Here is a 115,343-nt window from a genome sequence, read left to right as displayed (position 1 = left end):
TGCCACTAATGCAATGGTAAATGCTATAACCCACACATCTGGATTAGTAATAACTCCAAAATTAGGAAAGTTAAATTGCGCTAAAAAGGAACTGGCATCTTCTGGTACCGGAACATTTACCAAATGTGATTGTGATATAGATAAAGTACTATGCGATTGGGTTAATGAAAAAAAGATAATACCGACAATAACAGCAACCAAAGGGCCTTGTATTAATTGAAAAATTTTGGCTTTTTTAGATAAGACCTTATCCCAAAGAATTAAAATAGCTAGACTAACAATACCAATAATCAAAGATCCCAAAATGATATTGTCGGTAATGTGTAATAAGGAAGAAAATGTGTTTTCACTTGAAGTCTGAAAAAACCCATCCTTTCCGTCAGGACCGGCATCATATCCAAAAAAGTGGGGTATTTGTTTTAAAATAATAATAATACCAATACCCGTAAGCATGCCTTTAATTACCGATGACGGAAAATAATAACCGATAATACCAGCTTTTAACACGCCAAAAATGAGTTGTATAATCCCCCCCAATACTACGGCAACTAGAAAATTTTGATACCCTCCAAGGGTGCCAATAGCCGTTAAAACAATAGCAGCCAAACCGGCTGCGGGGCCACTAACCCCAATTTTGGAGCCACTTAGACTGCCAACAACAATACCTCCAATAATTCCTGCAATTAATCCTGAAAAAAGTGGTGCACCACTCGCCAATGCTATACCCAAGCATAAAGGTAGTGCAACAAAAAATACGACTATACTCGCTGGTAAGTCATTTTTAATAGTTCTAAACATGTAATAAAAAGTTAATTTAAATTGAATAAATAAAAAGATAACAACCTGATTCCGCTTTGGAATAGATTGTATTTAAAACAAGATAAACTAACCAAGGTCTGGAGGAGGAGAGATAAGGTTTAAATGAGGTTTAGCATACGTTTTAAAAAAATATGCCAAGTTGTTTTCCGATTCGTCCAAACACAAGTCAGACTCAAATAAATTGGCCGAAGAAAAAAGAATTTCTATGTTTTTGTCTTTTTCACTGCCTTTTTCCTCTTCTTCAGCTAAAGAGTAAAAAATAGAAATGTCAACAGCGTCATCTAGGATAGTAATGATTGATGGAGCCATAATAAAGCCCATAAATATTACTATGAAAAATGTTGCTATTGTGTTTTTGGACATTTTTAAAATTTGAAAAGCAAATATACTATTTAGCTTCTTTAAAATTGTTAACAGAAATTTAAAAATAAAAAATATCATTCAGAACGGACCTAATTACTTGCAATAAATGAAGAATCTTTATACTAAAAACAAAAAAGGTTCTTCAAGCTGCCCTTTTGTCCAATTCTGAATGAAACTAAGATGTACAAATCTATAAGGCTACTAAATCACCACTAGCATCTTTAGTGGTTAAATCCGATTTACCCATAAGGTAAATATCCACTTGTCTGGCGGCTTCACGACCTTCTGAAATCGCCCAAACAATCAGCGATTGTCCACGACGCATATCACCAGCTGTAAATATATTCGGGATATTGGTTTGATATTTGCCATATTCTGCTTTATAATTAGAACGAGCATCCCTTTCAATACCTAATTTATCGGCCAATGTGCTTTCCGGTCCAGTAAAACCAAGAGCCAATAAAGCCAAATTACAAGGCCATATTTTTTCGGTGCCTTCAATTTCTATTAGTTGGGGACGTTCACCAGAAACCATTTTCCATTCAACATTTACTGTTTTAAGAGCGGTTAGTTTCCCATTTTTATCTGTAATAAATTCTTTGGTGTTTATTAGCCAGTTACGTTCAACACCTTCTTCGTGTGAGGACGATGTTTTTAACTGCAAGGGCCAAAATGGCCAAGGTGTTGTAGGCGAACGATGACCTGGAGGTTTTGGCATAATCTCGAAATTGGTCACCGATTTGGCCCCTTGACGGTTTGAGGTTCCAATACAGTCTGACCCAGTGTCACCTCCACCAATAACAATTACATCTTTTCCGGTAGCTAGCACCTGGTCTTTTACCTCTTTACCAAACAATACTTTGGTTTGTTGGGTTAAAAAATCCATGGCCTGTACTACGCCATCAGCATCAATTCCTGGTGTTGGTAAACTGCGTCTTTCTGTAGCACCACCACATAAAACCACAGCATCAAATGCTTTGAGTTCTTCAACATCGTAATTAACCCCAACATTTACATTGGTCTTAAAGGTAATGCCTTCAGCTTTTAAAATGTCTAAGCGACGGTCTATAATTTCCTTTTCCATTTTAAAATTGGGGATACCATATCTCAGTAGTCCTCCAATTTCATCGTCGCGCTCAAATACAGTTACAGTATGTCCTGCTCGGTTTAATTGTTGTGCAGCTGCTAAACCTGCAGGGCCAGAACCTACTACGGCAATGGTTTTTCCCGTTCTTGTTTTTGGTGGTTGAGGTTTAATCCAGCCTTCTTTAAAGGCGCGTTCTACGATGTTTTTTTCAATATTTTCAATAGATACAGGATCTTCTATAAGACCTAGTACACATGATTTTTCACAGGGTGCTGGGCACAAACGCCCTGTAAATTCTGGAAAGTTGTTGGTTGAATGTAATATCCAAGAGGCTTTTTGCCACTCACCTTGATGGACCATGTGGTTAAAATCAGGAATTAAATTTCCTAACGGACAACCACTGTGGCAAAAAGGAATGCCACAGTCCATACAACGTGATCCCTGTTTGGTCAATTCGGGTTCACTTAACGGAATCGTAAATTCTTTATAGTTTTTTACACGATCCTTTACAGGTTCGTTTTGCTCATCTTGTCTTTCAAATTCTTTAAATCCTGTTACTTTTCCCATGACACTATGCTATTGTTAATTCTTCAACCATTGGTTCTTCTGTCTCAATGCGCTTTAAAGCGACTTTATATTCTTTAGGCATCACCTTAACGAATTTTGGTAAGTAATCTTGCCAGTTGGCTAGGATTGCTGAACCTTTTTCGCTATTAGTATAAGCTACATGCTTTTCAATAAGGTTTTTTAATTCGGTTTCATCTTCATTGTTGATCGGGTCAAAGTCAATCGTTTCTTCATTGCAAAGCCCTTTAGTGAATTGACCGCTTTCATTTAACACATAAGCATAGCCACCACTCATACCAGCAGCAAAGTTTCGTCCTGTTTTGCCCAGTACAACAACTTTTCCTCCTGTCATATATTCACAACAATGGTCTCCAACGCCTTCAACAACAGCGGTTGCTCCAGAGTTTCGTACTGCAAAACGTTCACCTGCAATACCATTAATGTAAGCTTGGCCTTCTATGGCACCAAATAGGCACACATTACCAACAATAATGTTCTCATCAGCAACAAAAGTGGCCTTAGCCGGTTTCTTCACAATAATTTTAGCTCCAGACAATCCTTTTCCTAGATAGTCATTCGTATTGCCTTCTAATTTAAAGGTTAATCCGTTTGCACCGAAGGCTCCAAAACTCTGACCTGCAGATCCAGTATAATTAACATTAAGCGTATCCTCAGGTAAACCTAAATGACCATAAATCTTGGAAATTTCGTTGCTGATTATGGCACCAACAGTACGGTCGGTATTTTTAATTTTATAATTAAGTGCGGTTTTCTCTTTTCTATAAATGGCTTTATGGGAATCCTTTAATATTTTAAAGTCTAATACACCATCTAAATTATGATCTTGTTGTTCAGTGTTTCTTACTGGTAATTGACTATAAACAGCGGGCCTGTGTAGAATATTTGTTAAATCCAATCCTTTGGCCTTATAATGTTTTATAGCTTTATTGGCGTTTATCTTGTGGGTTTGTCCTACCATTTCCGCTAAGGTTCTAAAACCTAATTGCGCCATGATGCCTCTTAATTCCTCGGCTACATAATAGAAGAAATTAATAACATGTTCAGGTGTGCCTTTAAAGTTTTTACGTAATTCTTTATCTTGTGTAGCCACACCAACAGGACACGTATTCAAATGGCATTTACGCATCATAATACAACCTGAAGCGACTAGTGGTGCTGTAGCAAAACCAAACTCTTCTGCGCCTAAAAGGGCAGCAATGGCTACATCGCGACCTGTTTTTAACTGACCATCGCATTCTACAACAATTCGACTTCTTAGTTTATTTAAAACAAGGGTTTGCTGTGCTTCAGACAGGCCAAGTTCCCATGGCAACCCTGCATGTTTTAATGACGTTAAAGGAGATGCACCCGTACCACCATCATAACCAGAGATAAGTACTACATCGGCTTTGGCTTTGGCTACCCCGGCAGCAATGGTACCTACACCAACTTCGGAAACTAACTTCACATTGATTCTAGCATCGCGATTGGCATTTTTTAAATCGAAAATTAATTGTGCCAAATCTTCGATGGAATAGATATCATGGTGTGGTGGTGGTGAAATCAATCCTACAAAAGGTGTTGAGTTACGTGCGGCTGCAATCCAAGGCAATACTTTTTCACCTGGTAACTGGCCACCCTCACCAGGCTTGGCGCCTTGAGCCATTTTAATTTGAATTTCCTTAGCATTGGTTAGGTAATGCGAAGTAACGCCAAAACGACCTGAAGCCACTTGCTTTATGGCAGAGTTACGATTATCGCCATTGGCATCTAAGCGAAAACGTTTTCTGTCTTCACCACCTTCACCAGAATTGGATTTTCCGCCAATACGGTTCATGGCAATAGCTAGGTTTTCGTGGGCTTCTCTTGAAATGGAACCGTAGGACATGGCACCGGTTTTAAAACGCTTAACGATTTCGGTCCAAGGCTCTACTTCTTCAATTGGAATAGGGTTTAAATTGTCGAACTCAAATAAACCTCTAATGGTCATTAAATTCTCAGACTGTTCGTTAACTGCCTTAGCATAGGTATCGTAACTTTTTTGGTCATTTAGTCTAACCGCCTGCTGTAGCTTGGCTACTGTGGTTGGATTGAACATGTGACGTTCACCGTTTCGTCTCCACCTATAATCACCACCTATGTTAAGCCCTAAACGTTTATCAATATAGTTGTCCGGATAGGCATATTTATAACGTTCATTAATTTCCTTTTCAATTTCGTAAAGACCAATGCCCTCAATCCTCGATGCGGTATAAGGGAAATATTTTTCAACAAATTGGGAATTGAAACCAACAATTTCGAATATTTGTGAACCTCTGTACGAATGTAACGTTGAGATACCTATTTTATTCATAATCTTCAATAAACCCTTACCAATTGCTTTATTGAAATTCCCTACAGCTTTATCTTCATCTATACCGGTAATGAAGCCTTCTTTTACCTGCATTCTAATGATTTCGTTTACCATGTATGGGTTTATGGCACTTGCACCATAGCCAAAAAGGGTGGCAAAATGATGAGGTTCACGTGGTTCTGCAGATTCTATGATGATATCGAAATAAGAGCGCTTGCGAAGTCTGTTTAATTGATGGTTTACATATGAGCAAGCCAGTAAAGCAGGTATTGGAGCAAAATCTTTGTTGACACCTCTATCGGATAGGATGATAATATTGGTCTTTCTGTCCAGTGCTTTTTCAACTTGTTTAATAATATCTTCCAACGCATCTTCAAGGCCATTTAATCCTTGAGCTTTAGGGTAAAGCATATGAATGGTCTCAGCTTTGAAGCTTTCAATTTGAATGGTCCTAATTTTTTCTAAATCGGCATTTGAAATCACTGGGTTTTGAATACGAAGCTTTCTACATTGTCGCTCAGTAATACTGAAGATATTTCGGTCTTTACCCAGATTTAGGCTAATATCGGTAACAATTTCCTCGCGGATACCGTCCAGTGGAGGGTTGGTAACCTGTGCGAACAATTGTTTAAAGTAATTTGAAATCAACTGAGGTCTATCCGATAAAACAGCCAAAGGCGTATCTGTACCCATAGAGCCCAAGGCTTCTTTTGCATTAACTGCCATGGGGGTGATAATCTCCTGAATATCTTCAAAAGTATAGTTAAATAAACGCTGTCGTGTTTTAATGTCGATGGTTTCAATAGGGCATGTTTCGTTAGTATAAGGTACATCTCTTAAATGTAACCTTGTTTTGTCCAACCATTCTTTATAGGGTCTTTCGGAAACAATTTTATTCTTTATCTCTTCATCATCAACAATACGTCCTTCGTTCATGTCTACTAAAAACATTTTGCCAGGTTCTAATCTGCCGTGTTTTTCAATATCGCTTGGGTCGAGATTAACAACACCAACTTCGGAAGACATGATTAATTTACCGCTTTTGGTAAGTGTATAACGAGAAGGTCTTAAGCCATTTCTGTCCAATAAAGCACCTATATAATCACCGTCTGTGAATGGCACTGAAGCTGGGCCATCCCAAGGCTCCATGATACAGCAATTATATTCATAGAATGCCTTTTTTTCAGGCGACATTGTTTTATGTTTTTCCCATGCTTCGGGAATCATCATCATCATAATTTCAGGTAGTGATCTATCGGTATGCGTGAGTAGTTCCACAACCATATCCATGGAAGCCGAATCGGACTTACCCGGTAAGATAATAGGGAATAATTTATCGATTTGGGGACCAAACACCTCACTTTTCATTATTTCCTCACGTACGCGCATTCTACTTACATTGCCACGAAGGGTATTTATTTCTCCATTTTGGCACATAAATCGGAATGGCTGTGCCAATTCCCAGGTAGGCATGGTGTTAGTGGAGAAACGTTGGTGTACCAAAGCCAATCGTGTTACCAAATCCTTTTCTTGTAAATCGGTATAATAGGGACCAATATCTTCGGGCATGATGATGCCCTTATATATTATGGTTGTGTTAGATAAACTTGGTACATAGAAATAGCCGCTTTGTGAAATTTTGGATTGCCTAATAACATGTTCGGTAATTTTTCTAGCGGCATAAAGTTTTGCCTTAAAAACAGATTCGTTGTAATCTTCTGCTTTGCCAATAAATACCTGTTCTATGGTAGGTTCAGAAGCAAGAGCAATCTCACCTAATTGAGTGGGGTCTACAGGGACTTTTCTCCAGCCAAGGATTTCTAGACCTTGTGCCTGTATTTCTTTTTCGAAAGTATTCTTACAGTATTGGTATTGGTTTGCTATTTTAGGCAAAAATACCATCCCAACAGCATATTCTCTTGGATTTGGAATATTGAAATCGCAAACACGCTTAAAATAATCGTGGGGAATATCAATTAACAAACCAGCGCCATCACCTGTTTTTCCATCGGCACTAACACCACCACGATGTTCCAGTTTTACTAGGATTTCCAGAGCGTCATGTATAATTTGATTTGTTTTTTCTCCTTTAAGGTTACAGATAAAACCAGCACCACAATTTTCGTGTTCGAATTCTGGGGAATAGAGCCCTTGTTTATTCAGCATAATCAACAAAATTTGGTTTAAAAACTTGAGTTGGAAAAGCTAAGATAGAGACTAGGTCTGGAAAACCAATGGAGGCTATTTCATTATTCCGATTTTAGGAACTTAGGGAATATAAAAATAAGCATATAACAATTATATCGGTAATTTTTAATAAAAATTCAATATGTAAAATTTAGCAATAAAAACAAAAACATGAATTATTGATAACAAATACTGAGAAATCCAAAAATAATAGCTGTAAAAAAGTATAAAAGCTAACAATAATTCAATGATTCGAATTGTTAAAAACTCAAAAAAACACAATATTGAAATTATACCCATAAAAAAATAAGGGTTAAAATGTAATATTGACAAAAATTATTATTACACCCCTATTTTTTTGGGGGGTAAAATATTTTTAACATAGTTTTACATCGTCTTAAGGGAATTTTAGGTCTAAACTTATTTAAAAAATTAACTCAAAACTAAAATCAATTTTCAGACCTAAGAGATTAATAACTTAAAATGAAAACTATTATGAAAAAATGTATTACAGTTTCAATGCTTTTTATGGCAACAGTATTATTTGCACAAGAAGAAACAAAAGAAAAGAAATTATCGATTAGCGGTAGTGTTGATGCCTATTATAGAGCAAACCTAACTGCACCGAATGATGAGAATGCCATTGCACCAGGCTCTTCATTTGCTAATTTATCTGGTTTTTCACTAGGTATGGCCAACGTTATTGCGAGTTATGAGGGCGAAAAAGTAGGTTTTGTTGCCGATTTGGTATTTGGGCCCAGAGGGACCGATGCTATTTTTGCTTCTCCAATGTATTCGGCTACTGGGAATATTATAAATCAATTGTACGCTTATTGGAATGTGAGTGAGTCTGTCACATTAACCATGGGTAACTTTAATACCTTTTTAGGATATGAAGTTATTTCTCCAACAGGCAATTTTAACTATAGTACTTCGTACTTATTCTCTTATGGGCCATTTTCGCATACAGGGTTAAAGGCAGATTTTGATCTTGGCAATGATTTTAGCTTAATGCTAGGAGTGATGAACGATACCGATTTAACCGAATTTAATCCAACGGGCGATTATGCCTTTGGTGCGCAATTGGGGTATTCTGGGCAATACTTAAATGTATTGTTGGATCCTTCTTTCTTTGAAATTGATTTTACTGGTGGATTTGATATCTCAGATTCTTTCTACCTAGGGATAAATGCAGCCCATTTAAGCCTAGAGGATGATGCTGGAGGATTTACTGGAGTAGCATTATACCCTCAGTTAGCAACATCCGATACTTTTACCATTGGACTAAGAGGAGAATATTTTGTTGAGGATAAGGATTTTGGAGCTATTGGTACAGGGGTAGAAGATTCCAGTGTCTTTGCTTTAACTCTTACAGGAAGCTTGGCAGTTGACGATTTAACCATTAAGCCAGAATTTAGATTAGATAATGCATCAGATGATGCGTTTATAGATAATGATTTAGCTGCAACCAAGAGTTTAGGTTCTTTTGTGTTGGCCGCCATCTATTCGTTCTAAGAATAAAAATAAAGCATTGTTAAAATAGTTAGCAATGCTTTACAAATATAAATGTCTAACCATAAAACATGCTTAAATATGAAGAAAATTGAAGCAATTATTAGAAAATCCAAATACAGTGCAGTAAAAGAAGCATTGCACGAAGTTGGGGTAAATTTTTTCTCCTACTGGGATGTTACCGGTATTGGAAATGAAAAGGAAGGTCATGTGTATAGGGGGATCTCCTATAGTACTAGTGATATACAACGTCGGTTTTTATCCATTGTTGTAAACGACGACTTCGAAGAGGTTACTATAGAGGCCATTCTTAAGGCCGCCGCTACTGGAGAAGTAGGTGACGGTAAAATCTTTGTGTCCGACATCAATGAAATTTACCGAATAAGAACAGGAGAAAAGGGAGGAGAAACTTTAAGATAACACGCATCAAACATTAAAATTATGGAATTACTTACAACAAATAATGTATGGATGATGATCTGTACAGCTTTAGTTTTCTTTATGCACGCTGGTTTTGCATTTTTGGAAATTGGATTGACAAGACAAAAGAATACAATTAATATTCTGTTTAAAAATATTTTTATCATTACAATAGGCCTTTTGCTATACTGTCTAGTGGGCTTTAACTTAATGTATCCAGGTTTTGCTGAAGGATCATCAGGGTTCTTTGGCTTTGCAGGATTTGGTTTGGATGCAGCTGCTGCGGCCGATTTGGCTTATAATGAAGGCTATACCTATTGGACCGACTTTTTATTTCAAGGGATGTTTGCCGCAACAGCAGCAACTATAGTGTCTGGAGCGGTTGCTGAACGTGTCAAGATAGGACCTTTTATGATTTTTACTATTATATACGTTGGGATTATTTATCCTCTGGCTGGTTCATGGAAGTGGGGCGGTGGATTTTTAGATATGAGGGATACACCTTTTTATGATTTTGCAGGTTCAACCTTGGTACACTCTGTTGGTGGCTGGGCAGCTTTAATAGCCGTATGTCTATTAGGGCCAAGAATTGGTAAATTTAAAGACGGAAAGCCCCAAGCGATTCCTGGACACAGTATACCATTAGCTACTGCCGGTGTTTTAATTCTGTGGTTGGGATGGTTTGGATTTAACGGAGGATCTGTACTTTCTGCAGACCCTGCATTAACATCATTAACCTTAGTGACTACATGTTTAGCGGCTGCTGCTGGTGGTGTAGTTGCAGCTTTAGTGTCGTTTTTAAAGTTTAAGAATTTAGACTTAACCATGTTCTTAAATGGTATTTTAGGCGGACTTGTAGGAATTACAGCAGGAGCTGATCAAATGGGACCAACAGATGCTATTTTAATAGGCGCTATTGCAGGAGCCATTATCGTTTTTGCTGTGAGTGTTATTGATAGGTTACGTTTGGACGATCCTGTAGGTGCCATTGCCGTGCACTTGGTGTGTGGTATCTGGGGAACTTTAGCTGTTGGTATTTTTGGAGCTTTAGCAGGTTGGGACCAATTTATTAGCCAACTAGTAGGCGTATTGTCTTATGCTGTTATATGTATTGTATCTTCATACCTGATTTTCTTTGTAATGAAGAAAACTGTTGGTATTCGAGTTTCTGAAAAAGAAGAATTGGAAGGCTTGGATGCCCACGAACATGGTATGAATGCCTATCCAGATTTCAGGTTGAATGAACATTAATAAATAACCTTAGTTTAGTTAGATTTTTAAGGCGCCCTGCAATTGTGGGGCGTTTTTTTAGGCTATTATGAGCAATGATATTTGGTTTTTGTCTATTATTAAAATGCTACAACCCATAAGCAAAACTATAAAATGGTTAGCTTTGTGTAGAGGCCCTTATATATAGTTTTGAGGAGGATAAGAGTAATGTGCTTATATAATAGTTAGGCACAATATTGAAATGCATAGTAACAAAAAGTATGTTGTGGCGTCTTATTTAAGTTACCTTTAATACAACTAATGAAAAAAAGAAAAGTATTATTATTGATCATTCTTATTCTAACTATAGGAGTTACTTGGATTATTGAACCACTAACTTTCAATCCTTTTATTCAAGTCGAAATTCCTGAAGCCAAAAGTCAAACTAAGTTTAATTGTGACGAACCGCATTTAGCCGTAAATAGCGAATTGGAAAGTAAAGCGAATGAAATAATCAATGCGCATATAGCTTCCAAAAACTTTTTGGGAGTTACGGCAGGATTGTATATAGAAAATTGCGGTACTTATCTATGTGGAGCAGGTTTTACTAATAAAAGCGCCAAAAAAAGAACAAATAGCGATATGCTTGGAAGAATTGCATCTATTACCAAACCAATGACGGCAATTGCAATTATGCAACTTTACGAAAAAGGAATATTGGATTTGGATAAACCAATTCAAACTTATTTAAAGGAATTTCCAAAAAAAGCTAAGGGAGATATTACAATAAGACATCTGCTAAAACACACATCTGGAATTTCTCATTACTCGTCCAAATGGGATGCACTATCATTCACTCATTATCCATCATTAGTAGCCGCATTAGATGCTTTTAAGAAAAAAGAATTGGAATTTGAGCCAGGGACTCAATATATGTACTCTTCCTATGGATATACGGTTTTAGGTGCAATCATTGAAAAAGTATCCCAAATGAGTTATGGGGAATATATGAAAAAAAATATTTGGGATAAAGCTGGAATGTCAAATACAAGCCTCGAAGAACAACAAGTTTATAATAATAAATCACGGCTCTATCTTAAAGTAAAATCAACATATATCAAAAGCCCAAAAACTGATTTAAGCATAATATATCCTGCAGGAGGTGTTCAGTCTACAGCCAAAGATTTGCTTAAATTCGGAGAGGCTGTGCTGAGTCACAAGCTTATAGATAGTACAAGTCTGAATATGATGATAAACGCAACCGATGAACTCTCTCCTGCAAAAGGAGACGACCCATATGGTTTTGGGTGGTCGGTATATAATGATTCAAAAGATGGAATAATAATCCAACATGGTGGTACTCAACCAGGAACTAGTGCATTTTTCGCAATCTATCTAGACCGTAAGATTGTTTCAGTTGTTTTGTCGAATAGCTTTGGAACTCGCCAAAATGCTTTTAATCTTTCTAGAGATATAGCAAGTTTGGCTTTGGTAAAATAAAAATAAAGTGCCTAACAATGGCTAATAAAGCATAAGTGAGTCGACTCATTTTGATTGGCTGAAGCTTCGGCAACCAGCGCCAAATCGTTGATTTGGCTTTAAAATGGATAAGATAAAAACAAATACAACGTTTGGCTCAGTGAAGTTTGGTAGTGAAAACTGGCTAATATTCACTTACGCTTCATGGCCGAGCCGTTGGCAACAACTTTGCCCCGTCCTGAATAAAGGCTACATAATTTAACCAAACCTTTTTAAAGAAAAAAATTGTTTAAGCCGAGTTCCTACTGGCATTAATATTACCAAACAAGGAGCGGGTTACAATTTTTTCAAAAATCTCTAGTTGTTCTTCGTCCTTAACCTCAGCTTTATTTAAATCCTGTATTTTTTTAAGAGCGTATTGCTGAATGGTCAACAAAGGCAATACAATGGATTCGCGAACTTCAATAGAGGCTTTGCCAGAAGGCTCATTTTCCATAAGTTCGGTATATCCGGATACTTTTAAAAGTAGGCGTTTGGTGGTTAAGTATTCTTCGTAAATAATGGTCCAGAAAGCACCAAACTCTTTGTCTTTAGCCATGTATTTAGTGAGGTCGAAGAACGATTTAGTTAAGGACATCATACTGTTATCCAGTAGTGTTTTAAAGAATTTAGAGTTATTATAAAGTCGTATGACTTTGTTTAACTCTCCTCTGTCTTCATAGGCCTTTATGGCTGTACCTACGCCAAAGAATCCCGGAACATTTTGTTTTAATTGGCTCCAAGAGCCCACAAAAGGAATGGCTCTTAAATCTGAAAAAACCAAGCTATCGGAAGAACCCCGCTTTGAAGGGCGGCTACCAATATTGGTCTTGGCGTAATATTTTAAAGTACTCATGCGTTCCAGGTAGGGGATAAACATGGGGTGACTTTTAAAATTCTTATAAGTTTGATAACTTGTTTCTGCCAAATCGTTCATCACGGCCCTGTCTTCTTGACTCAATGGAATTTTGTTCTTCCCAAAACGGTTAAACAATCCCGAACTTATAAGTTGCTCTAAGTTATATTGTGAAGATTCCAAAGTGCCAAAATTAGAGCTAATGGTTTGCCCCTGTATGGTTAATTGTACTTCCTTATCTTCTATTGTTGGGCCCAATGAAGCATAGAAATTATGGGTCTTTCCACCACCTCTTGCTGGTGGTCCACCACGACCATCAAAAAATATGGCAGTGATATCGTACTTTCTTGACATTTCGGTTAGGAGTTCCTTGGCTTTAAAAATACCCCAGTTGGCCATGAGGTAACCGCCGTCCTTGGTGCCATCTGAAAAGCCTAACATAATGGTTTGCTTATTACCACGTTTGGCTACATGTGCCCTGTAGGCTGGGTTACTATATAACTGCTCCATCACGGCAGGGGCATTTTCTAAATCGGTAATGGTTTCAAACAAAGGGACCACATCAACGGTTAAATTGTCCTTAAATGCAATCATTTTTAACATGGAGAATAATTGCATGACGTTTAAAGCCGTTTGATTATTGCTAATAATATAGCGATTGGCTCCTTTTTCACCATTATTGGCCTGAATGTCCTTTATGCATTTAATGGTTTTTAAGGTATTTACTACCATTTCATCATCAAAAACACTTAAATCATCAATATCATCATTGGCTTTCGAGAGAATATCAATTTGTTCAGCTTCGGTTAAATCGTGGTAATTTTTAGGGAAATATCCACTTCCCTTTTCAATTAAATGATCGATAACCGTAGTGAAAACAGCATGGTGTATTCTACTATCCTGTCTAATGTCCAACGTAGCAAAGTGGTATCCAAAAATATGGATTCTGTTAATTAAATTGTTTATTTGGGAAACGTATAACGACTGGTGTTCTTTTACAATATGGTTTCTTATACTTAATAATTCTTTAATAAGCTCTTTGTATGTAATACCATCTGTAGAATAAGGGTCTAGGCTGTAATTGTACATTATGGTTTCAAGCCTAATAACACGTTCTTCTACATCTCTAAACGTAAGTCGTCGTCTTAGGCTTTTTAAGTCCTGATAATATTTTTTAAGAATTGCCTGTTTAAGCTTTTTAGCTACTTTTAAAGTGGTGTCGGGCTTAACAAATGGATTCCCATCACGATCCCCTCCGGGCCAAAAACCAACGTTAATAATTTCGTTGTGTTTTTTACCATCATCGTAAATATTTTGTTGGATGTAATTATAAATTTCTCCAAAAGAGGCATAAAATACGTTTTCCAAATACCAAATTAAGCTTATCGCCTCATCATAAGGTGTTGGTTTTTCCCTCTTAAAAAACGGGGTTTTTCCTAATTGTCCAAAAAGGTTACTAATCTCAGACAGGTTGTTTTCCTTAATAGCTTCGGTTAAATCGGTTATAATCCCTAAAACAGAACCTGGATAAAACTGTGTGGGGTGTGCTGTTAACACAATGCGTACTTTAAACTCCTCTAAATAATCCTTAAGTTCTTGTAAACGGTTTTCGGAATTGGCCGTTTCTTTTAAATTACGTAAGGTCCCAAGCCCTTCCATATTATTTATTATCGGGAAAGCGGCATCTTCAATAGCATCAAACAAAACCACTTGACGCTCAATATATTGTATGAACCTAAATAATAAATTTATCTGGCTTTCTTTGGTGCGCCTCGCTTGGTATTTTTTAAAAAATGTATCGACTATGGTTGTTGGGTCTTCACCTTTGGCAAACCCTTTTTGGCAAGTTTCGTGGAACAACGGTAATAAAACGCCCGTTTTTGTAATGGTATCAAAAGGTAAAGTCATAAATATACTGTTGTATATTTGGTATTTAGACAATACATTTTGCTTAAATCGTTTTAACTTTGGTTCTACAGACATAGTATCAATCTAATAAAAATTAAGCATAAAAGTAGTGAAGCTTCGGTTAACAAGCATGGTTATTAAAAATATTTATCGATTTACAACGTTTCTTTAACTCTGATTGTGAAAAATTTAAAAAAATAAATACTGATTATAAATTTTTTAATGCCAACCTACCTGTAAAGCGTATGTGTGAAGATTTATGTGAATACCAACCGAATACAAATTATATTTATGATATTTGCAAAGAATTTTTGTGACTACTTAAAGTTATTTATATAGAATAATATCCTGAAGCTTTATTTATGAATTTAGTAAAAGAAATAAAACGTCTTAAAAAGGAAAAGAACGCTGTGATTTTGGCACATTACTATCAGGTGCCAGAAATACAGGATATTGCTGATTATGTTGGGGATAGTTTAGGGCTCTCTCAAAAAGCAGCCGAAACCGATGCCGATATTATTGTGTTTGCAGGGGTGCATTTTATGGCCGAGACGGCTAAAATATTAAACCCCAATAAGATGGTAGTTCTACCCGATTTAAATGCGGGTTGTTCTTTGGCAGACTCTTGTCCGCCAGATGCTTTTAAACAATTTACAGAAGCGCATCCCAATCATGTTGTGATTACCTATGTAAACTGTTCGGCTGAAATTAAGGCTTTAAGCGATATTGTTTGTACCTCTTCCAACGCCTTAAAGATTGTGCAATCCATTCCTATGGATACACCTATTATTTTTGCGCCAGATAAAAATTTGGGGGCTTACATTATTAAAGAAACAGGACGAGATATGTTGCTGTGGGATGGTAGTTGTGTGGTTCATGAGGCTTTTTCCATGGACAAATTAATTGAGCTTCATAAAAAGCATCCCGATTATAAAATTATAGCCCATCCCGAATCTGAGGGACATATTTTGAAAACGGCAACCTACATTGGGTCTACATCGGGGATGATTAATTATGTAAAGCAGCATCAAGACCAAAAGTTTATTGTGGCTACCGAAGCAGGTATTTTGCATAAAATGAAAGAAGAAATGCCAAATACCGAACTCATTCCGGCTCCTGCTAAAGAAGACAATACCTGTGCCTGTAGTGAGTGTCATTTTATGAAAATGAATACATTGCAAAAGCTTTATGATTGCTTGCTTAATGAATCGCCACAAATAGAGGTAGATGAAGCGATTATTGAGCGGGCTTTATTGCCTATAGAGCGTATGTTGGAGTTATCTAAATAAGTATAATGGTTACGGACTATTTAGTCATTGGTTCTGGTATTGCTGGGTTAACGTTTTCGGTTAAAATAGCCGAGAAATTCCCCAACAGGCAAGTAACCATCATTACTAAATCTAATGAGGAGGAGTCCAATACTAAGTATGCACAAGGCGGTGTGGCCGTGGTTTTGGATTTCGAAAACGACTCCTTTAAAAAGCATATTCAAGACACCTTAATTGCGGGAGACGGCTTATGTGACAAAGCCGTAGTTGAAATGGTCATTAAAGAAGGTCCAAAACGGTTTAAGGAACTGGTGGAGTGGGGGGCCTATTTTGATGTCGATAAAAGTGGTAACCTTGATTTAGGTAAAGAAGGCGGACATTCAGAATATCGTGTTGTACACCATAAAGATGTCACTGGGGCCGAAATAGAACGCGCCTTGTTAGAACGAGCACACCAATTGAAAAATATAACTCTTTTACCGCACCATTTTGCCATAGATATAATTACAAACCACCATATAAAGGGCGATAAACCTAAAGCAGAAGCCTGTTATGGGGCTTATGTTTTCGACCAAAAAAACAATACCATTTTCACTATAAAAGCCAAAAGTACGCTGTTGGCTTCGGGCGGTATAGGACGTGTTTATGGACACACTACTAATCCCATCATTGCGACGGGCGATGGTATTGCTATGGCCTATCGTGCAAAGGCTTTAATTAGGGATATGGAATTTGTGCAATTTCACCCTACAGCTTTATACGAGGTTGGAGGCGAATCGTCTTTTTTAATATCAGAAGCCGTTAGGGGCTTTGGGGCTTACCTGAGAAATAAGAATGGCGAACGTTTTATGCTAAAATATGATGAACGTGCTGAATTAGCTTCTAGGGATATTGTATCGCAAAGTATTGATAATGAGTTAAAAAAATATGGAGAAACCCATGTCTTTTTAGATTGTACACATCTGGATATTGAAGCATTTAAAGTTCATTTTCCCAATATTTACGATAAATGTATAACTAATCATATAAATATTGAAAAAGATTGGATTCCTGTGGTGCCAGCCTCTCATTATTTATGTGGAGGGATTGTAGTAGACCAAGATGGTAAAACCTCTGTCCCTAATTTGTTTGCCTGTGGTGAATGTACAAGAACAGGATTGCATGGTGCCAATAGGTTAGCCTCAAATTCATTATTGGAAGCTTTGGTTTATGCCCATAATATTTTTAAATATCACAGTAATAATGAGCTTCAACCTGTAAATGTTATCATTCCAGACTGGAACGATGAAGGGACATCTATTGCCAAAGAACACGTGTTAATTCAACATAATTTAAGACAGCTACAGGCATTAATGAGGGATTATGTTGGAATTGTTCGTAGTAATGATCGCTTAAATAAAGCAATAAAACATCTTAATTTAATTTATACTGAGGTTGAAGACCTGTACAAGGCTTCAAAAATTACGACATCGCTTTGCGAATTACGTAATATGGTTAATGTGGCACACCTAATTATAAATCAGTCACTTCAACGTAAGGAAAACAAGGGAGGGTATTTTAATTTAGATAATGTAAAAAATTAACTGGAGCTTTATTAATAAAGCTCCAGTTAACAAGTAGCAATTATTTCCCTAGCATAAGTAGTTCGTTACAAACTACTTCGGTAATGTATCGCTTGTTGCCATCTTTATCATCGTAGCTGCGTGAAGTTAATTTGCCTTCTATGGCTACTTCTTTACCTTTGGTTAAATACTTTTCAATGATTTGAGCGGTTTTGCCCCAAGCCACTATATTATGCCATTGGGTTTCAGTTACTTTTTCACCTTTGTTATTGGTGTAGCTTTCATTTGTGGCAATATTGAATTTTGCCAATGTCCTTCCAGATTCTAAATTAATGACTTCCGGGTCATTTCCTAAGTTACCAATCAACTGTACTTTGTTTCTAAGCGTGTTCATAATTTTAATTTTTATTGTTAAACAGTTAATACTATTGAACCTTCAGCGATTCAACAATGCAAAATTGTAAAGGTTTTATAGTCTTACTCGGTTGTTACTTGTTTAAATTCGTTTGTAAATGTTTGTAGTCGTTTGTAAATGGATAAATTATTCTTATATTAGTACTGTTATATAAGGGTTGTATAATTTGATCAATTAAAAAATCCATTGGAGTTCGTTAGGTTATATAGACTTTCAAAAAAGCAAATGAAGGACATTCGTATGCTTTGGAATAATGAATATCCTACAGGATTAAACCATAAAACCCTTAAAGGTTTTGAAGATTATTTAACCAAGCTGTCTGGGCAATCCCATATTTTAGTGATTAATGAGAATAAAGAAATTATAGGGTGGTATTTTGATTTTATTAGAAATAGAGAAAAATGGTTTGTTATTCTTTTAGATTCTAAACATCAAGGAAAGGGATTGGGAACAAAAATTTTAAGTATGGTAAAAAAAAAAGAAATAGAATTGAATGGTTGGGTAATTGATCATAATGATGATAGGAAGAAAAATGGAGAGGTCTACAAATCTCCTTTAAAATTTTACTTGAAAAATGGATTTGAAAGATTAGCCGATGACAGACTTATACTTGATAATATCTCAGCAGTTAAAATAAGATGGAACGCAATTAAAACCTAAAATAGTGTTATGGATATCAAGTATGCCATTAATCAGCTTAAACAAAACCAAACCGTTTTTAAAGGCCTGTTGCAAAACAAATTACCTGAAGAGAGCTTGTGGCGACCTGAAGAAGGTAAATGGTGTTTGTTGGAAATTGCCTGTCATTTATTGGACGAAGAGCAAAAGGATTTTAAAGCTCGTATCCAGTATATTTTTGAACAACCAGAGTATGATTTGCCTTCCATAAATCCTGTAGCATGGATTAAGGAGCATGATTATATGTCCAAAAATTATGAGGAGGTGGTCGCTACTTTTTTAGATGAACGCCAGCAGTCGGTTACTTGGTTAAAAGGACAGATAGATGCAAATTGGGAACAAAAACTAAAGCATCCCAAATTAGGTGAGATGTCGGCCAAGTTATTTCTTGCCAATTGGTTGGCTCACGATTATTTGCACATCAGACAGATTTTAAGATTACAATATAATTTTTTAAAATCCCATAGCAGACTTAACCTGGACTATGCTGGGAACTGGTAAAAAGTAAATAATATGGAGAAAACATGTTTAGAATGTGGTGAAAAAATTGTCGGCCGAATTGATAAAAAATTCTGTGACGATGCCTGTAGAAATGCCTATAACAATCGCGTAAACAAGGATAGCAAAAATCTAATACGCAATACCAATAACCGATTGCGTAAAAATTATCGCATATTGGAAACCCTTAACCCTGAGCAAAAAACAAAAACATCAAGGGCCAAGCTTATAGAGGCAGGGTTTGATTTTAATTATTTTACCAGTATTTACACCACTAAGGTAGGAACAGTGTATTATTTTGTCTACGACCAAGGGTATTTGCCTTTAGAAGGCGATTATTTCGCCTTGGTAAAACGTGAAGGTTAATCATGTAACGTTTTAAATATAATCTTTACTAATATTAAAACTATCTATTTATGTTTCTTACTCCAGCCTCTTTTATTCCTATTCTCATTTTTAGTGTTGTTGTATTAATTATAGTGCTTTCCGTTGTGTTGAGTAGAAAAAATATTGTGTTGAGAAAATTGGCCAAGTTTAAACACAATCGTATCTCCCAGTTTAGGAATAACGAGCTTACCAAGGTAACAGGTAAGGTTTTGGAGGTCGAAACGCCTTTTGTGGCACCGTTTAGTAAACGGCCCTGTGTTGCCTATATTTTTAAAATACAGCAACGGGTGAGTACGGGCAAAAGTTCTCATTGGAAAACCTTGGTGAAGAAAGAAGATATTCAGGATTTTTTTATAGAACAACGGGGCGACTTGGTTATGGTAAAACCCTCAATGCAATCCAGTAATTTTTACAGTTTTATGGTCGAAGACCAAAGTATTAGATCGGGAACTTTTAAAGATCCTTCACCCGAATTCAAAAAAGTGCTGGATGAGTATGGGGTCGATAGCGAAACCTGGCTAGGCTTTAATAAAACATTAAAATATACCGAACGTATTCTTGAAATTGGGGAAACCATTACCGTAGGGGGCATTGCCAAATGGAAAGTGCTTAATGAGCCCATTAATGGACATAATTATTCAAAAATTGCTGCTTTAGAAAGTGGTCCCAAACAAAAACTTATAATTACCGACCATCCAAAAGCTGTTACACCATTAGATAGGAGGTTGTAATAAAGTATTTAAACGTAAACGTTAAGATAGTATTGTTTGCCTAACACAGGTTTTTCTAGGTAGTCGAGGCATTACTTCCACCAATTTTGACCCTTTAATTTCATGGCAGCCTTAAGGACATCCTTTTGACTTATTTGGCCTACCAATTTACCATTTTCAACTATAGGGAAACGGCGGCGCTTAGCATTTAAAAATTTATTGGCGGCATCAAATATGTTCATATTACCATCAATAGTTTCAACATCTGCCACCATATGTTTTTCAATGGTTTTATCTTGCATTGGCATATTATAGTAGCGGCTTTCACTAATTTGTTTTATACAATCACCTTCTGAAATAATGCCGATCAACTCATTTTTTTCATTAACTACAGGTCCTCCAGAAATACGATGTTTTATTAAGGTCTGCATCACACTTTCAATAGTTTGGTCTGGTTTAAAGGTTATTAAATGACGAGTCATATAATCACTAACTTTTAGCGGTATGTTATCATCAGTACTATTTTTATTCCTTCTTGCGCCTATAAAACTCTTTATGCCCATGATTCCTATTTTTTAATAAAATTAAATGTAGCTAATTTTTTTGATTTTTCCTAAAAACAAAAACTGTTGAGTTTTATAAGCTTCTCAATTTATGTACATTTATAGCATAACATAATCTTTAAACTTTATGATTAAAAAAGCCATTGCTTTGTTAATAATCGTTTGGGGCGTGTATTGGAGTTTTTCTTCCCTTATGCCCAAAGAGGGGATATCCATCGATGTTCCCGATAACCAATTCTCAACCCATCGGGCACTTATGCATCTAAAGACAATAGCCAAGGCTCCGCATTATGTGGGCAGTGAAGAACACCATAGGGTGCGTGATTATATTATAGCACAATTAGAACAACTTGGACTGGAAACACAAATACAAGAGGGTTTTTCTGTAGATAATTATGGAAATCTTACCAAGCCAAAAAATATTATTGGTCGTTTGCGAGGCAAAGAAAAAGGAAAAGCATTATTGTTGTTAACACATTACGATAGTGATCCACATTCGGCTATAGGAGCAAGTGATGCCGGTTCCGGTGTGGTAACTATTTTAGAAGGGTTAAAAGCCTTTTTAAATAGCAATAAAACACAAAAAAATGATATAATAGTCTTGATTTCAGATGGCGAGGAATTAGGGCTAAACGGAGCGAATATTTTTGTAAATAAACATGAATGGGCCGATAATATTGGTTTGGTCATTAATTTTGAAGCTAGGGGCAGTGGGGGACCTAGCTTAATGTTTATTGAAACCAATCAGGGCAATGCCAATTTAATAAAAGGCTTTGTTAAAGCCAATCCAGAGTTTCCCGTAAGCAGTTCCTTGTTTTACAGTATCTATAAAATTTTACCTAATGATACCGATTTGACCGTCTTTCGTGAAGATGGTAATATCGATGGGTTTAACTTGGCGTTTATAGATGATCATTTCGATTATCATACTCAATTAGATACTTATGAAAGATTGGATAGAAACACTCTAAAGCATCAAGGTAGTTATCTAATGCCTATGTTATATTATTTTGCTGAAGCTGATTTAGAAGCGTTGAAGAGTAATGAGGACAATATCTATTTTAATGCACCTATTTTTAAAATGGTTTCCTATCCGTTTTCATGGATTCACCCTATGCTTGTTATTGCTATCGTCGTATTTGGAGGATTGTTAATTTATGGCATAAAACAAAAGATGCTTAGAGCTAAACCTATTGGTAAAGGCTTTTTGGCTTTTTTTATTGCTTTAATTTTGGCTGGGCTAATTGGTTATTTTGCTTGGCCAATGTTAAAAACAATTTATCCGTATTATGATGAAATGTTACAGGGTTTTACCTATAATGGACATGATTATATTGCTGCTTTTGCCTTCGGGACTTTAGCCTTATGTTTTTTTGTTTACCATAAAGTTTATGAAAAGGGCAATACGGCAAGTTTAATTGTAGCACCAATAACGTTTTGGATCATTATTTGTGTCGGCATGGCTTTAAAATTAAAAGGAGCTAGCTTTTTTATTTTCCCCGTATATTTTGCTTTATTGTGTTTGTTTGTTTTAATCCGACAAAAGCAGCCAAGCCTTATTTTAATGGCATTACTATCTTTACCATTACTAATTTTAATAACACCACTAGTTCAATTGTTTCCCGTAGGCCTTGGTTTAAAAATGATGTTAACCAACACTGTTCTAGTAGTTTTATTATTTGGATTACTATTGCCTGTATTTGGGAGGTTTAAGTATAAAAAACGATTGGGATATTTAAGTGTTTTAATAGCTGTACTTTTTTTAATTTCTGCACATTCAAAATCTGGATTTACACAAGAGCGACCCAAACCTAATAGTTTGCTCTATGTTTTTAATGCTAACGACAGCACAGCCGTTTGGGCAACTTACGATAAGCTTTTGGACGACTGGACTCGACCAATTTTTGGAGAACAACCGGAAGTTGTTTCAAGTTTAAATAAACATATTGTAGACAGTAAATACTCAACACGATTCACCTATACAAAGCCCGCTCCTTTAAAGTTTATAGAGCAGCCTAGTATTAAGATTAAAAAGGATACGGTAATTCAAAAAGCCAGACATTTAAAATTAACCATAAAGCCTCAAAGACTGATAAACAGAATGGAGTTGTTTGCTGATTCATCAAACATTTTTCTGTCATTTAAAGCAAATGGACAAGTTATTAAAAAAGAAAACAAATCGAAAAACAACAGATTGTTAAGTTATTATATTGTCGATAACGATCCCTTGATATTGGAATTTGAAGTTCCAAAGGGTCAAAAAACAGAATTTACACTTTTAGAAGCATCCTATGACTTGTTGGATAATACTTCTTTTAATCTGCCAAAACGTGATGTAAATATGATACCAAAACCTTTTGTGTTGAATGATGCCTTAGTTGTGAAGAAAACTATAACCATTGATTGAAAATAATTAGCATTCTTTTATGAGTTTAATTGGTAAATTTTTATAGTTTTAGCAAAATTTTTAAAAGAAGTAGAGATGAAACGATTATTGTTGTTGATTGTTATGGTTGGAGCGCTTCATGTAAATGCACAGAGCACCCCAGATTTATTGAAACATTTTGAAGCCTATTATACTCAAATGAGAGCCCAAGGCGATATACAAGGTATTATAAATGCCATGACACATTTAAATGTCCTTGCCCCTTCCCAAGCTAGAAAAGATACTTTGGCTTATATCTACATGAGTGAAGGTCAGCATGTACAGGCCTTAAATACTATTGGTATAGATAAGGTTACTACTGATTCTGATATTGCTGTTGAAGTAAAGGCAATTTCATTAAAAGCAGTAAAGCAACCACAATTGGCTGTCGGACATTTTGAAGAAATGTTCAAGAGAACCCCTAGTGCCTTGATAGCCTATGAATTGGCAGAATTGAACTTACAATTAAAAAACCTAACAGATGCCGAGAAGCATATTAATTATGGTTTGGCAAATTCTAAGGTAGAGGAAACCAAAGCATTTTATGAAACACAAACGCCATATCAAGTATCCCTTAAATCGGCTTTTATGTATTTGAATGCTTTGTTAACTTATAACAAAGATCCTAAGGGTAACATTGATGCTGCTGTAGATATTTTGGATGCTACATTAAAAGCGTCGCCAAATTTTAATTTGGTAAATCTTAGTAAGAGTGAGTTGTTAAGGCAAAAGCAAGTCATACAAGCACAAGCAGCACAGCAAGAGCAACCTAAGAATTAATTTTAGTTGCTTAATATATCATATCAAGGGTTTTGTTTAACAAACCCTTTTTTGTTATCTAAGAATAAGTTTTTTAGTTGATTTTCCAGATTCAGTAATTATATTTATAAAGTATATGCCTGGAGCATATCCATTCATATCCAGTTGATGAATATTGTTTTTAAGCTGAATATGATGTTTACGCAAGATAATTTTTCCTGTAATATCGGTTATATTGAAGTTGAAAGTAGAAAAGCTTTTGGATTGAATATTGAAAACCTGTTTGGATGGATTAGGATAAATTCTAAATACTTCAGGAGCAAAATGAGATACATTAAGCGCGCCTTCTATACTAAAATCATCTATAATAACGCCTTCATTGACTGTATATTGATCGGAATGGAATACAAACCGAAACACAATATTGGTCTCACCGTTTAAGGCCGTTAAATCGTAACTGTACTCTTGTAAAGTAGCATCGGTACCTGTCCATTGTGCTCCTGGGCAATTAAAGCAATTGCTTCCAGGGGTAGTATTGCTATTATACCAGTTTAAATCATTTGCAGTTCCCATAACGGTCCAATTCAACCCAGCATCAGTTGAATATTCCACATATAGGATGTCCCAATCTTCCTCTAAATCGAAAGCCATTTTAAACTTAAACATGGGACTGCTCAATATTGATAAATCATAGCAATTGCTAACCAAATAACTTTTTATATTATTCTCATAATTACCATTTAGGTTCGTTCCATAAACATTATTGTTAGAGGCTTCAGTATTCAAAACACTTCCAGTTGCAACACCGCGTTCCCAATAGCCACTACTACTATCGCAGTTGCTCATGGCGTTAAAGTTGATTAATTCGTCAGCTGGGGCTTCAAAAGTATTAACTGTGTTTATGGTTCCCGATGTATTGCCATAAAATGTAGCCATTAAATCATTATTTTCAGAAAAAGTATCATTAATAATTGTTGCATTTATACTTAACTCCTGTAGGCTACTTCCATGTACAGACAAAGAGGGGATGTCTATTAATTGTGTGTTTCCAGACGCTAAAGAACCATTCCAAATGGTTTGGTTAGGACTGCCATTTAAGGTATAATTAAGGGTTACCGAATTTATAACATTTGTCCCCCTGTTTTTTACTAATGCCTTAACTGAATTAAGATTACCGCATACAATCTGCTCATCAATGCCTTGTATGTCTTCTAAGCTAATTTCATCTTGAAGTGTTTCCGTAGGAATATCGGATTTCCAAATGCCCCTACCATAAGTAGCAGCAGAAATATTGTCATCGTTTAAATTAATTTCCAAATCACTTACCGATACATTGGGTAAACTGTTTCCAAAGGGTTCCCAAACTCCTGTAGTATCATCATATCTATAAACGCCCAAGCTAGTGCCTAAAAACAATGGCTCATCACTATGTAGTTTTTGATGTTTAATGATGTTTTTTGTTACATTGGGAAGGCTTCCTGTAATATCGTTAAAATTAGAGCCCCCATCAATCGATTTGTAGACCTTGCCCGTATAACCAGCTGTAGTAACGTAAACAATATTACTGTTGTTATTGTTAACTTCAATTGATGTAATGTTTGAAGAGAATGTATTATTAATTGTAATAAAGGAAGCTCCTTTATCGGTACTTTTTCTTAGCGTATTATCAATGGCGACATAAATGTTGTTTGGTTCAATTTCATCAATTTCTAAAAAATCAATGTTAACATTGTTTCCAAAAGAAGGCGATATGGTTTTCCATTCGGTGCCACAAAGTTTATAAAGGCTAGAATAACCAGCATATAATTCACCATCCCTATTCATGGATAAAGGCGTTACCCAATTACCTCCACTATCGTTCTCCCCAGTTTCATCAACAGGAGCAGGGACATAAGCGTCATTGCTGGCACCAGCAGAGTTTGAGATGTATAAATTGCTCCCGTATTGAATAAAGCCATATATAGTATCAGAATTATTATGGTTGATAGCCGTATCCATACCATCGGCACCATAATATACTTGCCAGTAGCTATTATTTAAAGCATAACCTCCATTGTCCTGTAAACCACCTACCATTTTGTTTGAGCTTTCTTTGGAAACACTCAATCTGTAAAATTGCCCGATTTGCATACCATCAGTTAAGTCCATAAAATTTGTGCCTCCATCTGTGGTTTTATAGAATCCGCCATCGGTTCCCGCAAAAAGTACGCCATCATAAAAGCGCAACAAATGTATGTCTGCATGAGAATATGATGCCGAGGCGGGTTGAAACCATTCGTTTACCTTTGTAAAACTAGCACCGCCATTAATAGATTTCCAGATGTTTAAAACCCCGACATAAATTTCATTCTCATTCGTGTTAGAGACTGCAAAAGCCATGTCGTAATAAGCTTGCTTACTGTCATCGAAAAGATTTACATTCCCTGGGGTACTAGCTGCCATCTGGCTAAAAGTAACACCAGAATCTGTAGATTTATAAAGCCCTTGAAAGTCATTATCTAAAGCACTTAATGTATAAATTACATTAGTATTGTCTGCTGTAACATCAATTACCAAACGACTTGAAGAGGCAGGTAACCCTGCTCCAAATCCAGTACTGGTGAAAGTTTCTCCAGCATCTATTGATACATAGAAAGTATCCGATGTTACCGCATAAATGGTATCGGGATCCCCAGGTTTTAGCTTAATGTCTTTAATGTTTAAATTTTGGGTACCGTTAGTATTGGTCCAATTAACCCCGCCATCAATGGTTTTATAGACGCCTTTGTTTGTAGCCACCCATAATATATTAGAGTTGTTTGGATGCATGTAAATATCGTTCATGTTAGTGGGGTGCCCTGCACTTGTATTTAAGCCCGTGCTATTCCATGTGGTTCCACCATCTATAGATTTCATAACACCAACACTATAGGTATCCCAACCATCGTCGTCTCCTGTAGCAATGTATATAATGTTGCTGTCGTTATAATCGATAGCAATTCCAGAAACGCCAATTTGGGGTAAATTATCCGATAGTGGTAACCAAGAGCTACCTGAGTTAATAGATTTCCAAATGCCTCCCGCTGGAGCTCCGGCATAATAAGTATTTGGATCATTAGGATCTACTATAATAGCATTAATACGTCCTTGACCCGAACTCCATGACCCGGTGTTGGTATGGCTAAACGGACCCACAGGTTGCCAATTGCTTAAATCAGCTTTTAAGCTGCTAGCCTTGGCTTGTTGCACGCTCATCCAAGTAGTCCATAACTCGTTAGGCGTTGGTAGGGCACCATCATCTTTCACAAAGTTTTTCCAATAATTTTCCCAACGCTTGAAGGGTTTATATCCACTACCTTTTGTATAAGGGTCTTTGTCTGTCCAATAGTCATTAAAGGCATCAACAACATCCTTAAAAGTAGAGTTGTTTGATTTTGAAGATTGACTTTTGGAAGCCGCATTCAAGTTTTTCATCCAAGGAGCATCAGGATTGTATTGTGCTTGAATATTAAGGATAAATAGCAGGATAAAAATATAGGTTGAGGCTTTCATAAGGATTAGGGTTTTGGGATATTTTCATATCGTCTCAGTTCTATAACTTCATTGAGTTGTAGGTCTAAATTAGAAATCGAAATTAAAAAAGCTTTAATACCTTCTATAAGCTCTGGTTTGGTAGTTGTGGATAATTGCACTAAACTTTCAAGTTTATATATTGTGGTTTCTACTACTTTTAGTCTAGCTAAAATGGAATTGTCCTTTAAATCTTCTGGTATATTTTTGTTTAAATCTTTTAGAAGTGTTTCAATGGCTTTTTTATTATCGTTAAAGAAACTTAAATCTCCTTTTTTAAGGTAGCCAACCTGCTCTTGTAGTTGATTGTATTCCACCCAATTTTCAATTGCTCTCTGTGCTTCTGGACTTAGCACAAATTCGGTGTAATTGATTTTGGACAGATCACTTTCATTGACAGTTTTATTAAAGGTTTGGTCAGTTTTATTGTCACTTTTTGAAGTGTCCTTTTGATTACAGGAAAGAAATAATATAAATAGGCTAAATAGATATATAGGCTTCATAAAGGTCTTAGGGTTTTATGTTGTTTTACAAAGATATAGGAATATTTTTAGTTGTAAATTAAAATTAATATAGGCTATGTGACTGAACACTATTAACTGGATACAGAGGAAAAACCACCATTATGGTTTTCCATTTTTTATAAGCCATCCAAGCTATAATCTAAAATCGTATATTTAGCAACTTAAATAAAATAGTGCCATGCTTGAAAACTTTTGGTTTAATGTAGAATACGGTGTTAACCATGTTCTGGATATTAATGCTTATGACCATGTTCTCTTTTTAATATGCTTAACAGTACCCTATGTGTTTAAAGATTGGAAACGTATTGTTTTATTGGTATCAATGTTTACCCTAGGACATACAGTGTCTTTAATATTAGCGGCTTATAGTATTGTTAATGCCAATGCCCAATTGGTGGAGTTTCTCATTCCTATTACCATTTTAATCGTTGCGGTTTATAATGTGTTTACTGCAGGGAAAGGAGCACAAAAAGAACGTATTGGTATTTTATTTTTTACCACCCTGTTTTTTGGTTTGATTCATGGTTTGGGCTTCGCACGTGAATTTCGAATACTTTTAGGAGATTCAGACAATAAATTGGTTTTACTTCTAGAATTTGCACTTGGTATAGAATTAGCTCAGGTTATTATTGTGTTTATGGTGCTCTTTTTAGGATACCTTGGACAGACCATTTTTAGATTTTCTAAACGTGATTGGGTCATGGTTATTTCGGCTGTTGTTATTGGATTGGTAATACCCATGTTACTTAACAGTGATTTTTTAGAATAGGATAATGGATTTGTATTTGGGATTGAAAATAATTTTAAAGCATACTTTGGAATAATTAAATCTCGATTATCGAGTTAAACTTTCATAAAACTTTAACGCACAAGGGTTGTAATTAAAATACGAAGCCACTATATTCGTTATTAGGTTTGAGTAAAGGATTGCAACGGTATCCTTATGTTTGGGGCTTCGAGTACCTAAGCCGCCAAATTAATATATAGAAAAAGCCTGTTTGCCTTTAAGGGCAACACGCCTAAGTTTTTAAAAACAGTGTATGCCAGAACATAAACAACTTAAGTATGATAAGGCCTATTTGCAAATGGCCAAGGAATGGGGTAAACTCTCGTACTGTAACCGCAAGCAGGTTGGTGCACTTATTGTAAAGGATAGAATGATTATTTCTGATGGTTATAATGGAACGCCTACAGGTTTTGAGAATTTTTGTGAAGACGAAGAAGGCTATACCAAATGGTATGTGTTGCATGCCGAGGCAAATGCCATTTTAAAAGTGGCCTCCTCTACACAATCCTGTAAAGGAGCTACCTTGTATATCACCTTGTCTCCGTGTAAGGAGTGCAGCAAATTAATCCACCAAGCAGGAATTGTTAGAGTGGTTTATAACAAAGCTTACAAAGACGATTCTGGATTGCGTTTTTTGGAAAAAGCAGGAATAAAATTAAAATTAATAGAAGATTTAATGACATAATGCCCTATAAAAAAAAATATCTACCCCTGGTTTTAGGTGTTGCCATTGCAGCGGGAGTGCTAATTGGAGGAAAGTTAAATTTTACCGATTCACCAGACCGCTTGTTCTCTACCAATAGTAAGAAGGATAAACTCAACAGGCTTATCGATTACATTGAGTACGACTATGTAGATGAGATTAATACTGATAGCATTGTTGATGTTACCGTCAATGGTATTTTAGAGAATCTGGATCCTCATTCTGTATATATCCCCAAAAGGGATATGGCACGTGTTGCTGAAGAAATGCGTGGTGATTTTGTAGGTATTGGCGTTAGTTTTTATAGCTATAGGGATACCATAACCGTAATACGCCCAGTAGTGAATGGCCCTAGTGAAAAAGCGGGTATTAAGGGGGGCGATAGAATTATTATGGCCAATGGTGATTCCCTGATTGGAAAGCGAATGGTGGATGATAGTTTGGTGAAAAAGCTAAAAGGACCAATCAACTCTAAGGTGCATTTAAAGGTGTATCGAAAAGGAGAGCCCAAGCTTTTGGATTTTACAGTAAAGCGATCGGTCATACCTATTAAAAGTGTGGATGCCGCCTATATGTTAACTGAAAAGTTGGGGTATATAAAAGTTAATCGTTTTGCCGAAACGACCTATAAAGAATTCAAAACAGCTTTAAAAAAACTAAAAGATGTAGGCGCTACCGAGATTGCTTTGGATTTACGGGATAATCCCGGAGGGTTCCTTGACATTGCCGAAAAGATGGTCGATGAATTCTTAGAAGATGACAAACTCATTCTCTTTACTAAAAACAAACGTGGCGATATTGAAAAAAGTTATGCCACACAAAAAGGTGATTTTGAAAATGGTAAAGTGTATGTGCTCATAAACGAAAACTCCGCATCAGCAAGTGAAATTGTCGCTGGAGCATTGCAGGATAATGACAAAGGACTTATTGTTGGGCGACGCTCTTATGGCAAAGGATTGGTGCAACGCGAAATGGATCTGGGCGATGGTAGTGCAGTTCGTTTAACCGTGTCCAGATACTATACTCCTACGGGACGCTCCATACAACGACCATATAAAAACGGACATAAAGATTATTACGATGAATATTTGGAACGGTTGGATAGCGGTGAACTGTTGAATCAAGAAAAAATAAAAGTCGCTGATTCGTTAAAGTATGTTACGCCTAAGGGTAAGATTGTTTATGGCGGCGGCGGCATAATACCAGACGTTTTTGTGCCTGTAGATAAAGGTATATTTAATGGAACCTTAAATTATTTAATGCGTCGCGGCTATATTGGTTACTTTGTATTTGAGGAGTTGGAAAAAGACCGGCATCTCTATGATGGTATTTCAAGACAGGATTTTATTGATAATTTTAAGGTGAGTGACGATCTTGTGACGTCTTTTCAAGATTACCTTAATCTAAGATCGGACACAGTGGTTACATTTGTTGCCTATTATGAAGAAATAAGGCAGTATATTAAGGCCACTTTAGCAGATCAGCTTTATGGCGATGGTGCGTTTGAGGAAGTATTTAACCAAACCGATATCATGATTGATGAGGTGATAAGGTTGAGTGATGGGGAGTAGCTTACATTTATGCTTAATTTGTTTCAGTATCCATAATTAGTGTTTTTGGTTTTATATTCATGCATACGAATTCTCTTTGAGTTAAGCCATTTTTATCTAGAATTTTGTCCAAAACATAACTTTTACGGTTTTCCCACAGCAGAATTTTAAAGATTTCGACAAAACGCACAAAAAAACGGAAGTTTTGTTTACACTGTATAGGAAAAGACATAGATTTAAAGGTAATAATTCCTGACAGATCTTTTGGTTGGGAAGAACAAAACCATAATTTTTAAATCCGTCCAGAAATGAAATTTAATTTTACCTCAGACCTCAGACCTCAGACCTCAGACCTCAGACCTCAGGCTTAAGCTTTTAATATTAGCAATTTTATGTTTTCCTTTGGTGAACTGTGATAGGGAACGTAATTTTAAGCAGGAGAGCCAGGGCAATATAAGGATGGAACATATAAGCTTTGACGAATTACAAAATAGAATTGGTTCTACCAAGGCCTTTTCAAAAAGCGAATCTTATATAAAGACAGGAAAATCACAAACTTCAACTAAAGCTACAGACGATGACAGGTATGAGTTACTTACAGATGAGGTCCTCATGATAGACCTTGAAGAATCAACCCATTTTACACTTAAGTTGATTGATAACCAATCGGAGTTAATTAGTGAGTTTTACAATTTTATTTTTACCCTGGATAAAGCAACTAACCATGTGTCCTCACAAATTGTCAGGTATATTCCTAATAAAGACTGGCTTAACGACCCTAGCCAGCCCTATAATGGGTATATTAAAATGCTGGATAGCGAAATATTTACATTGGATGCTATTAGTAAGACAAGTTCAGTGAGTAAATCTACCGTTGATACATATTTGTGTATAGATAATGTCTTTTATTATTGGAGATGCAATGCGGATAACCCACACTCCCCAGAGGATTATGTGCCGGGAGGGGCTTGTCGAGTTGGAGGAAATACTTTGTATATCAATTTCACTTGGACATTTTGTACGACAGATAGTGATTTAGAGGGCGTTGAAGACAGTGGTTTTCATACAATATATGACCCGTATAATACTGGAGATACTAGTGGCGGTGGTGGAGGCACAGCTACAGTGCCAGAGTTGCCACAGGAGACCATAGACAAGCTTGAGGCTTTGGAGAAAATGGTGCAAACATTAAGGTTAAATGATGATGAAGTGGATTTTTTATATAGAAATTATAGATTATTTGGGGATATAGATAGATTTCTTAGACAAGATAAGATAGATAACGGAGGCGAAGAAAATACCATTGAAGCGATTAGGTTTGCTAATGATGTGATTGATGCTATAAAGTCAAATGATTTTACAGCTTTATTTTTGTTAGATGTGTTTACTCAAGATCCATATGATGTATGGATGAATCAACTCAATGCTCAAGAAAAGGACATCATAAAAAATCATCCATTTAAGGCATATAGAATTTTTAAAAATAGAACAATTGCAGAAACAGAGACAGTTGTTAGGTTTGGAGTTAATGGGTTAAATGATAAGTCTGATGCCTTCAGACATGCATTTTTTCAAGCAATAAATTCACATTATGTTGGTGTGAGTGTTTCTGGAGATCTAGCAGACGCACATGAGAGCGAAGTCCCGACAAGATGGATATTAGAAAAGGAAATGGACTTGTTTAATAATGAATATGGTTTAGTTATTGGGAGCGAAAATCGAAGCGCTAGTAATCAGACGATTTCAAATTTAATTTATCAAGCAGTAACAAATGGAGATTTATTATATTTATCTCCAATTAACTACTCGGATCCTAATTTTTTGGATAATCCAAATACAACTGAATTAGGAGACGGAACACATGGAATAAGTCCTTCAACTTTAAAAATTCCAACAAATCAATGAGAAATTATAAAGCACGCTTAATTTGTTCGATGTTATTTGTGATTATGTCATGTCAATATGGAGTAAATTTTAATATTGAAAACAAAACGCCTAATAATATTGATTCATTAATAATCTCAAATGGATTTAATTCGATTAAACTTTTAGACATTGAATTAAATGCAGAAAAACAAGGGTTTCTTGATTTCAATAAAGAAAACCCAAATCTTGATGGGAGTTTTTATATTGAAATATTTTCAAAAGAATCTATTAGAAAAAAAGGTTTTGGTTATTATTCTAATGGCGGACCAAGCAATTCGTGTTTTAATATAAAGATTGAAAAAGACACAATAATAATCAAAGAAATATTTGATTAAAACAAAGCCCTTTACTTACAAAGGGCTTTCTAATTATTTAATTTTATCATGAACCTTAGTATGCCTACCATCATTCCAAAGCGTTAAAATATCGGTAGCGACATGGGCCCCGCTGCCTGAGGCTATAGCGAATTGACTCCGCCAACCCGCTAATGTACCCGCTACATACAGATTATCTTCAATTATATGGTTAGTGTTTTTTAACCAAATGCGATTTTTTTCAATAGCAGCCCTTGGATGAGGTGCTATATAGCGTTCAAGTCCTTTAATACGCATTAAATTGGTATAGCCCACAGCTATTACAACTATTTTGGAATGGTATAAATTTTTATTTGTTCTTACAGAAAAAGTACCGTTCGTCTTTGAGATTTCCAGAACCTTTTCTTTGTCGATTTGCTGCACATGGGAGTATAATGTGGTCAATTGTGATTTACCACTTTCTAGAATGGAAGCACCTGTGGTGCCTGGGGCAAGCCCCAATACATTATTGAACAGCGCGTCTTGTAAGTGTGATGCTTTTTGGTGAGCTATAATACCAATGCGTTTGTCTTTCGCAAAAGGTTTGTCTTTCGCTGAACCCAAAACCAAGGCACATGATAAACCTGCCGCGCCACCTCCAATAATTAGCACATCGAACATCACTTTTTTTGCTTTACTTTTTCTTCAATGCGTTTCGAAGTCTTTAAAATAAGCATCAAAACAATGGCGCACAATGCCGCCAATATAGTTATTAGTGCTACAATGCTATCGCTTTCAAAAGGGGCGTTAAAATTTATTTTAGTGGCATTAAAAACCATTAAAATTAAAGCGATTATAATAACAAAGGTTGAAACAAATTTCATATGTTAAGTTAAAAAATTAGTCATGAATGTTTCATTAATTGAAAAGGATTTTAATATTGTGGGCAAAGAGTTTAACGGCGATGGCCAATAAAACCACGCCAAAAACTTTACGAATAATATTGATGCCATTAACACCCAAAAAGCGTTCAATTTTAGATGAGGTTTTTAGGACTACATATATCAAAATAACATTTAATATAATGGCTAGAATAATGTTTTCAACCCTAAATTCAGCACGTAACGATAATAAGGTGGTTAAGCTGCCCGGTCCAGCTATTAAAGGAAACGCCAATGGAAACACAGAGGCCGTTAATGGGTTGGTACTTTCTTCTTTGTAAAGTGTAATGCCCAAAATCATTTCCAGAGCAATAAAAAACAAAATAAAGGCACCAGCTACAGCAAAGGAGTTAACATCAATGCCTATAAGGTTTAAAATGCTTTTTCCTAAGAAAAGGAACAATGTCATAATAATACCCGCGATAATCGATGCCTTTTCACTTTGTATATGCCCCACTTTTTTACGCAAATCGATAACAATGGGAATATTGCCAACTATATCTATTACGGCAAAGAGGACCATAAAAGCTGTAAAGATTTCTTTTAAGTTTAGTTGCATGGCTTTACGATTAAAATGCGATGCAAAGGTCTATATTAATTGTCAAATAACAAGACCAAAAAATATAAACTTTATCTATTTTTGCTACAATTAAGAGCGTTATGTTTCAGTTAGGAAAAACCATAGTTTCAGAAGATATTATTGAGAAGGACTTTGTTTGTAATCTGTCGGCCTGTAAAGGGGCCTGTTGTATAGATGGCGATGCAGGTGCACCATTGGAGCAGGAAGAAACTAAAATTCTTGAGACAATTTACCCTAAGGTGAAACCTTTTTTAAGGCAGAAAGGTATAGAGGCTATTGAAAGCCAAGGCGTGTTCATTACAACTGAGGATGGTGAATTAGAAACGCCTTTAATTAATGGAGCCGATTGCGCCTATGTTATTTTTGATAAAAACAACGTGGCGCTTTGTGCAATTGAAGAAGCGTACAATCAAGGAGAGATTTCTTGGAAAAAACCAGTGTCATGCCATTTATATCCCATAAGAGTAAAAGATTATACCGAATTTTCAGCAGTAAATTATCATAGATGGCAAGTTTGTGATGATGCTTGTACTTTAGGAAAGGAACTTCAGGTTCCTGTTTATAAATTTGTAAAAGAAGCCCTTATTAGGAAATTTGGAACGGATTGGTATGATGAACTGGAAAAGGTTGCTAAAACTTTTTAACAGGATTAGGAAAATAGCTTTAAACCGCCCATTTTACTAAGCTTTCTTGACTTTTCAAGTAAAAATTTTTGTCAACTTTTTCAAAATCAAAAAAAGTTAAAATACTGTAAATCAAATTTTTAACTAAATTTTTATGTAAACTTCTGTTTCTCAACACTTTTTTTATTTGTTAAAAACTTGTTGAAAAGGTTTCTGCATTTTTTAAAAAAAATATCAATCATTTTACAATCTTTGTTAACCTCAAATCATCACAAATTTTCGTTCAATTTTTATAAAAATACCATTTTAGTAATGTCACAAGCAGTAGAGCCTATTCTTCAAGAAAATAAAGATCGTTTTGTAATTTTTCCAATTCAACATCATGATATTTGGGAATGGTACAAAAAACAGGAGGCTAGTTTTTGGACTGCAGAAGAGATAGATTTACACCAGGATATTACAGATTGGGCAACCAAATTAAACGATGACGAACGTTATTTTATAAAGCATATTTTAGCATTTTTTGCAGCCAGTGATGGTATCGTAAACGAAAATTTAGCTGAAAATTTTGTTAGTGAGGTGCAATATAGTGAAGCCAAGTTTTTTTACGGCTTTCAAATTATGATGGAGAATATCCATTCCGAAGTGTATTCACTGCTTATAGATACCTATGTTAAAGATGAGAAAGAAAAAGATATTCTTTTTAAGGCCATAGAAAATTTCCCGGCAATTAAGGAAAAAGCGGAATGGGCATTAAAGTGGATTGAGTCTCCGAGTTTTGCTGAACGCTTAATTGCTTTTGCAGCAGTTGAAGGCATCTTTTTCTCTGGAAGTTTCTGCTCCATTTTTTGGTTGAAAAAACGTGGTCTTATGCCAGGATTAACATTCTCCAATGAACTTATTTCAAGAGATGAGGGGTTACATTGCGATTTCGCTGTGCATCTACATAATAACCATATCGTAAATAAGGTGCCTAAAGCCCGAATAACCGATATTATTACAAATGCATTGGATATTGAACGTGGTTTTATAACAGAATCCCTGCCTGTTAGCTTAATAGGAATGAACGCTAAGTTAATGACACAATATCTTGAATTTGTAACCGACAGATTATTGGTAGAGTTTGGATGTGATAAAGTCTACAATGCTACTAATCCGTTTGACTTTATGGATATGATTTCATTGCAAGGGAAAACCAATTTCTTTGAAAAACGGGTGTCGGAATATCAAAAAGCGGGTGTTCTCAATAAAGAAGATAGCGAGAACAAGTTTAGCTTCGATGAAGATTTCTAGGAAAATTCTAAAAGAAGGAACAAAAAATGTCGTCGTCCTTTTAAATTCTTAAAGGGAAACGATCTCAACCATAAGTAATTATTTTAATTAACTGATTTTGAAACTAATTAACCGTTGGTTTTAAAATGAGAACAACTAACTAACCATTTTTCTGAAGGTGTATCAGGAAAACCTAAAAAACGTGTAAAAAATGTATGTAGTAAAAAGAGACGGAAGAAAAGAACAGGTCATGTTCGATAAAATCACCGCAAGGGTGAGAAAATTGTGCTATGGATTAAACGAATTGGTCGATCCATTACGTGTTACCATGCGGGTAATTGAAGGCTTGTATGATGGCGTAACGACCAGTGAATTGGATAATTTGGCGGCAGAGATAGCAGCGACTATGACAACGGCCCACCCTGATTATGCACGTTTAGCAGCACGAATATCGGTCTCTAACCTACATAAAAATACGAAGAAGACCTTTAGCGAGGTCATGCACGACCTCTATACTTATGTAAATCCAAGAACAGGCAAGGATGCTCCTTTACTTTCCGATGAAGTGTATAATGTCATAATGGAGCACAAAGACCGTTTGGACTCTACTATTATTTATAACCGCGATTTTGGTTATGACTATTTTGGGTTTAAAACCTTGGAGCGTTCTTATTTATTGAAGCTTAATGGAAACATTGCAGAACGTCCACAACACATGCTCATGCGTGTTTCGGTTGGCATTCATTTGAATGATATTGAAGCAGCGATTGAAACGTATGAGTTAATGTCTAAAAAATATTTTACACACGCTACACCAACATTGTTCAATTCTGGTACACCAAAGCCTCAAATGTCCTCATGTTTCTTGTTAACCATGAAAGAAGATAGCATCGATGGCATTTATGACACGTTGAAACAAACAGCTAAAATCTCCCAATCTGCTGGAGGAATTGGTTTGGCAATGCATAATATCCGCGCTACAGGAAGTTATATTGCTGGTACCAATGGCACCAGTAATGGTATTGTGCCTATGCTTCGTGTGTTTAACGACACGGCACGTTATGTAGATCAAGGTGGAGGTAAGCGTAAAGGGAGCTTTGCGGTGTACATAGAACCTTGGCATGCCGATATTTTTGATTTTCTGGAGTTGAAGAAAAACCATGGAAAAGAAGAAATGCGTGCACGCGATTTATTCTACGCCATGTGGATCCCAGATTTGTTTATGAAACGTGTACAGGAAGATGGCAACTGGACCCTAATGTGTCCTAATGAATGTCCTGGTCTACCTGAAACCCATAGTGAAGAATTTGAAGCCCTCTACACCAAGTATGAAGCTGAAGGCTTGGGAAGAAAGACCGTTAAGGCCCGTGAACTTTGGGAAAAGATTTTAGAATCCCAAATAGAAACTGGCACACCGTACATGCTATACAAGGATTCTGCAAACCGTAAATCCAACCAGAAAAATTTGGGAACCATTCGTTCTTCCAACTTATGCACCGAGATCTTGGAATATACATCACCAGATGAGGTGGCCGTTTGTAACTTAGCATCTATAGCCTTGCCTATGTTTGTAAAAAATGGTGAGTTCGACCATAAAGAACTGTTCCGTATTACAAAGCGTGTTACTAAAAACTTAAATAGGGTAATAGACAGGAACTATTACCCGGTACCAGAAGCTAAAAACTCCAACATGCGCCACCGTCCTATAGGTTTAGGGGTACAAGGTTTGGCCGATACCTTTATTCAATTACGTTTACCTTTTACAAGTGATGAAGCCAAGCAATTGAATCAGGATATTTTTGAAACGCTTTATTACGCCGCAGTAACGGCCAGTATGGAAGAAGCTAAAGCAGATGGACCTTATCAAACCTATAAAGGGTCTCCTATAAGCAAGGGTGAATTCCAACACAATCTTTGGGGCTTAAAGGATGAAGAATTAAGTGGTAATTGGGATTGGGCAAAATTACGCAAGCAGGTACTTAAGCATGGTGTGCGCAACTCCTTGTTAGTTGCGCCAATGCCAACAGCATCAACGTCTCAAATATTAGGAAATAATGAATGTTTTGAGCCTTATACATCAAACATTTATACCCGCCGTGTACTATCAGGTGAATTTATTGTGGTGAATAAACACCTGTTGGAAGATCTTGTAGAATTAGGCCTTTGGAATGAAAGTTTAAAACAGGATATCATGAGGGCCAACGGGTCCATACAAAACATTGATGTTATTCCTCAGGACATTAAAGAGCTATACAGAACAGTTTGGGAATTAAGCATGAAGGATATTATCGATATGTCCCGTCAACGCGGCTATTTTATAGACCAGTCACAATCGCTTAACCTCTTTATGGAAGGTGCGACCATGGCAAAGCTTACCTCAATGCATTTTTATGCATGGAAGAGTGGCTTAAAAACGGGTATGTATTACTTAAGGACCAAGAGTGCTGTTGACGCCATTAAGTTCACCTTACAGACTACCAAAAAAGAAGAACCAACGGCAGAAGTTGTTGAGGTGAAAACGGTTTCAGTAGAGCAAGAAGAAGCTAATAAAAAGAAGTTAGCCGCACAGAATGCCGCTAAATTTGCAAAGCAAGGCACAAAGCCAATAGAAGTTGAACCCATGAGTGCCGAAGAGATGAAAGCGCTTATAGCACAAGCTAAAGCTGGTCAAGGCGACGATTGCCTTATGTGCGGATCTTAAATCTAAACATGAACACCAGAAGTTTTAAAGTGTTAAACAAGAGCATCCGTATTTCGGATGCTTTTTTTTATAATTAATACTATATTTATACAATTTAAAATGATTAATATGTCGAACCAAGAATTTACAGTTACGCCAGATTTATATGCATCGAGGGGGAATAGATTTGCCAATTTTATTATTGATAAAATAGTATTTTATGCCCTAATATTAGGTTTAAGCTTTCTTGCAGGAATGATTGTTTATTCTTTTTTTACAGATACAACGACTTTTGATAAATTTTTATATGAGTTAGAAAACATAGGTGATCTCATGGACAGATTGATAACGAGCATAATATTTGCCGTTTTTTATATGATTTCTGAAATTTTACTTAAAGGAAAGACTATAGGAAAGTATATAACAAAAACAGTCGTGGTCATGGAAGATGGATCAAAACCAAAGGCGTCTGATATTATTTTAAGAAGCTTATGTAGGTTAATTCCTTTTGAAGCACTTTCTTTTTTAGGAGCTGAAGCTAGGGGTTGGCACGATACATTATCGAAAACATTTGTGGTTGATATTTCCAGGCTTGAAGCCAAGAAAAAAACACATAGTGAATTGGATCAAATAGGAGTTTCCTTAAATATTTGATTCAATGGGTGTTATGATTAAAAGATTATTATTTTACTTCCTTTTAATTCTATTAGGAATTCTACTCTATCAAAACCCAAATTTTAAGACCATTTCAGCAGGTATTGCCATTTTATTGTTTGGTATGATTATGTTGGAAGAGGGCTTTAAGGTATTTACAAAAGGCCCCTTGCAAAACATTTTAAAATCGGCAACCAACAAGCTCTATAAGAGCATTACGACTGGGGCTATGGTTACAGCTTTAATACAGTCCAGTTCTTTGGTTTCAGTTATCACTATTTCTTTTATTAGTGCGGGGTTAATTTCTTTGGCTGGAGGTTTGGGATTGATTTTTGGTGCGAACATTGGTACAACAGCAACAGCTTGGTTGGTAGCAGGTTTTGGGCTTAAAGTTAAAATTTCTGCATTAGCATTACCCATGCTGGTCTTCGGTATTATTTTTTCATTCCAAAAGAAAGTATCGCTTAAAGGTATTGGTAATGTTCTAGCAGGCTTGGGTTTTTTCTTCTTGGGAATCCATTATATGAAAGAAGGATTCGATGTGTTTAAGGAATACATCGATTTGTCACAATATGCCGTACCAGGTTTTTTTGGAGTTGTTGTGTACACCGGATTGGGTATAGTCATTACCACAATTTTACAGTCCAGTAGTGCTACCTTAGCCTTAATTTTAACAGCATTGGCAGCAGGGCAAATAGAATACGAGAACGCCTTGGCCTTGGCTATTGGGGCTAATGTAGGTACAACCATAACGGCGGTATTAGGAGCTATTGGCTCTAATAGTGCAGGGAAGCGTTTGGCTTTAGCCCATTTTATATTTAATATGGTTACGGGATTGGTGGCTATTGTCTTTATTTACCCTTTGGCAAAACTAGTTAATAATGCGTCGGATTTTTTACATATTGCTAACACAAATTATACATTAAAACTAGCGTTGTTCCACACCATATTTAATATTGTTGGGGTTATTTTGATGATTCCCTTTATTAAAAAACTGGAGCGTATTTTATTGCGGTTTTATAAAGAAAGGAGCGATAAGGATATTGATGAGCCTAAATATTTAAACCCTGCCGTATTACAATTTCCAGGAGCAGCGATTTCTGCTTTAATTAAGGAGTCTAAGTTTCTATACCAAAATAGTGTTTTTGAAATTGTTACCCATGCACTAAATATTCACAGGGAAGATGTGAAATCAGACAAGAAATTAAAAACCGTTATACAGGACTCACAAACTGATTTTCATACCAATGTTGAAGACCTCTATTATACCAAGGTAAAATCCATTTATAGTGAAATAATAAGATACGCCAGTACTGTACAAAGTACTTTAACCCTTAATAATAAGCAAAACAAAGCCATAACAGATATAAAGATTGCTAACCGAAAAATGGTTGAAACCATTAAAGATGCCCGTGAGTTAAATAAAAATATTACCTATGCTTTGAGTCAAGGGAATGACTATTTGACCAAGGAATATGATAGCTATAGAAAAAAGTTGGTCAAGGTACTCCGGGTTATTTATTTGTTTAGAAAGGAAGAAGATGCTATAGTGTATGAGGAGAAACTTAAAGATTTAAAAAAAGAGGCGAAAGCCAATATTAAGCACAGTAACAAATCCATTGATAAACTCATTCGTAAAAACTTAATCACTGCCGAAATGGCTTCATCCTTATTTAACGATTACGCCAATGTAAGCGATATGATTAAAAAACTAATTGAGGTTGCGGAATTGCTTTATGGTAAAAAGGATAGTTTGTTTGAGGATAATGGTTACGATTAAGTTATAACTATAAACAAGAAAGCACCTAAAATGGTGCTTTCTAATAGATAGTATAAAAATTATTTTACGCCTCTTCCTTGTTTTCTGGAGTTAATTTAGCAGGTTTAACTGAAGCGTCATGGGCATCATGGTATTCCTCCAAAAGACTCATTGTAGCTTTGAGTAAATCTTTAGTTTCTAACAATAAGCCAAAGTAAAGGGTCGTGTTTTTAGGACTGGACTCTTCGGTACGGGTACGTTCTACCTGTTTTTGTATTTTTTCAGAAACCACTTTAAATATATTTTTTTCCCTATTTAAAATATTTCCTATTTGTTCAAATGAACGTGATTCAAAAGCGTCCTTAATTTCATTTAGTAGCTGTTCTAGTGAACCATCAACTTCTTTTAGTTCCTTAATTTGATTAAATTTTAACTTTTTGTGGTTATTATTGACGTGTTTGTGGCTAGCTTTGGAAATATATTCTAAGGACTGGGTCATATCTTGCAAATAACCTAAAATGTTAATATAAAAATTACTGGCACCAACACTAGATTCATCTAAATTCTTTATAAAATAAAAGATATTGTCTCTTAAGTTATCAACCTCTAATGATAGCTTATCTATCTGCTTTTTGTTCTTTTTAAGCATAGCTAAATCTTGTTTGGCTAAGCCATTAATAGCATTAGAATATATTTTATTGCCTCTTTTAACAACATTAGCAATATTATTTGTGCTTTCATGTATTACACCTTGTAATGAGCTACTTTCAGCATTTTTAAGACTATCTTCACTTTTTGTTAAAGATTTGCTTTTATGTGACAAATAGTTCCTTACCAATAAAATTACAGTTAGAAGTAACAATATTGGAGTCATTACAGCAGGATGCCAATTAATTAAGAAAACAACCAGTCCAGCACCCATAAAAGCAGCAATAGCAGTAAAAAACCATCCACCTATTACATTAAGTACGCCAGCAACTCGATAAACGGCACTATCTGCTCCCCAAGCTCTATCAGCTAAAGAGGTACCCATGGCGACCATAAAGGTTACATAAGTAGTAGATAATGGCAGTTTCATGGTAGTAGCTATGGAAATTAAAACACCGGCTACCATTAGATTAACTGAGGCTCTAATCATATCAAATGCAGGTGCTTCTATACTTTGATCTTTTGTTAATAACAGTGCAGAATCAGGCTTTTGAAAACTTGCGTTAACCTTTTTTTGAGTGGACTTAGGTATAATGACTGTTAATGCATTAGTCAACAATGTTGTCCCCTTGACAATACTACGGGATAATAAGTTTGGTTTAAATTTTTCATGTGTATCACTTTGTCTGGATAGGCTAATCTCTGTTTCTGCAACTGTTTTAGCTTTTTTAGAAAACCATAGTGTAATTACCATAATACCTCCGGCAATAAACAGTAAAAAAGGTTCAGCAGGCATTTTTTTACTAAGAACCCCCATAGTAAAATCAGTAGCTGAAGCTCCAGAAACAGACCAGGCTTCGTAAGAGTGGTAAGCAGCCATAGGAACACCAATAAAGTTTACTAAGTCGTTACCAGAAAAAGCTAGAGCTAAACCAAAAGTACCTACAGCAATAACTATGATAAGAATACTTTTTTTTGTGATTTTTTGATAGGCAAATGATAATAAAGTAAATAATAAAAAACCACAAAGTATTATATATATTTCATTTCCCTCTAAATAGCCTTTTAATTCACTGTAGTAAGGTGTACCTTTTAAACCTTTCATAAAAATAAAATATAAAATAGCTGTTAGAGCTAATCCACCAAAAATAGCTCCAAAATTCTTTATTTTATCAGTATAATGGAATGTAAAAATTAAACGTGAAAACCACTGAACAATAGCACCTATGCTAAAAGCAATAACAACAGAAAGCAAGATGCCACTAATAATTTCAAAAGCTTTTTTAGTATTTATATAGTCACCTAAATCTGCAAATGTTTGGGTATCCGAAGCGCCTATTTTTATTAATGCCATTACAACTGCAGCTCCCAATAAATTAAAAACAATCGAAACAGTAGTTGAAGTAGGCAGCCCTAGGGTATTAAAAAAGTCTAATAAAAGAATGTCCGTTATCATAACTGTCATGAAAATGAGCATAATTTCATGAAAGTTAAACTCTGCCGGAACAAAAATTCCTTTACGGGCTACTTCCATAAGGCCACTAGAATATACAGCTCCTATGAAAATACCTAAACTCGCTACAATCATTATGGTTTTTAAAGAAAGAGCTTTAGAGCCAATAGCCGAGTTTAAAAAGTTAATAGCATCATTACTTACGCCTACAATGATATCTGCAACAGCTAAAATTGTTAAGGCGATCAACATGTATAAATAGATATTATCCATTGGGTTTAATTGTAAAATATCAGCAAATATCATGACTATTATTAATTATATTGTTATCTAATTGTTATTTTTTTTAAAAATGGATATCAAATCCTAACCTAAAAGTAATGTTATCTTTATTTCCATCAACAGTAGTATAGCTAATATCCGATTGTACCTTTAGTTTGTGACCAACTATAAACTTATTAACACCTAAAGTGTATTGCTTTTGTGGTTCGGCTCCAGTAATTGTTTCATAATCTACAGAAGTAAATCGACCTGCTATTTCATAATTGGTTTTAAATAAATAACCAGCTTGAAGGTTTAGGGCATTACCGGTTAATACTACATCTCCAGTAGGGGTAGTACCATCTAATTCTGTTGCGATTTCATTATCAGCTGTTCTTTTGGCGTATTCTCCCATAAATGAAAATCCGTTATATTTAAACATAGCATCTGCAAAAATGGTAGTTTGGTCTGTTTCGTAAAGGGAACCATCAGTTCTCATCATATAATCACCTGCAAAGCCTCTTTCTCTTACAGCCTTTTCATTGTAATTATAAGTAAATCCAGCCATAAGTTTTGGTTTAGCTTCGCGTTTTAAATCAGACTGACTATAATCGCCTTTGGATTTAAACTCACCAAAAGGTAAAAATTCCAAACGACCAGTATACTGCAAGCCTCCTTCGTTACCTTCAGTCACATTTCTACCTTCGCCTTGGGAGATGGCAAATTTTTCACGCATTAAAAAATCACCTCCTAAATTAGTTTTATGACGTAATTGAATCCCTAGATCACGATCAATATTAAAGCGGCTATTTAACAAGGAACGATCTACCAATTGTAGGTTTGCAGAAGATACCACACGTTCCACATTTCCGGGTAACTTGGTTTGTCCTGCCCAAAGTTCCCAATTTCCTGCAAAGTTCCACATGAGTACCGCATCCAAGATGTAACGTGGCGTATTTCTATTAAATTGATTGGCGCCTGAAATATCACGGTTAGATAGACCTAGTTCTATTTTATATTTTAGTTTAGGACTATAAGCAAAACCATCAAATTTCAAACGAGCGCGTCTTACAATAAAGTTGTGCTCAGGGCTTCCATATTGATCACCATCATAATCCCAAGAGGAAATGGATCTCACTTGAAAGCGTGGTGCAAATTTTACACTAAAAGAGCTGTCTTTTGCAGTAAAGTTAATGAGTCCTTTTCCAAAAGAAGTGTCACTGATTTCTTGTGCTTTTATTGATGTAAATGCAAGGATAAAAATACCTAATAGGGTACATTTAGTATTCATAAAGTTAAATTTTAGTTTTTGTCGCTGCAAAGAACCAAAACTAATGTTAACTAAATGTTTCCTAATGGTTAAGTTTATGGATAAAAAAAGACTGCCTTGGCCAAAGGCAGTCTCATTAGGCATCATAATAATGTAGTCGACAAAAACTAATAGATTTTATGATATACTAATTGTTTAGTCTTAAGACTGGCACAAATATCAATGTTTCAGTTAAGTTAAATGTAATGATAATATTAAGTAATCATTAACATTCCAATGTAAACTCATTATTTTCAAGTATCTAAAAATCAAGTATAAATGCTTTAATGTTAATTTAATGTTATGTAAACGTTGCTTTAGTGTTATGTTATTTGTAAATTTGGTATAACATATAAACCTCATAATTATGAAGAAATTATTTTTATTGTTTGCCTTCTTAATTACTGTGGTATCTTTTGCCCAAGACAAGCAAAAGAGAGATTTAAAACTTAACAAAGAAACCAATTTAATTGATGTGGTTTATTATCATGACAATGGTGTGGTAAGCCAAACAGGGTCTTACACATTAGATGGTAAATTACAAGGTGAGTGGTTAAGTTTTAACAAAGAAGGCAAAAAAACGGTTTCGGCAAATTATGATAATGGTAAAAAAGTCGGCAAATGGATTTATTGGATTGACGGAGTAAAAAAGGAAGTCAATTACACTAATAATGTTGCTTCGCTTTAGCGAGCTACAAAAAAGTTAAAAGTAAAAAGCACCCCACCAAAGGCGGGGTGCTTTTTGTTTTTTATTGTATTTGTTTTTAGTTTCCAACGGTCCAACCTGCTCCCCAAGCAGCATAGTCGGTACCTGTACCATTACCATCACCAGTAATAAAATCGGCCTCAGTAAATGTTTCACCAGTATCATTTTTCATTTTTGTAGTAACATCTGTAAAGGTTACGTTGGTAACATCTAAATCACCATTTATAACTCCAGTACCTGTTGGATTATCACTATTTGCACCAACATCTCCATCAAGATCAAAACCTTCTTCAAAACCTTCAATAGCGATGTTGTCAAAAATACCTTGGGTACCTGCTCTTAATCTTACAGCCTCATTTCCGGTTCCAGAACCTAAACCAACAATAGTAACATCCTTTACTGTAGGTTTAGACCAGAATTTTGGATTGGACAAATTTCCTATATCTGTATTGTATCCGTCACACTCAAACCCTTTGTCGTGTTCTGCACCATGTTTTACATAGGCATTGGTGATGCTTCCAGTAAAACCTTCAGTCCAATCGATAGAGTCGTCTTGACAATTAATAACCACAGCATGGTTAACATTTACAGTTCCTCCAAAAAACTCGATACCATCATCGGCACCCTCATAAGCTTGAATATAATCTACAGTTGTTCCTGCGCCTACACCATAAAAGGAGAATCCGTTATTTTCGGAAGAGCCATCTGCAGCACCACCAGAATACTCAACACGTACATAACGAAGCACTCCAGAGCTATCTGCATTATCAGTTCCTCCATAAGGCAAGCTTCCAATTTCTGAAGTAGATGTCGCATTTCCTGTAACTGAATTAATAGGTGCTTTTCCTAATAAAATTAATCCACCCCATTGCCCCGCAGCCGGATTGGCATCTCCTGATGTCATAACAATTGGTTTTGATGCCGTACCATTGGCTATAATTTGTGCGCCCTGAGAAATAGCAATATAGACATCGGCTCCGGTAGCTACTGCTTTTATAGTAACCCCTTCGTTAATAACTAATGTGGCACCTTCAGCCATAATGACGGGTCCGCTAATGGTATAGGTTTTATTAGCTTCTAGAACTAAGTCTGATGAATATTCTGCAGCATTTATTGGAATATCCTCTTCTTCTTCATTTCCACCTGTATTGGTGTTATTGGTAGTATTGTTAACAACACTATTGTCAGTGATATATATATCGGCAGTATCATCTGAGGCACAAGAGTTAAAAAGCAATGCCGTAATTGCCAGTACTAAGAATAAATTATTTTTCATTGTTTCTAGTTTATTAATTTTAATTATCGTTTTTAATTATATGTTAAAAGCTATATTTTAATTGCAAGCCTATATTCATTCCTTTTTTGTAATTTGAAACATCTTTACCATTAGGAGATGTAACTATAATATTTCCTTGGTTAGTTTCCCTTATATATTTTATGGTGGGGTTTAACAGATTTTTGGCAGCAAAATTTATTTCGAATGTTTCTCCTATTTTATTCCTTAAAATGAAATCTAAAGTAGGGATGCCTTTTTCAATAACATTACCCAATTGCCCAGACCCTAGCGCATCAATTCGATCTGAAAAATATGAGAACACCAAAGTAGCAGTTGGGTCGTAGTTGTTAAAGTTGGTAGGGGAATAGTTAATATCTGTATTAATAATTAATGGAGAAGCGCCTTGAAGTTCTTCTTTGTCTTTTACAAAGCTCACATTAAAATTACTTCCTACAATATTACTATAAAGACTTTGCTCAGTATGCATATAGGTAGCATTGATACCAAAGGATAGTTGAGATTCGTCATCTTCATTTGTGATTATATTTTTTCTGATTTCTGCTTCAACACCCATTATTTTAGCTTTATCTCCAGTTCTAAAAAAACGTTGTGTTCCTGTAGCATCAAATGCTACCACTTGGTTTACGGGATCTTCAATTTGTTTGTAGAACGCCCCAAGTGAGATTAACTCCGATTTTGTTACGAACCATTCATATTTTAAATCGAGATTTAAAATTTTGGAATAGGATACGTCTTTAACATTTGTGTATGTTTCTCCAGGCTTTTGTCCTAACAAATCGGGATTACCACCAATACGCTGCGACACACTTTCATAAACAAAAGGCGCAACTTCTTTAAATTCTGGAAGTGAAATAGTCTGACTTGCAGAAAAACGTATGTTATGATCTTCCTTTAAACTGTGTTTGATACTTAAACTTGGTAAGAACAACACATCTGAAGCACTAATATTATCTTTACCGTTTACCCCTAAGTTAATAACGTCGTACTCAATATATTGTTCAAAAGACTCTACGCGAATTCCAGGAATCACCAACCAGTTTTCACCAAACCCAATTTCGGTATTTAAATAACCTGCATAAATGTCCAGTTTTCCTTTATAGGTGTTTTCTGGTTGTCCTGGGCGGTTGGTATTACTAAGGTTTGGATATGGTTTAATAACCTTAATTTCATATGTGCCTTGGTTATCTTTAAGGTTTAAATTATCTAAAGTAAAGAAGCTATTTAGGGCGTTAACATTGGCTATACCACTATTGTCAATAATGTCATAACCATACCTAATATTGTTGAACCTACGTTCCTTAGAACGACCGTTATAACCAATGTTTATTTTAACGGTTTCAAATGGCTTAAAAGCAAGGTTTAAGCGACCATTTAACTCCTCATCCTGAATATCCTGAAAATAACGTTGGTTGTCAAAATCTACATTGCTATAAAATATAGGGTTAGTATTTGGGTCATTATCTAAAGCAAACTGATAGTTCTCAAAACTCAATCTTTTTCTATCCGGTTCGTGGGCATTAACAAAGTTGTGGCCAAAACCCCAATCAATATCAAGCTTGTCAAATTTATGAGTCCCAAGCAATTGATTTACATAAATAAGATTTTCATTAAATTGAATGTTTTGTTGATAAAACCCTTCATCGGTATTTGCGATGGCATCCCTGTTTCTCCCTTTGCCGTCAATACCAAAATAACCTACTTTATCTGAAGAGTTATTTACAAACAATGAATTAATTTTAAAGGTATTGTTGTTGTCCACCTTATAGATAATCGATGCCATGGCAGTAGTTGTGGTGCCATATTCAAATTCTTCCGATGTTTCAAAAGCTTTTTTCTCAACATTGGTGTAGTCTATATTGGAGCCCTTTCTGTATTGAAAGTCATTTTCAAAAGAGCCAGTGCCATAGAAACTTAATTTTGAACCGTTTTTGAAATTGAATGATTTACCGAAGGCTCCTCCAAAACTTGTGTTGATAGGGGTTCCTCCATTTACTGGATCGAAACCGTGGGATATGATTACTGAAAAAGGGTCGTGTTCATATCTGTTGTAAAATCCAAAGTGTCCAGTACCTTCACTTTTTACAAAATCTTTTCCTATAGCATTGGTGTTGATTTCGGTTCCAATACCAAAATCGAAAAAACCGTTGCCGGAGTAATCTTTTGATGATATATTGACATTTCCAGCAGAGAAATCGGCGTAATATTTCGAGGAGTAGGCTTTGCTTATAGAAACATTTTCAATAACATCGGAAGCAAATAAATTTAAATCGATGTTCTTTTTGTTGACATCATTTGATGGTAAAGACAAACCGTTTAGGGTCGTGTTCAAATATCTATCGCCTAGACCACGTACATAGACATTACTAGAGCCTTCTTGTTTGGATACTCCAGATATTTTAGAAACGGCACCAGCAGCATCACCTATGCCTTTTCGAGAAAGCTCTTGTGCCCCGATGCTTTGTTTCATTTCCACAGCCTTTTTCTGTTCCAACAATAAGGCCGTTTCACTTTCCCGTTTGGTTGTTGTCGTTATTACAACTTCATCTAAAGAAGCAGCACTGGCGCCCATTATTACATTAACTTGGGTTATTTTTCCAACAACAACTTCAGTCGGTATTTCTTGGGTTTCATAACCTACAAAGCTAAATTGTAAAATATAGGTTCCAGGTGCTAAACTCTCAAAACCATAAAGGCCATCAAAATCGGAAGTTGTTCCCTTGGTTGTACCTTTAATCAATACATTGGCAAAGGCTAAAGGCTCATTATTGTATTCTTTATCAGTCAATTTTCCAACGATAGACCCAGTGTCTTGAGCGTTTGAAAATGAAACTGTTAACAGTGCTATAAATAGTATAAAATATCTCATTAGTTTTATTATCAATTCTGCTGCAAAGAAACCGCCGTTTTGTAAACCTAATGTTATCTTGAGATTAAAGAACCGTAATAAAAGTGTTAGCTAAATGTTACCTTGTTATGGGTTTCTGTGCTTATTGATTACAATTAATTAACATAGCATTTCAGGGTATTGATAATTAATGCTTACGGGAATTATGGAGATAGAGAATAAAAACTTATTTCTTAAGTTTTGTAACAATTTCAAAAGAAAATATAGTTATGGAAATATTGGAATTAATCCGTTGATTATTGTGCGGATGATTGGTCTGTTTTAGTTTCAGAATCGACACTGGCCAATGTTAATACCAACTCATCCAGAGAGATAGTGCTTGCAGTAAGAGGTAATTTAATTTGGGCTGTTTTTCCAGAAACTACCTTTATTTTAAGTTCTTTATTGTTATAACCCACAAAGCTTGCAAGTAAGGTATAAGTTCCTTCGGTTAGATTGCTAAACTTGAACTCTCCTTTTTCATCTGATATAAACTCGGCTCCAGTTTCTTTTAATTCAACTTTCGCAAATGATAGAGGTTCGTTAACAGATTCTGAATCTAATAAAACACCACTAATAGAACCTGAGTTTTGAGAAAAACATAAGGCTGTAAAAAAGAAAGTTAGAAGTATTAAAAAGGGTCTCATTAGTTCGCTCTAAAATGATAATGCAAATAAACAGGCTTTATATAAGTTTTATGTTAAGTTAACTTTAAAGAACAGTGATTAAAATGTTACGCTAATGTTAACAAGTTTGAGCTCGCTTTTTTGTTGAATTTATTTATATTGCCCAAACATAAATTTATACTATGAACTGGGAGCAGTTATTATCCTTAAAGCGCTTTGGCGATACTAATAAACGTATAAGAAAAGAGCAGGATGAAACCCGATTAGGTTTTGAAGTGGATTACGATCGCATCATTTTTTCTTCGGAATTTAGGAGTTTACAAGATAAAACACAGGTTATACCACTATCTAAAACAGATTTTGTCCATACCCGTTTAACACACAGCTTGGAAGTTAGTGTGGTAGGACGTTCATTGGGAAGAAAGGTAGGGCAAAAATTAATTGAAAAGCATCCGCATTTAAAAAACATTCATGGATATAAAGCCAATGATTTTGGAGCTATTGTTGCCGCCGCTGCCTTGGCTCACGATATTGGTAATCCGCCATTCGGTCATTCGGGGGAAAAAGCTATTGGTGAGTTTTTTAAGAATGGTAAAGGGAAGATGTTTCAAAAGCAATTAACGCTCAAAGAATATCAAGATTTATGTGATTTTGAAGGCAATGCCAACGGATTTAAAATATTAACAGAAAGTAAGGCTGGACGGCATGGAGGTTTGCGATTGAGTTATGCGACCTTGGGGGCTTTCATGAAATACCCGAAGGAGTCGCTTCCCAAAAAGCCAACAAACCATATTGCCGATAAAAAATATGGTTTTTTTCAAAGTGAAAAAGAGATTTTTGCTGATGTAGTTAACGAATTGGGATTGTTGCAGCGCAGTCAAAATGACTTTAGTTATTCACGCCATCCTTTAACCTATTTGGTTGAAGCTGCCGATGATATCTGCTATACCATCATAGATTTTGAAGATGGTATTAATTTGGGGCTGATTCAAGAAGAATTTGCTCTGGAATACCTGTCAAAAATCATTAGAAATACCATAAGACCAGAGAATTATTATGCGCTTTCCACAAAAAAAGATCGTGTTGGTTACTTAAGGGCATTAGCTATAGGTACACTAATCAACGAAGCCGTAGAAATATTTATGGCTAACGAAGAAGCCATTTTAAGTGGTAAATTCGATTGTGCCTTACTTGATAAAAGTACCTATGAAGCACAAATAAGGGATATTATAAAGATAAGTGTCGAAAAAGTTTATCAAAGTAAGGATGTTGTGGAAAAAGAAATTGCGGGATACAGGGTGCTGTCTGATTTATTGAATGTGTTTACAACTGCAATTAACAATACACATGATAATAAAGCATCAAATTACGATAAATTGATTATGCATCTTTTACCAGAAAATTTTAAGGCTATTAATAATTCCTTGTATATCAGGTTATTGTCGGTTTGCAGTTTTGTGTCTAACATGTCCGATAGTTATGCAATTATGTTGTTTAACAAAATTAGAGGGATTAATATTAGTTAACCTTTTTTTGACTATTTGTTTACATTAAACCCTTAAAATAATTTTGTAGACTTTTGGTATCCAGACCAATTGCACTCTGTAATTCATCTACATTACCATGTTCTATAAATACATCTGGAATACCCAAAAGTTTGATTGGGTTTGTGTAGTTGTGCTCTGAGGCAAATTCCAAAACCCCACTACCAAAACCACCTCTAATGGTGCCATCTTCCACTGTAACAATGGATTTGTAAGTGCTAAAAATATAATCTAATAATGTCTCATCCAATGGTTTTACAAAACGCATATCATAGTGCGAGAAATCCAAACTTTGAATAGCTTCAGTAACATTTTTGGCAATGCTGCCTATACTCAAAACAGCCACTTTGTTACCTTTCTTTAATTGAATGCCTTTCCCAATTTCAATCTTAGAAAACGGTTGTTTCCAATTTAGGGTAATTCCTCGGCCACGGGGGTAGCGAATGGCTATCGGTAAATCTAAGCCTAACTGCGCTGTGAACATCATGTTGCGTAATTCCACCTCATTTCTTGGTGCAAAAACGATGAGGTTAGGGATGCATCTTAAATAGGCCAAATCAAAAGTACCATGGTGTGTTGCGCCATCTTCGCCAACCAATCCTGCCCGGTCTAGGCAGAAAACAACGGGAAGTTTTTGTAAGGCCACATCATGGATTACCTGATCGTAAGCACGTTGTAAAAAGGTAGAATAGATATTACAAAAAGGGACTAAACCTTGAGTTGCCATACCTGCGGCCATAGTTACTGCATGTTGTTCGGCAATGCCTACATCAAACGCTCGATCTGGGATTTCGGCCATCATGTATTTTAAGGAACTTCCCGTTGGCATAGCTGGTGTAATGCCTACAATGTTTTTATTTGCTTTGGCTAGTTCAACAATGGTATGCCCAAAAACATCTTGGTATTTAGGTGGCTGCTTCAAGGCAGATTTGGCAAATATTTCACCAGTTTTTGAGTCGAATTTTCCAGGGGCATGGTATTTTACTTGATCTTTTTCGGCTTGTTTTAAGCCTTTTCCCTTTGTCGTGATAACATGTAGGAATTTGGGGCCTTTTACGGTTTTTAAACCTTGCAGCTCAGAAATTAGGGCATTTAAATCATGGCCATCTACAGGGCCAGAATAGTTAAAGTTTAAAGCTTCAAAAATATTATCCTGCTTTTGTGTGCCCTTTTTCACATTGGTTAAATATTGCTTTAGTGCACCAACACTAGGATCTATACCTATGGCATTATCATTTAAAATTACCAACAGATTCGCGTCTGTTACTCCAGCATGGTTGAGCCCTTCAAAAGCCATACCGCTGGCAATACTGGCATCACCAATTACGGCAATATGATGCCTGTTTTCACCCTTAAGTTGTGAAGCGATAGCCATACCCAAAGCGGCCGAAATGGATGTTGAGGCATGTCCTACACCAAACGTATCATATTCACTTTCCTCTCGTTTTGGGAATCCGCTTATACCACCGAGTTGTCTATTGGTATGAAATTGCTCTCGTCTTCCAGTCAATAGCTTATGACCGTACGCTTGGTGCCCTACATCCCAAATAAGTAAATCTTCGGGCGTATTAAACACGTAGTGCAAGGCAATGGTAAGTTCCACAACACCTAAACTAGCACCCAAATGGCCTTCTTTAGTGGCGACAATATTTATAATGAATTCACGAAGCTCTTTGGCAAGTTGGCATAATTGCTCGGGCTTTAGTGAACGCAATTCCTTTGGTGAATTAATATGGTTTAATATTGTTTTTTTCACCTAGCAAAAGTACGAGAATGAAATTGTATTTTTGTGCTATGGAAAATATTTTTGACGACACCTATTTCATGAATAAAGCCTTGCAGGAAGCCGAACTGGCTTTCGATAGGGGCGAGATTCCTGTGGGGGCGGTTATCGTTATCGATAATAAAATTATTGCCAGAGGCCATAATCTCACTGAAACGCTAAACGATGTAACCGCACATGCCGAAATGCAGGCTATTACAGCAGCAGCTAATTTTTTAGGAGGTAAGTACCTTCACAACTGTACGTTATACGTTACTTTAGAACCCTGTCAAATGTGTGCCGGTGCTTTATATTGGAGCCAAATATCGAAAATTGTGTATGGCGCTAGGGACTTAGAGCGTGGGTGTATCCATTTAAAAACAAAACTCCATCCTAAAACAGTGATGCAAGGTGGTGTTTTGGAACAAGAAGCGGGTTCACTTTTAAAGCGTTTTTTTATTGAAAAACGAAATTTGAATTGACCTATATCAGTCTGAACCCGTTTCAGATTCTTGCATAGAAAATCAATACTTCTTTTCTTTTTGGCTTTCTCTCATCTTATCTAGATTTTCTTTAGTGAGCATATAGTCTTTTAAATTTTTGTCTTTCCAACGGTAATAGCCAAACAAAGGAAATACCACTAAAAACAAACCTATAACACCGAAACCAATATATTTTTGGGCATATTCTGAAGCAAAAAAATAACCAAAAAGAATACTTCCTGTCGATGCTAAAAAAAAGATGAATATAAAATACTTCATGATAATATGATTATTGTGTGAAGTTAATCAATTGTCTACGGTACGCCGTTAATAGTTTCGATTTTGATATGTAACCGTAATATTTACCATCTTTAATTACAGGCAAGTTCCATGCGCCAGTAGTTTTAAATTGTTCCATAATATCGTTCATTGAATCATGGTCGTAATCAATAATACCATAATCAGCATGCATTAAACTAGAGGCATCTACTTTGTCATAAAGATTTGCATCAAACATCATGTGTCTTATATCATCTAACCTAATAACGCCTAGAAATTCATGCTTGTCATTGACCACAGGGAAGTGGTTTCTGGAAGATTTTGCAACGGCCTTTTTTAATATTTCGCCTAAAGTCATGTCTGGCTTTAAAATAATAAAATTGGTTTCAATTACTTTGTCAATATCCAAAACCATTAGCACATTTTGATCTTTATTATGGGTGATTAATTCACCACGTTCGGCCAATTTCAATGTGTAAATAGAATGTGATACATAGTATTTTGTAATGGCAAACGAAATGGCAGAAACCAACATTAAAGGGACAAATAATTCATAGCCGCCGGTAATTTCTGCAATAAGGAATATGGCAGTCAATGGGGCATGAAGTACGCCTGCCATTAGACCAGTCATTCCAATTAGGGTAAAATTGGATTCAGATACATGAAAATCGAATCCAATGTTATTGATAATTTTAGCAAAGGCATTACCTAAAGCACTGCCCATAACCAGGGTGGGAATAAATACACCTCCAACACCACCTGCGCCAAATGTAGTAGTCATGGCAATGGCTTTAAAAACTGATATGCCAAGTAATAAGGCTATTACTATCCAGATATTGGAAAGGTCTAAATTAAAAGGAGTAGTGCCAATGGCGGCCAAGTGATCACCTTTTAAAAGGTTGTTCATTATACCATAACCTTCACCATAAAGCGGAGGAATAACATAAAGCATGGTGCCAATGGCAAGTCCGCCAATTAACAAGCGTTTTGCCCGACTTTCAAATTGCTTAAAGAAATTGGTAATAGCAAAAAATACTTTTGAAAAATAAACGGAAGCAAGGGCAGTAACTAATCCTAAAACAATATAGAAAAGAATATCGTTAATTTCAAATTTATCAATCAGTTCAAAGCGCAGCAGAACATCTGTGCCCAAAAAGAAATAGGATGTTATCACTGCCGAAACCGAAGCTAGTAAAAGTGGGACCAAAGAGCCAAAAGCAATATCCAAGCTAAAGATTTCTACGGCAAAAATTATAGCGGCAATGGGCGCTTTAAACATGGATGCCATTGCTCCTGCTGCTGCACAGCCTATTAATAGCATTCGGGTTTTTGTGTTCATATGAAACAACCGGGCGGTGTTAGAACCTAAAGCAGCCCCAACACTTACTGCCGGCCCTTGGAGTCCTACCGATCCACCAAAACCTACTGTTAATGGTGCTGTAATTAAAGCCGCATAGATATTGTATCTGGGAATTATACCATTGAGTTTTGAGATGGCATGTAGCGTTGTAGAAATGCCATGCCCAATGTGTTTTTTTAACCAAGTTTGTTTAATAATATAAACCAATAACAAACCTATTATTGGGAAAATAAAATACATTGAGCTTTGGTAATCCTTAAAAAAATCCAGTTCAAAAAGTAATCTTATAGAGTGGGTTAAGTTTTTTAAGGATACAGTACCAATACCCGCTAAAAAACCTACCAAAATACTTAAAGCGTAAATGAATTGTTGCTCGGAAATATGTTTGTATTTCCAAATTAAAAATTGACGCAATAAACTTTTAAAGGTCATTGTTATTGTTTAGAAGATTTTAAAATATCAGTGCCTAAATGCTTGTCATCTTTGTTTGTGTACCAAACTCTAATTTTTGGCATTTTTATATCGTTAATAGTTTCTTCACCTCTTAATAAAATGTATTCGCCATCATTTTTGGATTCATCATGGTAAAATTGATAGACTTCCATATTATAAGCGTGCTTATCAAAGTAAAAATACCAAGTGTCTTTCCCCACTTCTTTCTCATAAGTAACTTTTAAAACCCAATAGGTTTTGCCTTTAAATGTTTTCTCTTCAACCGTATCGTGTATTATGGTGCCCGGATCGTTTAATTTCATGGGCAACCCATATAAATAAGTGTAATAGTTTTTATAGAGCGATGCCCTGGCCTTGCTTAAATTGTTTTGTTTTAAAATGTCTTCTGAAGGATTTTTATTCCCGTTAAAAACAATAGTAATACTGTCTTTATTTATAATATATTCTGAAGTGTTATCTTCAATAGTTGATTTTACTGAAAAGAATTGATTTGGCAAATCAATAAAAATGGCACTGTCCCTATTGGGTTTGTTGGGTGTTTCCATTGTGATGGACAAGTGCCCTTGAAAGGTGTTCCAATTTCCATTGGGGTCGTGGTATTGAACTGCCTTTTCCAATAGCTGTTTACCGGTAAGATTTTGGCTATAGGTGTATGATGAAAATAATAATACAGTAACAAGAAGTAGATTTTTCACCTGTAATAGATTAATCATTTAAAAGTAATAAAAAATCCTGCATAGCGCAGGATTTGAAATTATGATTTTAAGTTAAGTTTTAAACTTAGCTCTTCAAGTTGATCATCATCAATAGGTGCAGGTGCATCGATCATAACATCACGCCCAGCGTTATTTTTAGGGAATGCGATAAAATCACGAATGGTTTCCTGTCCGCCCAAAATCGCTACCAATCTATCCAATCCAAAGGCCAAACCACCATGTGGCGGTGCGCCATATTGAAACGCATCCATTAAAAAGCCGAATTGAGCCTTAGCTTCTTCTGGTGTAAATCCTAGGTAATCGAACATTAAGGATTGTGTGGCTTTGTCATGTATTCTTATGGAACCACCACCAATTTCGTTACCATTAAGCACTAAATCGTAAGCATTTGCCTTAACTGCGCTTGGATCTGTTTTCAACAATTCAATTTGTCCGGGTTTTGGTGAAGTAAACGGGTGGTGCATGGCATGGTAGCGTTTGGTTTCCTCATCCCATTCCAGTAAAGGGAAGTCCATAACCCAAAGTGGTGCGAATTCATCGGGTTTACGTAAGCCTAAACGCTCTGCTAATTCCATGCGCAGGGCACTTAATTGGGGACGTACTTTATGGGTGTCGCCCGAGAGTATACAAATTAAATCACCCGGTTTGGCACCTGTGATTTCTGCCCATTTAGCCAAATCATTTTGGTCGTAGAATTTATCAACAGACGATTTATACGTGCCATTCTCGTTACAGCGACAATATACCATGCCCAAAGCCCCTATTTGAGGACGCTTTACCCAATCAATTAATTGATCTATTTCTTTTCTTGTATAGCTATTGCCTCCTGGGATGGCTATACCCACAACCAGTTCGGCATTATTAAATATGCTAAAATCCTTGTGCTGTGCTACGGCATTTAGTTCTCCAAAGGTCATACCAAAACGGATGTCTGGTTTGTCGTTTCCGTAGCGCTGCATAGCTTCATCGTAAGTTATACGTGGAAACTTTTGAATGTCAACACCGTTAATTTCCTTAAGCAAATGACGTGTTAGACCTTCAAAGGCATTTAAAATATCTTCCTGCTCAATAAAAGCCATTTCACAATCTATTTGGGTAAACTCAGGCTGTCTGTCGGCACGTAGATCTTCATCCCTAAAGCATTTTACAATCTGGAAGTATTTATCCATGCCACCAACCATTAGCAATTGCTTAAAGGTTTGCGGCGATTGCGGTAAAGCGTAAAATTCGCCAGCATTCATGCGTGAAGGCACTACAAAGTCCCGTGCGCCCTCTGGTGTAGATTTTATTAAATAAGGTGTTTCAACCTCTATAAAACCTTCTTTTGAAAGGTAATTACGGACTTCTTGTGTTACTCTGTGCCTAAAAATTAAACTTTGTTTTACAGGATTTCGACGAATGTCCAAATAACGGTATTTCATACGTAATTCCTCGCCGCCATCGGTTTTGTCTTCAATTGTAAAAGGTGGTAAAATGGCTTCGTTCAAAATGTTAAGTTCTTCAACCAAAACCTCAATATCTCCAGTAGGGATATTCGGGTTTTTTGAAGCTCGTTCAATAACTTTTCCTTTAATCTGAATAACAAATTCACGACCCAGGTTTTGGGCTTGTTCCATAACTGTTTTTGAAGTACGTTCTTCATCAAAAACCAATTGGGTAATCCCGTAACGATCCCGTAAATCGACCCAAATAATAAATCCTTTGTCTCTTGATTTTTGTACCCACCCAGCTAGGGTAACTCCCTCATTTATATTTAAAGCGTTTAATTCGCCGCAATTATGACTTCTATACATGGTTTGAAATTGATGTGCAAATTTAAAGAATTACTATCTAGATAGCGTTATTTAAGGTTCTTTTTTAAGGATTAAAAAAGTTATTTGTGCTTTATTGGTTGTCGCTGGTAGAAATAATGGTTTTAAATAAAATTAAAAATTTAATTTTATCAAAAATTAAAGGAAGCACTCATGAAGTTAGTACGTATTAAAGTATTGGGAATGGTTTTGGTGGCAATGTTGTTATCGACTTTTCTAACTGCCCAACAAAAAACAGGGAATATTGTTGAATATTTTGGTAAGGAAAAAGTCAATACCATTGAAGAAGGGGAATTGTTACATGTTTTTAAAACAGGCTTGGCCTTAAAAGTCCAAAGTTTTGAGTTTAATTCATCGTCTTTTCCAAAAGATCCAGTTTATAGTAAATTTTTAATGGAACCTTATTATACGCCTAAAAAAGATGATGTTTTTGATATTGATTTTTTGGGGAACACCATGACTTGGGAAACAATTGCTGTAGATTCCACCAACACGTTTAATAATGAAAATTTACGATCTAGTTATGTGTATTTGAATTATGAATCCACTAGCGAGCGTATTGTGCTTTTTGAAGCTTCGGGTCATTCGTTGGTGTTAATTAACGGATTGCCCCATGAAGGTGATCATTACGATTTTGGATGGAATTTGATTCCATTAAAATTAAAAAAGGGGACTAACACTTTTGTTTTGAAAGTGGGTCGTTTTCCTTGGCTTCGTGCACGATTAATAGAGCCACAACAGGGTGTACAATTTACTATTAGGGATGTAACATTGCCTGATCTTTTAGTGGAAGAAGATAAAGAATATTTAGGAGCCATTAGGGTTATAAATGCTACCGATTACTGGGTTAAAAACCATCGGGTAAAAGCATTGGTTAATAATACACCATTGGAACACCATGTTATTGATATTCCGCCAATGAGTGTCTTAAAAGTGCCGTTTAAAATGGCTGGAGTAACTGATAATAATTTGCAAGGCAAACAAGATTTAAAACTAGAATTGATTGATGGTAATACACAAGTAGTCGATTCAAAGGAGATTTCCATTGAGGTGAAGTCCAAGTACGAGCACCATAAACGTACATTACTTAGCCATATTGATGGCAGTGTGCAATACTACTCTGTGGCTCCATCCAGTGATAAAAAACTCGAAAAAGGAGCTTTATTTTTATCGGTCCATGGGGCATCGGTTGAAGCAGTGAATCAGGCCAATGCTTACACAAAAAAGGACTGGGGAAATATTATTGCACCAACCAATAGACGTCCGTTTGGATTTGCTTGGGAAGATTGGGGCCGATTGGATGCTTTGGAAGTACTGGCTGATGCAAAATCTATTTATACACCAAACCCAAGTAAAATTTATTTAACGGGGCATTCTATGGGTGGCCATGGTACCTGGTATTTAGGCGCGACTTATCCAGATTATTTTGCGGCCATTGCACCTTGTGCAGGATATCCAGATTTGTTGCTGTATAGAGATAGTTTTTTAAAGCGGATGCTTGAAGGAGACGAAGAACGATTGTTGCGTTTTGGTATGACACCTAAGGTAATTGAACGTTTGAAAATAGGCTATATTAAGACCCCTGTAGAAACTATGATTGAACGTGCAGGTACCCCAAGTCGAACATTAAAACTTATACGTAACTATTTGCATCATGGTGTTTATATATTACATGGTGAAAAGGATAATGTAGTACCCACCTATTTGGCACAGGATATGCGAGAGCGTTTGGGTAAGTTTCATCCCGATTTCACCTATTACGAATACCCGGGGGGTGAGCATTGGTATGGCAACCATAGTATGGATTGGGAGCCTATTTTTAACCTTTTTAAGGCTCGTACCATACCTAACGACCAAGACCTTAATACTCTTGAGTTTTATACGGGCTCACCAGGTGTATCAGCAAAATCGCATTTTATTACCATTCATCAGCAGGAACAACCTTTTCAATTGAGTTCGTTTAAGTTTTCAAAAGAGGATCAGTATAGCATAAAAACTAATAATGTTTCTGTGATTGAAGTTGATTTTGAAAAATTAAACCATAAGATTGAAGGGCTCCTCATTGATGATAGTCAATTCAAACTCACCAAAAAAGAAAGATTGTTTTTTAAAAAAGAGAATGGTTTATGGAAGACTGTTCCTGCACCATCTTTAAAGGAGAAAGGACCACATAGAAATGGAGGGTTTAAAGATGCTTTTAGAAATAATGTTGTATTTGTTTACGCTACAAAAGGTTCTGATACTGAAAATGAATGGTATTATAATCGTGCTCGATTTGATGCAGAAACTTTTTGGTACAGAGCCAATGGTCATATTGAAGTAGTTAGAGATATTGATTTTTCCTTGAAAAAATATCCCAATCGCAATGTCGTTTTATACGGCAATGCCGATAACAATGCCGCTTGGGATGTACTTTTAAAAGATTGTCCAATACAAGTAAAGGATTACGGGGTTAATTTTAACGGAAAAATGGTATTTGGTAACCAATGGGGTATGTATTTTATAGTGCCAAGAAAAGATAGTGATAAAGCAAGTGTTGGCGTTGTAACCGCTACCGGAAGTAAAGGCATGAAAGCGGCCTATATGAACCATTATTTGGTGAACGGTACTACTTTTCCAGATGTTTTATTGTTTGATGATTCTGTTTTGACCGAAGGTATGCGTGCCGTAAAATGTGCTGGGTTCTTTGGGAATGATTGGTCTATAGAACGTGGCGATTTTGAGTGGAAGTAAAAAAATAATATTTAATAATATAAAACCCCCAGAGACATAATAACTCTGGGGGTTTGTTAATTCCTAAAAGGATGTGCTCGAAATTTGCCTTCTTAAAAAGATTTTTCGCTTTAGTTTATTGACTAAAAAGAATAATACGGGCACTATAATTAAGGTCAAAAATGTGGCAAATATTAACCCAAAAATAACAGTCCATGCTAGGGGTCCCCAGAAAATAACATTATCTCCACCTATATAAATATTTGGGTCAAAGTTGTTGAACAATGAAAAGAAATCAATATTAAACCCAATGGCTAATGGAATTAATCCAAAAACGGTGGTGATGGCTGTTAACAATACTGGTCTTAAACGTGCTTTACCGCCTTTTACAATGGCCTCCTTAATGTCTTCAACGGGTAAGCGTTCGGCAACATCAATATTGTCCATTGTGGCACGTTTTCTATCTATCAATAATTGTGTATAGTCAAGCAATACAACACCATTGTTTACAACAATTCCAGCTAAGGATATAATACCCATCATGGTCATCATGATTACAAAAGACCAACCTGTTATGACCAAACCTAAGAATACCCCTGCAAAACTTAAAAAAATGGCTCCCATAATTATCGAGGGTTTAGAAACAGAGCCAAATTGGAAAACTAAAATTAGCATAATTAGGCCCAAGCCAGCTAAAAGTGCTTTGTTTAAGAAAGCCTGTTCTTTGGCTTGTTCTTCCAGTTGTCCTGTATAATCAATTTTAATATCACTGGGAAGTATGCCATACGTATCGCTATACGATTCCATTTCGGTTTTAATCTGGTCAACTATAACATTGGCATCAATAAAGCCAGGTGCCAATGCAGAATAAACGGTGACTACACGTTTATAATCACGGTGCTTTATAGAGCTGAAAGATGAGGTGTTTACCACTTTTGCAACTGCAGAAATAGGGACTTCCTTTAATTTTCCTGTGGCTTGATCCCTAAAAATAATGTTTTGATTAAAAAGGGCACTGGTGTTGTACCTAATGTCTTCATTAAAACGAACATTAATATTGTAATCTTCACCATCTTTTTTGTAAACGCCTGCTTTTGCGCCAAATATTGAGTTACGTAGTTGTTGGCCTACTTGACCTGCAGAAACGCCTAATTCTCCAGCCTTTTCACGGTCAATATCGACTCTGGTTACAGGTTTTCCACGGTTTACATCAATTTTTAATTGGTCAATACCTGGTACATTTTTACTGTCAATAAACTTTTTGATGTTTTCTGCAACTGTAATTAATTGATTATAATCCTGGCCTTCAATTTCTATATTTATAGGATAACCCGTTGGTGGACCTACGGGATCTTTTTCAACCGATATGGATACCCCTGGATAAATACCTTTTAAAGCGCTTTGAATGTCTTTACGCAATTCTTCACTATCAATAATATTGTTGTTAGCATCCCTTCTAAATTTAAACTCACGCATTGTGGCAGTAATTTTACCTCTGTTGGGCATTTCTGCAGCAGAGCCACCATCGGTAAACGGGTTTCCGGCACCTTCGCCTACTTGGGATACCACAGATTCTACCAAGAAATTTTTACTATCGTCATTAGAGTTTGTGTATTTCTCGCTTCTTATAATACTATAAACCCTGTTCTCTATATCCTTGGTAATCTTATTGGTTTTTTCAATGGCTGTTCCTTCAGGGTATTCAATATACACTACAATTTGCTTGGGCGTGTTGTCTGGAAAAAATTCAATGTTGGTTCTTTGGCTGGCAATGGACATTCCGAAAGCCATAAATGAAATGATAAGAATAAGTACAGTTCCTCCAACATACACATAAGGCATTTTTCCTCTTAAAGCATTTCTTAATTGTTTTTCATATAGGTTTTCTAAGCGTGGTAAAAATTGGTCTTTAAAAGTATGTGTTAATCCTTTTATGATGTATTTATAACCCCAAAGCAATACGGAACTAAAGATGAGTAATGTACCTAGACCGTGATATGTGCCACCAATAAAATAGATAATTAGTCCTAGTACTACAAATACAATAGTGATTTTTATTAAGTTCTTTATTGGCATTTCTTCTTCTTCAATTTTCATAAATTGTGAAACCATAACAGAGTTGATAAAAACGGCTACAAACAACGAAGACCCTAAAACTATGGATAATGTAATGGGGAAATAAATCATGAATTCTCCCATCATACCTGGCCACATCCCCAATGGAATAAATGCTGCAACCGTTGTTAGGGTTGAAATGATTATTGGCATGGCAATTTCACCAATCCCTTTTTTGGCCGCCTCTATACGATTCATGCCTTCTTCTTCCATTAAACGATAAACGTTTTCTACTAACACGATACCATTGTCAACCAACATACCTAATCCCATGATTAATCCAAAAAGAATCATGGTATTCATGGTGTAGCCTAATATCTGTACAATCATAAATGCCATGACCATAGACATAGGTATGGCAAAACCAACAAACAGGGCGTTTCTAAACCCAAGGAAAAACATTAAAACGGTTGTTACTAGTATAATCCCAAAAATGATGTTGTTTACTAAATCGTCAACTTGATTTAAGGTAATTTGTGACTGGTCGTTAGCTGCGGTTATTTTTACATCCTTTGGAATAGCATTTGTTTCTTGCGATGCTTTTATGATTTTGTAAATGGCTTCTGTTGCGGCTACCATATTTTTCCCAGCGCGTTTTTTTACATCTAGCATCACTACATTTTTTCCAAAATCACGGGCAAAAGTGGTGTGATCTTCATCAATAAAAGAGACTGTTGCAATATCACGTAAGTACACAGCTCCATTATCTGATTTTACCACAAAATTTTCGAGTTGTTTTGGGCTGTCTATTTCGCCAATTACCCTAACGGTTCTGCGTTGGCCACTTACAATAAGATTGCCGCCACTCATGGTAATATTACCATTTTGAATGGCAGATATAACATCGTTAAAGCTTACTTTGGCCGCCATCATTTTGTAGATGTCTACTGCTATTTCAACTTCTTTTTCTTGGGCTCCTCGTATATCGGCAGCTTTAATTTCTTCTAAATCTTCAATATCGTCTTGAAGAATTTCTGCAAATGCCTTTAGCTTGTCAACCGGATAATCACCAGTTAAATTAATGTTTAGAATAGGCATTTCTTCAGAGAAATTAAGATCAAAAACATTGGGTTCTACTTTGGCACCATTAAAAGTTGGCCAATCTTCAGACGCTTTTTCACTGTCTACTTCATCTTTTACTTTTTGTCTGGCAGCTTCAACGGTAATATTCTCATCAAATTCAACGATAATCATTCCGTAGTCCTCTTGTGATGTTGAAAGTACTTCGGTTACATTGCTTATATTCTTTATGCGGTCTTCAAGCGGATCCACTATAAGTTTTTCAATGTCTTCTGCCGTATTCCCTGGATAAGGTGTACTAATGTAAATTTTAGTTTCTTTTACTTCTGGAAAGCTTTCGCGAGGTAAACTAAAGTAAGCTGAAATTCCCATGAAGAGGAAGATGGCCACAATTACATAAATAACCGTTTTATTGTTTATAGCCCATGATGAGGGTTTAAATTCTTTATATAGCTTGCTCATTAGTCTTTGGTTTTTTAGTTTGAAATCTCAACTTCTTGCTCGTCTTGAACGCTTCTTGCACCATCTTTAATCACAAAATCTCCAGCATTTAAGCCTGTTAGGACTTCAATAAAATCGCCTTGCGTTTTACCAGTAGTAATAATAACTTTTTTAGCTTTGCCAATATTATTTTTGACACTACTATCAACCACAAAGACATACTGCTCCCCTAAACTGTTCTCTGAAATGATATTTTGGGGAATTAATATTGCCTTAGGGTTTGTGTAATCATTAATTTTAAGTTTACTGGTTAAATTAGGTTTGATATCGCCATCTTTATTTGGCACACCTACTTCAATTTTAAAAGCTCTGTTATTTGGATTTATAAAATTTCCAACTTGACGAATAGAGGTTATAATTGTTTTTCCCAAAACCGGAAAGCTAACTTCTACTTTTTTGCCTTTTGTTACATTTGGCAAATGTGTTTCTGGGACTTCTGCCTCAATGTACATATTGTCTAAATTAACAATTCTTAATAGAGGAGATTGTCCTGGAGCCACAACACTTCCTTGTTCGGTAATAACATCGTCAATAATACCTGAGAAAGGTGCCTTTACAAAAGTTTTTTCCAATTGAGATTGTAATTGTTTTACAACATCCTGCGCTGCTTTAAATGTGGTTTCGGCTTGTAAAAACTGAATTTCTGAACCAATTTTTTGCTCCCATAAACGTTTTTGGCGTTCATAAGTTGTTTTAGCTAAAGCCTCCTGTGTTTTAGCTTGAGACAGTTGCCGACCTAAACCTCCATCATCAATTTTTGCTAAAGTTTGTCCTTTATTTACTTTTTGACCTTCTTTTACATAAACGTGTGTTAATGTACCAGCAAACTCTGGATATAATAAAATGTTTTGTTTTGTTTTTACGCTGCCTTGAACTTCTAGAAAGTGATTAAATTCTACTTTTTCAATTGTTATAGTGGTAATCAGTGGCAATACTTTTTTATTGTTAAGTTTATCTAATTCAGCTTCTATTTTTTCTAAATCTGTAGCTATCTGTTGTTGTTGTTGTTTTAATTCAGTTCGTTTAGTTTCAATAGCAGTTTTGTCTTTAGAAGCAATAATGTCTTCAACCGATTTTTTACTAGTGTCTCCACAAGACGATAAAATAATGGTGCTTAAAAGAGTTATGTATATATATTTCATGATTATTTATTGTTTAAATTTAATAAGTTAGTTAATGCTGCCTTTTTATTGATAACGTCTATAATGGATTGCAAATATTCTTGCTGACTGGTGTAAAGCTGCATTTGGGCTTGTCTTAAATCAAAGCTACTAGCGACACCCTCTTTATACTTAACAGTGTTCTTTCTTTCTATTTTCTCAGCTAAGGCCAAGTTCTTTTTCTTGTTTGCATAGGTGTCTATGGCTAAAGTATATTCACTTTTAGCATTTTTATAGTCGATTTCTAACTTCTGCTCGGTGAGCGACAAGTTGTTTTTTGCTTTGTCCCATTCAATTTTGGCTCTTTGCCGTCTGGCTTTACCCGCAAAGGAGCTAAAAACGGGAACAGTTAATTTAAAGCCTCCTACAGTTGTAAATAGCCAGTCTTGCTCAGGTTTAAAATAATTAGAAAAGGAATTACTATAGCCTAGATAGCTAGAGGATACAAATGCGTTAAGCTTAGGTAATTGTTCAGATTTTTCAAGTTTATATTGCAAGCTTTTACTAACCGATTCATTTGCAGCAATTTTATAGTCTATGATATTTTCGATAGAGTAAGTATTACTAATAAGGTCTAACGAAATATTTTCCGTTATTAAATCCTCTAAAGAATCTGTAAGTTCTATTGATATGTTTGGGTCTAAACCTAGCAGAATTTTTACATAGCCTTTCGATATATCGTATAAGGTTTCTAAATTTTTAAGATTAATTTCTAGACTAGATAATGTTAATTGCAGTTGTTCAACATTTTCCTCTTCGGTTAGACCATTTTCATATATTTTAGTGGTCTCATATAAGTTAGTTTTAAGGACATTAATGTTGCTTTTGGTTATTTCTATACTTTCTTTAGTTAAGAGGGCATTATTGTATGCGTTAACAACCATGTTTTCTACTTCGTTTGAGGTTTTATCCTTGGCGTTTTGGGAAATTTCCAAAAACACTTTGTTGGATTGTAACCCTACTATATAACCACCGTCAAAGAGTAACTGGTTTAAAGTTACTGCAGGTGTCAAATTATGCTTTGGAAACATAAACCTAAATGGGCTGTCCTCTGGGAACATGTCTATATCAAAAGGTGTTTTGATGTTTATGGAGTAATCAATAGTTCCATTTATTTGGGGCAATCCGCGAGCCGTAGTTTCCCAAACCTGCTGTTTTGCTGCAAGAATGCTGAGGTCGGCATTTTTGATGTTGGTATTATTTTTTAAGGCGTAATTTATAGCTTCTTGTAAGGAGAAACTGTAATTTTCTTGGGCGTAGGTATGTACTGTAATTAGTAATCCGAAAATAATAATCAATCGGTTTTTCATTTTTTTTATGTTAAGTCGGTGTGTTTATAAATTGGTTCAATGTTTCGAGACCTGTTTTGCTGCAAATGCCTCTTAAATGGTATTCAATAAAGTAGTCCATAAGGACGTTCATTGAAAAATACTTTAGGGGAAATAAGTCTTTGTCTTTTATTGCCATCATGGAATTAAAATAGATTCTGGATATAAATTCTATATTAACAGTTTCTCTATACAAACCCTGAGCAATACCACGTTCTAAGTTTGTTTTTACACAACCCTGCATCACTTCAAATTGCTTTTGTTTTAATGTTGAAAAGATAATAGGATAATATTTTTGAAGCTGGTATTGTGGTGAGGACTTTTCATCCTTTAGGTTATTCATCACAAAATGTTTGATATCGTAAATTTCTTCAATGGGGTTCTTTTCCAAAGCACAAATACAATTAATGCCATTTGAAATATTCTCGAAAACATACATTACTGTAGCTTCTACCAATTTAGTTTTATTATCGTAATGTTGATAAATAGTTTTTTTTGAAATGCCTAAAGTATTGGCAATGTCATCCATAGTAACGCTCTTAAATCCATAATTTAAGAACATCTCTCCTGCAAGTTGTAGTATTTTATCTCTCATGATTGTATGCAAAATTACAATAGGAAACTTAAAAAACAAAAAAAGTTTCCTAAGTTTTACAATTATTTAACACATATTTTATATCATAATGAGTTCATTCCCTTTTTTAATTTATTTTTACCACATGTTATCAGTAGAAGAATACCATCAGCATTTTGTTACATACTTAAAGGATTATGCTGTAACAAAAGAGCCTAAAAATCTTTACCAGCCTATACATTATATATTAAACTTAGGGGGTAAACGATTAAGGCCGGTTTTAACACTAATGGCGGCAGATATTTTTAATAGTCATTATAAAGAGGCTTTAAATGCAGCTTTAAGTATAGAGGTGTTTCATAATTTTTCTTTAGTACATGATGATATAATGGACGAAGCCCCTTTGCGTCGTGGACAACTTACGGTGCATGAGAAATGGGATATTAATACGGGGATTTTGTCGGGCGATGCTATGCTTATTATGGCCTATCAGTTATTCGAAAATTACCCGCCACAGACCTTTCGTGCTTTAATACAGTTGTTTAGTAAGACAGCTTTGGAAGTTTGTGAAGGGCAACAATACGATATTGATTTTGAGACTCGAGACAATGTTACCATTCCTGAATATTTAAAAATGATAGAATACAAAACGGCTGTTTTGGTGGGGACGTCACTTAAAATGGGAGCCATTGTTGCTAACGCTTCGATTGAAGACCAAAACGGTATTTACGAATTTGGTAAAAATCTTGGGATTGCCTTTCAGCTGCAAGACGATTATCTGGATGCATTTGGTGACCCGAAAACCTTTGGGAAACAGATAGGGGGTGATATTATTGAAAACAAAAAGACCTATTTGTATCTAAAGGCACTGGAATTTTCCAATGATACCGATCAATTAGCATTACGTGAATTATTCGCTTCCAATCCAGAAGATCTTTCAGCCAAAGTAAAAACAGCAAAACAGCATTTTGAATCATCTGGTGCGACAGAAGCCACTCTCAAAGCGATAGAACACTATACAAATAAGTCTTTTATGATTTTGGAGACTCTACAAATTTCTGAAGAGAAAAAGCAATTATTGAAAACTTTTGGAACTCAATTAATGTATAGAGCTGTTTAATGCAATTACCTACTAATTTTGAAGCGTTAATTAAACAAGCCGATGCATTGGACTTGTACAAAAAATTAATTTTACAACTTAATAAAGATTTTCTTTTGGCTAACATTGATTTAGCATTTCATGAAGCTATCGAACCATTTAGCCTTAAGTTGTTACTTCATGAAATGGTTTACAAGCTCATACAGGAAAGATTTTCAGATTACCTTAATTTGCTTTACATTATAGATGTGCCTGAAACAGAGATTAAAGCTTTAGATGGTTCTTTAGACGCTGTAAAACTGTCTGAAGACGTTGCTTTTTTAATTTTAAAACGAGAATGGCAGAAAGTGTGGTTTAGACACCAATATTAATTAAGAGTAATTTGTCTTAAATTAATTTTTGTTTTAAATTTGTGGTATGTTTTCAAAAGCTTGTGAATATGGTATAAAAGCGATTATTTTCATTGCTATAAAATCGAATGAAGGTATACGTGTAAGCCCAAAAGAAATAGCAAAGGAAATTGACTCGCCAGAAGCTTTTACCGCCAAGATTTTGCAGGCATTGGCTAAGAACAATGTGGTAAATTCCATCAAGGGTGCTTATGGTGGTTTTGAGATAGCTAAAAGTCAATTGCCACTTATTAAGCTAGCAGATATTGTTGACGCGATAGATGGCGATTCTATTTACAAGGGCTGGGGACTTGGGCTAAAGGCATGTGACGAAAACCATCCATGTCCGGTACATGACAAGTTTAAATCCATTCGAGAAGGCTTACGGGAGATGTTGGAGCATACCACTTTAGAAGAATTAGCGTTTAATATAAAATCGGGCGCCTCATTTTTAAAGGTTTAAAAAAATTTACAACCAAAAAAGACAAAATTATCCGAAATAAATAATTAGTTATGATTACATTACAAAACAATTCAAAAAAACAAATAGGACAATTTGTTGCCGAAGATTTTAGAACAGCAGCAGTTTTTTCAAAACATAACATTGACTTTTGCTGTAAGGGAGACCGTACCTTAGAGGAAGTTTGTAAAAAAAAGGGAATAGACACCGATGCTTTATTGGACGAACTGCATAATGTTTTAAACAGCAACACCGATCAGTCCATAGATTATAAATCTTGGCCTTTGGATTTGTTAATAGATTATATTGAAAAGAAACACCACCGTTATGTTGAAGAAAAGATTCCTGTTCTGCTTCAGTTTTTAAATAAGCTGTGCCAGGTTCATGGCGAACGTCATCCTGAATTATTACAGATTAATGAGCTGTTTAAGGCATCGGCAGGCGAGTTGGCAGCACATATGAAGAAAGAGGAACTCATTTTATTTCCATTCGTGAAAAAGATGGTGAATACCAAATTAGGTCTTTGTGCGATTGATTCACCTGGATTCGGTACCGTTGAAAACCCTATAGCCATGATGAAGCATGAACATGAAAACGAAGGTGAACGCTTCAGGCAAATAGCCAATCTAAGTAACAATTATAATCCACCGGAAGATGCTTGTAACACCTATAGAGTAACTTATGCTATGTTGTGTGAGTTTGAAAAGGATTTGCATTTACACATTCATTTAGAAAACAATATATTGTTTCCTCAAGCTATTAAGATGGAACAACAATTTGGTTAGTAATATGTAAATTTATTATATCATATTACTTTGGTTGGTTGAGTCCCTCGAATGTTAAAGCATTTGAGGGATTTATTTTTCACAAGTTCTTTTTAAAAATCTTTTTTTCTAGACTTTATTATAATTCTAATGACCGGGAATACTACCCAGATTGTCATCATCAGCGAGGATATAATAAGTCCGAAATTGGTGCCGAAGAATTTTTTAAATATAGCTCCGGTATAGCCTAGTAATGCCGATATATCTAATTTTAAAAGGATAAGGGTTCGTGATAAATCGATGGGATTCAACATAGTGCCTACTAAGGAAAGTTTATCTAAGGGGTAATCTTCAAAAAGAATTAGGGTCATTAAAAAAAAGCCATCATAAATAATAGCAAAGAATAGCCATAGAAGAATGGCGTAACCGAAGCCTTTAATTTTATTGTCTTGAGAAAGGGCAATATTAAATGCTAAAGCTGTAAATATAAAGGTTAAAAATGTCCCAGATGTCAAGAGTAGTGAAAAATCCCAAATAGCGGTAGATTGTAATAAACCATAAAAAATAAAAGGGATACCCAGTCCAAAGATTAAACTCATAGATAATGATAAGGCTACTCCTAAATATTGTCCTATAAATATAGATGCACGCTTAAGGGGCTGTGCTAATAACAATTCGGTAAATTCTTTGGAATTGTAATAGTACATAACGCCAAATATTGTACCAATTAATGGCACGAGCACTATAATTACATTCATGAGAGTAATTACTGCTTTGGAAAGGTCGTTATTTAAAAAAAGTAGAATGATTCCCAATAGCAAATAAAAAGCGAAATACACATAGCTCCATCGGCTACGCATAAGGTCAAAGAAACTATATTTTAAAATTTTAAGCATGGTTTTCAGTTAGTATTGATGCAATGGCGCGTTCGAAATCAAGTTCATTAGTTTTGTTTTTTAATTTAGATATGGTGCCCTTAAAATAAACTTGCCCATCCAATAGGAATACAATTTCATCTGAGACCTCTTCCACAAAACTCATGATATGAGAGGTGATCAATATGGTTTTTCCCTTGTCTTTTTCAGTTTGAATGAGCTCTTTTAATTGGATTAGGCTAATGGGGTCTAATCCCGTTGTGGGTTCATCTAAAATAATTAAAGGACTTTCGAACATAAAAGTAAGTACAATATTCACTTTTTGTTTGGTGCCACCTGAAAGGTTACCCAATTTTTTATCTAAAAAGGGTTCCAATTTAAAGCGGTTAATAAGTTCTATATCGGTTTTAGTATCTCCCCGCAAATCCTTAATCATTTTAATGAGCTCTTTAACCTTTAAGTTATTTGGAAAATTAGCAATTTGAGGCAAATAATCGATTTGGTGACGATATACCGAGTCATGCTTTATGTCTTTGTCAAGAACAGTAATTTTTCCCTTATTGGGAATAACCATACCCAAAATGGTTTTAATAAGTGTGGTTTTACCAGAACCATTTGGCCCCAAAATAGCAAATATGCCACCTCCCTTTATCTCAAGGTTTACACCACTTAATACCGTGTTTTTATTAAATGTTTTATGTAAATTTGTTATGCTTACCATTGTATTTTTTTTGTTACAGGGTTATTGTCCAACAGATTATCAGGAGTAAAAACGGGAGAAACTTTTTCTGAAAAATCAATAACATCTATAAATAGGCTACGAAGCAATATAATAGTTTCAGGTGTTCGGTTTACAATGTACGAAAACAACTTTACTGGTCGGTATGGGACATCGCCCACACCGTCTTTATTTAAGTCATAGCCTGTATAATTGCTCCAATAGTTTCTGTTGAATATATTATCATTTACCTTGCTGTTATAGGCAATATCAAAAGAGTTGTATAAAAAATTGTTTTCTAAAAATTGATTGGTATAACAAGCTCCACGAACTTTAATGGCCCAACCATTATTGCTAAAATTGTTGTGTTTATACAAAATCCTATTGGAACCCTCTATATTAATTCCTATGGTGTTTTCCATAAAGGTATTACCAATAATTTCAGCATCGTTAATTTCCTTTAACAACATACCGTAAGACGCGGTACCCCAATTCTCTTTAAAGAGATTATTGTACATTTTTATGTTTTTGGAAAACATCACGGCTACACCGGCTCCGTTATTTTTAAAGGTATTATTTTGATAAATATCGTTATTAGAAAACATGAAATGCAGGCCGTAGCGCAAATTTTCGGTGCTTACATTATTTTTAATAAGGCAATTGTTGGCAAATTCTAGGTAAATACCATCACGTACATACTGAATATGGTTATATTCAATTTCGATATTGTTACTATACCATAATTGAATACCGTTACCAGAGTTGTACTCTTCAACCGCATGCCCTATAATTTTGTTATTATAGATTTTTCCGTAGTTGGATTTTTCCAAATAAATACCAAAGAACAGGTTTTCCAAAATCAGATTTTTTAGGGTGAAGTGTTTGCTTCTTTTTACCCTAACAGCGGCATAATCTTCTGTGTAGCTAGTGCCTACATTGATAATGGATAAACCATTTACTGTAACACTATCTGAAGAAATGGTAATGATTTCCCCTTTTAATTCACCATCAATAATGGGGTAATCTTTTCCAATGAGAGTGAGGGGTTTCTCTATTTTAATATTGTGTTCTTTATAAGTATCTTTTTTTATGAGAATAGTATCGAAAGCATTGGCATTGGCAATTGCAGTTTTTATAGAATTGAAATCACAACTCTTACATACTTCAATGCTTTGGGGAAATATGGGACAGCTAGTAATAAGAATTAAAAAAAGAGCGATATGTGTTATCAATGGTTTCAAATTAGTATGCTAATGTCTTTAATAGATGAGCTAAAACTGTATAAAGTAACTAAATACTTTTTGAAATATAAATACTAATTAGGAAATATAGGTAGGCTATTTATTTAAATGATTAAGAAGTTCATGCCAATTGTATAGTGTACCACCATTTTTCTGTTGCACTTTTTCGGCATCGGATTTGTTTTTAAAAGCTGAAAGGAATGCTCCCATGGGACTGGGAATATTTTTACTTATTAAAAAGGTTGCCATTGTTGCATCAATAAGCACTTCTGGTTCAGTATAATTGTTAGATAGGTATAATTTAATTTCAGAAGTATCGATATCTTCCATAAAATGTACCATGCATTCGGCGGCGTCAAACTTGTACACCTTACCTTTTTGTGTGACTATCTCTGCTGCATGGACTTTATCTACAATCGTCATTTTGCAAAAATGGCAACCATCATTACCATAATCGATGGGTTTTGGGCCAGCATTACAGCCTAAAAACAGGATGGGTAATGTTAGTGTTAAATAATGTTTTAGTGTTTTCATTTTAGTGTTTTGATGTTTTTCTTCTTAGGGTTTAATCATATTTTTTTATTGCTTTTTTTCCAACAATGTATGCAAAAAAAGCAGCAAAGATGCCTATACCTAAGAAATAGGCCCCTAATCTTGGGTAAGAGTGTGCTGTGAAATTTAAAATTTGCTTTGTGCCAAATAAAGGAGGTTGAAAGCCCATTATAGATCCATCGGGATTAGTAAATTTCATAATGGCTTTTGGGTCTAAGTTGTGACCATAATCATGCTCCCAAAGATAAAAATCATAAAGTCCAGCACTGCTCAAAATAATCATTAAGATGAACCAGTATAAAAACCATTTATAATTACCTTTAAAGGCGATAATTAAACCAATAATAGTTGTAATAATTATGCCTAACGGAAAAATTTTAAATTCTGGGATGGCATCTGGGATGTACTTCATCCCTACATAGTGGTTCATTAAATTAATGTTTTTAATGTCATGCGGATTGGCATCAGAAAAATCATTAATATGGATGTACATGCCTAAAGGTGTAGGGTATTGGGGAGCTTCTAAAGTAATTTTCCATAGCGGAAATAAAAACAACCCTAATGGAAGCAATGCTGCAATTAGCATGATGATATTTGACTTTTTCATCTATTTAAGTCTAATGATTTAATTTTTTAGTGTTTCAATAGAAAGGCGAGAGCGATATTATACTCTCGCCTTTAATAGGAAAATAAACACTAAAACAAAAATTTCCCTAAGCTTTATTATTCTATATCCTCACCAAGAGACCATTTAAGAGGTGTATTGGCATTTGCAGCTGAAACGCGAACGTAACCTTGCATTTCTTGATGCAGTGCAGAACAGAAATCGGTACAATAAAATGGCCAAACCCCCACTTGTTTAGGTTCCCAAACGAAAGTTTCAGTTTGTCCTGGCATAATGAGTAACTCAGAAGTGTTGGCTCCAATTATGCTTACACCATGAGGTACATCATAATCCTGCTCTAAATTGGTAACGTGGAAATATACTTTATCGCCTACTTTTATACCTTCAATATTATCTGGAGAAAAGTGGCTGCGTATGGTTGTCATATATACATGAACAATATTTCCTTCTCTTACAACTTTAGTGTCCAATTCAGATTTTGTAGCATAAGGATGATTGTTATCCTCTAAATTGAAAATCTTTTTTGAACGGGGTTTTATTAGATCCGCAGGACATCCAGCAGCGTAGTGCGGTTCACCAACGGTTGGAAAATCTAACAGCAATTCCATTTTATCACCTGAAATATCATAAAGTTGAGCCGATTGGGTTACCTCTGGACCAGTAGGTAAATAACGGTCTTTGGTTATCTTGTTCATCGCTACTACATATTTTCCGAAAGGTTTTTGGGAGTTGCCTCCTGGGATCATTAAGTGGCCAACGGAATAGTAACAAGGTTGTCTATCCAATACCTCCCAAGTGCCTACTTTCCATTTAACAACTTCAGAAGAAATAAAGAAGGTTGTATAGGCATTACCCTGACCGTCAAATTCGGTGTGTAATGGGCCTAAACCGGGTTGCTCAACAACACCAGCCAATGAATCCTCAAAATTGATTATTGGAATACCATAGGCGTCACCAGCAAATTTTTGGTTTTCAATAGCGGCTAACATTTTAGTAAACGAATGTACTGTTAAGTTAGCTGAAAGTTTACCACTACCTACAATATATTCCCCTGTTGGATCTACGTCACAACCGTGGGGAGATTTAGGTGTAGGCATTAAATAAACTGCACCAGGAACATCCAATGGATTTACAGTAAGAACCTCTTTTTTCATGGTAGAAGTGGCCATATGGGTGCTTTCATCGTACACGTTATGAGCGTAATTTGTTGGCATCATAATACCACCTCCATTGTTTACATATTCTTCAATTTTTTTCCAATTAACAGCCGCTATGAAATCTTTGTCATTTTGTGAAGCGTTTACTTCCATAAGTGTACTGGCTTCCTCTGTGTTATAGGTTGAGAAGAAAAACCAGCCGTGTGATTTACCACGACCTGGATGTGATAAATCGTAATCGAAACCAGGCATGATTAATTGGAATTTAATATCCATATGCCCGTGTTCTGGGTCAACAGAAATAAAGGTTAGAGCCCCTTTAAAGTTTCCTTTGTAGTCTTTAATTGGCATATCTTTTTGAGGTACAGGAACAGAAAAACGGGTGCCGGCGACAACGTACTCTGTGTTTTCAGTAACGAACGACGAACTGTGGTTACCAGCACTATTGGGGACTTCAATAATTTCTGTGGTTTCAAAAGTAGATAGGTCTATTTTTGCAATACGAGGTGTATTATTTCCATTAATAAAAACCCAACGTCCATCAATAACTCCATTGGTTTGTGAAATATCGGGGTGATGTGCATCGTCCCAAGGTACAAAGCCATGTGATGTGTTCAACATAGGTTTAGTTTCTTCGTTATATCCCCATGCTTTTTCAGCATCTTGTGAGAAAACGGGAATCACTTTAAACAAACGTCCCGATGGCAAACCGTAAACAGATACTTGCCCACTAAAGCCACCTGAAATAAATGCATAGAATTCATCATGCTCACCAGGAGCAACATAAACCTTGTCTGCTACATTACCTGCCAATGCACCAGAATTGGATTGTTTGGAATTATTGCAACTTGTAAATACTATAAATACACTTAGTATTGCAACTACTGATTTAAATATATTCTTCATTGTTATATGGTTTTCTGATTATAATGTGTTTATTCGGCTGGAGGCAGTAATACTTTGTCAATAACATGAACGATACCATTACCTGCCTTAACCGAAGCAATAATATTAGCGCCAGCGATAACTGGTTTTCCGTCAATGACTTCCACATTTACGTATTGGTTATTAGCCTGTCCTAATTTTGGCAGTTTTGTTAAAATGGCAGTACTTAAATTACCAGGAGTTACATGGTACTTTAAGATATTTGCTAAAGTTTCTTTGTTTTCAGGTTTTACCAAATTTTCTACTGTGCCTTCGGGTAAAGCTGCAAAAGCAGCATCAGTTGGAGCGAAAACGGTTAGAGGTCCTACATTAACCAAAGCGTTTTCTACTTGGGCTGCTTGTACTGCCGCTACCAATGTTTTATGGTCTGGGGAGCCTATAGCAATTTGTAAGCAGTTAGGGGTAGCTTCATCATCTGTAATAAATGCCTGTCCTGTTTTGTCATCAGATTGTTTTTCAATATTACTATCTGTATTGTTCGTTGGGGCATTACTGTTATTGTTTTTGCATGAGCAAACAAATGCTAAGATTGCTAAAACAAGAAATAGCTGTTTTATTGTATTCATATTTTTTGGTTTTTTATAAGAAGTTATTTAAGTGTTCTGAAGTATTCTAGTACAGCTCTCGCTTCTTCCTGGGTCAAGTTTTGGTTTGCCATGGGAGAACCGTTAAATTCGATGAGTAATTCCTTGGCTAATGGGTCTTTTTGTACCATTTCCTCAGGATTTAAAATCATGTTCATAATCCACTCTGGGCTTCTACGTTCTAAAATGCCAGTAGGAGCAGGTCCAATGAATTTTTTATCAGCTCGGTGACATGCGGTACACATTTTTTTAAACACATCGGCACCATGGGTTGCCATCTCTTGGTCTATTTCGGAGCTTAAATCTAATGATGTAATGGGACCAACACCTTTATTATTAAGGGTTATTTTTTTTGAAGCTGGAACTGCATCTTCTTTCTTTAGGGTTTGTTCTGTAGTAGTTTTCTTTTCATAAGAAAAGCCTTCTTTCTTTTTTTCTTCCTTACCGCCACAGTTCATTAGTAATAAAGAAAATAAAATGGTCATTAGCTTTAGTGTTGATTTCATATTTGCGGTTTTAATTAAACAAAACTATAACCTTGACATTGAAAAAAATATGATAAAAATCATATTTAAGATAAAATTGTCTTTTTTTAAAAAATTGAATTAAATACAAAGGAACGCAGCTTTAAAATTTACTAGAGGATATTACAGATAATAGAACCTAGTAAAAGGCATCCATGAATTTATAAAGATGTTTTTGTTTCTGTTGTATAACATATGATAATGTTCTCATGAAGTTACATTCTACTTTTAATAGCCTGCCCCAAAATAAGAGTTGAAATACAAATATTTATCATTTGTAAAATTTGAACTAATCTCATAGGGTTTATCAACACGTTGGATTTAAACATGATACTTATAAATCATTTATAATGCATAGTAGTTGCATTATAGGCTGCACTTAAAATCACTGAATGTGGCATTTAGGCCTAGACTTCATTAAAGTTAATGTGTTTCTGGAAATTATTTTGGGGTTTTTTAAGCGAAAAGACCTTTGCTATTTAATGATAAAATTATAGACGTAATAGTGTTTTTAACAGATAATTATCTTTGGTTTTATATATGTAAATAGCCTAAGTTACTATATAAAATGAAACTGTTTTTTGGATATAGAATCACATGTTATAATTATACTAAAATCAGTATCTGATTTTGTTAAAAGTTGTATTTTTGGAAAATATTTTGACCAGGCCTAAGGCCATTAAAAATTGTAATGGATAAATTTTCATTTTTAAATGCGGCGCATACAGCATACTTTGCTGATTTATATGATCAATATTTACAAAACCCAGATAGTGTAGAACCAAGTTGGAGAGCGTTTTTTCAAGGTTACGATTTTGGTAGTGAGAGCTTTGGGTTAAATGGTGAGACTGCAGAGGCTAGTTCAACTGAGATAACCGAACATGTTCACAAAGAATTTTATGTTGTTAGGTTAATTGATGGATACAGGATGAGGGGGCACCTATTTACTAGAACTAACCCTGTGCGTGAACGAAGAAGTTATTACCCTACTTTAGATTTAGAAAATTTCAACCTATCAGAAAATGATCTAGATACCGTTTTTAGTGCCGGAGAAATTTTAGGAATTGGTGCTTCAACATTACGTGAAATTATTAAACATTTAGAGCGTATTTATTGTAGCTCCATAGGTGTGGAATATATGTATTTGCGTAATCCAGACGTTATTGGGTGGTGGCAAGACCAATTGAACAAGAATGATAACCAACCAAATTTTTCTGCGGAAACTAAAAAATATATCCTTTCAAAATTAAATCATGCAGTTACTTTTGAAAATTTTTTGCAAACCAAATATGTAGGACAAAAACGTTTTTCATTAGAAGGCGGGGAATCATTAATTCCGGCTATTAGCAATGTGCTTTTTTACTCTGTTGAAAAATATGGGGTTAAAGAATGTGTTCTGGGGATGGCACATCGTGGCAGATTGAGTACTCTTGTAAATATATTTAGGAAACCAATTAAGGAACTTTTTAGTGAGTTTGATGGTAAAGATTTTGAAGATGAAAATATAGATGGTGATGTAAAGTATCATTTAGGATTTACATTAAACAAGACCTACCAAAATGGGAAAAACATTAAGATGAATTTGGTACCCAATCCTTCACATTTAGAAACTGTCGCTCCTGTGGCCGAAGGTATTGCCCGAGCCAAAATAGATACAGATTATAATGGTGATAACTCAAAAATAGTACCCATAATAGTACATGGCGATTCGGCAATTGCTGGTCAAGGCATTGCATACGAAGTAGCACAAATGAGTCAGTTGAATGGCTATAAAACAGGTGGGACCATTCATATTGTAGTTAACAATCAGATAGGGTTTACAACCAATTATTTAGATGCGCGTTCCAGTACCTATTGTACCGATGTAGCAAAGGTCACATTATCTCCTGTTTTGCATGTTAATGCAGATGATGCCGAAGCTGTAGTGCATGCTGTAGAAATGGCATTGGAATATAGAATGCGTTTTCAAAAAGATGTTTATATAGATTTGTTGGGCTATAGAAAATATGGACATAACGAAGGAGATGAACCACGTTTTACTCAACCCAAGCTTTATAAATATATTGCAAAACACCCAAACCCATTTAAAATTTATTCTGATAAACTTATTGCAGAAGGGACTATAGACAAAGCATATTCTGATGAAATTGTAGCCGAGTTTAAAGGTACGCTAGAACGGGAATATGAAAAATCCAGACATGCCGAGTCCTCAAAAGTTAGGGAGTTTATGCAGGAACGTTGGGAAGGGTTTGAACGTAAGGGGCTCTCCGCTATGTTAGATTCTATTGAAACTTCATATCCAAAAGAAAAGTTAGAAGGGATATCGAAAGTCATTTCTACTGTTCCTAAAGGGGCTACGTTTTTAAGAAAAGCCGAGCGCATTTTGGAAGGGCGCTATAAAATGGTTTTTGAAACCGATACGTTAGATTGGGGTATGGCAGAGACCTTAGCCTATGGCAGTTTAATGGAAGAAGGTTATAATGTTCGTATATCTGGACAGGATGTAGAACGAGGAACCTTTAGCCATCGCCATGCTATCTTACGTGATGAAAAGACAGAAGAGCGAATCAACCTTTTAAATACTAACCCGAACAATAAAGGGGCGATGGATATTTATAATTCATTGTTGTCCGAATATGGTGTGCTTGGTTTCGATTACGGGTATGCTATGGCTAATCCTAACACTTTAACCATTTGGGAAGCCCAGTTTGGAGATTTTAGTAATGGAGCTCAAATTATTTTCGACCAGTATATCTCTGCAGCCGAAGATAAATGGAAATCTCAAAATGGCATTGTGGTGTTATTACCTCATGGTTATGAAGGGCAAGGGGCTGAACATTCCTCGGCAAGAATAGAGCGTTACCTGCAATTGTGTGGTAATGATAACATGATTGTTGCAGACTGTACGACGCCAGCAAACTTTTTCCATTTATTACGTCGACAAATGAAACGTGATTTCAGGAAACCACTTATTGTTTTTACGCCAAAGAGTCTTTTGCGTCACCCAAAGGCGGTATCTTCATTAAATGAATTGGCAACTGGTACTTTTGAAGAAGTTATAGACGATACTATAGGGACTAAACAAGTTAAAAAATTGGTGTTCTGTACAGGTAAATTCTATTATGATTTGTTGGCTGAAAGGGAAAAGCTAAATAGTGAAGATGTGGCTCTAGTAAGAATAGAACAATTGTTCCCTTTACATTTGGGAAAAATTCAGGAAGTGATAAACAAATACCCTAATGCAGAAGAATATGCATGGGCACAGGAAGAACCAAAAAATATGGGGGCATGGACCTACATGCTTGAACGCATGGATTTGGTAAACTTAAAAGTGTACTCAAGAGCGTTTAGTTCTGTTCCGGCACCGGGTTCAAGCACTAGGGATAGAAATAGGCAGCAACGTGTAATTGATGCCGTTTTTGATGTTTCAAAATAAGATTAACAAAATTAACTCAGAATATAATTCAAATTATAGCATATGATTTTAGAAATGAAAGTGCCTTCTCCAGGTGAATCTATTACCGAAGTAGAAATAGCAACATGGTTGGTTGAAGATGGTGATTATGTAGAGAAGGACCAAGCCATTGCAGAAGTAGACAGTGATAAAGCAACACTTGAATTACCTGCAGAAGCAAGTGGAACCATAACACTTAAGGCAGAAGAAGGCGATGCCGTAGCTGTAGGGGCTATAGTATGTTTAATTGACACCTCTGCTGAAAAGCCAGATGCTTCGACAAGCTCAGCAACTCAAGAAAAAATGGAGGCCCCAAAAACTGAAGCGGTGACAAGTGCACCAATACAACAACAGGCGGCCACTTATGCTACAGGAACAGCAAGTCCAGCTGCTAAAAAGATTTTGACTGAAAAGGGTATTGACTCTACATTGGTTTCAGGTACAGGAAAAGATGGCAGGATAACTAAAGAAGACGCTGTAAATGCCGTACCTTCTATGGGAACACCAACAGGGGGTAATAGAGGAACGACCAGGTCAAAAATGTCTATGTTGCGTCGTAAAGTAGCCGAACGTTTGGTTGAAGCAAAAAATACAACTGCAATGTTAACTACATTTAATGAAGTAGATATGTCGCCTATTTTTGCTTTACGTAGTGAATATAAAGAGATCTTCAAAACAAAGCATGGCGTTGGATTAGGATTTATGAGTTTCTTTACTTTAGCTGTAGTTAGGGCATTAAAATTGTTCCCTTCAGTTAACTCTATGATAGACGGTAAGGATATGGTCTCATACGATTTCTGCGACATAAGCATTGCTGTTTCTGGACCAAAAGGACTCATGGTGCCAGTAATGCGAAACGCAGAAAATTTGAGTTTTAGAGGTGTTGAGGCTGAGGTTAAGCGATTAGCGTTGCGTGCACGTGATGGACAAATTACAGTTGATGAAATGACGGGAGGTACATTTACTATTTCCAATGGAGGTGTTTTTGGGAGTATGCTATCAACACCTATTATAAATCCGCCACAGAGTGGTATTTTAGGAATGCATAATATAGTTGAACGTCCTGTAGCTATAGATGGTAAAGTTGAAATTAGGCCTATCATGTACGTGGCATTGTCTTACGACCATAGAATTATAGATGGCAGGGAAAGTGTTGGCTTTTTAGTAGCTGTTAAAGAAGCTTTGGAAAACCCAATTGAACTTTTAATGGATAATGATGTTAAGAAAGCATTAGAGTTGTAAAAGCTAAAACATTAAGTTATATGAGGCCTTTTAAGTTATTTAAAAGGCTTTTTTATGGTTTCCAATAAAGGAACGGTTTGTCTTAAGCAAATTTTGCCACCAAAAAGGGAATTATAATTTCAAATAGAGATATTTCTTTTGATAATCTATAATAGCTTTAGCCTTTTTTAAAATATCTGCGCCTATAATACCATCAACTGGCCTAGCGTTGTGTTTTATTAGGGCTGTATTCACATGGGTAAGGTTGAATAGTACCAAAACAACTTTATTATTTTTCCATTTTCCAATTTTTATCTTGTTTTTTTTTGCTGTTTTGGTATCCATATCAATAGCACCAGCACCTGCAGCTTTTACCATAGAGTCTTCGGCTTGTAATTTAAAGGTCTCTATGGCTTCAAAATCTACACAGGAATTTGACGCTCCGGTATCTAAAATAAATACGCCTTTTATACCATTTATAGTTGCGTTAATTTCAAAATGATTGGTTTTGGTAAGGTGTAATTTTACACGGGTATAGTTTTTAGTACTAAGAAATTCGTAAAGTGACTGCATCTTATTAGTCTTTTGGTAAAGATAATCATGTAAAACGATTATTTTTACAAATTTAAAGAGGTTAACGAAAACAATTCTATTTTGATTATAACCGATACACATACCCATTTATATAGTGAAGCTTTCAATGAAGACAGGAACGAAATGATAGGGAAAGCTATAAAACTAGGTGTGTCCCGTTTTTTTATTCCGGCAATAGATTCTACGTATACCCAATCCATGCTTCAATTAAAAGAAGACTTTCCAGAACAAGTGTATTTAATGATGGGATTACATCCTACTCATGTAAAGGAAAATTATGCTGATGAACTTAAGCATGTAGAGCATATGTTGACTCAACACCAATTTTATGCAGTTGGTGAAACAGGAATTGATTTGTATTGGGATAAATCGACCTTAGGGATACAAAAAAAAGCATTTAAACATCAGATACAATTGGCTAAAAAGCATAAGCTGCCCATTGTGATTCATTGTCGAGATGCGTTTGACGACATATTCGATGTTTTAGAAGGTGAAAAGGATGATAGCTTATTTGGAATTTTTCATTGTTTTACAGGGACTTTAGAACAAGCCCAACAAGCCATATCCTATAATATGAAATTGGGGATAGGAGGTGTAATAACTTTTAAGAATGGCAAGATAGACCAGTTTATTAACCAAATAGATCTGAAGCATATTGTGATGGAAACCGATGCGCCTTATCTTGCACCTGTGCCTTATCGAGGCAAACGAAATGAAAGCGCTTATATAGTTAATGTTTTGGAAAAACTTTCCAGTATATACAATAGGCCAGTTGAAGATATAGCTGAAATAACAACTCAAAATTCGAAGGACGTTTTTAAAGTATAATATTATGAGTCAAGAAAAACAAAAAATACTCCTTATATATACTGGTGGTACCATAGGTATGGTGAAAGACTTTAAGACAGGAGCGTTACGTACTTTTGATTTTAAAACCCTTTTGGATAAGATACCCGAACTAAGGCTTTTAGACTGCAATATAGAAACTGTTTCGTTTCAAGACCCAATTGACTCCAGTAATATGAATCCAACCTATTGGGTACAGATTGCTGAAATAATTGAAGCCAATTATGAGAGTTTTGACGGGTTTGTAGTACTTCATGGAAGCGATACCATGAGCTATACGGCATCTGCACTTAGTTTTATGCTGGAAAATTTAGCAAAACCAGTTGTGTTTACAGGGTCACAATTACCTATTGGTGATTTACGTACCGATGCTAAGGAAAATTTAATAACTTCCATTCAGGTTGCATCGTTACATGAGAAAAACAAACCCGTTATAAAAGAGGTGTGCCTATATTTTGAATATAAGTTGTATCGAGCTAACAGGACTACAAAAGTAAGCGCAGAACACTTTGAAGCCTTTCAATCACCCAATTATCCAGATTTGGCCCAATCAGGTGTACACTTGAAAATTAATACAGATGATTTATATAGCCCTAATGTGAATAAGCCTTTTAAAACCTATAAGGATTTTGATACGAATGTTGCCATAATAAAATTATTTCCAGGTATTACAGAATCATTTATGCGCAGTATTTTATTAACACCAAACTTAAAAGGTGTGATTTTGGAAACCTATGGAGCTGGAAACTGTACCACGGCAGCTTGGTTTAGTGATTTGATATCAAATGCCATTCGAAAAGGTGTATATGTTATAAATATAACACAATGCACTAAAGGAACTGTGGTTATGGGGCGTTATGAGACCAGTAACCAATTGAAGCATATTGGGGTAATATCGGGTAAAGACTTAACGACAGAGGCAGCAATTACTAAATTAATGTGGTTGTTGGGTAATAAAACAGATGCTAATACTTTCAAAACCATGTTCGAAAGCTCCTTAAGAGGAGAAATGTCCTAAAAAATAACAGTCAAAGTTTTATCATCTAAAGATTTTTTTGTTATTTGAGCCACCTAAAAACAAAAGCTTTTTTAGAATACAGAGAGGTGGCCGAGTGGTCGAAGGCGCACGCCTGGAAAGTGTGTATACGCCAAAAGCGTATCGAGGGTTCGAATCCCTTCCTCTCTGCTGTTATTTTTATTTTTAATAGCTTTTTTTTTATATCTTTAACACTTTAACTAATAAAATTAAGATTTAGAACATGAAAAGATTATTTTCTATCCTTGCCATTACAGGAATTATGGCATTCGGAACGGTTAATGCAACTACAAATGCTGCTAGCACAACCACTACTACAGTGGCCACGATGACACAAGATGATGCAGCTGATGCACCTGCACAAGAGGTAGGGTTTCATCAAGAATTAAAAAAGCGTTTTATTGAAGGAGGCCCAGGCTTTATGGGAATTGTATTGTTGTGTTTAATTTTAGGTCTGGCAATTGCAATTGAGAGAATTATCTTTTTAAACTTATCTACTACAAACACATCTAAATTAACACAAGAAGTCGAAGATGCTTTAGCATCGGGAGGTGTTGAGGCAGCAAAAGAAGTTTGTAGAAATACTAAAGGCCCCATCGCTTCAATTTACTACCAAGGACTGGATAGAACAGACGAAGGTTTAGAGGCCGTTGAAAAAGCTGTTGTAGCTTATGGAGGTGTTCAAATGGGACAATTGGAAAAAAATGTATCTTGGATTTCGTTATTCATCGCCTTAGCTCCTATGTTAGGATTCATGGGAACAGTAATTGGGATGATTCAGGCATTCGATAAAATTGAAGCTGCAGGAGACATGCAACCTTCACTTGTAGCAGGAGGTATTAAAGTAGCACTTTTAACAACCGTATTTGGTTTGATTGTTGCAATCATATTACAAATATTCTACAATTATATTATTGCTAAAATCGATAGCATCGTTAACAATATGGAAGACGCTTCTATTACGTTAATGGATTTGCTAATTAGAAACAAGAAGTAATAATTAAAATTGTAAACCATTTATTATGAAAAAAGTATTAACCATAATATTAGCATTGGTAGGTATACTGTCTATAGTATTCCTGGCGATGATAATATCGGCAGGAGACGAAGCTGTAAAGGTGGGAGAAGCTAGCAGTAGTGTAGATTCATTTATGTATGTAGCATATACCGTTTTGTTTTTAACCTTGGCTTTTGTTGTTTTCTTCACTTTAAAAGCTATTTTAACCAATATAGATATGCTAAAAAGTACTTTAAAGAGCGTGGGAGCTTTTGTAGTACTGGCGCTTATATGTTATTTTAGTGCAGAAGGCGTTGAAACTCCACTTAAAGATGGGGATTCGTTATCAGCTAGTGGATCACAATTGGTTGGCGCGGGATTATATTTGTTTTATGCGCTTATTCTTATAGCAGGGGCACTTATGTTGTTCTCTGGAATTAAAAAAATGATAAAATAACATGGCAAAACGAGCAGCACCGGAGGTTAATGCAGGCTCAATGGCCGATATTGCCTTCCTTTTATTAATATTTTTCTTGGTTACCACAACTATTGAAAAGGATTCGGGTATTAACCGTAAACTACCCCCAATGGAAGAATCTGAAGAAGATGTGGTCATCAAACAAAAAAATATTTTTACGATTTTAATCAATGGTAAAGACCAATTGCTTGTTGAGGAAGAGCGTATGGAACTTAAAGACCTACGTAAAGCAGCAGTAGAGTTTTTAGATAATAACGGCGATGGATCCTGCACTTTTTGCAAAGGTAAAAGAGACCCAAAATCTTCAGATAATCCTGATAAAGCCATTATTTCTTTAAAAAATCAAAGAGAGACTTCTTATGCTGCTTATGTAGCTGTTCAAAATGAAGTTATGGGCGCTTACAATGAGCTAAGGAATAGACGTGCATTAGAGATAGGATCTCAAAAAGGGTTTCCCGGTATGGATTTTATAAAAATGCAGGAAAATTACAAAGATGCACGATGGGTTGGTAATAAGGATAAACTTAAGGCGGTTATAGACCAGATTAAGGAAGAGATTCCGCAAAAGTTTTCAGAAGTCATTGAATAAATTTAGAATTAAACAGAAACATTATGTCTAAATTCAAAAAGAAAAAAGGTGGCGATTTGCCACCAATTAGTACAGCATCCTTGCCAGACATTGTATTTATGTTGTTATTCTTTTTTATGGTTGCTACCGTAATGCGTGAAAACACTTTGATGATTCAAAACGCTTTACCTGTTGCGAACCAAGTAGAAAAATTGGATAAAAAGAATCCCATAAGTTATGTATATATGGGAAAACCCAGTGATAATTACAAAAAAAAGTTCGGAACAGAAGCTAGAATACAACTGAACGACAAATTTGCTGATGTGAGTGATGTAGGCCCTTTTATTGAAGCCGAACGCGCTGCATTAAGGGAAGAATTAATACCTTATTTAACCGTATCGTTAAAAGTTGATAAAGATGCACAAATGGGTATTGTTGGTGATGTAAAACAAGAACTAAGAAAAGTGAATGCCTTAAAAATAAACTATACTACAGGTGTAGGGGATGCATTAACGAACATAAAATAATATCTTAATTTGTTAAAAGTAGGAAGGCATTCAATATGAATGCCTTTTTTTAGTTAATAGTATATGAAAAGGATATTAATTAGAATGGCTTTTATTTCATCTGGCTTATTATTGTATGCACAAGAGCCAACAATAACTGTAATTGATTCGCTTTATAGAGAAGACCAATTCTATGCCGGAGTTACTTATAACTTATTAGGGAATATACCAGAGGGTGTTTCTCAAAATGGTTTCTCTGGGGGATATCATATTGGATTTATTAGGGACATGCCCATTAACAAGAATAGAAATTTTGCTCTAGGTCTTGGAATAGGGCTTTCTGCCAATTCCTACAATCAAAATATGTTCATAAATAAAGACAGTTCTGGATCCATAAGCTTTTCTTTATTAGAAGGTAGTAATAACTTTTCTAAAAATAAGTTTACTGGATATTTGATTGAATGTCCTTTAGAGATACGTTGGCGTACATCCACACCATCTGAATACAAGTTTTGGAGAATTTATACGGGGGTTAAATTAGGTTATGTCTTTGCCCATAGTGCCAAATATAAAGGTGATCTGGGAAAAATAAAACATAGTAATATAAATGAGTTTAATTCGCTGCAATATGGTTTGACCTTAAGTGTTGGATATAACACTTGGAATATTCATTGCTATTATGGTCTTAATCCTATTTTTTCTGAGCATGCTCAATTAAATGGAAGTCCTATTGATATGAACAGTATTAAAATTGGACTGATGTTCTATATTCTATAGCCAGTAGTTTACCAAAATAAGTTGTGGAATCATACCTAGAAAAAATCCAACTACTAACTCTGTAAAACTATGCGCCTTCAAATGCAATCGGGAAGTTGCTACTGCACCTGTTATAATAATCGTAAAGGCCAAGGTTCCATTTATATTGATGCTAAAATGAATACTTAACGCAATAAAGAACATCAATAAACCAGAAATGGCCATCAAGTGAATACTTGCTTTAAATTTTAAAACAGCCAAAATAAGGCAAGACAATGTTGAAATTAAAATACCTACAAAAAAGAAATACAGTTCAACAACTTGTGTAGGGGTTAAAATCCGTTTTATAATAACTAAGGTTACTACAAAATTCAATATTAAGGGTATAATGCGCTCTTTGGTACTTTTTAGATAAATGGAAGTTACCTTTCCGAGTGTTTTTAAAAGAAAATATAAAAGAATGGGAAGAATAACGGTCAAAATGAAAAGAGACACTAGTTTAGCATTGATCACTTCGACTGGGATATATCTTGGAGATTTTGAAAAATAAAAAAATACACCAAAAATAGGCATCAATAATGGATGGAAAATAAATGAAATACTTCTTAAAATACTATCCATTATATTTTTTTACGTAGCCTTGCTACTGGAATATCAAGTTGTTCTCTATATTTAGCCACTGTACGTCGTGCTATGGGATAGCCTTTATCTTTTAAGATATTTGCTAAGGCATCATCAGTTAATGGCTTTCTTTTGTTTTCTTCTACTATAACAGTTTCCAGTATTTTCTTTATTTCCCGTGTTGAAACATCTTCACCTTGGTCATTTTTCATAGATTCTGAAAAGAACTCTTTAATTAATTTTGTTCCATAAGGAGTGTCTACATATTTACTATTGGCTACCCTAGAAACGGTTGAAACATCCATTTGTATTTCATCTGCAATGTCTTTAAGAATCATAGGTTTTAACTGTCGCTCATCACCTGTTAAAAAATAATCCTTTTGGTAGTGCATAATGGCGCTCATGGTTATAAACAGTGTTTGCTGACGTTGTTTAATGGCCTCAATAAACCATTTGGCTGCATCCAATTTCTGTTTAATAAACAAAACAGCATCTTTTTGGGATTTAGACTTGTCCTTGGATTCTTTATAGCCTTTAAGCATATTATTATATTCCCTTGAAACATGCAATTCGGGAGCATTCCTTCCATTAAGGGTTAATTCTAATTCGCCATCTTCAATTTTTATGGCAAAGTCTGGAACCACGTGTTCAACAATTCTATTATTACCAGAATAAGAACCACCTGGTTTAGGGTTTAAATGTTCAATTTCGTGTATGGCTCCCTTTAGTTGATCTTCCGTAATGTCAAACTTCTGGATCAACTTTTTGTAGTGCTTTTTAGTAAACTGTTCAAAAGCAGAGTCTATTATATTTAAGGCTAATTCTGTATTTGTATTTTTTTCTTTCCTATGAAGCTGAATGCTCAGGCACTCTTGTAGATTTCTGGCGCCAACACCTGCGGGATCCAACTGATGGACAATGTGTAACACCTGTTCTATTTTTTCTTCGGAGGTGTATACATTCTGGGTAAAAGCCAAATCGTCCATAATATCAGATAATGTTCTACGGATATAACCACTTTCATCCACACTCCCCACTAAAAATTCAGCAATATCACGTTCTTCATCATTCAATCGATACGTGTTTAATTGGTTTACTAAATGTTGGGTAAACGATACACCAGCAGCATACGGAATAGTTTTTTCCTCATCATCACTACTGTAATTGTTAACCTGTGTACGGTAATCAGGAATTTCGTCATCGCTTAAATATTCATCAACATTAATGTCTTCAGCGGTTATAGATTCGTTGTCACTATAATCATCATCAGAATTTTCAAAATCCGAACCAAATTCATTTTCGATTTCCTTACCACTTTCTAAAGCTGGGTTTTCTTCCAATTCCTGTTTTAAGCGTTGTTCAAAAGCTTGTGTAGGCAACTGTATCAATTTCATCAATTGAATTTGTTGCGGTGATAACTTTTGCGATAACTTAAATTGTAATTGTTGTTTAAGCATTGATTATGATTTGGTATTCAATATCAATATAAAGATAGACATTTAGATTGAAAATAGGAGTTAGAGGTTCCCGAAGTCATCCATTCATTATGATATTTGATTATTGAGTTATTATACTTTAGAGTTAAAGACCTATCAAATTTTAAAAAACAGGTCTAAACATTTTAAAACTCAGCATTTTGTGGCGTCCTAGGAAACGGAATAACATCCCTAATATTGCTCATTCCAGTAGCGAACATTACTAAACGTTCAAAACCTAAACCAAAACCAGAATGTACAGCTGTACCATATTTTCTAAGGTCTAAATACCACCATAAATCTTCCTCGGGAATGTTAATATCTGCCATTTTTTGTTTTAGAATCTCAAGACGTTCTTCGCGCTGTGCACCACCAACAATTTCACCAATGCCAGGGAATAAAATATCCATGGCACGAACTGTTTTGCCATCATCATTTAAGCGCATATAAAAGGCCTTTATCTTGGCAGGGTAATCAAATAATATCACAGGGCACTTAAAGTGTTTTTCTACCAAATAACGTTCATGTTCACTTTGTAAATCGGCTCCCCATTCGTTAATTATATATTTAAACTTCTTTTTCTTATTGGGTTTACAATTGCGTAAAATATCGATAGCTTCGGTATAACTTAAGCGTTTAAAATGATTTTCTGTAACAAACTTCAACTTTTCAATTAGGGTCATTTCATTACGCTCAGCATGTGGCTTTGTTTTGTCTTCATCCTGTAAGCGCTTGTCTAAAAACTCTAAATCTTCTATGTTGTTTTCTAAAATATAACCTAGAACATATTTTAAAAAGTCTTCGGCCAAATCCATATTACCTGCTAAATCTAAAAAAGCTACTTCAGGTTCTATCATCCAAAACTCGGCAAGATGTCTGGATGTGTTAGAATTTTCGGCACGAAATGTTGGTCCAAATGTATATACTTTACCTAGCGACATGGCATAGGTTTCTGCTTCTAGCTGTCCAGATACAGTTAGGTTGGTTTCCTTTCCAAAGAAATCTTGAGTATAATCTATTTCGCCAGCATCATTTATTGGTGGATTTTTAGCGTCAAGGCTAGTCACCCTAAACATTTCACCTGCGCCTTCGGCATCACTGCCTGTAATAATAGGCGCATGCATGTAATAAAATCCTTGATCGTTAAAATACTTATGGATGGCAAACGATAATGCCGAACGCAAACGCATAACGGCACTAAAGGTATTGGTACGGGTACGCAAATGGGCTTGTTCCCTTAAAAACTCAAATGAATGCTTTTTAGGTTGAATAGGGTATGACTCTGGATTACTGTCTCCCAATACATCAAGTTCGCTTACAATAATTTCTACCTTCTGTCCTTTACCTTGGCTTTCAACTAGTTCACCTTTAACATGTAAAGCGGCACCAGTAGTTATGCGTTTTAAAAGTGACTCATCAAACTTTTCAAAATCTACAACACATTGTATATTGTTTAAAGTGGAACCATCGTTAAGAGCAATGAATCGGTTGGCGCGAAAGGTTCTTACCCAACCTTTTATTTCAACAGGTTCAAGAACAGATGGTTCTTTTTGCAATAATTCTAAAACGGTAAATATCTTCATTTATACATTATGATTTTCAAAAAGTAAATATAAAAAAAGGTGTTCGGCTTTCAAGTAATTAAACTCTAAATTATAGTTTAAAAACGTGTTCAAATAAATGAGTCTAAATCCAATGGTTATTCAAAAAGCTCTTCTTCCTCTTCTTCCGGTATAATATTTATTGAAGGCTCCCTTAATACTTCTTTGTTTGCTATACTGCGCTCTAAAGACAACAGTAGTGAAGGTAGCAATAATAAATTTGATAGCATGGCAAATAGTAATGTAGCAGAAACTAGGGCCCCTAAAGCTACCGTGCCACCAAAACTTGAAATGGTAAATACCGAAAACCCAAAAAACAACACTATTGAGGTATAAAACATGCTTACCCCCGTTTCCCTTAGGGCTCTGTAAACAGAAGTCTTTATTTTCCAGTTATGAGCTTGCAGTTCTTGGCGGTATTTGGCTAAAAAGTGAATGGTGTCATCTACCGAAATACCAAAAGCAATGCTAAAAACCAATATCGTTGATGGTTTTATGGGAACCCCTAAATAACCCATTAAGCCAGCAGTAACTAAAAGAGGTAATAGGTTAGGGATAAGTGAAACTATAATCATTCGGGCAGAACGAAACATATAAGCCATAAAAAGAGAAATTAAAAAAATGGCTAATGATAAAGATATAGCCAAGTTTTTAACCAAATAAGTAGTTCCTTTTTGAAATACCAAGGCTTTTCCCGTCATAGTAACATTGTAACGATCCTTTGGAAAAACCTTATCGATTTTATTTTGAAGATGTTCTTGTATACGCTCCATTTTATCGGTGCCAATATCTTTCATAAATGTGGTAATACGAGCATATTGACCTGTGCTATCTACAAAGTTCTTAAGGAGATCGACATTAGAAGACGAATTTTTGGCATAGGATAAAATAAAGTTGTTTTCCTGTGAGGAAGGCAACTGATAAAATTTAGTATTACCATTATAATAGGCCTGCTTGGAATACTTGACTAGGCTAACAGCAGATAAGGGTTTCGATAGTTCGGGTGTATCCAAAATTAAATCCTCTAGTTCATTCATGCGTTTTAAGGTAGAAAGTTTCATGACACCTTTTTTACGCTTGGTGTCAATCATGATTTCCAAAGGCATAATCCCGTTAAACTCTTCTTCAAAAAAACGGATATCCTTAAAGAACTCAGTGTTTTTGGGCATGTCCTCAATTAAACTCCCAGATATTTTAATTTGATAGATGCCTATCATACTAGCTATTAAAAGTATTACTGAAGTAGCATATATGGCAATACGTTTGTGTTTTACCATACGCTCCATCCAGTTTACAAATCCACCAATCCAACGTTTGTTTAAGTGTTCTAAATGACGATCCTTAGGAAATGGTAAAAAAGTGTATATAATAGGGATAATGAGTAGACATAATATAAAAATGGCCAAAATGCTAAGTGAAGCAACTACACCGAATTCTTTTAATAGGTCACTCTCGGTTAAAATAAACGTCGCAAAACCCGAAGCGGTAGTTACATTGGTCATTAAGGTCGCATTACCAATTTTTGTGATTACCCGTTGTAGTGATTTAACTTTATTGCCATGTAGCTTAACTTCGTGCTGGTATTTATTGATTAAAAAAATACAGTTGGGAATACCAATAACAATTATAAGGGGTGGAATGAGTGCTGTTAAAACGGTAATCTCGTAATTTAAGGCGCCAATAATACCCAAAGTCCACATCACTCCAATACAAACCACGATAAGTGAAATAAAGGTGGCCCTAAACGATCTAAAGAAGAAAAAGAAAATTAAAGAGGTTACAAGCAAGGCTGCAGCTACAAACCATCCTATTTCATCTACTATAATTTGTGAGTTTAACGTTCTTATATAGGGCATGCCCGAAATGCGAACATCTAAATTATTTTTATTTTGAAAGGCTTCAATTTCTGGAATTAAATGGGCTACAATAAAATCCTTTCTAACGGGTGTGTTAACAATATCCTTTTTTAAATAAATGGCCGTTCTAAGGGTTTTCGTTTCGGCATTGAACAAAAAGTTATCGTAAAAAGGATATTTATTAAAAAGCTCATTTTGAAGTTGATTAAGGTCACTTATAGACTTAATGGAATCTTTAATGAAGGGTTGTAGTTTAAACTTTTCATTGTCCGTATCCTTAATGAGTTTTTGTAAATCTTTAATGGAGATTACGGTTTCAACTTCATTGTATTTTTTAAAGCTATCGGAAAGCCTGTTCCATGCATTAAACTTTTCAACAGAAAATAAAGAGCTATCCTTAACGCCTAAAACAATGAGGTTGCCTTCTTCACCAAAAGTTTTTAAAAAATTGTTATAAGTAATGTTGACGTCATGGTCATTGGGCAATAAATTGGCTTCGGTATAGGTAAAACGCATATTTTCCCATTTCATACTAAAGATAAGGGTAACTAAAACTATAGTAATAAGAATAATAATTTTATTACGCAGGATAAGACGGGCAACGACGTCCCAAAAATCTTTAGTGAAAAGTTTTAGCATGCTTTATTTTAAAGTTGGGCAAAGGTAGAAAAAACAAAGTATTACATATCTTATAAGACTTATAATGTTACGTTAAAAGTAAATTTAAATGCTATGTTATCTTCAAACTCTGGCAGGTGGTATGCCCCATAGCGATACGTAAAACTTAAACCAAAGCCAAAAAGGAGTTTATTTATCTCTAAACCAGATTCGGTATAACCTTTTTTAAGCGAACCAAAAGTTATGTTTTCATGTTTTTCGGGATGACCCATGTCACCAATAGCATAACGGGTTATCAATACCATTTGGGGTTTGTATCTTGATGAAAAACCAAAAGGTTTTAAAAAATATTTGAGTTGTAGTGTAGTAAATTTATCAGAGAAAAATTCATTAAAATACATGGTTTCAAAGCTTGTTAGACCAGCAACTGAGAAACGTTGTAAAATAGTTTCTTTGTTAATGTTGTTAGGGTAGGCATGGTACATGTGCGTTATTGGAACATTCCCTTTAGCTATGCCTGAAACTAAAGTAAATTCAGAGAAGGTAGAATTTTCATCACCTATTTTATAGATGGTTTTAAAGTCAAGTTTGGAAAACCCTAAGTTGCTTTTAAATATATTATTAAAGCTTTTTGTGTATTGAATGGTGAATTTTGGATAGCCCGGATTGATTTCTACTAATCCATTTTCAGAAGATTTAAATGTGTTGAAAGGGCTCCATTGTATGGCTGTTTTTAGGGTACTTAAATGAAAGTTGTTAATTACAGAGTTGTTTACATGATATCCGTAGCTATAGGTGGGATTGATGTTACTTATAGCAAATTCGGTTTTGGTAAGTAACTTGGAGCTAAGCTCATGCTTTAAAGAAATGGCTTTTGTGATGTGTTTATGAAATAAACTGATATTTAATAAACGGGGCTCAAAAAATTGAAAAAAACGGCCATCGGTTAAAAATATAGTACTACCGGTTTCCTGAAGATCATCTGTATAAGACAGGTTTACCCAGGTATTTGTTTTTTCTGATATTATTAATCCACCGCCAATACTGTATTTAAAACGATGGTCCCTAAAACCGTACACTGCATAGGCATTTAATCTATAGCGTTTAGAAAAGGCTTCGTTTGTTACGCCGCCAAGCCCGGTTCTAATACCTTCGTATTGATTGTATTTTATCAGATATCTCAAATCACTATTGAAATATTTTGAAGGGAAATAACCGTTACCAAGGCTTGTTAGAAGTTTGGTTTTAACAGAATCCTGTGCAGGGCTTAAGTTGTTTTTGATGAGCGATTGCGATTGTGCTAATGCTGCAAGGGAAATAAAAGCTAGTAACGTATAAAATTTTAGCATTACTGAAAACAGGCTAGGTTTTATATAATAAAAAAGCGACTTAAAATGTCGCTTTCATTTATACGGTCATAATTTCCTTTTCTTTGACGCCGTATAGCTCATCTACCTTTTTAACGTATTTATCGGTCATTTCTTGTACGTCTATTTCAGCGTTACTTTGAAGGTCTTCAGAGACATGGTCCAACTTTTTTATCTCGTGATTGGCATCTTTACGGGCAGTTCTAATACTAACTTTTGCGTCTTCGGCTTCTGCCTTAGCCTGTTTTGATAACTCCCTACGGCGTTCTTCGGTTAGTGGTGGCACGTTGATAATAATCATTTCTCCATTGTTCATGGGGTTAAATCCTAAATTGGCATAAATAATGGCACGTTCAATTTCTTGAAGCATGTTCTTTTCCCAAGGCTGTACACTAATAGTTCTACCATCTGGAGTGTTAACATTGGCTACTTGGTTTAAAGGGGTTTGCGATCCGTAGTAGTCTACCATTACGCTACCCAACATAGCAGGGCTTGCTTTACCTGCCCTAATATTTACAAATTGCTTTTCTAAATGCTTAATGGCATTGTCCATAGCTTCTTTTGCAGTGTCTAATATAAATTGTATATCGTCCATTATTTTAAATTTTGGTCAATAAATATTCAAAAATTACGCAATTTTACAAGTTAACTTCTGTCCCAACATTTTCACCAGAAACAACTTTAAGCAAATTACCTTTTTTATTCATGTCGAATACAATAATGGGTAATTTATTTTCTTGACTAAGGGTAAATGCAGTCGAGTCCATTACTTTTAGACCTTTTCTCAAAACATCATCAAAGGAAATAAAGTTGAACTTTGTAGCAGTTTGGTCTTTTTCTGGGTCAGCATTATAAATGCCATCTACACGGGTTCCTTTTAAAATTACATCGGCTTCAATTTCAATGGCTCTAAGTACGGCTGCAGAATCGGTAGTAAAATAAGGGTTTCCAGTGCCTCCTCCAAAAATAACAACTCGGCCTTTGTTTAAATGGCTCAAAGCCTTTCTACGAATAAAAGGTTCGGCCACTTCGTTGATTTTAATTGCTGTTTGCAATCGTGTTTTTAATCCAGCATCTTCCAAAGCACTTTGTAATGCCAGGCCGTTTATTACTGTAGCCAACATGCCCATATGGTCACCCTGTACACGATCCATTCCATTACTAGCGCCTGCAACACCCCTAAAAATATTACCACCACCAATAACAATTGCCACTTCAACGCCTTTTTCGGTAATTTCTTTTATATCTTGGGCATATTCTGCTAAGCGTTGTGGGTCAATACCATATTGTCGGTCTCCCATAAGGGCTTCACCAGATAGTTTGAGGAGTATTCTTTTGTATTTCATAAATGTTTGATGAGTTTTCCACACATGCGGAAACAGGGTTGTGCAAAACTAAACATTTTTTTGCTGTTTAGCGATAGCCGGATTATTAAAATAGTTTTCTTGTATATGAATTCAAGAATGTTTTTATGCATTATATAGCTTATTTTCAAGACTTAGGGTTAATTATGGGAAAAGCAACATAAAACTAAAATTTTGTCATAGCAAACCCGATACAGCAACTCAATAGCTGAAAAAGGAGTGAAAAAGTATATCTGAAATAGGTATGGGACGAAAATCTAGTGCTACGGATAATTGCTTATAGTTTTAAGTTTTTTTGCAGGTGATTTAGTTAGAGAAATCAAAACTTAAAATTAGTTTTAATAAAAAAACCATCAAGCTTTCAAACTTGATGGTTTTTTTAAAATATTTAATAAGCCAAATGTTTATCCTACTGTAGCACGTTTGAAACCAGTAATTTCAACTTCGCCGTAAGAAGCCACATATTTGGCAACGGTTTGCTTTTCGTCTTTAATAAAGTTCTGATCCAATAGACACTTCTCTTGGTCTAATGTGGTGTTATCTGAAATGAAACGTTCCATTTTACCTGGTAAAATTCTGTCCCAAATTTGTTCCGGCTTTCCTTCAGCTTTTAATTCAGCTTTTGCATCTGCTTCAGCTTGAGCTAGAACTTCAGGGGTTAATTGAGCCATAGAAATGTATTTAGGTACATTTTTAAGGGTTTTGCCTAAACGGGCCAATTCTTCATTATCTTTTTCAATCACTGCAATTCTAGCTTCGGTTTCAGAAGCGATGTAAGCAGGATCGAAATCTTTATAAGATAATGTGGTTGCTCCCATAGAAGCGACTTGCATAGCTACATCTTTTACTAAAGTCTCAGCATTATCTACTTTTGCCGACAAACCAACCAAAGCTGCAATTTTATTAATGTGAACATAAGCCCCAACATAAGGCGCTTCTAATTTCTCAAAAGCAGTAATGTCTAATTTCTCGCCAATAACACCTGTTTGCTCAGTTAATTTTTCGGCAACGGTAATGCCGCCAAAATTAGCAGCTAAAAACTCTTCTTTAGTATTATAGTTTAAAGCCACTTCAGCTAATTGATTAGCTAAGGCTACAAAGTTTTCATTCTTACCAACAAAGTCGGTTTCGCAACCTAATACAATAGCAACTCCAGCAGTTTGGTCTGCATTTATTTTAGCGATAGCAGCACCTTCAGAAGATTCTCTGTCTGCTCTTTTTTCAGCTACTTTTTGTCCTTTTTTTCTAAGGATTTCAATGGCTTTATCAAAATCACCTTCAGCTTCAACAAGGGCTTTTTTACAGTCCATCATACCGGCTCCGGTAGCTTGTCTTAATTTATTTACTTCAGCGGCTGTAACTTTTACTGTAGTACTCATAATTAATTATAATTTAAAAAGTCGTTTAGTTTTTTCCATTTCAGAAAATAAATAAACGACTTGTTTTGTTGTGTTAATGTTGTTTATTCTTCTTCTTCTGATACTGCCACAGCTTTTTTAGTGGCTTTTTTAGCTTTTGGAGCTTCATCTCCTTCTGCAGATGCTTGCTTTTCAGCTTTACGTTCAGCTAAACCACCAGCTATTGCAGTAGTTACATAAGATAAAATTTTATCAATCGATTTAGAAGCGTCATCATTTGCAGGGATAACATAATCAACTTGACGTGGGTCTGAGTTGGTGTCTACCATTGCAAAAATTGGAATGTTTAATTTTTGTGCTTCTTTAATCGCGATGTGCTCACGCTTAATATCTACAACAAATAAAGCGCCTGGTAAACGAGTCATGTCACTAATGGATCCTAAGTTTTTCTCTAACTTAGCTCTTAAACGGTCTACTTGTAAACGCTCTTTTTTAGATAAGGTGTTAAAGGTGCCATCTTTCTTCATTCTATCAATGGAAGCCATTTTTTTAACGGCTTTTCTAATAGTAACAAAGTTAGTTAACATACCACCTGGCCATCTTTCTGTAATATAAGGCATGTTAATGGCTGTTGCTTTTTCTGCAACGATGTCCTTGGCTTGTTTTTTGGTGGCAACAAATAAAATTTTACGTCCGGATGCCGCAATTTTAGCTAATGCGTTACCGGCTTCTTCAATTTTAGCTGCTGTTTTGTATAGGTTTATAATATGGATGCCATTACGCTCCATATAAACGTAAGGAGCCATATTAGGGTCCCATTTACGTGTAAGGTGTCCGAAGTGTACACCTGCTTCTAGTAGTTCTTTTACTTCTACTGCCATTTTTGTAATAGTTTACGTTCTGTTGAATTAGCAATGGCCAAGTGGTCATTTTATATTCGCCTTAACCATTTAGATGCTAAACTAAATCCTGACATTTCTGCCATGGACAACAATAACTGGGTTAATTTTAATTTCAATAAAGGTTTCAACAAGATTGAGACATCTGACAAACAGATCCTCAATCGAGTTGAGGATAATATTAACGTTTAGAGAACTGGAATTTCTTACGCGCTTTCTTCTGACCGAATTTCTTACGCTCAACCATTCTGGGGTCTCTTGTTAATAATCCTTCTGGCTTAAGGATGGCTCTGTTTTCGGCATCTACCTCACACATAGCACGGGAAATTGCCAAGCGTACTGCTTCTGCTTGTCCAGTAATACCGCCTCCATATACATTGACTGTAATATCAAAGTTGCCATCATTGTTAGTCATAGCTAAAGGTTGCTTTACTTTGTACTGTAATGTCGCAGTAGTGAAGTAAGCGGCTATGTCTTTTTTGTTAATCGATATGTTCCCTTTTCCTGGGGCAACATAAGCACGAGCAACAGCCGTCTTTCTACGGCCGATTTTGTGAATTACTTCCATTAATTAAATTCGTTTAAGTTAATTGCTTTTGGTTTTTGTGCAGCATGTGCGTGTTCTGAACCAACAACAACTGTAAGGTTACGGAATAAATCTGCCCCTAATTTGTTTTTAGGCAACATTCCTTTTACTGATTTTTCTACTACTCTTGCAGGATCTTTTCCAAACAATTCGGTAGCAGTTAAACTTCTCTGACCACCTGGGTACCCTGTGTGACGAATATAAGTTTTATCGTTCCACTTATTTCCAGTTAAGTTGATTTTTTCTGCATTAATAACAATAACGTTGTCGCCGCAATCAACATGTGGTGTGAAGTTAGGCTTGTGCTTACCTCTTAAAAGTTTTGCAACTTTTGAAGCTAAGCGGCCAAGCGTTTGCCCTTCGGCATCAACCAAAACCCACTGCTTGTTTACAGTAGCTTTGTTAGCCGAAATTGTTTTGTAGCTTAATGTGTCCACACTTTTAATTTTTCTGATTAAACATTCCTCTCTCAAAAAGAGTTTGCAAATTTACGATTATATATTTGATTACCAAATAGTGAGACATGAATATTTTTAGCTAAAACGTGTTTGCTATTCTTTGGGTTAAATTTGTGGTGTATTATTTATAAAATCTGGATAAAAGTAGTATAAGCAAACCAATAGCTTAATAGGAATATAACCGAATTTGAATTTATCATTATCGCCTAGTTCTTATATATAGTGTTAACCACTTTATTGTTTATTTGATTATCCTTTATTTTAATATTAGAACAGACATCTAAGCTTATTAATTCATTCATGTTAAGGTTAGACTCTGAATAGATTTTGTTATTATAAAAACTGAGGTTTCCTGTGCTTTTTGCAGAAAGAATTGTATTTTCCTTCAAAAAAAATTGATTGTTAATTATTTTAATATTCTTATGTATTGGATGTTCACTTAAAATTTCAGAATTTTCAGGATGAATATTAATTACAGGATCCCCACATTCAATAAATTTGTTTTTGCTAATGGTTACATCTTTAACACTCCCCGATTCAAACCAGGTATTTGCATCATTTGCAATCAAAATACCACTCATATGAGTTTTAAATAACTCATTCTTTTCAATAATTACCCTTCCTCTTGTAGTAATGAGAATGCCGCGTGTTGGTATATAAACTATCTTATTATTTCGAATGGTTACATCAGCTGTCCATGATGTGTTTTCAATTACATCATCCGTTTTAATATTATTAGGAATATCTTGACCAAGTGTTAATTCGATTTCCTTATCATTTAGTTTTTCTGTGTTAATGATCTTATTTTTGGAATAAGATAAAAGTGTTTTGGCTCCTATGAACTCAATGCTGTCTCCTGTAAAAAAAGCATCAAAACCATAGGTTTGCGGATGCATGAAACGGACTTTAATTTTTCTGTTTGAAATTTTCTCAACTATCCGAAGGTGAGTTCCATGAACATTAATGGCATCATCATTAGCAGCGGACAAATAAGAATTATTTATTGTAATATTTCCTTTGCATCCCGAGAAGTGAAGAATATCTGCCCAAGCAGAGCAGGTTCTGCCAGAATTTTCTTTTGGTTTAACTTGAAGAGAGTCTAGTGTTATATTTTCACAGTACTGACTTACAATACCCATTCCGTGCATAAAGTAGATGTTAACATTTTTAAAGGAAATGTTTTTACTCTTTTGTAAAAATATGGCTGCATAGTCCCTAAATGTATTTCGGTTCTGATATGTAAATCCTTTTATAAATCCTGGGTTCACATTATAATTTATACGTACCATATTTTGTTCTAATTCTAAAAAACGCATAGTTTCTATTGGCAGGTTAATTCTCTTGACCTTATTTTCTTTGTAATTAAAAACTTGCCACAAAGACTGTGCTTCATGTTTCCAGCCCTCACCAATCCATATAAGAGTGCTGTCGACTATTTTATATTGTGAATCTTTATGTATCTGAATATCGGCATAATTTTTATTTACACTTAGAACCTTCATTTCAGAAACAGTTGGACGTTTATAGTCAAAACTAAGATTTTCGATAGTTATGTTATTACAATTGTTTAAACTCGTTTCAATTGTTTTTCCTCTAAAAACAAATTCTGCTCCATTGCCTTTAATCTTAATATTTTCAGAATTCAAAAAATAAAAAGCAATAGCTTTTGGAGAATTCGGTGAATCATTGGTATTGGAAATATGAAATTTAGCTTTAAAAGCTTCCTCTGGATAAAAATCATATTTGCCAGGAAAAAATTCAATTATAATGGGAAAATCGGTGCTTCCCTGCCCAATCAAAAACAATGATTCTTTAAATGTTCCTGGTGATAATATTTCAATTTTATTCCCTTTATTCAATCGTAATTGATTTATTCTCCGAAATGTTTTCCAGGGCGCTTCTTTTTTTGTTCCAATGTTTGCATCATTTCCATTAACAGGATCGATATAGTAGATCATGTTTTCTTCTGAAACAAAACGTTCGTTTGCCTCTGGGTAAGTTTTATCTAGATATAAAGTAGTTTTATCTGTATTACATGAAGTTAATAATTGGCAAATTAATAAAAGGAATACAGCTAGATTCATTGTTTTTACATTGTTGATCAAAGTTTTAGCTATAATAAAGTAGCATGAAAATCTTCGTTGATTTTCAGGTTAAAAAATCAAAATAATAAATTACCTAGTTTTTAACTCAGTTCTTTGCTGCAAAAGGTTTTTAATTCCATTCCACATTCAGTTTTTGCAACACAGTGTTTAATTTAACGAGTGAATGAGGTTCAATTATTTGAGTGTTTATGGTCAATTTAGTATTGTCTGTTTTTAAAATATAATCACCAGCAAATTTTTTAATACGCTTTATGTCAGTCAATCGTACTTCCTTTCCAAATGGACCATTCACTTTTAAAATGCCACTTTTTATAGTCAAATATTTATTTTTACGTTGGTAAAAATATACTACTAAATACGTGGCAAAAATTATAGCCCAACCATAGTCTGTCCAATGAGGTTTTTCTTTGGAAAACATGCCAATAAAAAACCAAGCCAACCAAATCAATCCGAAAATCAGATTGAAGTTCATGTGCTTATTCCTAAATCTTATTTTCATGGTTCAATATCTTGTCTTAAAAAGAAGGTTAAATGATAATAATTAAATTTACGATTATATATTTGATTGCCAAATAGAGAAGTGTGATTATTTTTTTGATTAAAATGCCAAACTTAATCGTCTAACCCAAAAGAATTACTTGATACTCTGCCTTGAGTATAATTCCCCACATTTATACAGTACAGTACAGTTCTTTCAACGAATTCTTTATTTATTTCCCCTTTGTTCAGTGCGGGTCAATGTGCTTCCAACCAATTATCCCCAGTATCAATATCAACATCTAAGGGAACTGTAAGTTTATATGCGTTTTCCATTTCGGTTTTGATTAATTTAGACACAATCTCCAATTCGGGCTTATACACATCGAATACCAGTTCGTCATGTACTTGCAAAAGCATTTTGGTTTTAAATTGGCCTTCCAATAGCTTCCTATAAATATTAATCATGGCTATTTTAATAATATCGGCAGCACTTCCTTGTATAGGAGCATTAACGGCATTGCGTTCGGCAGCCCCTCTTACCACGGCATTTTGTGAGTTAATGTCCTTTAAATAGCGTCTGCGACCCAAAACTGTTTGTACGTAGCCATGGTCTCTCGCAAAATCCACTTGATTGCTAATAAAACGTTTTAGTTTGGGGTATGTAGTGTAGTAGGTATCAATAAGTTCTTTGGCTTCACTTCTAGAAAGATTGGTTTGATTACTTAAACCAAAGGCGGAAACTCCATAAATAATACCAAAGTTTACTGTTTTGGCATTGCTACGTTGTTCACGGGTTACAGCTTCAATTGGTACATTAAATACTTTAGAGGCTGTTGAGGCATGAATATCCTCACCGTGCTTAAAAGCTTCAATCATAGTGTCTTCTTCACTTAGAGCAGCAATAATGCGTAACTCTATTTGGCTATAATCGGCAGCTAAGAGAGTATAATCTTTGTTCCTAGGAATAAAGGCCTTGCGCACTTGCCTACCCCGTTCGGTACGAATAGGAATATTTTGAAGGTTAGGGTTGTTGCTGCTCAATCTTCCAGTAGCAGCTACGGTTTGCATATAGTCGGTGTGGATCCTACCGGTTGAAGTTTCTACTTGATTGGGCAAAGCATCAACATAAGTACTTTTTAATTTCGAGAGACCTCTATAATCCAATATGTTTTGAATAATGGCATGGTCTTTTGCCAAATAACTCAATACATCTTCGGCAGTTGAATATTGGCCCGTTTTGGTCTTTTTAGGCTTGTCTACCAACTTTAGTTTATCAAATAAAATTTCACCCAATTGTTTAGGAGAAGCAATGTTGAACACTTCACCAGCTTCAGCATAAATTTGAGATTCTAAGGTATTTATGTCATTATCCAATTGTTCCGAAAGGCTATTTAAAAAGTCTTTGTTCAAGTTAATACCTTCCAATTCCATAGCCGCTAATACACGTAACAAAGGAATTTCAATATTATCGAATAAAGCTTGGGTATTGGCTTCACCCAATTCATTTTCAAAATGGGTTTTAAGCTGTAGGGTAATGTCGGCATCCTCAACAGCGTATTCAGTTTGTTTTTCCAAAGGAACCTGTCGCATGGATAACTGATTTTTCCCTTTTTTGCCAATTAGGGTTTCAATAGAAATAGGCACGTAGTTTAAATAGGTTTCGGCTAGTACGTCCATATTATGTCGCATGTCTGGATTAATCAAGTAATGTGCCAACATGGTGTCGAACAGTTTACCTTTTACATCAATGTTATATTTGGCCAAGACTTTAATATCATATTTTAAATTCTGACCAATTTTTTCAATGGATTTGCTTTCGAAAAAAGGACGAATAGCCTCTATTAAACCTTGGGCATCGCTCTTATTATCTGGAAATGGAATGTAGTAGCCTTTGCCTGCTTCCCAAGAAAATGCAATACCAACCAATTCTGCATTAATGGGGTCTATACCAGTGGTTTCAGTATCGAAACATACGCTGTGTTGTAACATGATTTTCTCTAGAAATAGTTCCAGCGCTTTTTTTGATGTGATACTTTGATAAAAATGCGATGTTGTTTCAGCTGTTTTTCTGGTATAGGCTGAAGGTGTTTCGGTAGCTGCTCCATCAGTACCATCGGTATCAAACAGGGAAAACTGACCAGCACCTGCCAATGTTGATTTTTTAGATGCTGATGTTTGGTGGCTGAGGTCACTCGAAGCTACATTGTTTTCACTCGGAGCCTGTTCACTCGGCGAAGTCGAAGTCTCATTTTCAGTAGCAAAAGTCTTTAAGAAATTTTCCGTCAATCGTCGAAATTCCAAATCTTGGAAAATCTGCTTTACGGCATCAATATTAGGGTGTTCCATTTCAAAATCCTTGGCATCAAATGTAACAGGGACATTCAGCATAATGCGTGCCAGTTTTTTGGAGAGCAGCCCTAGATCAGCATTGGCTTCAATCTTTTCCTTCATTTTACCCTTTAGCTCATGAGTGTTGGCCAACAGGTTTTCCATACTGCCATAAGCCTGAATAAATTTTTTAGCAGTTTTTTCTCCCACACCGGGTAGTCCGGGAATGTTATCGGACGAGTCACCCATCATTCCTAAAAAGTCTATTACCTGTTCAGGGCGTTCTACCTCAAATTTTTGTTGTACCTCCGGGATGCCCCAAACCTCATAACCGCCCCCAAAGGATTTAGGACGGTACATGAAAATATGTTCACTAACTAATTGGGCAAAATCTTTATCGGGGGTTACCATATAGGTTTCATAACCTTCTTTTTCAGCTTGTTTTGAAAGAGTACCTATAACATCATCAGCTTCATAGCCTTCTTTTACCATAATAGGAATATGCATAGCTTTTAAGATATCATGAATGTAGGGAACGGCTATTTTAATGGCTTCAGGAGTTTCATCACGATTGGCCTTATAGTCTTCAAACAGTTCAACACGTTCGGTACTGCCACCCTTATCAAAACACACAGCTAAATGGTCGGGGCGTTCCCGTTTTATTACGTCCAAAAGCGAGTTCATAAAACCCATAATAGCAGAAGTGTCTATCCCTTTGGAATTGATTCTTGGATTTTTTATAAAGGCGTAATAGCCACGAAAAATTAAGGCGTAGGCATCAACTAAAAAAAGACGTTTTTTATCAGACATTCTATTGAATAGTTATAAATATGAATATGGTGTCACCTCGAACGGAGTCGAGAGGTTGTCAATTTTGTTATATCCCAAAAAGGGATCTCTACAACTCTTGAACAGACAAGGTAACCAAAACTACAAAAACTATTTTTGATTTGTGGTTAATAATTCGGAATTTGGCATATTTAATAAAAAACAAAAATGATTCTAGAAGTTTGTGCCAATTCTTATCAATCGGCTATTAATGCCCAACGGGCAGGAGCGCATCGTATCGAGTTATGTTCAGAGCTAGCAGTTGGGGGTATTACGCCATCTTACGGACTAATTAAACAAGTGGTAAGCGCTTTGTCAATTCCCGTATTTATATTGGTACGGCCTAGGAGTGGTAATTTTACTTATACCGATGCCGAAATCGACATTATAAAACAAGATATAGAAATGTGTAAGGGTTTGGGTTGTATGGGTGTCGTTTCTGGAGTTTTAAATACCGATAATACTATCGATGTGGAGCGTACCAAAGCGCTTGTTGAATGTGCTAAACCATTGGATTTTACCTTTCACCGAGCGTTCGATTGGGTGCCAAATCCAAAGGAAGCTCTACAGCAATTAATAAAAATTGGGGTTGATCGGGTGCTTACTTCAGGACAACAGGCGACAGCAGAACAGGGTATTGATTTGCTTTCCGAATTAAAAACAAGAGCAAAAGACACCTTGGAGATACTTCCTGGGGGAGGTATTAAACCTAATAATGCAGTCTTGTTTAAGCAAAAAGGCTTTTCAGAAATCCATGTGTCTGCTACAAGTATCAGGGTGGTTAACCAACGACCAACAGTACCTATGAATAGTGATAAATTTTTTGATGAAACCATAATATCGTATTCCAGTATAAAAATCATTGAAGATATTTTAGGGATTATTGGTAAAGTTTAGATTTAGGACTGTTAAACCGAATACAGTCACCTGCTACTTGATATTGCCTATAGAAATTAGTTGTTGCGTAACACTTATTGGGAATTCACTTTAATTGAGTTTATGTTTCTTGATAATAGATTTACTTTATACTTCCAAACCATAATTCAAGCTATAATTAAAATCTTAATGTATCGTTAAATATAAGGATGCAGCTAAACTTGTGTTTTTAAATGCTGTATCTTTGATTAAAAAAGGATTTATGCTACGTTGGGCTATTTTCATAATCATTTTTGGTATAATAGATATCTATGCTTATCAGGCGTTTAAAACGGTAAATAAAAGTCAATGGCTTAACATAGTTTATTGGGCCGTTTCAATAATTGTAATAGGTAATTTTGTACTTTACTACTATGGCTTTAATCGACGTGATGGCTTTACACATGCACATGGTTATGCCTTTGGGTTTTTTATAGCCATTTTAATACCTAAAATGTTCTTGCTTATACTAATGTTAAGTGAGGATATTTTTAGGATGCCATTGGCCATTTATCGTTTTTTTACTGAAGGTGAAACCGCAAAAGGAAATTATTTACCGTCCCGTCGGCAGTTTATTAGTCAAATAGCATTAGGCATTGCGGCCATACCATTTACCTCTGTTCTCTATGGAATTTATATAGGCAAGTATAATTATAAGGTATTGAAACATACGTTGTACTTCGAAGATTTACCTCAGGCTTTCGATGGCTATAGGATAACCCAAATAAGTGATATCCATTCAGGGAGCTTCGATAATATGGATAAGGTAAAATATGGCGTAGATTTAATTAATAAACAGGGAAGTGATGTAATTCTATTTACTGGTGATATTGTTAATAATAAAACTGATGAGTTATTACCTTATGTGAAGGTATTTAATAGGTTAAAAGCCAAAGATGGGCTCTATTCTGTTTTGGGAAACCATGATTATGGAGATTATATACAATGGGAGTCCACTGATGCTAAAACCAAAAATTTGGAAGATTTAAAACGCCTTCAAAAGGAGATTGGGTTTGATTTGTTGTTGAATGAAAGCCGCTTTTTGGAAAAAGATGGCGAACGCATTGCATTGATTGGTGTTGAAAATTGGGGTGCAGGTGGTTTTAAAAAGGCGGGCGATTTAAAAAAAGCCTCCCAAGATATCGATAAAAAAGACTTTAAAATATTAATGAGCCATGACCCATCTCATTGGGGACAAGAAGTAATTAAAGACGATTACCATTACCACCTTACTTTAAGCGGCCATACACATGGCATGCAGTTTGGAATTGAAATACCGGGCTGGTTTAAATGGAGTCCTGTAAAATGGCGTTATAAGCACTGGGCTGGGATTTATGAAGATATGGGGCAATACATTAATGTTAATAGAGGTTTTGGTTATTTAGCTTTTCCTGGTCGCGTTGGTATTTGGCCAGAAATTACGGTTATTGAACTTAAAAAAGGAATTGCCAATACATAATGGCATTGCTAACTGTTGTATATGTAGGTAAATTTCTTAAATTTAGACCTATAATATTAGGTTTTAAAAGCTTATACTGCCCAAAAAGTTGTCGTATTAAAAAAATGCGTAGGTTTGTATAAGTACATCTGACTATTAAACACATACTTATGTCAAAATTTGGCGAACTAATTGATGTAGAAGTTCCTGTATTATTGGACTTTTACACCGAATGGAACGAACAATCCACTACAATGCATGCCGTACTAAGGGATGTAGCCGCTGCTCTAGGCGATAAAGCCAAAGTTATTAAAATTGATGTTGAAAAAAATGAAGAACTTGCTGAAGCTCTTCGAGTTAAAGGACTACCTACACTAATAATCTACAAAGATGGAGAAATGAAATGGCGTCAAAGTGGAGAGCAGGATGCCAATTCACTTATAGCCATCATTCAGCAGTATATCTAACATTTATAGTTTAGAGTTGAAATCGTCCTTAAAACTATTGAAGAAAACAATAATTGAAAGGCATGATTCAGTATTTTGATAAAATAGGTATTATCGACTTTACCATAAAGGAAAATAAAAATGGATATTATATACATTTTCGAAAAAAACAAAGAATGGGTTCAAGATAAGTTAAGGATAGACCCCAACTACTTTAGCAACTTATCAAAAGGGCAAAATCCTGATATTCTGTATATAGGTTGCTCAGATAGTAGAGTAACTGCAGAGGAATTAATGGGAGTTGCCCCAGGAGAGGTGTTTGTGCATAGAAATATAGCTAATATGGTGCCTAATACAGATTTAAGTGCCATGTCGGTAATAGATTATGCTGCGTTGCATTTAAAGGTGAAACACATTGTGGTATGTGGGCATTATTATTGTGGTGGTGTTAAGGCGGCCATGCAATCTCAGGACTTGGGCATACTTAATCCTTGGCTAAGGAACATTAGGGACGTTTACCGAACCCATAGGAAAGAACTGAACGATATTAAAGACGAAGACCAACGCTACAAAAGGCTTGTTGAATTAAATGTTCAAGAACAGTGTATCAATGTGATTAAAACAGCCGAAGTGCAACGGGCTTATCGTGATAGGGGAATTACTGTCCATGGTTGGGTATTTGATATCCACTCGGGAAAGTTAATTGACTTGAAGATTGATTTTTCTGAAATCATGGAAAACGTCATGGAAATTTATCGTTTAGATTGATAACATACACAGCTTTTTTGATATAGGATATGGTTTTAGTCAATAGCCTTAAATTCATAGCCACTTTCACTAAAATGTTCTAAGACCTTAGGTAGGGCATATTGCATATTTTTAGCTGCTTTTACACTGTCATGAAATACAATAATACTCCCATCAGTCGCTTTAGAGATAATATTATTTAAACAATCTTCTTTGGTAACAGTTTTGTCCCAATCGAAGGATAAAACATCCCACATCACTATTTTAAATTTTAAATTGAGCAAGGCTTTACCTTGTTTAGGCTTCATTTTACCGTAAGGCGGACGGAAGAGATTGTAGATTGATGAATTTGTAATTTGTGATTTCAAAACGGCTTGGCACAATTCAACATTTTCTAAATAAGTTTTTGTTTTGGTGTTCCAACCTTTTAAATGGTTGTGTGTATGATTGCCAATACTATGCCCTTCGTTTAGAATATTCTGAAAAATATTAGGGTGTTTTTCAATATTGCTCCCAATACAAAAAAAGGTGGCCTTAGCATTAAAAGTTTTTAAGGTATTGAGTGTCCATTGTGTGATTTCGGGTGTGGGTCCATCATCAAAAGTAAGGTACAGAGTTTTTTTGTTAGTAGGTATGCTCCATATATAATTAGGAAACATTTTTTTTACTACAAAAGGTATTTTAACTGGTGCTAACCCCATGATGATTGAATAGTTTATAGTTACAGGTTAATATTTATTAGGCTTACTATAAAGTAGCTTTTTGCCTAATAACCATAAACGAATAACATAATAATCTATTTAGTCGTATCGATAATAGGCAAACTATCCGATGCTGGAAAATCAGTATCCATTTGTGGTTCATCAACTTCAGGTTCATCGTTTCCTAAAAAGTATTTAAACAGACTTAAGTGGTTGTTGAATATGTCTCCCTCGGTTTCGGCAAATTCAGGATCATGTTTTACCAACACATCTACAAGTCCTTTATAACGCTGTATATCGGTGTAAATATCTTCAAACAAGCGCTCTTGGTTTTCAACTTTTAGGCTACTGTAATAGGTTAAGTTTTCTTGATATTTTTTTGAAACATCCTTAAATAATTGCTGAGCCTTGTCTTGAGCGCCCACTTCGTAGTAAGCACTAATGTAAGGTTCTAATAGTGTATAATAGCCATAATATTCTACAGGCATATTTTTCATGGCTATATCAGCAATTTCTTCGGCTTTGTCCAATTGCTCCTCATTGATTAGTTGTTCTATTAAACGAGCCAAATTACTGCGATAGGTAATGGAGTTTTTACGGGTTTCCGGATCGTGATAGATCTCTGGGCTACCACTATTGCCCCAATCCCAATCCCTTACTTTTTCATACATAAGCTCAGCATCTACACGGCCCATGTCAAACGGATTGGCCTTATCGATAGGTGTCCGTATAGGAACTAATTTGTAACACATCCCATCCAACTGCAGATAGTTTTTCATCCAAATGTAGTCATCATCACCAAACGCGCCACCCGTAAAATAAATAGGACGTTTCCAATCGTTATTAGCAACAATATCTAACATTAAAAGACGGTTTTTGTATAGGGCGCCACCACTTAATTTAAGATACATAGTATCAACCATTTTATTGGCATCTTTAGGGTTTACAATACCACTTTTTAAAGCATTGGCTTTGTTTACCGATAACTTAAGGAACGATGTAGGCACATAGTTGGCGTTTAAATCCTGACTTCGCATTTGGGACAGATCTACGCCTTCTTGTTGCAATAAATATTTATATTTTGTCCTTGGGTTATCGCTGGCTATAAAATTCAAAACTTCTTTTATGTCTAATGTATCATTAATAACATCTTCAATAATAACGTACTCGTTAGTACCGTACCTATAATCTTCATGTGTTAATTGTGAAGGAACCGGATCACTTTCATAGGCCTTACGTTTCATTTGATCGATATACCAATCAGTTTGGAATAAACTAGTGTTTACCAAACGCACATCGGTTCGGTAACCTTCAATTTCTTGGGCGTACCATAAGGCAAAGGTGTCGTTGTCGCCAATGGTAAATAATATGGCATTTTCCGCACAGGAATCCAGATATTTTTTGGCCATGGAATTCGCTGTGTATTTTCCAGATCGGTCATGGTCGTCCCAATTATTGGCCACTAAAATGCCAGGTACTAAAATAAGACAAGCTATCGTTACAATGGGAGCAGTGAGTTTTTCTGAAAGGTATTTTTTAAATGTATCGTAAAGTGCATATACCCCAAAACCAATCCAAAGTGCAAACACGTAAAACGACCCTACTACGGAATAATCCCGTTCGCGTGGTTCAAACGGACGTACATTGGTATAAAACTGTATGGCGAGTCCTGTAAACAGGAAAAAGACCAGCATGACCCAAAACAGTTTTTTGTCTTTGTTGAACAAAAAGAAAAAACCAATAAGGCCTAAAATAAGGGGTAGGAAATAATAGGTGTTTCTGCCTTTATTGTTTTTTACGTCACTTGGCAAATTATCTTGGGATACACCCAAGTGCCATTCGTCAATGGGTTTTATGCCACTTATCCAATTACCATGATTGTCGTATCGTCCTTGAATATCGTCCTGCCTCCCTGTGAAATTCCACATAAAGTAACGCCAATACATGTAGCCCAATTGGTATTCCAGCATATAAGCGATGTTACTGCCTAAGGATGGTTTTTCTATATCTAATAGGCTTTTTTCCTTTTTAAGAAAGTTGTTGTAATCTTCAAAATCCACACTACCTTGGGCCACTTGGTTTTTAAAATCATTGATTTGGGATTTGTATTCTATTAATTGATTAAGTGCAAAATTATTGGCTTCTTCCTCACTGGCTCCCGCATTCATGGCCATATTATAAAATCGGTTCTGAACACTAAGGGTATTCACCTTAAAATCTAAAAATCCAGAAAACATCATATAATTTTCGGCATGTTCGGGGCTCCACATACGAGGTAAAATCGCCGCATGTTTGGAGTTGTAATTTTGCTTGGCATTTTTATAGTCGTTTACAATAACATACTCACCTTTTTCTTCATCTTTCTCATATTTGGGCTTCTCATCTATATAGGGATTTTTTTCATCTAGATAGGCGTATTGGTCAGAAAATAAAGGACCATAAAACAAATGGGTTTCAGGGTATTGCTCTAAGTTGTAATAGGCTAAAAGTTCACGGGCACTCGACGGATTATTTTCATTAATCACGACATTGGCGTTCGCTCGAATGGGTAGCATTAACCAGGTGGAAAATCCAATGATAACAAAGGTTAAACATAAGACACCTGTGTTTAAATGAATGTAATGCTTCTTTCTGGTGTATTTTAAGACATAGTGTATGGCACCCACTAAAACAACTCCTGCAATAATAGATCCTGAATTGAATGGAAGCCCAATAGAGTTTACGAAAAACAATTCTGAAGCACTAAAAAACTTAAGAATATTTGGAGCTAATAATTTAAAAATAAATAGTAGAATGGCTATTGCCAGGGCATTGGCTATAATAAAATTTTTTACCGTAATGGTTTTGTAATTTTTAAAGTAATATATAAGTCCAATAGCAGGTATGGTTAATAGCCCCATAAAGTGAACACCAAAAGAAAGTCCAATAATAAAGGCAATTAAAATAAGCCATCTATTACCCCTTGGTTTATCCATATCCTGTTCCCAACGTAAGGCTAACCAAAATAAAACTGACATGATTAAGGTTGCCATGGCGTACACTTCAGTTTCTACAGCATTAAACCAAAACGAATCGGTAAAGGTAAAAGCTAAGCTACCTACTAATCCACTTCCTAAAACAGCCATGCTTTGTTGTTTATTCAAATTATTATCAGCAGACACTATTTTTTTTAGTAAAAGGGTAATGGTCCAAAACATAAATAATATGGTAAAGGCACTTGCAACAGCACTCATCATGTTCATCATCCAACCTATAAGTTCATTATTACCAAAGGTAAAGATGGAAAAAAATGCGCCCAACATTTGAAACAAAGGAGCTCCAGGAGGGTGTCCTACTTGAAGTTTAGATGAGGTTAGGATGTACTCGCCAGCATCCCAAAAACTAACAGTGGGCTCTACGGTAAGACTATAGGTAATAAGTGCTATTAAAAAAGAAAGCCAACCTAAAATGGTGTTCCATTTTTTAAAGTTGAATGATGTCATAAATATCTATGTTTTTTGGCAAGGCGAATTTAACAATAAATATGCTATTACAAGTATATTTAAGTAAACGTTAAGTTTTTGCGATTATTTTTACTAAAAAATCTTGTGCAAATAAAACTTTGTGCTAAATTTGCACCCTCAAATAGGTATTGGCCTATGGTGTAACTGGCAACACGTCTGGTTTTGGTCCAGAAGAGTCTAGGTTCGAGCCCTAGTAGGCCAACTTAAATTGACAGTCCCGATCTTGAAAAAGGTTGGGACTTTTTTTTATAGCAAAAGATTAATGGGCAATGAGTTTATGCTGAGCAAGTCGAGGTGGGCCTGGAGATGTGCTGAGATTTTCGAAGAAAATGCCGACGTAAACTGAATGTACCA

94 protein-coding genes and 2 tRNA genes (1 of these 96 only partly in view) are annotated in these 115,343 nt (G+C 35.4%); 45 read left to right on the top strand and 51 right to left on the bottom strand.

The window, feature by feature from the left end; translation table 11 throughout:
- The 4 genes from MR053_RS02160 to gltB form a co-directional block, all read right to left on the bottom strand.
- Positions 1–798, bottom strand: partial view of a SulP family inorganic anion transporter gene (locus MR053_RS02160; RefSeq protein ID WP_242130841.1) — the 5' portion only. It extends 795 nt beyond the left edge of the window; only the first 798 of its 1,593 coding nucleotides appear in the window; it begins with the start codon at positions 796–798; its stop codon lies off the left edge, out of view.
- Between the two features lie 87 nt (positions 799–885).
- The gene (locus MR053_RS02155) at positions 886–1,182 is read right to left on the bottom strand and encodes a hypothetical protein (RefSeq protein ID WP_242130840.1); all 297 of its coding nucleotides are present in this window, start codon (positions 1,180–1,182) and stop codon (positions 886–888) included.
- Positions 1,183–1,372: 190 nt separating this feature from the next.
- Entirely contained in the window at positions 1,373–2,836 is a 1,464-nt protein-coding gene (locus MR053_RS02150; RefSeq protein WP_242130839.1) for a glutamate synthase subunit beta, read from the bottom strand.
- A gap of 4 nt (positions 2,837–2,840) precedes the next feature.
- Positions 2,841–7,355, bottom strand: a complete 4,515-nt coding sequence (gene gltB, locus MR053_RS02145) for a glutamate synthase large subunit (protein WP_242130838.1) — start codon at positions 7,353–7,355, stop codon at positions 2,841–2,843.
- Between the two features lie 516 nt (positions 7,356–7,871).
- On the opposite strand from gltB, the gene MR053_RS02140 reads away from it, so the two are divergent.
- The 4 genes from MR053_RS02140 to MR053_RS02125 all read left to right on the top strand — a co-directional run bounded on the left by MR053_RS02140 (position 7,872) and on the right by MR053_RS02125 (position 12,017).
- Positions 7,872–8,891, top strand: a complete 1,020-nt coding sequence (locus MR053_RS02140) for an outer membrane beta-barrel protein (RefSeq protein WP_223551305.1) — start codon at positions 7,872–7,874, stop codon at positions 8,889–8,891.
- Between the two features lie 78 nt (positions 8,892–8,969).
- Positions 8,970–9,308 carry a P-II family nitrogen regulator gene (locus tag MR053_RS02135; protein ID WP_242130837.1) on the top strand — a complete coding sequence of 113 codons (339 nt, stop codon included), beginning with the start codon at positions 8,970–8,972 and terminating at the stop codon, positions 9,306–9,308.
- A 21-nt stretch (positions 9,309–9,329) separates the two neighbouring features.
- Positions 9,330–10,559 carry an ammonium transporter gene (locus tag MR053_RS02130; protein WP_242130836.1) on the top strand — a complete coding sequence of 410 codons (1,230 nt, stop codon included), beginning with the start codon at positions 9,330–9,332 and terminating at the stop codon, positions 10,557–10,559.
- Positions 10,560–10,838: 279 nt separating this feature from the next.
- Positions 10,839–12,017 (top strand): serine hydrolase domain-containing protein, encoded by a 1,179-nt coding sequence (locus MR053_RS02125; protein WP_223551308.1) that lies wholly within the window; start codon positions 10,839–10,841, stop codon positions 12,015–12,017.
- A gap of 268 nt (positions 12,018–12,285) precedes the next feature.
- On the opposite strand, the gene MR053_RS02120 is transcribed toward MR053_RS02125, so the two are convergent.
- The gene (locus MR053_RS02120) at positions 12,286–14,874 is read right to left on the bottom strand and encodes a phosphoenolpyruvate carboxylase (RefSeq protein WP_242130835.1); all 2,589 of its coding nucleotides are present in this window, start codon (positions 14,872–14,874) and stop codon (positions 12,286–12,288) included.
- Between the two features lie 287 nt (positions 14,875–15,161).
- On the opposite strand from MR053_RS02120, the gene nadA reads away from it, so the two are divergent.
- A complete protein-coding gene (gene nadA, locus MR053_RS02115; protein WP_242130834.1) occupies positions 15,162–16,088 on the top strand; it encodes a quinolinate synthase NadA in 927 nt (308 codons plus the stop codon).
- Positions 16,089–16,093: 5 nt separating this feature from the next.
- Entirely contained in the window at positions 16,094–17,650 is a 1,557-nt protein-coding gene (gene nadB, locus MR053_RS02110) for an L-aspartate oxidase (protein ID WP_242130833.1), read from the top strand.
- A 40-nt stretch (positions 17,651–17,690) separates the two neighbouring features.
- On the opposite strand, the gene MR053_RS02105 is transcribed toward nadB, so the two are convergent.
- Positions 17,691–18,023, bottom strand: a complete 333-nt coding sequence (locus MR053_RS02105) for a single-stranded DNA-binding protein (protein WP_223551312.1) — start codon at positions 18,021–18,023, stop codon at positions 17,691–17,693.
- Between the two features lie 246 nt (positions 18,024–18,269).
- On the opposite strand from MR053_RS02105, the gene MR053_RS02100 reads away from it, so the two are divergent.
- From MR053_RS02100 to MR053_RS02085, 4 genes are read left to right on the top strand one after another with little or no spacing between them, the layout of a single operon-like run.
- Positions 18,270–18,704, top strand: coding sequence for a GNAT family N-acetyltransferase (locus MR053_RS02100; RefSeq protein WP_223551313.1), 435 nt, complete (start codon positions 18,270–18,272; stop codon positions 18,702–18,704).
- Between the two features lie 9 nt (positions 18,705–18,713).
- Positions 18,714–19,223 carry a DinB family protein gene (locus tag MR053_RS02095; RefSeq protein WP_223551314.1) on the top strand — a complete coding sequence of 170 codons (510 nt, stop codon included), beginning with the start codon at positions 18,714–18,716 and terminating at the stop codon, positions 19,221–19,223.
- Positions 19,224–19,235: 12 nt separating this feature from the next.
- Positions 19,236–19,586 (top strand): hypothetical protein, encoded by a 351-nt coding sequence (locus MR053_RS02090; protein WP_223551315.1) that lies wholly within the window; start codon positions 19,236–19,238, stop codon positions 19,584–19,586.
- 50 nt (positions 19,587–19,636) lie between these two features.
- Positions 19,637–20,338, top strand: coding sequence for a hypothetical protein (locus MR053_RS02085; RefSeq protein WP_242130832.1), 702 nt, complete (start codon positions 19,637–19,639; stop codon positions 20,336–20,338).
- A 71-nt stretch (positions 20,339–20,409) separates the two neighbouring features.
- On the opposite strand, the gene MR053_RS02080 is transcribed toward MR053_RS02085, so the two are convergent.
- Positions 20,410–20,880: a CBS domain-containing protein gene (locus tag MR053_RS02080; protein ID WP_242130831.1), complete on the bottom strand. Its 471-nt coding sequence runs from the start codon at positions 20,878–20,880 to the stop codon at positions 20,410–20,412.
- Positions 20,881–21,007: 127 nt separating this feature from the next.
- On the opposite strand from MR053_RS02080, the gene MR053_RS02075 reads away from it, so the two are divergent.
- Both MR053_RS02075 and MR053_RS02070 read left to right on the top strand, forming a co-directional pair.
- Positions 21,008–23,287: a M28 family peptidase gene (locus tag MR053_RS02075; protein WP_242130830.1), complete on the top strand. Its 2,280-nt coding sequence runs from the start codon at positions 21,008–21,010 to the stop codon at positions 23,285–23,287.
- Between the two features lie 75 nt (positions 23,288–23,362).
- Positions 23,363–24,085 (top strand): hypothetical protein, encoded by a 723-nt coding sequence (locus MR053_RS02070; protein ID WP_242130829.1) that lies wholly within the window; start codon positions 23,363–23,365, stop codon positions 24,083–24,085.
- 54 nt (positions 24,086–24,139) lie between these two features.
- Here MR053_RS02070 and MR053_RS02065 read toward each other — a convergent pair whose 3' ends face one another.
- Together MR053_RS02065 and MR053_RS02060 are read right to left on the bottom strand one after the other, a co-directional pair.
- Complete coding sequence (locus tag MR053_RS02065; protein ID WP_242130828.1) at positions 24,140–27,595, bottom strand: T9SS type A sorting domain-containing protein; 3,456 nt, start codon at positions 27,593–27,595, stop codon at positions 24,140–24,142.
- A 5-nt stretch (positions 27,596–27,600) separates the two neighbouring features.
- A complete protein-coding gene (locus tag MR053_RS02060) occupies positions 27,601–28,116 on the bottom strand; it encodes a hypothetical protein (protein WP_242130827.1) in 516 nt (171 codons plus the stop codon).
- A 199-nt stretch (positions 28,117–28,315) separates the two neighbouring features.
- On the opposite strand from MR053_RS02060, the gene MR053_RS02055 reads away from it, so the two are divergent.
- The 5 genes from MR053_RS02055 to MR053_RS02035 all read left to right on the top strand — a co-directional run bounded on the left by MR053_RS02055 (position 28,316) and on the right by MR053_RS02035 (position 33,438).
- Positions 28,316–28,906 (top strand): HupE/UreJ family protein, encoded by a 591-nt coding sequence (locus tag MR053_RS02055; RefSeq protein WP_242130826.1) that lies wholly within the window; start codon positions 28,316–28,318, stop codon positions 28,904–28,906.
- A 271-nt stretch (positions 28,907–29,177) separates the two neighbouring features.
- On the top strand, positions 29,178–29,609 hold the full coding sequence (locus tag MR053_RS02050; protein ID WP_242130825.1) for a deoxycytidylate deaminase: 432 nt from the start codon (positions 29,178–29,180) through the stop codon (positions 29,607–29,609).
- Positions 29,609–31,198 (top strand): S41 family peptidase, encoded by a 1,590-nt coding sequence (locus MR053_RS02045; protein ID WP_242130824.1) that lies wholly within the window; start codon positions 29,609–29,611, stop codon positions 31,196–31,198. The genes MR053_RS02050 and MR053_RS02045 overlap by 1 nt, the downstream gene beginning before the upstream one ends.
- Before the next feature lie 438 nt (positions 31,199–31,636).
- Entirely contained in the window at positions 31,637–33,082 is a 1,446-nt protein-coding gene (locus MR053_RS02040; RefSeq protein ID WP_242130823.1) for a DUF6973 domain-containing protein, read from the top strand.
- The gene (locus tag MR053_RS02035; RefSeq protein ID WP_242130822.1) at positions 33,079–33,438 is read left to right on the top strand and encodes a hypothetical protein; all 360 of its coding nucleotides are present in this window, start codon (positions 33,079–33,081) and stop codon (positions 33,436–33,438) included. Before MR053_RS02040 ends, MR053_RS02035 begins: the two co-directional genes overlap by 4 nt.
- A 33-nt stretch (positions 33,439–33,471) precedes the next feature.
- On the opposite strand, the gene MR053_RS02030 is transcribed toward MR053_RS02035, so the two are convergent.
- From MR053_RS02030 to MR053_RS02020, 3 genes are read right to left on the bottom strand one after another with little or no spacing between them, the layout of a single operon-like run.
- The gene (locus MR053_RS02030; protein ID WP_242130821.1) at positions 33,472–34,077 is read right to left on the bottom strand and encodes an FAD-dependent oxidoreductase; all 606 of its coding nucleotides are present in this window, start codon (positions 34,075–34,077) and stop codon (positions 33,472–33,474) included.
- Complete coding sequence (locus tag MR053_RS02025; protein ID WP_242130820.1) at positions 34,077–34,280, bottom strand: hypothetical protein; 204 nt, start codon at positions 34,278–34,280, stop codon at positions 34,077–34,079. The genes MR053_RS02030 and MR053_RS02025 overlap by 1 nt, the downstream gene beginning before the upstream one ends.
- A 34-nt stretch (positions 34,281–34,314) precedes the next feature.
- A complete protein-coding gene (locus MR053_RS02020) occupies positions 34,315–34,896 on the bottom strand; it encodes a MarC family protein (protein WP_242130819.1) in 582 nt (193 codons plus the stop codon).
- A gap of 101 nt (positions 34,897–34,997) precedes the next feature.
- Between MR053_RS02020 and MR053_RS02015 the strand changes: the two genes are divergently transcribed.
- The 5 genes from MR053_RS02015 (at position 34,998) to MR053_RS01995 (ending at position 41,926) form a co-directional block, all read left to right on the top strand.
- Positions 34,998–35,561, top strand: a complete 564-nt coding sequence (locus MR053_RS02015) for a DUF3109 family protein (protein ID WP_242130818.1) — start codon at positions 34,998–35,000, stop codon at positions 35,559–35,561.
- Positions 35,562–35,852: 291 nt separating this feature from the next.
- On the top strand, positions 35,853–36,833 hold the full coding sequence (locus MR053_RS02010; RefSeq protein ID WP_242130817.1) for a ribonucleotide-diphosphate reductase subunit beta: 981 nt from the start codon (positions 35,853–35,855) through the stop codon (positions 36,831–36,833).
- A gap of 190 nt (positions 36,834–37,023) precedes the next feature.
- The gene (locus tag MR053_RS02005; RefSeq protein WP_242130816.1) at positions 37,024–39,513 is read left to right on the top strand and encodes a ribonucleoside-diphosphate reductase subunit alpha; all 2,490 of its coding nucleotides are present in this window, start codon (positions 37,024–37,026) and stop codon (positions 39,511–39,513) included.
- A 108-nt stretch (positions 39,514–39,621) separates the two neighbouring features.
- On the top strand, positions 39,622–40,146 hold the full coding sequence (locus tag MR053_RS02000) for an RDD family protein (RefSeq protein ID WP_242130815.1): 525 nt from the start codon (positions 39,622–39,624) through the stop codon (positions 40,144–40,146).
- A 13-nt stretch (positions 40,147–40,159) separates the two neighbouring features.
- Positions 40,160–41,926 (top strand): Na/Pi cotransporter family protein, encoded by a 1,767-nt coding sequence (locus MR053_RS01995; protein WP_242130814.1) that lies wholly within the window; start codon positions 40,160–40,162, stop codon positions 41,924–41,926.
- A gap of 64 nt (positions 41,927–41,990) precedes the next feature.
- Here the strand turns inward: MR053_RS01995 and MR053_RS01990 are convergent, their stop codons facing one another.
- Both MR053_RS01990 and MR053_RS01985 read right to left on the bottom strand, forming a co-directional pair.
- The gene (locus MR053_RS01990) at positions 41,991–44,279 is read right to left on the bottom strand and encodes an inorganic phosphate transporter (RefSeq protein ID WP_242130813.1); all 2,289 of its coding nucleotides are present in this window, start codon (positions 44,277–44,279) and stop codon (positions 41,991–41,993) included.
- A gap of 73 nt (positions 44,280–44,352) precedes the next feature.
- Positions 44,353–45,558 (bottom strand): porin, encoded by a 1,206-nt coding sequence (locus tag MR053_RS01985; protein ID WP_242130812.1) that lies wholly within the window; start codon positions 45,556–45,558, stop codon positions 44,353–44,355.
- A gap of 385 nt (positions 45,559–45,943) precedes the next feature.
- Here MR053_RS01985 and MR053_RS01980 point away from each other — a divergent pair, with 385 nt between their 5' ends.
- Entirely contained in the window at positions 45,944–46,264 is a 321-nt protein-coding gene (locus MR053_RS01980; RefSeq protein WP_242130811.1) for a toxin-antitoxin system YwqK family antitoxin, read from the top strand.
- A gap of 76 nt (positions 46,265–46,340) precedes the next feature.
- Here MR053_RS01980 and MR053_RS01975 read toward each other — a convergent pair whose 3' ends face one another.
- The 3 genes from MR053_RS01975 to MR053_RS01965 form a co-directional block, all read right to left on the bottom strand.
- Entirely contained in the window at positions 46,341–47,558 is a 1,218-nt protein-coding gene (locus MR053_RS01975) for a multidrug transporter (protein ID WP_242130810.1), read from the bottom strand.
- Between the two features lie 43 nt (positions 47,559–47,601).
- Entirely contained in the window at positions 47,602–50,445 is a 2,844-nt protein-coding gene (locus MR053_RS01970) for a TonB-dependent receptor (RefSeq protein ID WP_242130809.1), read from the bottom strand.
- Positions 50,446–50,720: 275 nt separating this feature from the next.
- A complete protein-coding gene (locus tag MR053_RS01965) occupies positions 50,721–51,110 on the bottom strand; it encodes a carboxypeptidase-like regulatory domain-containing protein (RefSeq protein WP_242130808.1) in 390 nt (129 codons plus the stop codon).
- A 161-nt stretch (positions 51,111–51,271) separates the two neighbouring features.
- Between MR053_RS01965 and MR053_RS01960 the strand changes: the two genes are divergently transcribed.
- Complete coding sequence (locus tag MR053_RS01960; RefSeq protein ID WP_242130807.1) at positions 51,272–52,615, top strand: deoxyguanosinetriphosphate triphosphohydrolase; 1,344 nt, start codon at positions 51,272–51,274, stop codon at positions 52,613–52,615.
- Positions 52,616–52,634: 19 nt separating this feature from the next.
- Here the strand turns inward: MR053_RS01960 and dxs are convergent, their stop codons facing one another.
- Complete coding sequence (gene dxs, locus MR053_RS01955; RefSeq protein ID WP_242130806.1) at positions 52,635–54,389, bottom strand: 1-deoxy-D-xylulose-5-phosphate synthase; 1,755 nt, start codon at positions 54,387–54,389, stop codon at positions 52,635–52,637.
- A gap of 38 nt (positions 54,390–54,427) precedes the next feature.
- Here dxs and MR053_RS01950 point away from each other — a divergent pair, with 38 nt between their 5' ends.
- On the top strand, positions 54,428–54,877 hold the full coding sequence (locus MR053_RS01950) for a nucleoside deaminase (protein ID WP_242131774.1): 450 nt from the start codon (positions 54,428–54,430) through the stop codon (positions 54,875–54,877).
- Between the two features lie 42 nt (positions 54,878–54,919).
- Here the strand turns inward: MR053_RS01950 and MR053_RS01945 are convergent, their stop codons facing one another.
- From MR053_RS01945 to aspS, 4 genes are read right to left on the bottom strand one after another with little or no spacing between them, the layout of a single operon-like run.
- Complete coding sequence (locus MR053_RS01945; protein WP_242130805.1) at positions 54,920–55,156, bottom strand: hypothetical protein; 237 nt, start codon at positions 55,154–55,156, stop codon at positions 54,920–54,922.
- A gap of 10 nt (positions 55,157–55,166) precedes the next feature.
- Positions 55,167–56,948, bottom strand: coding sequence for a chloride channel protein (locus MR053_RS01940; protein WP_242130804.1), 1,782 nt, complete (start codon positions 56,946–56,948; stop codon positions 55,167–55,169).
- A gap of 2 nt (positions 56,949–56,950) precedes the next feature.
- On the bottom strand, positions 56,951–57,664 hold the full coding sequence (locus MR053_RS01935) for a DUF6503 family protein (protein WP_242130803.1): 714 nt from the start codon (positions 57,662–57,664) through the stop codon (positions 56,951–56,953).
- A 59-nt stretch (positions 57,665–57,723) separates the two neighbouring features.
- The gene (gene aspS / locus MR053_RS01930; protein ID WP_242130802.1) at positions 57,724–59,478 is read right to left on the bottom strand and encodes an aspartate--tRNA ligase; all 1,755 of its coding nucleotides are present in this window, start codon (positions 59,476–59,478) and stop codon (positions 57,724–57,726) included.
- Positions 59,479–59,649: 171 nt separating this feature from the next.
- On the opposite strand from aspS, the gene MR053_RS01925 reads away from it, so the two are divergent.
- Positions 59,650–62,229: a carboxylesterase family protein gene (locus MR053_RS01925; RefSeq protein ID WP_242130801.1), complete on the top strand. Its 2,580-nt coding sequence runs from the start codon at positions 59,650–59,652 to the stop codon at positions 62,227–62,229.
- 63 nt (positions 62,230–62,292) lie between these two features.
- Here MR053_RS01925 and MR053_RS01920 read toward each other — a convergent pair whose 3' ends face one another.
- From MR053_RS01920 to MR053_RS01905, 4 genes are read right to left on the bottom strand one after another with little or no spacing between them, the layout of a single operon-like run.
- Positions 62,293–65,805, bottom strand: a complete 3,513-nt coding sequence (locus MR053_RS01920) for an efflux RND transporter permease subunit (protein ID WP_242130800.1) — start codon at positions 65,803–65,805, stop codon at positions 62,293–62,295.
- A gap of 14 nt (positions 65,806–65,819) precedes the next feature.
- Positions 65,820–66,986 carry an efflux RND transporter periplasmic adaptor subunit gene (locus tag MR053_RS01915; RefSeq protein ID WP_242130799.1) on the bottom strand — a complete coding sequence of 389 codons (1,167 nt, stop codon included), beginning with the start codon at positions 66,984–66,986 and terminating at the stop codon, positions 65,820–65,822.
- A gap of 2 nt (positions 66,987–66,988) precedes the next feature.
- Complete coding sequence (locus MR053_RS01910) at positions 66,989–68,314, bottom strand: TolC family protein (RefSeq protein WP_223551350.1); 1,326 nt, start codon at positions 68,312–68,314, stop codon at positions 66,989–66,991.
- Positions 68,315–68,324: 10 nt separating this feature from the next.
- Positions 68,325–68,927 (bottom strand): TetR/AcrR family transcriptional regulator, encoded by a 603-nt coding sequence (locus tag MR053_RS01905; RefSeq protein WP_223551351.1) that lies wholly within the window; start codon positions 68,925–68,927, stop codon positions 68,325–68,327.
- A gap of 124 nt (positions 68,928–69,051) precedes the next feature.
- On the opposite strand from MR053_RS01905, the gene MR053_RS01900 reads away from it, so the two are divergent.
- From MR053_RS01900 to ric, 4 genes are read left to right on the top strand one after another with little or no spacing between them, the layout of a single operon-like run.
- Entirely contained in the window at positions 69,052–70,026 is a 975-nt protein-coding gene (locus MR053_RS01900) for a polyprenyl synthetase family protein (RefSeq protein ID WP_242130798.1), read from the top strand.
- A complete protein-coding gene (locus tag MR053_RS01895; protein ID WP_242130797.1) occupies positions 70,026–70,376 on the top strand; it encodes a hypothetical protein in 351 nt (116 codons plus the stop codon). The genes MR053_RS01900 and MR053_RS01895 overlap by 1 nt, the downstream gene beginning before the upstream one ends.
- A gap of 46 nt (positions 70,377–70,422) precedes the next feature.
- On the top strand, positions 70,423–70,857 hold the full coding sequence (locus tag MR053_RS01890; protein WP_242130796.1) for an RrF2 family transcriptional regulator: 435 nt from the start codon (positions 70,423–70,425) through the stop codon (positions 70,855–70,857).
- Positions 70,858–70,907: 50 nt separating this feature from the next.
- On the top strand, positions 70,908–71,639 hold the full coding sequence (gene ric, locus MR053_RS01885; protein WP_242130795.1) for an iron-sulfur cluster repair di-iron protein: 732 nt from the start codon (positions 70,908–70,910) through the stop codon (positions 71,637–71,639).
- Positions 71,640–71,731: 92 nt separating this feature from the next.
- On the opposite strand, the gene MR053_RS01880 is transcribed toward ric, so the two are convergent.
- The 8 genes from MR053_RS01880 to MR053_RS01845 form a co-directional block, all read right to left on the bottom strand.
- Positions 71,732–72,514, bottom strand: coding sequence for an ABC transporter permease (locus MR053_RS01880; RefSeq protein ID WP_242130794.1), 783 nt, complete (start codon positions 72,512–72,514; stop codon positions 71,732–71,734).
- A complete protein-coding gene (locus MR053_RS01875; RefSeq protein WP_242130793.1) occupies positions 72,507–73,214 on the bottom strand; it encodes an ABC transporter ATP-binding protein in 708 nt (235 codons plus the stop codon). The genes MR053_RS01880 and MR053_RS01875 overlap by 8 nt, the downstream gene beginning before the upstream one ends.
- The gene (locus MR053_RS01870; protein ID WP_242130792.1) at positions 73,208–74,443 is read right to left on the bottom strand and encodes a nitrous oxide reductase family maturation protein NosD; all 1,236 of its coding nucleotides are present in this window, start codon (positions 74,441–74,443) and stop codon (positions 73,208–73,210) included. Before MR053_RS01870 ends, MR053_RS01875 begins: the two co-directional genes overlap by 7 nt.
- Positions 74,444–74,548: 105 nt before the next feature.
- A complete protein-coding gene (locus MR053_RS01865) occupies positions 74,549–74,986 on the bottom strand; it encodes a nitrous oxide reductase accessory protein NosL (RefSeq protein WP_242130791.1) in 438 nt (145 codons plus the stop codon).
- A gap of 31 nt (positions 74,987–75,017) precedes the next feature.
- Positions 75,018–75,611 (bottom strand): hypothetical protein, encoded by a 594-nt coding sequence (locus MR053_RS01860; RefSeq protein WP_242130790.1) that lies wholly within the window; start codon positions 75,609–75,611, stop codon positions 75,018–75,020.
- 116 nt (positions 75,612–75,727) lie between these two features.
- Positions 75,728–77,692, bottom strand: a complete 1,965-nt coding sequence (gene nosZ / locus MR053_RS01855) for a Sec-dependent nitrous-oxide reductase (protein ID WP_242130789.1) — start codon at positions 77,690–77,692, stop codon at positions 75,728–75,730.
- A 29-nt stretch (positions 77,693–77,721) separates the two neighbouring features.
- Complete coding sequence (locus MR053_RS01850; RefSeq protein WP_242130788.1) at positions 77,722–78,297, bottom strand: fasciclin domain-containing protein; 576 nt, start codon at positions 78,295–78,297, stop codon at positions 77,722–77,724.
- A gap of 23 nt (positions 78,298–78,320) precedes the next feature.
- The gene (locus tag MR053_RS01845) at positions 78,321–78,821 is read right to left on the bottom strand and encodes a c-type cytochrome (RefSeq protein ID WP_242130787.1); all 501 of its coding nucleotides are present in this window, start codon (positions 78,819–78,821) and stop codon (positions 78,321–78,323) included.
- Positions 78,822–79,530: 709 nt separating this feature from the next.
- Between MR053_RS01845 and MR053_RS01840 the strand changes: the two genes are divergently transcribed.
- Together MR053_RS01840 and odhB are read left to right on the top strand one after the other, a co-directional pair.
- Positions 79,531–82,275 (top strand): 2-oxoglutarate dehydrogenase E1 component, encoded by a 2,745-nt coding sequence (locus MR053_RS01840; protein WP_242130786.1) that lies wholly within the window; start codon positions 79,531–79,533, stop codon positions 82,273–82,275.
- A gap of 42 nt (positions 82,276–82,317) precedes the next feature.
- On the top strand, positions 82,318–83,535 hold the full coding sequence (odhB, locus tag MR053_RS01835; protein WP_242130785.1) for a 2-oxoglutarate dehydrogenase complex dihydrolipoyllysine-residue succinyltransferase: 1,218 nt from the start codon (positions 82,318–82,320) through the stop codon (positions 83,533–83,535).
- Positions 83,536–83,646: 111 nt separating this feature from the next.
- On the opposite strand, the gene MR053_RS01830 is transcribed toward odhB, so the two are convergent.
- Complete coding sequence (locus MR053_RS01830) at positions 83,647–84,087, bottom strand: retropepsin-like aspartic protease family protein (protein ID WP_242130784.1); 441 nt, start codon at positions 84,085–84,087, stop codon at positions 83,647–83,649.
- An 81-nt stretch (positions 84,088–84,168) separates the two neighbouring features.
- On the opposite strand from MR053_RS01830, the gene MR053_RS01825 reads away from it, so the two are divergent.
- From MR053_RS01825 to MR053_RS01790, 8 genes are all read left to right on the top strand, one after another.
- Entirely contained in the window at positions 84,169–84,936 is a 768-nt protein-coding gene (locus tag MR053_RS01825) for a TatD family hydrolase (protein WP_242130783.1), read from the top strand.
- 4 nt (positions 84,937–84,940) lie between these two features.
- Positions 84,941–85,972 (top strand): asparaginase, encoded by a 1,032-nt coding sequence (locus MR053_RS01820; protein ID WP_242130782.1) that lies wholly within the window; start codon positions 84,941–84,943, stop codon positions 85,970–85,972.
- 80 nt (positions 85,973–86,052) lie between these two features.
- Positions 86,053–86,140, top strand: a tRNA-Ser gene (locus tag MR053_RS01815).
- Positions 86,141–86,213: 73 nt separating this feature from the next.
- A complete protein-coding gene (locus MR053_RS01810) occupies positions 86,214–86,987 on the top strand; it encodes a MotA/TolQ/ExbB proton channel family protein (protein WP_242130781.1) in 774 nt (257 codons plus the stop codon).
- Between the two features lie 25 nt (positions 86,988–87,012).
- On the top strand, positions 87,013–87,444 hold the full coding sequence (locus MR053_RS01805; RefSeq protein WP_242130780.1) for a hypothetical protein: 432 nt from the start codon (positions 87,013–87,015) through the stop codon (positions 87,442–87,444).
- A 1-nt stretch (position 87,445) separates the two neighbouring features.
- Complete coding sequence (locus tag MR053_RS01800) at positions 87,446–88,054, top strand: ExbD/TolR family protein (RefSeq protein WP_242130779.1); 609 nt, start codon at positions 87,446–87,448, stop codon at positions 88,052–88,054.
- Between the two features lie 23 nt (positions 88,055–88,077).
- Positions 88,078–88,560 carry an ExbD/TolR family protein gene (locus MR053_RS01795; protein ID WP_223551371.1) on the top strand — a complete coding sequence of 161 codons (483 nt, stop codon included), beginning with the start codon at positions 88,078–88,080 and terminating at the stop codon, positions 88,558–88,560.
- A gap of 63 nt (positions 88,561–88,623) precedes the next feature.
- Positions 88,624–89,316 carry a porin family protein gene (locus MR053_RS01790; RefSeq protein WP_242130778.1) on the top strand — a complete coding sequence of 231 codons (693 nt, stop codon included), beginning with the start codon at positions 88,624–88,626 and terminating at the stop codon, positions 89,314–89,316.
- On the opposite strand, the gene MR053_RS01785 is transcribed toward MR053_RS01790, so the two are convergent.
- The 14 genes from MR053_RS01785 to polA form a co-directional block, all read right to left on the bottom strand.
- Entirely contained in the window at positions 89,311–89,916 is a 606-nt protein-coding gene (locus tag MR053_RS01785; protein WP_242130777.1) for a hypothetical protein, read from the bottom strand. The genes MR053_RS01790 and MR053_RS01785 overlap by 6 nt on opposite strands.
- A complete protein-coding gene (gene rpoN / locus MR053_RS01780) occupies positions 89,916–91,373 on the bottom strand; it encodes an RNA polymerase factor sigma-54 (protein WP_242130776.1) in 1,458 nt (485 codons plus the stop codon). Before rpoN ends, MR053_RS01785 begins: the two co-directional genes overlap by 1 nt.
- A 164-nt stretch (positions 91,374–91,537) precedes the next feature.
- Positions 91,538–92,974, bottom strand: coding sequence for an asparagine--tRNA ligase (gene asnS / locus MR053_RS01775; protein ID WP_242130775.1), 1,437 nt, complete (start codon positions 92,972–92,974; stop codon positions 91,538–91,540).
- Positions 92,975–93,090: 116 nt separating this feature from the next.
- Positions 93,091–95,487: an efflux RND transporter permease subunit gene (locus MR053_RS01770; protein WP_242130774.1), complete on the bottom strand. Its 2,397-nt coding sequence runs from the start codon at positions 95,485–95,487 to the stop codon at positions 93,091–93,093.
- 59 nt (positions 95,488–95,546) lie between these two features.
- On the bottom strand, positions 95,547–96,815 hold the full coding sequence (locus MR053_RS01765) for a hypothetical protein (protein ID WP_242130773.1): 1,269 nt from the start codon (positions 96,813–96,815) through the stop codon (positions 95,547–95,549).
- 58 nt (positions 96,816–96,873) lie between these two features.
- A complete protein-coding gene (gene frr / locus MR053_RS01760; protein ID WP_223551381.1) occupies positions 96,874–97,431 on the bottom strand; it encodes a ribosome recycling factor in 558 nt (185 codons plus the stop codon).
- Between the two features lie 40 nt (positions 97,432–97,471).
- Positions 97,472–98,179, bottom strand: a complete 708-nt coding sequence (gene pyrH, locus MR053_RS01755; protein ID WP_223551378.1) for a UMP kinase — start codon at positions 98,177–98,179, stop codon at positions 97,472–97,474.
- 422 nt (positions 98,180–98,601) lie between these two features.
- On the bottom strand, positions 98,602–99,576 hold the full coding sequence (gene tsf / locus MR053_RS01750) for a translation elongation factor Ts (protein WP_242130772.1): 975 nt from the start codon (positions 99,574–99,576) through the stop codon (positions 98,602–98,604).
- Between the two features lie 83 nt (positions 99,577–99,659).
- Positions 99,660–100,436 (bottom strand): 30S ribosomal protein S2, encoded by a 777-nt coding sequence (rpsB, locus tag MR053_RS01745; RefSeq protein WP_223551462.1) that lies wholly within the window; start codon positions 100,434–100,436, stop codon positions 99,660–99,662.
- Positions 100,437–100,635: 199 nt separating this feature from the next.
- Complete coding sequence (gene rpsI, locus MR053_RS01740) at positions 100,636–101,022, bottom strand: 30S ribosomal protein S9 (RefSeq protein ID WP_242130771.1); 387 nt, start codon at positions 101,020–101,022, stop codon at positions 100,636–100,638.
- Positions 101,022–101,477 carry a 50S ribosomal protein L13 gene (gene rplM / locus MR053_RS01735; RefSeq protein ID WP_242130770.1) on the bottom strand — a complete coding sequence of 152 codons (456 nt, stop codon included), beginning with the start codon at positions 101,475–101,477 and terminating at the stop codon, positions 101,022–101,024. The genes rpsI and rplM overlap by 1 nt, the downstream gene beginning before the upstream one ends.
- A 227-nt stretch (positions 101,478–101,704) precedes the next feature.
- Entirely contained in the window at positions 101,705–103,582 is a 1,878-nt protein-coding gene (locus tag MR053_RS01730; protein WP_242130769.1) for a right-handed parallel beta-helix repeat-containing protein, read from the bottom strand.
- 130 nt (positions 103,583–103,712) lie between these two features.
- Positions 103,713–104,102 carry a hypothetical protein gene (locus MR053_RS01725; RefSeq protein ID WP_242130768.1) on the bottom strand — a complete coding sequence of 130 codons (390 nt, stop codon included), beginning with the start codon at positions 104,100–104,102 and terminating at the stop codon, positions 103,713–103,715.
- A gap of 236 nt (positions 104,103–104,338) precedes the next feature.
- A complete protein-coding gene (gene polA / locus MR053_RS01720) occupies positions 104,339–107,221 on the bottom strand; it encodes a DNA polymerase I (protein WP_242130767.1) in 2,883 nt (960 codons plus the stop codon).
- 186 nt (positions 107,222–107,407) lie between these two features.
- Here polA and MR053_RS01715 point away from each other — a divergent pair, with 186 nt between their 5' ends.
- The 4 genes from MR053_RS01715 to MR053_RS01700 all read left to right on the top strand — a co-directional run bounded on the left by MR053_RS01715 (position 107,408) and on the right by MR053_RS01700 (position 110,806).
- Positions 107,408–108,136 carry a copper homeostasis protein CutC gene (locus MR053_RS01715; protein WP_242130766.1) on the top strand — a complete coding sequence of 243 codons (729 nt, stop codon included), beginning with the start codon at positions 107,408–107,410 and terminating at the stop codon, positions 108,134–108,136.
- A 241-nt stretch (positions 108,137–108,377) separates the two neighbouring features.
- Positions 108,378–109,613 carry a metallophosphoesterase gene (locus MR053_RS01710; protein ID WP_242131773.1) on the top strand — a complete coding sequence of 412 codons (1,236 nt, stop codon included), beginning with the start codon at positions 108,378–108,380 and terminating at the stop codon, positions 109,611–109,613.
- A 149-nt stretch (positions 109,614–109,762) separates the two neighbouring features.
- Positions 109,763–110,059, top strand: a complete 297-nt coding sequence (locus MR053_RS01705; RefSeq protein ID WP_223551455.1) for a thioredoxin family protein — start codon at positions 109,763–109,765, stop codon at positions 110,057–110,059.
- Between the two features lie 120 nt (positions 110,060–110,179).
- On the top strand, positions 110,180–110,806 hold the full coding sequence (locus MR053_RS01700) for a carbonic anhydrase (RefSeq protein ID WP_242130765.1): 627 nt from the start codon (positions 110,180–110,182) through the stop codon (positions 110,804–110,806).
- A 35-nt stretch (positions 110,807–110,841) separates the two neighbouring features.
- Here MR053_RS01700 and MR053_RS01695 read toward each other — a convergent pair whose 3' ends face one another.
- Positions 110,842–111,486 carry a polysaccharide deacetylase family protein gene (locus tag MR053_RS01695; protein WP_242130764.1) on the bottom strand — a complete coding sequence of 215 codons (645 nt, stop codon included), beginning with the start codon at positions 111,484–111,486 and terminating at the stop codon, positions 110,842–110,844.
- Positions 111,487–111,581: 95 nt separating this feature from the next.
- Positions 111,582–114,968 (bottom strand): glycosyltransferase family 117 protein, encoded by a 3,387-nt coding sequence (locus MR053_RS01690; RefSeq protein ID WP_242130763.1) that lies wholly within the window; start codon positions 114,966–114,968, stop codon positions 111,582–111,584.
- 150 nt (positions 114,969–115,118) lie between these two features.
- Between MR053_RS01690 and MR053_RS01685 the strand changes: the two genes are divergently transcribed.
- A tRNA-Gln gene (locus tag MR053_RS01685) sits at positions 115,119–115,191 on the top strand.
- The last annotated feature ends 152 nt before the right edge of the window (positions 115,192–115,343 follow it).

The organism is Aestuariivivens marinum, from assembly GCF_022662175.1.
GTDB classification, from domain to species: domain Bacteria; phylum Bacteroidota; class Bacteroidia; order Flavobacteriales; family Flavobacteriaceae; genus Aestuariivivens; species Aestuariivivens marinum.
Note: the sequence above shows the minus strand (reverse complement) of the source record. Positions and strands in the feature narration are given on the sequence as shown.

Excerpts from the sequence above, each read along its gene's own strand:
- MR053_RS01800 (WP_242130779.1), top strand. The coding sequence starts at position 87,446 with ATGGCAAAACGAGCAGCACCGGAGGTTAATGCAGGCTCAATGGCCGAT.
- asnS (WP_242130775.1), bottom strand. The coding sequence starts at position 92,974 with ATGAAGATATTTACCGTTTTAGAATTATTGCAAAAAGAACCATCTGTT.
- MR053_RS01730 (WP_242130769.1), bottom strand. The coding sequence starts at position 103,582 with ATGAATCTAGCTGTATTCCTTTTATTAATTTGCCAATTATTAACTTCA.
- MR053_RS01810 (WP_242130781.1), top strand. The coding sequence starts at position 86,214 with ATGAAAAGATTATTTTCTATCCTTGCCATTACAGGAATTATGGCATTC.
- MR053_RS01715 (WP_242130766.1), top strand. The coding sequence starts at position 107,408 with ATGATTCTAGAAGTTTGTGCCAATTCTTATCAATCGGCTATTAATGCC.
- MR053_RS01985 (WP_242130812.1), bottom strand. The coding sequence starts at position 45,558 with ATGAATACTAAATGTACCCTATTAGGTATTTTTATCCTTGCATTTACA.
- MR053_RS02000 (WP_242130815.1), top strand. The coding sequence starts at position 39,622 with ATGTCGAACCAAGAATTTACAGTTACGCCAGATTTATATGCATCGAGG.
- MR053_RS02025 (WP_242130820.1), bottom strand. The coding sequence starts at position 34,280 with ATGAAATTTGTTTCAACCTTTGTTATTATAATCGCTTTAATTTTAATG.
- MR053_RS02090 (WP_223551315.1), top strand. The coding sequence starts at position 19,236 with ATGGAGAAAACATGTTTAGAATGTGGTGAAAAAATTGTCGGCCGAATT.
- MR053_RS02150 (WP_242130839.1), bottom strand. The coding sequence starts at position 2,836 with ATGGGAAAAGTAACAGGATTTAAAGAATTTGAAAGACAAGATGAGCAA.
- MR053_RS01920 (WP_242130800.1), bottom strand. The coding sequence starts at position 65,805 with ATGAGCAAGCTATATAAAGAATTTAAACCCTCATCATGGGCTATAAAC.
- MR053_RS01875 (WP_242130793.1), bottom strand. The coding sequence starts at position 73,214 with ATGGTAAGCATAACAAATTTACATAAAACATTTAATAAAAACACGGTA.
- gltB (WP_242130838.1), bottom strand. The coding sequence starts at position 7,355 with ATGCTGAATAAACAAGGGCTCTATTCCCCAGAATTCGAACACGAAAAT.
- MR053_RS01925 (WP_242130801.1), top strand. The coding sequence starts at position 59,650 with ATGAAGTTAGTACGTATTAAAGTATTGGGAATGGTTTTGGTGGCAATG.
- odhB (WP_242130785.1), top strand. The coding sequence starts at position 82,318 with ATGATTTTAGAAATGAAAGTGCCTTCTCCAGGTGAATCTATTACCGAA.
- MR053_RS01830 (WP_242130784.1), bottom strand. The coding sequence starts at position 84,087 with ATGCAGTCACTTTACGAATTTCTTAGTACTAAAAACTATACCCGTGTA.
- MR053_RS02015 (WP_242130818.1), top strand. The coding sequence starts at position 34,998 with ATGTTTCAGTTAGGAAAAACCATAGTTTCAGAAGATATTATTGAGAAG.
- MR053_RS01845 (WP_242130787.1), bottom strand. The coding sequence starts at position 78,821 with ATGAAATCAACACTAAAGCTAATGACCATTTTATTTTCTTTATTACTA.
- MR053_RS01860 (WP_242130790.1), bottom strand. The coding sequence starts at position 75,611 with ATGAAAAAGTCAAATATCATCATGCTAATTGCAGCATTGCTTCCATTA.
- MR053_RS02130 (WP_242130836.1), top strand. The coding sequence starts at position 9,330 with ATGGAATTACTTACAACAAATAATGTATGGATGATGATCTGTACAGCT.
- MR053_RS01990 (WP_242130813.1), bottom strand. The coding sequence starts at position 44,279 with ATGGATAATATCTATTTATACATGTTGATCGCCTTAACAATTTTAGCT.
- MR053_RS01940 (WP_242130804.1), bottom strand. The coding sequence starts at position 56,948 with ATGACCTTTAAAAGTTTATTGCGTCAATTTTTAATTTGGAAATACAAA.
- MR053_RS01965 (WP_242130808.1), bottom strand. The coding sequence starts at position 51,110 with ATGAGACCCTTTTTAATACTTCTAACTTTCTTTTTTACAGCCTTATGT.
- nosZ (WP_242130789.1), bottom strand. The coding sequence starts at position 77,692 with ATGAAGAATATATTTAAATCAGTAGTTGCAATACTAAGTGTATTTATA.
- MR053_RS02075 (WP_242130830.1), top strand. The coding sequence starts at position 21,008 with ATGATTAAAAAAGCCATTGCTTTGTTAATAATCGTTTGGGGCGTGTAT.
- rpsB (WP_223551462.1), bottom strand. The coding sequence starts at position 100,436 with ATGGCAGTAGAAGTAAAAGAACTACTAGAAGCAGGTGTACACTTCGGA.
- MR053_RS01765 (WP_242130773.1), bottom strand. The coding sequence starts at position 96,815 with ATGCTAAAATTTTATACGTTACTAGCTTTTATTTCCCTTGCAGCATTA.
- aspS (WP_242130802.1), bottom strand. The coding sequence starts at position 59,478 with ATGTATAGAAGTCATAATTGCGGCGAATTAAACGCTTTAAATATAAAT.
- rpoN (WP_242130776.1), bottom strand. The coding sequence starts at position 91,373 with ATGCTTAAACAACAATTACAATTTAAGTTATCGCAAAAGTTATCACCG.
- MR053_RS02010 (WP_242130817.1), top strand. The coding sequence starts at position 35,853 with ATGTCACAAGCAGTAGAGCCTATTCTTCAAGAAAATAAAGATCGTTTT.
- MR053_RS02140 (WP_223551305.1), top strand. The coding sequence starts at position 7,872 with ATGAAAAAATGTATTACAGTTTCAATGCTTTTTATGGCAACAGTATTA.
- MR053_RS01785 (WP_242130777.1), bottom strand. The coding sequence starts at position 89,916 with ATGGATAGTATTTTAAGAAGTATTTCATTTATTTTCCATCCATTATTG.
- MR053_RS01950 (WP_242131774.1), top strand. The coding sequence starts at position 54,428 with ATGGAAAATATTTTTGACGACACCTATTTCATGAATAAAGCCTTGCAG.
- MR053_RS01790 (WP_242130778.1), top strand. The coding sequence starts at position 88,624 with ATGAAAAGGATATTAATTAGAATGGCTTTTATTTCATCTGGCTTATTA.
- MR053_RS01690 (WP_242130763.1), bottom strand. The coding sequence starts at position 114,968 with ATGACATCATTCAACTTTAAAAAATGGAACACCATTTTAGGTTGGCTT.
- MR053_RS02125 (WP_223551308.1), top strand. The coding sequence starts at position 10,839 with ATGAAAAAAAGAAAAGTATTATTATTGATCATTCTTATTCTAACTATA.
- MR053_RS01865 (WP_242130791.1), bottom strand. The coding sequence starts at position 74,986 with ATGAAAACACTAAAACATTATTTAACACTAACATTACCCATCCTGTTT.
- MR053_RS01890 (WP_242130796.1), top strand. The coding sequence starts at position 70,423 with ATGTTTTCAAAAGCTTGTGAATATGGTATAAAAGCGATTATTTTCATT.
- nadA (WP_242130834.1), top strand. The coding sequence starts at position 15,162 with ATGAATTTAGTAAAAGAAATAAAACGTCTTAAAAAGGAAAAGAACGCT.
- MR053_RS01975 (WP_242130810.1), bottom strand. The coding sequence starts at position 47,558 with ATGAAAAATAATTTATTCTTAGTACTGGCAATTACGGCATTGCTTTTT.
- MR053_RS02120 (WP_242130835.1), bottom strand. The coding sequence starts at position 14,874 with ATGTCTGTAGAACCAAAGTTAAAACGATTTAAGCAAAATGTATTGTCT.
- MR053_RS02080 (WP_242130831.1), bottom strand. The coding sequence starts at position 20,880 with ATGGGCATAAAGAGTTTTATAGGCGCAAGAAGGAATAAAAATAGTACT.
- MR053_RS02020 (WP_242130819.1), bottom strand. The coding sequence starts at position 34,896 with ATGCAACTAAACTTAAAAGAAATCTTTACAGCTTTTATGGTCCTCTTT.
- MR053_RS01915 (WP_242130799.1), bottom strand. The coding sequence starts at position 66,986 with ATGAAATATATATACATAACTCTTTTAAGCACCATTATTTTATCGTCT.
- MR053_RS02040 (WP_242130823.1), top strand. The coding sequence starts at position 31,637 with ATGGAACATATAAGCTTTGACGAATTACAAAATAGAATTGGTTCTACC.
- tsf (WP_242130772.1), bottom strand. The coding sequence starts at position 99,576 with ATGAGTACTACAGTAAAAGTTACAGCCGCTGAAGTAAATAAATTAAGA.
- MR053_RS01700 (WP_242130765.1), top strand. The coding sequence starts at position 110,180 with ATGGATATTATATACATTTTCGAAAAAAACAAAGAATGGGTTCAAGAT.
- MR053_RS01910 (WP_223551350.1), bottom strand. The coding sequence starts at position 68,314 with ATGAAAAACCGATTGATTATTATTTTCGGATTACTAATTACAGTACAT.
- MR053_RS02055 (WP_242130826.1), top strand. The coding sequence starts at position 28,316 with ATGCTTGAAAACTTTTGGTTTAATGTAGAATACGGTGTTAACCATGTT.
- MR053_RS01895 (WP_242130797.1), top strand. The coding sequence starts at position 70,026 with ATGCAATTACCTACTAATTTTGAAGCGTTAATTAAACAAGCCGATGCA.
- MR053_RS01770 (WP_242130774.1), bottom strand. The coding sequence starts at position 95,487 with ATGCTAAAACTTTTCACTAAAGATTTTTGGGACGTCGTTGCCCGTCTT.
- MR053_RS02050 (WP_242130825.1), top strand. The coding sequence starts at position 29,178 with ATGCCAGAACATAAACAACTTAAGTATGATAAGGCCTATTTGCAAATG.
- MR053_RS01850 (WP_242130788.1), bottom strand. The coding sequence starts at position 78,297 with ATGAATACAATAAAACAGCTATTTCTTGTTTTAGCAATCTTAGCATTT.
- MR053_RS01945 (WP_242130805.1), bottom strand. The coding sequence starts at position 55,156 with ATGAAGTATTTTATATTCATCTTTTTTTTAGCATCGACAGGAAGTATT.
- MR053_RS01795 (WP_223551371.1), top strand. The coding sequence starts at position 88,078 with ATGTCTAAATTCAAAAAGAAAAAAGGTGGCGATTTGCCACCAATTAGT.
- MR053_RS01980 (WP_242130811.1), top strand. The coding sequence starts at position 45,944 with ATGAAGAAATTATTTTTATTGTTTGCCTTCTTAATTACTGTGGTATCT.
- MR053_RS02155 (WP_242130840.1), bottom strand. The coding sequence starts at position 1,182 with ATGTCCAAAAACACAATAGCAACATTTTTCATAGTAATATTTATGGGC.
- polA (WP_242130767.1), bottom strand. The coding sequence starts at position 107,221 with ATGTCTGATAAAAAACGTCTTTTTTTAGTTGATGCCTACGCCTTAATT.
- MR053_RS01840 (WP_242130786.1), top strand. The coding sequence starts at position 79,531 with ATGGATAAATTTTCATTTTTAAATGCGGCGCATACAGCATACTTTGCT.
- MR053_RS02035 (WP_242130822.1), top strand. The coding sequence starts at position 33,079 with ATGAGAAATTATAAAGCACGCTTAATTTGTTCGATGTTATTTGTGATT.
- ric (WP_242130795.1), top strand. The coding sequence starts at position 70,908 with ATGATTACATTACAAAACAATTCAAAAAAACAAATAGGACAATTTGTT.
- MR053_RS02105 (WP_223551312.1), bottom strand. The coding sequence starts at position 18,023 with ATGAACACGCTTAGAAACAAAGTACAGTTGATTGGTAACTTAGGAAAT.
- pyrH (WP_223551378.1), bottom strand. The coding sequence starts at position 98,179 with ATGAAATACAAAAGAATACTCCTCAAACTATCTGGTGAAGCCCTTATG.
- MR053_RS01705 (WP_223551455.1), top strand. The coding sequence starts at position 109,763 with ATGTCAAAATTTGGCGAACTAATTGATGTAGAAGTTCCTGTATTATTG.
- MR053_RS02005 (WP_242130816.1), top strand. The coding sequence starts at position 37,024 with ATGTATGTAGTAAAAAGAGACGGAAGAAAAGAACAGGTCATGTTCGAT.
- rpsI (WP_242130771.1), bottom strand. The coding sequence starts at position 101,022 with ATGGAAGTAATTCACAAAATCGGCCGTAGAAAGACGGCTGTTGCTCGT.
- MR053_RS01900 (WP_242130798.1), top strand. The coding sequence starts at position 69,052 with ATGTTATCAGTAGAAGAATACCATCAGCATTTTGTTACATACTTAAAG.
- MR053_RS02065 (WP_242130828.1), bottom strand. The coding sequence starts at position 27,595 with ATGAAAGCCTCAACCTATATTTTTATCCTGCTATTTATCCTTAATATT.
- MR053_RS02060 (WP_242130827.1), bottom strand. The coding sequence starts at position 28,116 with ATGAAGCCTATATATCTATTTAGCCTATTTATATTATTTCTTTCCTGT.
- nadB (WP_242130833.1), top strand. The coding sequence starts at position 16,094 with ATGGTTACGGACTATTTAGTCATTGGTTCTGGTATTGCTGGGTTAACG.
- MR053_RS01820 (WP_242130782.1), top strand. The coding sequence starts at position 84,941 with ATGAGTCAAGAAAAACAAAAAATACTCCTTATATATACTGGTGGTACC.
- MR053_RS02100 (WP_223551313.1), top strand. The coding sequence starts at position 18,270 with ATGAAGGACATTCGTATGCTTTGGAATAATGAATATCCTACAGGATTA.
- MR053_RS01710 (WP_242131773.1), top strand. The coding sequence starts at position 108,378 with ATGCTACGTTGGGCTATTTTCATAATCATTTTTGGTATAATAGATATC.
- MR053_RS01970 (WP_242130809.1), bottom strand. The coding sequence starts at position 50,445 with ATGAGATATTTTATACTATTTATAGCACTGTTAACAGTTTCATTTTCA.
- MR053_RS01695 (WP_242130764.1), bottom strand. The coding sequence starts at position 111,486 with ATGGGGTTAGCACCAGTTAAAATACCTTTTGTAGTAAAAAAAATGTTT.
- MR053_RS01995 (WP_242130814.1), top strand. The coding sequence starts at position 40,160 with ATGATTAAAAGATTATTATTTTACTTCCTTTTAATTCTATTAGGAATT.
- MR053_RS01805 (WP_242130780.1), top strand. The coding sequence starts at position 87,013 with ATGAAAAAAGTATTAACCATAATATTAGCATTGGTAGGTATACTGTCT.
- MR053_RS01725 (WP_242130768.1), bottom strand. The coding sequence starts at position 104,102 with ATGAAAATAAGATTTAGGAATAAGCACATGAACTTCAATCTGATTTTC.
- MR053_RS02070 (WP_242130829.1), top strand. The coding sequence starts at position 23,363 with ATGAAACGATTATTGTTGTTGATTGTTATGGTTGGAGCGCTTCATGTA.
- MR053_RS02135 (WP_242130837.1), top strand. The coding sequence starts at position 8,970 with ATGAAGAAAATTGAAGCAATTATTAGAAAATCCAAATACAGTGCAGTA.
- MR053_RS02030 (WP_242130821.1), bottom strand. The coding sequence starts at position 34,077 with ATGTTCGATGTGCTAATTATTGGAGGTGGCGCGGCAGGTTTATCATGT.
- MR053_RS01880 (WP_242130794.1), bottom strand. The coding sequence starts at position 72,514 with ATGCTTAAAATTTTAAAATATAGTTTCTTTGACCTTATGCGTAGCCGA.
- MR053_RS01960 (WP_242130807.1), top strand. The coding sequence starts at position 51,272 with ATGAACTGGGAGCAGTTATTATCCTTAAAGCGCTTTGGCGATACTAAT.
- MR053_RS01905 (WP_223551351.1), bottom strand. The coding sequence starts at position 68,927 with ATGAGAGATAAAATACTACAACTTGCAGGAGAGATGTTCTTAAATTAT.
- MR053_RS02095 (WP_223551314.1), top strand. The coding sequence starts at position 18,714 with ATGGATATCAAGTATGCCATTAATCAGCTTAAACAAAACCAAACCGTT.
- MR053_RS02045 (WP_242130824.1), top strand. The coding sequence starts at position 29,609 with ATGCCCTATAAAAAAAAATATCTACCCCTGGTTTTAGGTGTTGCCATT.
- MR053_RS02085 (WP_242130832.1), top strand. The coding sequence starts at position 19,637 with ATGTTTCTTACTCCAGCCTCTTTTATTCCTATTCTCATTTTTAGTGTT.